Origin of the sequence: Rhizobium sp. S96 (assembly GCF_030382195.1) — a bacterium.
Taxonomy (GTDB): domain Bacteria; phylum Pseudomonadota; class Alphaproteobacteria; order Rhizobiales; family Rhizobiaceae; genus Rhizobium.
The window spans coordinates 56,234-170,657 of the sequence record NZ_JAUDRY010000012.1 but is presented as its reverse complement, the minus strand read 5'-3'; the positions used below and the strand labels follow the sequence as shown (position 1 = coordinate 170,657).

General features: G+C 61.1%; 106 protein-coding genes and 2 pseudogenes (2 of these 108 cut by a window edge). 64 read left to right on the top strand and 44 right to left on the bottom strand.

The genetic code is table 11. The features are described 5' to 3' along the window. Nucleotides 1-927, top strand: partial view of an aldo/keto reductase gene (locus tag QTL94_RS15615; protein WP_289802492.1) — the 3' portion only. The gene continues 69 nt to the left of window position 1, outside the view; only the last 927 of its 996 coding nucleotides appear in the window; the start codon falls outside the window, past its left edge; the stop codon is at nt 925-927. A 48-nt stretch (nt 928-975) separates the two neighbouring features. Here the strand turns inward: QTL94_RS15615 and ypfJ are convergent, their stop codons facing one another. Then, complete coding sequence (gene ypfJ / locus QTL94_RS15610) at nt 976-1,896, bottom strand: KPN_02809 family neutral zinc metallopeptidase (RefSeq protein ID WP_289802491.1); 921 nt, start codon at nt 1,894-1,896, stop codon at nt 976-978. Between the two features lie 232 nt (nt 1,897-2,128). Between ypfJ and QTL94_RS15605 the strand changes: the two genes are divergently transcribed. The 3 genes and pseudogenes from QTL94_RS15605 (at nt 2,129) to QTL94_RS15595 (ending at nt 8,266) form a co-directional block, all read left to right on the top strand. Beyond that, nucleotides 2,129-3,157 (top strand): zinc-dependent alcohol dehydrogenase family protein, encoded by a 1,029-nt coding sequence (locus tag QTL94_RS15605; RefSeq protein WP_289802490.1) that lies wholly within the window; start codon nt 2,129-2,131, stop codon nt 3,155-3,157. Between the two features lie 171 nt (nt 3,158-3,328). Beyond that, the gene (carB, locus tag QTL94_RS15600) at nt 3,329-6,817 is read left to right on the top strand and encodes a carbamoyl-phosphate synthase large subunit (RefSeq protein WP_289802489.1); all 3,489 of its coding nucleotides are present in this window, start codon (nt 3,329-3,331) and stop codon (nt 6,815-6,817) included. 156 nt (nt 6,818-6,973) lie between these two features. Further along, nucleotides 6,974-8,266 (top strand): annotated as a pseudogene (locus tag QTL94_RS15595) (T6SS phospholipase effector Tle1-like catalytic domain-containing protein). Here QTL94_RS15595 and QTL94_RS15590 read toward each other — a convergent pair. From QTL94_RS15590 to QTL94_RS15580, 3 genes are all read right to left on the bottom strand, one after another. Beyond that, nucleotides 8,250-8,627, bottom strand: coding sequence for a VOC family protein (locus QTL94_RS15590; RefSeq protein ID WP_289802488.1), 378 nt, complete (start codon nt 8,625-8,627; stop codon nt 8,250-8,252). The pseudogene QTL94_RS15595 and the gene QTL94_RS15590 sit on opposite strands and share 17 nt — an antisense overlap. Nucleotides 8,628-8,708: 81 nt before the next feature. Beyond that, nucleotides 8,709-10,175, bottom strand: coding sequence for a UdgX family uracil-DNA binding protein (locus QTL94_RS15585; RefSeq protein ID WP_289802487.1), 1,467 nt, complete (start codon nt 10,173-10,175; stop codon nt 8,709-8,711). Beyond that, nucleotides 10,175-11,407: a putative DNA modification/repair radical SAM protein gene (locus QTL94_RS15580; protein WP_289802486.1), complete on the bottom strand. Its 1,233-nt coding sequence runs from the start codon at nt 11,405-11,407 to the stop codon at nt 10,175-10,177. The genes QTL94_RS15585 and QTL94_RS15580 overlap by 1 nt, the downstream gene beginning before the upstream one ends. Nucleotides 11,408-11,656: 249 nt before the next feature. Here QTL94_RS15580 and greA point away from each other — a divergent pair, with 249 nt between their 5' ends. The 3 genes from greA to QTL94_RS15565 all read left to right on the top strand — a co-directional run bounded on the left by greA (nt 11,657) and on the right by QTL94_RS15565 (nt 14,284). Continuing rightward, nucleotides 11,657-12,133, top strand: a complete 477-nt coding sequence (gene greA / locus QTL94_RS15575; protein ID WP_065693453.1) for a transcription elongation factor GreA — start codon at nt 11,657-11,659, stop codon at nt 12,131-12,133. A 6-nt stretch (nt 12,134-12,139) separates the two neighbouring features. Beyond that, complete coding sequence (locus QTL94_RS15570) at nt 12,140-13,213, top strand: glycosyltransferase family 4 protein (protein WP_289802485.1); 1,074 nt, start codon at nt 12,140-12,142, stop codon at nt 13,211-13,213. 111 nt (nt 13,214-13,324) lie between these two features. Then, nucleotides 13,325-14,284, top strand: coding sequence for a glycosyltransferase family 2 protein (locus tag QTL94_RS15565; RefSeq protein WP_289802484.1), 960 nt, complete (start codon nt 13,325-13,327; stop codon nt 14,282-14,284). A gap of 97 nt (nt 14,285-14,381) precedes the next feature. Here the strand turns inward: QTL94_RS15565 and QTL94_RS15560 are convergent, their stop codons facing one another. Beyond that, entirely contained in the window at nt 14,382-14,849 is a 468-nt protein-coding gene (locus tag QTL94_RS15560; RefSeq protein ID WP_065693450.1) for an Lrp/AsnC family transcriptional regulator, read from the bottom strand. 231 nt (nt 14,850-15,080) lie between these two features. On the opposite strand from QTL94_RS15560, the gene trxB reads away from it, so the two are divergent. The 6 genes from trxB (at nt 15,081) to QTL94_RS15530 (ending at nt 21,006) form a co-directional block, all read left to right on the top strand. Beyond that, entirely contained in the window at nt 15,081-16,055 is a 975-nt protein-coding gene (gene trxB, locus QTL94_RS15555; RefSeq protein WP_065693449.1) for a thioredoxin-disulfide reductase, read from the top strand. A gap of 22 nt (nt 16,056-16,077) precedes the next feature. Then, on the top strand, nt 16,078-16,974 hold the full coding sequence (locus tag QTL94_RS15550; RefSeq protein ID WP_065693448.1) for a LysR family transcriptional regulator VtlR: 897 nt from the start codon (nt 16,078-16,080) through the stop codon (nt 16,972-16,974). Nucleotides 16,975-17,515: 541 nt separating this feature from the next. Beyond that, nucleotides 17,516-17,809 carry an ArsR/SmtB family transcription factor gene (locus QTL94_RS15545; protein WP_065693447.1) on the top strand — a complete coding sequence of 98 codons (294 nt, stop codon included), beginning with the start codon at nt 17,516-17,518 and terminating at the stop codon, nt 17,807-17,809. Between the two features lie 2 nt (nt 17,810-17,811). Continuing rightward, nucleotides 17,812-18,978 carry an MFS transporter gene (locus tag QTL94_RS15540; RefSeq protein WP_289802483.1) on the top strand — a complete coding sequence of 389 codons (1,167 nt, stop codon included), beginning with the start codon at nt 17,812-17,814 and terminating at the stop codon, nt 18,976-18,978. Between the two features lie 28 nt (nt 18,979-19,006). Next, nucleotides 19,007-20,128: an alkene reductase gene (locus QTL94_RS15535; RefSeq protein WP_289802482.1), complete on the top strand. Its 1,122-nt coding sequence runs from the start codon at nt 19,007-19,009 to the stop codon at nt 20,126-20,128. Nucleotides 20,129-20,202: 74 nt separating this feature from the next. Further along, nucleotides 20,203-21,006 carry an aminoglycoside phosphotransferase family protein gene (locus tag QTL94_RS15530; protein WP_289802481.1) on the top strand — a complete coding sequence of 268 codons (804 nt, stop codon included), beginning with the start codon at nt 20,203-20,205 and terminating at the stop codon, nt 21,004-21,006. On the opposite strand, the gene QTL94_RS15525 is transcribed toward QTL94_RS15530, so the two are convergent. Further along, on the bottom strand, nt 21,003-22,013 hold the full coding sequence (locus tag QTL94_RS15525) for an NAD(P)H-binding protein (protein WP_289802480.1): 1,011 nt from the start codon (nt 22,011-22,013) through the stop codon (nt 21,003-21,005). The genes QTL94_RS15530 and QTL94_RS15525 overlap by 4 nt on opposite strands. A 92-nt stretch (nt 22,014-22,105) precedes the next feature. Between QTL94_RS15525 and QTL94_RS15520 the strand changes: the two genes are divergently transcribed. Then, nucleotides 22,106-23,017 carry a LysR family transcriptional regulator gene (locus QTL94_RS15520; RefSeq protein WP_289802479.1) on the top strand — a complete coding sequence of 304 codons (912 nt, stop codon included), beginning with the start codon at nt 22,106-22,108 and terminating at the stop codon, nt 23,015-23,017. A gap of 30 nt (nt 23,018-23,047) precedes the next feature. On the opposite strand, the gene QTL94_RS15515 is transcribed toward QTL94_RS15520, so the two are convergent. After that, entirely contained in the window at nt 23,048-23,329 is a 282-nt protein-coding gene (locus QTL94_RS15515; protein WP_065693441.1) for a DUF2188 domain-containing protein, read from the bottom strand. 233 nt (nt 23,330-23,562) lie between these two features. On the opposite strand from QTL94_RS15515, the gene QTL94_RS15510 reads away from it, so the two are divergent. Next, nucleotides 23,563-24,660, top strand: a complete 1,098-nt coding sequence (locus QTL94_RS15510) for a calcium:cation antiporter (protein WP_289802478.1) — start codon at nt 23,563-23,565, stop codon at nt 24,658-24,660. Between the two features lie 159 nt (nt 24,661-24,819). Continuing rightward, complete coding sequence (locus QTL94_RS15505; protein ID WP_065693439.1) at nt 24,820-25,458, top strand: methyltransferase family protein; 639 nt, start codon at nt 24,820-24,822, stop codon at nt 25,456-25,458. Nucleotides 25,459-25,538: 80 nt separating this feature from the next. On the opposite strand, the gene QTL94_RS15500 is transcribed toward QTL94_RS15505, so the two are convergent. Next, on the bottom strand, nt 25,539-26,741 hold the full coding sequence (locus tag QTL94_RS15500; protein ID WP_065693438.1) for a pyridoxal phosphate-dependent aminotransferase: 1,203 nt from the start codon (nt 26,739-26,741) through the stop codon (nt 25,539-25,541). 374 nt (nt 26,742-27,115) lie between these two features. On the opposite strand from QTL94_RS15500, the gene QTL94_RS15495 reads away from it, so the two are divergent. The 6 genes from QTL94_RS15495 to QTL94_RS15470 all read left to right on the top strand — a co-directional run bounded on the left by QTL94_RS15495 (nt 27,116) and on the right by QTL94_RS15470 (nt 33,699). Beyond that, nucleotides 27,116-29,467, top strand: a complete 2,352-nt coding sequence (locus QTL94_RS15495) for a marine proteobacterial sortase target protein (RefSeq protein ID WP_289802477.1) — start codon at nt 27,116-27,118, stop codon at nt 29,465-29,467. Continuing rightward, nucleotides 29,457-30,233, top strand: coding sequence for a class GN sortase (locus QTL94_RS15490; RefSeq protein ID WP_289802476.1), 777 nt, complete (start codon nt 29,457-29,459; stop codon nt 30,231-30,233). Before QTL94_RS15495 ends, QTL94_RS15490 begins: the two co-directional genes overlap by 11 nt. A gap of 58 nt (nt 30,234-30,291) precedes the next feature. After that, nucleotides 30,292-31,440, top strand: a complete 1,149-nt coding sequence (locus tag QTL94_RS15485) for a PQQ-dependent sugar dehydrogenase (RefSeq protein ID WP_289802475.1) — start codon at nt 30,292-30,294, stop codon at nt 31,438-31,440. 108 nt (nt 31,441-31,548) lie between these two features. Continuing rightward, a complete protein-coding gene (locus QTL94_RS15480) occupies nt 31,549-32,463 on the top strand; it encodes a DMT family transporter (RefSeq protein WP_289802474.1) in 915 nt (304 codons plus the stop codon). Between the two features lie 465 nt (nt 32,464-32,928). After that, a complete protein-coding gene (locus QTL94_RS15475; RefSeq protein WP_007824341.1) occupies nt 32,929-33,144 on the top strand; it encodes a cold-shock protein in 216 nt (71 codons plus the stop codon). A 141-nt stretch (nt 33,145-33,285) separates the two neighbouring features. Then, nucleotides 33,286-33,699, top strand: a complete 414-nt coding sequence (locus QTL94_RS15470; RefSeq protein WP_065693434.1) for a BA14K family protein — start codon at nt 33,286-33,288, stop codon at nt 33,697-33,699. 61 nt (nt 33,700-33,760) lie between these two features. Here the strand turns inward: QTL94_RS15470 and QTL94_RS15465 are convergent, their stop codons facing one another. After that, the gene (locus QTL94_RS15465; RefSeq protein WP_289802473.1) at nt 33,761-34,405 is read right to left on the bottom strand and encodes an MBL fold metallo-hydrolase; all 645 of its coding nucleotides are present in this window, start codon (nt 34,403-34,405) and stop codon (nt 33,761-33,763) included. 181 nt (nt 34,406-34,586) lie between these two features. Here QTL94_RS15465 and QTL94_RS15460 point away from each other — a divergent pair, with 181 nt between their 5' ends. The 6 genes and pseudogenes from QTL94_RS15460 to QTL94_RS15435 all read left to right on the top strand — a co-directional run. Further along, nucleotides 34,587-35,216, top strand: a complete 630-nt coding sequence (locus QTL94_RS15460) for a DUF1236 domain-containing protein (RefSeq protein ID WP_289802472.1) — start codon at nt 34,587-34,589, stop codon at nt 35,214-35,216. 234 nt (nt 35,217-35,450) lie between these two features. Next, nucleotides 35,451-35,717, top strand: coding sequence for a hypothetical protein (locus QTL94_RS15455; RefSeq protein ID WP_065693431.1), 267 nt, complete (start codon nt 35,451-35,453; stop codon nt 35,715-35,717). 511 nt (nt 35,718-36,228) lie between these two features. After that, nucleotides 36,229-36,726: a MarR family winged helix-turn-helix transcriptional regulator gene (locus tag QTL94_RS15450; RefSeq protein WP_289802471.1), complete on the top strand. Its 498-nt coding sequence runs from the start codon at nt 36,229-36,231 to the stop codon at nt 36,724-36,726. Beyond that, nucleotides 36,727-37,428: a response regulator gene (locus QTL94_RS15445; RefSeq protein WP_113520787.1), complete on the top strand. Its 702-nt coding sequence runs from the start codon at nt 36,727-36,729 to the stop codon at nt 37,426-37,428. A 29-nt stretch (nt 37,429-37,457) separates the two neighbouring features. Further along, nucleotides 37,458-38,834: an ATP-binding protein gene (locus tag QTL94_RS15440; RefSeq protein WP_065693427.1), complete on the top strand. Its 1,377-nt coding sequence runs from the start codon at nt 37,458-37,460 to the stop codon at nt 38,832-38,834. Nucleotides 38,835-38,842: 8 nt separating this feature from the next. Further along, nucleotides 38,843-39,376, top strand: a pseudogene (locus QTL94_RS15435) (DUF1349 domain-containing protein); the annotation flags it as partial. Here the strand turns inward: QTL94_RS15435 and QTL94_RS15430 are convergent. The 4 genes from QTL94_RS15430 to QTL94_RS15415 all read right to left on the bottom strand — a co-directional run bounded on the left by QTL94_RS15430 (nt 39,370) and on the right by QTL94_RS15415 (nt 41,701). Then, nucleotides 39,370-39,711 (bottom strand): tRNA-binding protein, encoded by a 342-nt coding sequence (locus QTL94_RS15430; protein WP_289802470.1) that lies wholly within the window; start codon nt 39,709-39,711, stop codon nt 39,370-39,372. The pseudogene QTL94_RS15435 and the gene QTL94_RS15430 sit on opposite strands and share 7 nt — an antisense overlap. Nucleotides 39,712-39,720: 9 nt before the next feature. Next, a complete protein-coding gene (proC, locus tag QTL94_RS15425) occupies nt 39,721-40,545 on the bottom strand; it encodes a pyrroline-5-carboxylate reductase (RefSeq protein ID WP_065693424.1) in 825 nt (274 codons plus the stop codon). A 1-nt stretch (nt 40,546) separates the two neighbouring features. After that, nucleotides 40,547-41,047: a type III secretion system chaperone family protein gene (locus QTL94_RS15420; protein ID WP_065693423.1), complete on the bottom strand. Its 501-nt coding sequence runs from the start codon at nt 41,045-41,047 to the stop codon at nt 40,547-40,549. A gap of 393 nt (nt 41,048-41,440) precedes the next feature. Next, nucleotides 41,441-41,701 (bottom strand): accessory factor UbiK family protein, encoded by a 261-nt coding sequence (locus QTL94_RS15415; protein WP_065693422.1) that lies wholly within the window; start codon nt 41,699-41,701, stop codon nt 41,441-41,443. Nucleotides 41,702-41,893: 192 nt separating this feature from the next. Between QTL94_RS15415 and lgt the strand changes: the two genes are divergently transcribed. The 7 genes from lgt (at nt 41,894) to QTL94_RS15380 (ending at nt 48,434) form a co-directional block, all read left to right on the top strand. Continuing rightward, nucleotides 41,894-42,742 carry a prolipoprotein diacylglyceryl transferase gene (lgt, locus tag QTL94_RS15410; RefSeq protein WP_289802469.1) on the top strand — a complete coding sequence of 283 codons (849 nt, stop codon included), beginning with the start codon at nt 41,894-41,896 and terminating at the stop codon, nt 42,740-42,742. Between the two features lie 25 nt (nt 42,743-42,767). After that, on the top strand, nt 42,768-43,868 hold the full coding sequence (locus QTL94_RS15405) for a class I SAM-dependent methyltransferase (RefSeq protein ID WP_289802468.1): 1,101 nt from the start codon (nt 42,768-42,770) through the stop codon (nt 43,866-43,868). 94 nt (nt 43,869-43,962) lie between these two features. Further along, nucleotides 43,963-44,757: a peptidoglycan editing factor PgeF gene (gene pgeF, locus QTL94_RS15400; protein ID WP_289802467.1), complete on the top strand. Its 795-nt coding sequence runs from the start codon at nt 43,963-43,965 to the stop codon at nt 44,755-44,757. Between the two features lie 4 nt (nt 44,758-44,761). After that, nucleotides 44,762-45,913, top strand: coding sequence for a M24 family metallopeptidase (locus QTL94_RS15395; RefSeq protein WP_289802466.1), 1,152 nt, complete (start codon nt 44,762-44,764; stop codon nt 45,911-45,913). A 97-nt stretch (nt 45,914-46,010) separates the two neighbouring features. Then, nucleotides 46,011-46,826, top strand: a complete 816-nt coding sequence (locus tag QTL94_RS15390) for a hypothetical protein (protein ID WP_289802465.1) — start codon at nt 46,011-46,013, stop codon at nt 46,824-46,826. A 106-nt stretch (nt 46,827-46,932) separates the two neighbouring features. Beyond that, nucleotides 46,933-47,865, top strand: coding sequence for a ribose-phosphate pyrophosphokinase (locus tag QTL94_RS15385; RefSeq protein WP_065693416.1), 933 nt, complete (start codon nt 46,933-46,935; stop codon nt 47,863-47,865). A 95-nt stretch (nt 47,866-47,960) separates the two neighbouring features. Beyond that, nucleotides 47,961-48,434, top strand: coding sequence for a Kazal-type serine protease inhibitor domain-containing protein (locus QTL94_RS15380; RefSeq protein ID WP_289802464.1), 474 nt, complete (start codon nt 47,961-47,963; stop codon nt 48,432-48,434). Between the two features lie 7 nt (nt 48,435-48,441). Here QTL94_RS15380 and QTL94_RS15375 read toward each other — a convergent pair whose 3' ends face one another. The 4 genes from QTL94_RS15375 to QTL94_RS15360 form a co-directional block, all read right to left on the bottom strand. Beyond that, nucleotides 48,442-49,119: a peroxiredoxin-like family protein gene (locus tag QTL94_RS15375; protein WP_113520796.1), complete on the bottom strand. Its 678-nt coding sequence runs from the start codon at nt 49,117-49,119 to the stop codon at nt 48,442-48,444. A gap of 94 nt (nt 49,120-49,213) precedes the next feature. Next, nucleotides 49,214-52,453, bottom strand: a complete 3,240-nt coding sequence (locus QTL94_RS15370; protein WP_289802463.1) for an adenylate/guanylate cyclase domain-containing protein — start codon at nt 52,451-52,453, stop codon at nt 49,214-49,216. A 122-nt stretch (nt 52,454-52,575) separates the two neighbouring features. After that, nucleotides 52,576-54,030: a hypothetical protein gene (locus QTL94_RS15365; RefSeq protein ID WP_289802462.1), complete on the bottom strand. Its 1,455-nt coding sequence runs from the start codon at nt 54,028-54,030 to the stop codon at nt 52,576-52,578. 64 nt (nt 54,031-54,094) lie between these two features. Further along, nucleotides 54,095-56,191, bottom strand: a complete 2,097-nt coding sequence (locus QTL94_RS15360) for a putative bifunctional diguanylate cyclase/phosphodiesterase (protein WP_289802461.1) — start codon at nt 56,189-56,191, stop codon at nt 54,095-54,097. A gap of 345 nt (nt 56,192-56,536) precedes the next feature. Here QTL94_RS15360 and QTL94_RS15355 point away from each other — a divergent pair, with 345 nt between their 5' ends. The 5 genes from QTL94_RS15355 to QTL94_RS15335 all read left to right on the top strand — a co-directional run bounded on the left by QTL94_RS15355 (nt 56,537) and on the right by QTL94_RS15335 (nt 61,685). After that, nucleotides 56,537-57,139 carry a 50S ribosomal protein L25/general stress protein Ctc gene (locus tag QTL94_RS15355; protein ID WP_065693410.1) on the top strand — a complete coding sequence of 201 codons (603 nt, stop codon included), beginning with the start codon at nt 56,537-56,539 and terminating at the stop codon, nt 57,137-57,139. Between the two features lie 184 nt (nt 57,140-57,323). Beyond that, the gene (locus QTL94_RS15350; protein WP_289802460.1) at nt 57,324-59,678 is read left to right on the top strand and encodes an EAL domain-containing protein; all 2,355 of its coding nucleotides are present in this window, start codon (nt 57,324-57,326) and stop codon (nt 59,676-59,678) included. A gap of 22 nt (nt 59,679-59,700) precedes the next feature. After that, a complete protein-coding gene (locus QTL94_RS15345) occupies nt 59,701-60,420 on the top strand; it encodes a substrate-binding periplasmic protein (RefSeq protein WP_289802459.1) in 720 nt (239 codons plus the stop codon). Nucleotides 60,421-60,510: 90 nt separating this feature from the next. Then, complete coding sequence (gene pth, locus QTL94_RS15340) at nt 60,511-61,230, top strand: aminoacyl-tRNA hydrolase (RefSeq protein ID WP_289802458.1); 720 nt, start codon at nt 60,511-60,513, stop codon at nt 61,228-61,230. Between the two features lie 2 nt (nt 61,231-61,232). Beyond that, nucleotides 61,233-61,685 carry a GNAT family N-acetyltransferase gene (locus QTL94_RS15335; RefSeq protein WP_289802457.1) on the top strand — a complete coding sequence of 151 codons (453 nt, stop codon included), beginning with the start codon at nt 61,233-61,235 and terminating at the stop codon, nt 61,683-61,685. 3 nt (nt 61,686-61,688) lie between these two features. On the opposite strand, the gene clpS is transcribed toward QTL94_RS15335, so the two are convergent. Next, the gene (gene clpS, locus QTL94_RS15330) at nt 61,689-62,000 is read right to left on the bottom strand and encodes an ATP-dependent Clp protease adapter ClpS (RefSeq protein ID WP_065693405.1); all 312 of its coding nucleotides are present in this window, start codon (nt 61,998-62,000) and stop codon (nt 61,689-61,691) included. Between the two features lie 191 nt (nt 62,001-62,191). On the opposite strand from clpS, the gene ychF reads away from it, so the two are divergent. Continuing rightward, nucleotides 62,192-63,295, top strand: a complete 1,104-nt coding sequence (gene ychF / locus QTL94_RS15325; RefSeq protein WP_289802456.1) for a redox-regulated ATPase YchF — start codon at nt 62,192-62,194, stop codon at nt 63,293-63,295. A gap of 24 nt (nt 63,296-63,319) precedes the next feature. Here the strand turns inward: ychF and QTL94_RS15320 are convergent, their stop codons facing one another. Continuing rightward, nucleotides 63,320-64,399, bottom strand: coding sequence for a hypothetical protein (locus tag QTL94_RS15320; protein ID WP_289802455.1), 1,080 nt, complete (start codon nt 64,397-64,399; stop codon nt 63,320-63,322). A gap of 64 nt (nt 64,400-64,463) precedes the next feature. On the opposite strand from QTL94_RS15320, the gene QTL94_RS15315 reads away from it, so the two are divergent. Continuing rightward, nucleotides 64,464-64,952, top strand: a complete 489-nt coding sequence (locus tag QTL94_RS15315) for a MaoC family dehydratase (protein WP_502944140.1) — start codon at nt 64,464-64,466, stop codon at nt 64,950-64,952. Beyond that, nucleotides 64,949-65,416, top strand: a complete 468-nt coding sequence (locus tag QTL94_RS15310) for a MaoC/PaaZ C-terminal domain-containing protein (protein ID WP_289802453.1) — start codon at nt 64,949-64,951, stop codon at nt 65,414-65,416. Before QTL94_RS15315 ends, QTL94_RS15310 begins: the two co-directional genes overlap by 4 nt. 7 nt (nt 65,417-65,423) lie before the next feature. Here the strand turns inward: QTL94_RS15310 and QTL94_RS15305 are convergent, their stop codons facing one another. The 4 genes from QTL94_RS15305 to petA form a co-directional block, all read right to left on the bottom strand. Beyond that, complete coding sequence (locus QTL94_RS15305; protein WP_065693400.1) at nt 65,424-65,966, bottom strand: adenine phosphoribosyltransferase; 543 nt, start codon at nt 65,964-65,966, stop codon at nt 65,424-65,426. 116 nt (nt 65,967-66,082) lie between these two features. Beyond that, entirely contained in the window at nt 66,083-66,952 is an 870-nt protein-coding gene (locus tag QTL94_RS15300) for a cytochrome c1 (protein ID WP_289802452.1), read from the bottom strand. A gap of 25 nt (nt 66,953-66,977) precedes the next feature. After that, entirely contained in the window at nt 66,978-68,255 is a 1,278-nt protein-coding gene (locus QTL94_RS15295) for a cytochrome b (RefSeq protein WP_113520807.1), read from the bottom strand. Between the two features lie 13 nt (nt 68,256-68,268). Further along, nucleotides 68,269-68,847, bottom strand: a complete 579-nt coding sequence (gene petA / locus QTL94_RS15290; protein ID WP_065690948.1) for a ubiquinol-cytochrome c reductase iron-sulfur subunit — start codon at nt 68,845-68,847, stop codon at nt 68,269-68,271. A 285-nt stretch (nt 68,848-69,132) separates the two neighbouring features. Here petA and QTL94_RS15285 point away from each other — a divergent pair, with 285 nt between their 5' ends. After that, the gene (locus QTL94_RS15285; RefSeq protein WP_289802451.1) at nt 69,133-70,065 is read left to right on the top strand and encodes an endonuclease/exonuclease/phosphatase family protein; all 933 of its coding nucleotides are present in this window, start codon (nt 69,133-69,135) and stop codon (nt 70,063-70,065) included. Here QTL94_RS15285 and QTL94_RS15280 read toward each other — a convergent pair. Then, nucleotides 70,021-71,940 (bottom strand): ABC transporter ATP-binding protein, encoded by a 1,920-nt coding sequence (locus QTL94_RS15280; RefSeq protein ID WP_065690946.1) that lies wholly within the window; start codon nt 71,938-71,940, stop codon nt 70,021-70,023. The genes QTL94_RS15285 and QTL94_RS15280 overlap by 45 nt on opposite strands. A 161-nt stretch (nt 71,941-72,101) precedes the next feature. Between QTL94_RS15280 and QTL94_RS15275 the strand changes: the two genes are divergently transcribed. Continuing rightward, nucleotides 72,102-72,344, top strand: a complete 243-nt coding sequence (locus tag QTL94_RS15275) for a hypothetical protein (protein ID WP_113520810.1) — start codon at nt 72,102-72,104, stop codon at nt 72,342-72,344. 56 nt (nt 72,345-72,400) lie between these two features. Here QTL94_RS15275 and QTL94_RS15270 read toward each other — a convergent pair whose 3' ends face one another. Beyond that, the gene (locus QTL94_RS15270; RefSeq protein WP_065690944.1) at nt 72,401-74,254 is read right to left on the bottom strand and encodes an ABC transporter ATP-binding protein; all 1,854 of its coding nucleotides are present in this window, start codon (nt 74,252-74,254) and stop codon (nt 72,401-72,403) included. A gap of 385 nt (nt 74,255-74,639) precedes the next feature. On the opposite strand from QTL94_RS15270, the gene QTL94_RS15265 reads away from it, so the two are divergent. Both QTL94_RS15265 and QTL94_RS15260 read left to right on the top strand, forming a co-directional pair. Next, the gene (locus QTL94_RS15265) at nt 74,640-75,101 is read left to right on the top strand and encodes a tRNA (cytidine(34)-2'-O)-methyltransferase (protein ID WP_289802450.1); all 462 of its coding nucleotides are present in this window, start codon (nt 74,640-74,642) and stop codon (nt 75,099-75,101) included. A gap of 207 nt (nt 75,102-75,308) precedes the next feature. Beyond that, complete coding sequence (locus tag QTL94_RS15260) at nt 75,309-76,955, top strand: Na/Pi cotransporter family protein (protein WP_289802449.1); 1,647 nt, start codon at nt 75,309-75,311, stop codon at nt 76,953-76,955. 6 nt (nt 76,956-76,961) lie between these two features. Here the strand turns inward: QTL94_RS15260 and QTL94_RS15255 are convergent, their stop codons facing one another. Continuing rightward, the gene (locus QTL94_RS15255) at nt 76,962-77,222 is read right to left on the bottom strand and encodes a hypothetical protein (RefSeq protein ID WP_037058665.1); all 261 of its coding nucleotides are present in this window, start codon (nt 77,220-77,222) and stop codon (nt 76,962-76,964) included. A gap of 177 nt (nt 77,223-77,399) precedes the next feature. Here QTL94_RS15255 and hemF point away from each other — a divergent pair, with 177 nt between their 5' ends. The 3 genes from hemF to QTL94_RS15240 all read left to right on the top strand — a co-directional run bounded on the left by hemF (nt 77,400) and on the right by QTL94_RS15240 (nt 78,976). Continuing rightward, nucleotides 77,400-78,314 carry an oxygen-dependent coproporphyrinogen oxidase gene (gene hemF, locus QTL94_RS15250; protein WP_065690941.1) on the top strand — a complete coding sequence of 305 codons (915 nt, stop codon included), beginning with the start codon at nt 77,400-77,402 and terminating at the stop codon, nt 78,312-78,314. Nucleotides 78,315-78,416: 102 nt separating this feature from the next. Next, nucleotides 78,417-78,677 (top strand): hypothetical protein, encoded by a 261-nt coding sequence (locus QTL94_RS15245; protein WP_065690940.1) that lies wholly within the window; start codon nt 78,417-78,419, stop codon nt 78,675-78,677. Between the two features lie 113 nt (nt 78,678-78,790). Then, complete coding sequence (locus QTL94_RS15240) at nt 78,791-78,976, top strand: DUF1059 domain-containing protein (RefSeq protein WP_289802448.1); 186 nt, start codon at nt 78,791-78,793, stop codon at nt 78,974-78,976. 1 nt (nt 78,977) lies between these two features. Here QTL94_RS15240 and QTL94_RS15235 read toward each other — a convergent pair whose 3' ends face one another. From QTL94_RS15235 to QTL94_RS15225, 3 genes are read right to left on the bottom strand one after another with little or no spacing between them, the layout of a single operon-like run. Next, nucleotides 78,978-80,231 carry a CCA tRNA nucleotidyltransferase gene (locus QTL94_RS15235; protein WP_065690938.1) on the bottom strand — a complete coding sequence of 418 codons (1,254 nt, stop codon included), beginning with the start codon at nt 80,229-80,231 and terminating at the stop codon, nt 78,978-78,980. Beyond that, complete coding sequence (locus QTL94_RS15230) at nt 80,228-80,878, bottom strand: CoA pyrophosphatase (protein WP_065690937.1); 651 nt, start codon at nt 80,876-80,878, stop codon at nt 80,228-80,230. The genes QTL94_RS15235 and QTL94_RS15230 overlap by 4 nt, the downstream gene beginning before the upstream one ends. Then, nucleotides 80,875-81,498 carry a DUF1285 domain-containing protein gene (locus QTL94_RS15225; RefSeq protein ID WP_289802447.1) on the bottom strand — a complete coding sequence of 208 codons (624 nt, stop codon included), beginning with the start codon at nt 81,496-81,498 and terminating at the stop codon, nt 80,875-80,877. The genes QTL94_RS15230 and QTL94_RS15225 overlap by 4 nt, the downstream gene beginning before the upstream one ends. A gap of 158 nt (nt 81,499-81,656) precedes the next feature. Between QTL94_RS15225 and QTL94_RS15220 the strand changes: the two genes are divergently transcribed. Genes QTL94_RS15220 through QTL94_RS15200 form a run of 5 tightly spaced genes read left to right on the top strand, consistent with a single transcriptional unit; the run spans nt 81,657 to nt 88,915 of the window. After that, nucleotides 81,657-82,667, top strand: a complete 1,011-nt coding sequence (locus QTL94_RS15220; RefSeq protein ID WP_065690935.1) for an AAA family ATPase — start codon at nt 81,657-81,659, stop codon at nt 82,665-82,667. 13 nt (nt 82,668-82,680) lie between these two features. Continuing rightward, a complete protein-coding gene (locus QTL94_RS15215; RefSeq protein ID WP_289802446.1) occupies nt 82,681-83,601 on the top strand; it encodes a DUF58 domain-containing protein in 921 nt (306 codons plus the stop codon). Continuing rightward, nucleotides 83,598-86,414 carry a DUF4159 domain-containing protein gene (locus tag QTL94_RS15210; protein ID WP_065690933.1) on the top strand — a complete coding sequence of 939 codons (2,817 nt, stop codon included), beginning with the start codon at nt 83,598-83,600 and terminating at the stop codon, nt 86,412-86,414. Before QTL94_RS15215 ends, QTL94_RS15210 begins: the two co-directional genes overlap by 4 nt. A 1-nt stretch (nt 86,415) precedes the next feature. Beyond that, nucleotides 86,416-88,485 (top strand): hypothetical protein, encoded by a 2,070-nt coding sequence (locus QTL94_RS15205; RefSeq protein WP_065690932.1) that lies wholly within the window; start codon nt 86,416-86,418, stop codon nt 88,483-88,485. Nucleotides 88,486-88,489: 4 nt separating this feature from the next. Continuing rightward, on the top strand, nt 88,490-88,915 hold the full coding sequence (locus QTL94_RS15200; RefSeq protein ID WP_065690931.1) for a GNAT family N-acetyltransferase: 426 nt from the start codon (nt 88,490-88,492) through the stop codon (nt 88,913-88,915). Nucleotides 88,916-88,947: 32 nt separating this feature from the next. Here the strand turns inward: QTL94_RS15200 and QTL94_RS15195 are convergent, their stop codons facing one another. Further along, nucleotides 88,948-89,568 carry a TetR/AcrR family transcriptional regulator gene (locus QTL94_RS15195; protein WP_289802445.1) on the bottom strand — a complete coding sequence of 207 codons (621 nt, stop codon included), beginning with the start codon at nt 89,566-89,568 and terminating at the stop codon, nt 88,948-88,950. Nucleotides 89,569-89,697: 129 nt separating this feature from the next. Between QTL94_RS15195 and QTL94_RS15190 the strand changes: the two genes are divergently transcribed. Then, nucleotides 89,698-90,825: an FAD-dependent oxidoreductase gene (locus QTL94_RS15190; protein WP_289802444.1), complete on the top strand. Its 1,128-nt coding sequence runs from the start codon at nt 89,698-89,700 to the stop codon at nt 90,823-90,825. 15 nt (nt 90,826-90,840) lie between these two features. Here QTL94_RS15190 and QTL94_RS15185 read toward each other — a convergent pair whose 3' ends face one another. Then, nucleotides 90,841-92,154 carry an MFS transporter gene (locus tag QTL94_RS15185; protein WP_289802443.1) on the bottom strand — a complete coding sequence of 438 codons (1,314 nt, stop codon included), beginning with the start codon at nt 92,152-92,154 and terminating at the stop codon, nt 90,841-90,843. 73 nt (nt 92,155-92,227) lie between these two features. Continuing rightward, nucleotides 92,228-92,728, bottom strand: a complete 501-nt coding sequence (locus QTL94_RS15180) for a GNAT family N-acetyltransferase (protein WP_354666063.1) — start codon at nt 92,726-92,728, stop codon at nt 92,228-92,230. 271 nt (nt 92,729-92,999) lie between these two features. Between QTL94_RS15180 and QTL94_RS15175 the strand changes: the two genes are divergently transcribed. Continuing rightward, nucleotides 93,000-93,986 (top strand): glutathione S-transferase family protein, encoded by a 987-nt coding sequence (locus QTL94_RS15175; protein WP_289802441.1) that lies wholly within the window; start codon nt 93,000-93,002, stop codon nt 93,984-93,986. Nucleotides 93,987-94,005: 19 nt separating this feature from the next. Here QTL94_RS15175 and QTL94_RS15170 read toward each other — a convergent pair whose 3' ends face one another. Next, the gene (locus QTL94_RS15170) at nt 94,006-94,443 is read right to left on the bottom strand and encodes an NUDIX domain-containing protein (RefSeq protein ID WP_289802545.1); all 438 of its coding nucleotides are present in this window, start codon (nt 94,441-94,443) and stop codon (nt 94,006-94,008) included. A 110-nt stretch (nt 94,444-94,553) separates the two neighbouring features. On the opposite strand from QTL94_RS15170, the gene QTL94_RS15165 reads away from it, so the two are divergent. From QTL94_RS15165 to QTL94_RS15150, 4 genes are all read left to right on the top strand, one after another. Further along, nucleotides 94,554-95,462, top strand: coding sequence for a metallophosphoesterase family protein (locus QTL94_RS15165; RefSeq protein ID WP_289802440.1), 909 nt, complete (start codon nt 94,554-94,556; stop codon nt 95,460-95,462). 131 nt (nt 95,463-95,593) lie between these two features. Beyond that, complete coding sequence (locus QTL94_RS15160; protein ID WP_065690925.1) at nt 95,594-96,151, top strand: tetratricopeptide repeat protein; 558 nt, start codon at nt 95,594-95,596, stop codon at nt 96,149-96,151. A 166-nt stretch (nt 96,152-96,317) separates the two neighbouring features. Continuing rightward, nucleotides 96,318-96,824 carry an RNA polymerase sigma factor gene (locus QTL94_RS15155; RefSeq protein WP_289802439.1) on the top strand — a complete coding sequence of 169 codons (507 nt, stop codon included), beginning with the start codon at nt 96,318-96,320 and terminating at the stop codon, nt 96,822-96,824. Nucleotide 96,825: 1 nt separating this feature from the next. Then, the gene (locus QTL94_RS15150) at nt 96,826-97,662 is read left to right on the top strand and encodes an anti-sigma factor family protein (protein ID WP_289802438.1); all 837 of its coding nucleotides are present in this window, start codon (nt 96,826-96,828) and stop codon (nt 97,660-97,662) included. A gap of 60 nt (nt 97,663-97,722) precedes the next feature. On the opposite strand, the gene leuA is transcribed toward QTL94_RS15150, so the two are convergent. From leuA to QTL94_RS15130, 4 genes are all read right to left on the bottom strand, one after another. Further along, nucleotides 97,723-99,438, bottom strand: coding sequence for a 2-isopropylmalate synthase (gene leuA, locus QTL94_RS15145; RefSeq protein WP_065690922.1), 1,716 nt, complete (start codon nt 99,436-99,438; stop codon nt 97,723-97,725). Nucleotides 99,439-99,767: 329 nt separating this feature from the next. Then, on the bottom strand, nt 99,768-100,952 hold the full coding sequence (locus tag QTL94_RS15140) for a benzoate/H(+) symporter BenE family transporter (protein ID WP_113522550.1): 1,185 nt from the start codon (nt 100,950-100,952) through the stop codon (nt 99,768-99,770). Between the two features lie 102 nt (nt 100,953-101,054). Next, nucleotides 101,055-101,783 carry a class I SAM-dependent methyltransferase gene (locus tag QTL94_RS15135; RefSeq protein ID WP_289802437.1) on the bottom strand — a complete coding sequence of 243 codons (729 nt, stop codon included), beginning with the start codon at nt 101,781-101,783 and terminating at the stop codon, nt 101,055-101,057. Between the two features lie 86 nt (nt 101,784-101,869). Beyond that, nucleotides 101,870-102,454 carry an ATP-dependent Clp protease proteolytic subunit gene (locus tag QTL94_RS15130; protein WP_065690919.1) on the bottom strand — a complete coding sequence of 195 codons (585 nt, stop codon included), beginning with the start codon at nt 102,452-102,454 and terminating at the stop codon, nt 101,870-101,872. A gap of 213 nt (nt 102,455-102,667) precedes the next feature. Between QTL94_RS15130 and QTL94_RS15125 the strand changes: the two genes are divergently transcribed. After that, nucleotides 102,668-103,450 carry a DUF2076 domain-containing protein gene (locus tag QTL94_RS15125; RefSeq protein ID WP_289802436.1) on the top strand — a complete coding sequence of 261 codons (783 nt, stop codon included), beginning with the start codon at nt 102,668-102,670 and terminating at the stop codon, nt 103,448-103,450. A gap of 68 nt (nt 103,451-103,518) precedes the next feature. On the opposite strand, the gene queF is transcribed toward QTL94_RS15125, so the two are convergent. The 6 genes from queF to QTL94_RS15095 all read right to left on the bottom strand — a co-directional run bounded on the left by queF (nt 103,519) and on the right by QTL94_RS15095 (nt 109,148). Further along, entirely contained in the window at nt 103,519-103,983 is a 465-nt protein-coding gene (gene queF / locus QTL94_RS15120) for a preQ(1) synthase (RefSeq protein ID WP_289802435.1), read from the bottom strand. Next, entirely contained in the window at nt 103,984-104,898 is a 915-nt protein-coding gene (gene emfA / locus QTL94_RS15115) for a CDF family cation efflux transporter EmfA (RefSeq protein WP_113522553.1), read from the bottom strand. It lies immediately after the preceding gene. 169 nt (nt 104,899-105,067) lie between these two features. Then, nucleotides 105,068-105,793 (bottom strand): DUF2161 domain-containing phosphodiesterase, encoded by a 726-nt coding sequence (locus QTL94_RS15110; protein WP_289802434.1) that lies wholly within the window; start codon nt 105,791-105,793, stop codon nt 105,068-105,070. Between the two features lie 9 nt (nt 105,794-105,802). Further along, nucleotides 105,803-106,042 (bottom strand): hypothetical protein, encoded by a 240-nt coding sequence (locus QTL94_RS15105; RefSeq protein WP_113522555.1) that lies wholly within the window; start codon nt 106,040-106,042, stop codon nt 105,803-105,805. Nucleotides 106,043-106,142: 100 nt separating this feature from the next. Further along, nucleotides 106,143-106,853: a TIGR02117 family protein gene (locus tag QTL94_RS15100; protein ID WP_289802433.1), complete on the bottom strand. Its 711-nt coding sequence runs from the start codon at nt 106,851-106,853 to the stop codon at nt 106,143-106,145. Nucleotides 106,854-106,958: 105 nt separating this feature from the next. Continuing rightward, entirely contained in the window at nt 106,959-109,148 is a 2,190-nt protein-coding gene (locus QTL94_RS15095) for an anthranilate synthase (protein ID WP_289802432.1), read from the bottom strand. 290 nt (nt 109,149-109,438) lie between these two features. Here QTL94_RS15095 and QTL94_RS15090 point away from each other — a divergent pair, with 290 nt between their 5' ends. Both QTL94_RS15090 and QTL94_RS15085 read left to right on the top strand, forming a co-directional pair. Further along, a complete protein-coding gene (locus QTL94_RS15090; protein WP_289802431.1) occupies nt 109,439-110,266 on the top strand; it encodes an extensin-like domain-containing protein in 828 nt (275 codons plus the stop codon). A gap of 239 nt (nt 110,267-110,505) precedes the next feature. Further along, a complete protein-coding gene (locus QTL94_RS15085; RefSeq protein WP_289802430.1) occupies nt 110,506-112,863 on the top strand; it encodes a TonB-dependent hemoglobin/transferrin/lactoferrin family receptor in 2,358 nt (785 codons plus the stop codon). A gap of 78 nt (nt 112,864-112,941) precedes the next feature. Here the strand turns inward: QTL94_RS15085 and QTL94_RS15080 are convergent, their stop codons facing one another. After that, nucleotides 112,942-114,424 carry the 3' portion of a formate--tetrahydrofolate ligase gene (locus QTL94_RS15080; RefSeq protein ID WP_289802429.1) on the bottom strand. 197 nt of this gene lie beyond the right edge of the window, so the window shows 1,483 of its 1,680 coding nt (coding positions 198-1,680); the start codon falls outside the window, past its right edge; it ends in the stop codon at nt 112,942-112,944.

The following is a 114,424-nucleotide window of genomic DNA, read 5'->3' as shown; positions in this document are numbered from 1 at the left end:
TCGGGGATGTACGGCCCGGCCGACCGCGCCGAGAGCATCGCCACGATCCACGCCGCTCTTGACGCCGGCATCAACCTCCTCGACACCGGCGACTTCTATGGGATGGGCCACAATGAAATGCTGATCGGCGAAGCGCTGAAGGGGCGCAGCCGTGACAAAGTCGTGCTCAGCGTCAAGTTCGGGGCGCTGCGTGACCCCGCGGGCGGCTGGAACGGCTACGATTCCCGCCCTGCCGCAATCAAGAACTTCCTAGCCTATACGTTGAAGCGCCTCGACGTCGATTATATCGACATCTACCGCCCTGCCCGCCTCGATCCCGCCGTGCCGATCGAAGAAACGGTCGGCACGATCGGCGACCTGATCAAGGCGGGATACATCCGCCACATCGGGCTTTCCGAAGTCGGCGCGGAAACGATCAGACGCGCCGCAGCCGTTCACCCCATCTGCGACCTGCAGATCGAATACTCCCTGATCTCCCGTGGCATCGAAGGGAACATTCTCCCAGCCTGCCGCGCGCTCGGCATCGCCGTCACCGCCTACGGCGTCCTGTCTCGCGGCCTGATCAGTGGCCATTGGCAGAAAGGCCAGGGCTCCAGCGCCGGCGACTTCCGCGGCATGAGCCCGCGCTTTCTGGATGGCAATATCGATCAGAACCTCGCGCTGGTGGAGGAGCTTCGCAAGATCGCCGAGGCAAAGCGCGTTTCCGTCGCGCAGATCGCGATTGCCTGGGTGGCCGCGCAAGGACACGACATTGTGCCGCTCATCGGCGCCCGCCGTCGCGATCGGTTGACGGAAGCGCTTGGTTCCCGCGCTGTCACACTGACCGCAAGCGACATGGCAGCAATCGAAAATGCCGTCCCGAAGGACGCGGCGGCCGGCTCGCGTTACCCGACGGCAATGCTCAAGCACATGGACAGCGAAAGGTGAGTGGCAACTAACAAGTGATCGGCTTCCTCCCTAGGAAGCCGACGTCGATCAAACCGGCCCGGAAAACGTATCGCAATCCGACAACTTGCCGCTGTCGAAGCCACGCTTGAACCACTTGACGCGCTGCGCCGAGGTGCCGTGGTTGAAGCTTTCCGGAACGACATAGCCCTGGCTCCGCTTCTGCAGTGTATCGTCACCGATCTGCTGGGCTGCATTCAGCGCCTCCTCAAGGTCTCCCGCGTCGAGAATGCCCTTCTGGTCGGTGAACTTTCCCCAGATGCCGGCGAAACAATCAGCCTGCAACTCGACGCGAACCGACATCTTGTTGGCATCGGCCTCGCTCATGCGCTGCCGCGCTTCGTTGAATTTCGGCAGGATGCCAAGCTGGTTCTGCACGTGGTGCCCGACCTCATGGGCAACGACATAAGCCTCGGCGAAATCACCCGACGCGCCGAACTGACGGCTAAGCTGCTGGAAGAAGGCGGTATCAAGATAGACCTTATGGTCGCTGGGGCAATAGAACGGCCCGGTCGCAGCCGAGGCAAAACCGCAAGCGGACTGCGTCTGTCCCGAGAAAAGAACCAGCCGCGGCTCTTCATAGTCGCGCCCCATGGATTTGAAGATGCCGGTCCACGTATCCTCGGTCTCCGCAAGCACGGTGCGCACGAAGGCCGTCATCTCGTCGTTCGCAGGCGCCTGGCTGCTGCCGCCAGATTGGCTTTGCTCGTAGCCTCCGCCGCCCGTCGAGCCGCCATCCATGATCTGTAGCAGATCGATGCCCATCGCCTTGAATATAAGGTAGAGCACGACGAGAAAGATGATCGTGCCGATGCTGAGGCCACCGCCGCGGCGCCCCATTCCGCCACCGGATGGAAAGCTGAAGCCGCCACCCTGACCCAACCCGCCCATGGAAGGATCGCCACGCCGATCCTCGATATTGTCGGACTGACGCCGGCCCTTCCACTCCATGACGATCTCCCCGACCAAGCCTTAGGACGTTGTTTGACCAACTATATATCCCGGCCTCCGGGAAATTCCAGACGATTCGAGCGTAACGATCGCCACGGCGGTCGCCAAAAAGGACCTGCCGGCAACAGCGCCAACCATTCGGCAACGCATGAGCGTGTGGCCGCAAACACTTGACCCGACTCTGTCTTTTACCTTCTTCTTCGGCGGAGGAGACTGCGGGAGGAAAGACAACATGAAAGCCGTGCGCCTGGAATCAACAGGACAACTACGCCTGCGCGATATCGAAAAGCCGTCTCCCGGAGCGAGCGACCTGCTGGTCAAGGTAGAGGCTTGCGGCATCTGCGGCACGGATCGCCACCTTTTCCTCGGCGAGTTTCCGTCCCATCCGCCGGTGACGCTCGGCCATGAATTCGTTGGCGTCGTCGAGGAAGTCGGCGCCGACGTCAGCGGCTTCCGAAAAGGCATGCGCATCACCGGCGATCCGAACATTGCTTGCGGCCGCTGCGCCGAGTGCCAGCGCGGCCGCATCAATCTTTGCACGAATCTGCAGGCCATCGGCATCCACCGCGACGGCGGCTTCGCCGAATATGTGATCGTGCCGGTGAAGCAGGCCTTCGAACTCCCCGCGGATCTGCCGCCCTTGCATGGCGCCTTCTGCGAACCGCTTGCCTGCTGCCTGCACGGCGTGGACCTCGCCGAGATCAAGACAGGATCTTCCGTCATTGTCCTTGGCGGCGGCGTAATCGGTCTGCTGGTGGTTCAGCTCGCAAGGCTTGCCGGTGCAACGAGCGTTGTTCTCGTGACGCGCAGCGCAGAAAAACGCCAGCTAGCGGAGGAACTGGGCGCAACGGCAACGGCGGATCCATCGTCCGGCGATATCATCGAACAGCTGATTGCCCGCAACGGTATTCTGCCCGGCGGCGCCGATATCGTCATCGAGTGCGCCGGCATCAGCGAAACCATCGAGCAGGCCCCGGCCCTTGCCCGCCGCGGCGGCACTGTCGTGATTCTCGGTGTCATGCCGCAGGGAACAAAGGTTGCGATCGAACCATTCGACCTGCTCTTTCGCGAGATCAAGCTGGTCAACTCCTTCCTCAATCCCTTCACGCACCGGCGCGCGGCCGAATTGATCGCCACGCAGACCATCAAGGTCGAGCCCCTGATCTCGCGTCGCATCGGCTTCGACGAAGCGGTGGAAGCGATCAGCAATCCGGCAACGCGTGGCGAGATCCGCGCCCTTGTCGTACCGGCCTTGAAATAGCGACAGGCAAAGCCTTCGATTCCTGTCGATTCCGCAATTTATGGGGTTCCGTTCACGAATACATTTGCCTATAAGCCGCTTCTAGCCTGAAAAGACCATCATATGCGCGACCCGGCCGGTGCCTCCCACCCTGGCCGGCTTTCTGCGCAGCTAGGAAACGGAAAAAAGCCCATGCCGAAGCGCCAAGACATCAAATCGATCCTCATCATCGGCGCAGGACCGATCGTCATTGGCCAGGCTTGCGAATTCGACTACTCCGGCACCCAGGCCTGCAAGGCGCTGAAGGAGGAAGGCTACCGCGTCATCCTCGTCAACTCCAACCCGGCAACGATCATGACCGATCCGGGTCTCGCCGACGCCACTTACGTCGAGCCGATCACCCCCGAAGTCGTCGCCAAGATCATCGCCAAGGAGCGCCCCGACGCGCTGCTGCCGACCATGGGCGGCCAGACGGCGCTCAACACCGCGCTCTCCCTGAAGCGCATGGGCGTGCTCGATCGCTACAATGTCGAGATGATCGGCGCCAAGCCGGCCGCCATCGACATGGCCGAAGACCGCGCGCTGTTCCGCGAAGCCATGGAGCGCATCGGCCTTGAGACCCCGCGCTCGATGCTCGCCAACGCCACCGACATCAAGGACGCCGACCGCAAGACGCATGAGGCCGAGCGCAACAAGCTCAAGGAAAGCCTTTCCGGCGCCGAACTCGACAAGGCGCTCGACGCGCTGGAAAACCAGTGGAACCTCGGCGAGACCGACCGCAAGCAGCGCTACATAAGCCACGCTATGGCGATTGCCGCCCAGGCAATCGACGTCGTCGGCCTGCCCGCCATCATCCGCCCCTCCTTCACCATGGGCGGCACCGGCGGCGGCATTGCCTATAACCGCTCGGAGTTCTTCGAGATCATCGGCGGCGGCCTCGATGCCTCGCCGACGACGGAAGTCCTGATCGAAGAATCGGTTCTCGGCTGGAAGGAATATGAAATGGAAGTCGTCCGCGACAAGGCGGACAACTGCATCATCATCTGCTCGATCGAAAACATCGACCCGATGGGCGTCCACACGGGCGACTCGATCACTGTCGCGCCGGCTCTGACGCTGACCGACAAGGAATACCAGATGATGCGCAACGCCTCGATCGCGGTTCTGCGCGAGATCGGCGTCGAGACCGGCGGCTCGAACGTTCAGTTCGCCGTCAACCCGAAGGACGGCCGCCTCGTCGTCATCGAGATGAACCCGCGCGTCTCGCGCTCGTCGGCGCTGGCATCGAAGGCCACCGGCTTCCCGATCGCCAAGGTCGCAGCCAAGCTCGCCATCGGCTACACGCTCGACGAACTCGACAACGACATCACCGGCGGCGCGACGCCGGCCTCGTTCGAACCGTCGATCGACTACGTCGTCACCAAGATCCCGCGCTTTGCCTTCGAGAAGTTCCCGGGCGCCTCGCCGGTTCTGACCACGGCCATGAAGTCGGTCGGTGAAGTCATGGCGATCGGCCGCACCTTCGCCGAATCGCTGCAGAAGGCGCTGCGTGGTCTCGAAACCGGCCTCACCGGCCTCGACGAAATCGAAATCCCCGGCGTGGAGGAAGGCGAAGGCAGCCAGAACGCCATCCGCGCCGCCATCGGCACGCCGACGCCTGATCGCCTGCGCATGGTCGCACAGGCACTGCGCATGGGCATGAGCCCAGAAGAAGTGCACGAAGGCTGCAAGATCGACCCGTGGTTCATCGCCCAGTTCAAGGCGATCATCGACATGGAAGCCCGTGTTCGCGAGCACGGCCTGCCCACCGATGCCGCCAACCTGCGCACGCTGAAGGCCATGGGCTTCTCCGACGCGCGCCTCGCGACCCTGTCGGGCAAGCGCCCGAAGGAAGTGGCGGAACTGCGCAATTCGCTGAACGTCCGCCCGGTCTTCAAGCGCATCGACACCTGCGCCGCCGAATTCGCCTCGCCGACCGCCTACATGTATTCGAGCTACGAGACGCCCTTCGTCGGCGCCGCCCGCTCGGAAGCCGAAATCTCCGACCGCAAGAAGGTCGTCATCCTCGGCGGCGGTCCGAACCGTATCGGCCAGGGCATCGAGTTCGATTATTGCTGCTGCCATGCCGCGTTCGCTCTGCGCGACGCCGGCTATGAAGCCATCATGATCAACTGCAACCCGGAAACCGTCTCGACCGACTACGACACCTCCGATCGCCTCTACTTCGAGCCGCTGACAGCCGAAGACGTGATCGAAATCCTGCGCGCTGAGCAGGAAAAGGGCGAAGTCGTCGGCGTCATCGTGCAGTTCGGCGGCCAGACCCCGCTGAAGCTCGCCGAAGCGCTGGAAAAGAACGGCATCCCGATCCTCGGCACCGCGCCTGACATGATCGACCTTGCCGAAGACCGCGACCGCTTCCAGAAGCTCCTGATCAAGCTCGACCTGACACAGCCGAACAATGGCATCGCCTACTCGGTCGAGCAGGCCCGCCTCGTCGCCACCGAGATCGGCTTCCCGCTGGTCGTTCGCCCGTCCTACGTTCTGGGTGGCCGCGCCATGCAGATCATCCACAACGAGAGCATGCTGCAGACCTATCTGCTCGACACCGTTCCGGAGCTGGTGCCTGAAGACATCAAGCAGCGCTACCCGAACGACAAGACCGGCCAGATCAACACGCTGCTCGGCAAGAACCCGCTGCTCTTCGACAGCTACCTGTCGAACGCCATCGAAGTCGACGTCGACTGCCTCTCGGACGGCAAGGACGCTTTCATCGCCGGCATCATGGAGCATATCGAGGAAGCCGGCATTCACTCCGGCGACTCGGCTTGCTCGCTGCCTCCGCGCACGCTCTCGCCCGAGATGATCGACGAGCTCGAGCGCCAGGCGAAGTCGATGGCCAAGGCACTCAACGTCGTCGGCCTGATGAACGTGCAGTTCGCCATCAAGGACGGCACCGTCTACGTGCTCGAAGTCAATCCGCGCGCCTCGCGTACCGTTCCCTTCGTCGCCAAGGCCATCGGCGCCCCGATCGCAAAGATCGCCGCCCGCGCCATGGCCGGCGAAAAGCTCGATCCGCTGTTTGCCGCCTATGGCGAGAAGCCGGATCCGCGCAACCTGAAGCACATCGCCGTCAAGGAAGCCGTCTTCCCGTTCGCCCGCTTCCCCGGCGTCGACACGCTGCTCGGCCCGGAAATGCGCTCGACCGGCGAAGTCATCGGCCTCGACACCGATTTCGCGCTGGCCTTCGCCAAGTCGCAGCTCGGCGCCAGCGTCGAACTGCCGCGTGACGGAACGGTCTTCGTATCGGTACGCGACGACGACAAGCCGCGCGTCCTTCCCGCGATCCGCATGCTGGTCGAACAGGGCTTCAAGGTTCTGGCCACCGGCGGCACCGCCCGCTTCCTCGCCGAAAACGGCATCGAGGCCGTGAAGATCAACAAGGTGCTCGAGGGCCGTCCGCACATCGAGGACGCGATCCGCAACCGTCAGGTCCAGCTGGTCATCAACACGACCGATAGCAACAAGGCGATCTCCGACTCCAAGTCGCTGCGCCGCGCGACGCTGATGCAGAAGGTGCCTTATTACACCACCATGGCCGGCGCCGAGGCAGCCGCCCAGGCGATCAAGGCGCTCAAGGCCGGCAACCTCGAAGTTCGCCCGCTGCAGAGCTACTTCGCCTAAGATATCAAGGCCGGCCGTGACCCTTCACGGCCGGCTTTTCCGCCGCACGACGGCCAACGCGGCGACACGCCGAAGTGTCGCAAAACGCGACAATCCACCTGAGATTTCAAACCCTTCGCGATCATGTTACGATATCCCCACACGTGAGGGGCATCGATGGGCAAGAATATCGTCATTCTGTTCGATGGCACGTCGAACGAAATCTCCGCTGACCGCACCAATGTTCTGAGGCTGTTCGGCGTTCTCGACCGCAGCGACAAGCAGATCGTCTATTACGATCCCGGCGTCGGCACTTTCGGGGCCGCCAATGCCTGGTCCAACGCCTACCGCAAGACGGTCGAGCTCTGGGGCCTGGCGACAGGATGAGGCCTCGATCAGAACGTCAAGGAAGCCTACCGCTTCCTCGTCGACAACTACGAGCCCGGCGAACCGGGGGACGATCAGGAATACCGGGATCGCGACAACATCTACATCTTCGGTTTCAGCCGCGGCGCCTATACGGCACGGGTGCTGGCAGGTTTCGTCCATTCGCTCGGGCTGATGAGCAAGTACCACGTCAATCTGATCGACTAGGCCTACAACACCTACAAGGGCATCTCCGAAAGCGAGCAGCAACAGGGCGGAGCGGATGCCGCCGATGTCGATTGGGACGCACCCTCGGCCTTCAAGACCATGCGCCTTTACGAGCGCACGCTGAAGACCGACCGCCCGCCGATCAAGCTGCTCGGCCTCTTCGACACCGTGTCCTCGGTCATCGTCTGGGGCAAATGGCGCCCGCAACTCCTGACGCTTCCCTTCACCGATCGCAATCCGAGCGTCGAAGTGGTCCGCCACGCGCTCGCCATCGATGAGCGGCGAACCATGTTCAATCCGCTTCCCTGGCGGCCGGGACAGGACTACTGGGGCGGCCCCTTCAAGCCACCGACACCGCCCCCGCAGAACGTGAAGGAAGTCTGGTTCTCAGGCGTCCACGGCGATATCGGCGGCGGCTATCCGGAAGCGGAGAGTGCGACAATCAAGATACCACTCGCCTGGATGATCGCCGAGACCCGAAGCACCGGCCTCACCTATAACGACGACGCGGTCAACGAACTCGTCCATGGCGACAACCCGACGAAGAGCTATGTCCGGCCGGCCCCAACGGCACCGCTGCACGACTCCATGAACTGGGCATGGAGGCTGCTCGAATATGTGCCGAGGCGTGTGCCGATCACCTCCTGGCGCAAGCGCGGCGACACGACGCGCATCTACCTGCCGCTGGCCGACCGCCGCTTCATACCCGACGGCGCCTCACTGCACCAATCGGTGATCGACCGATTGTCGTCGACGACAGCACCGCCCTACGCGCCGCCGAACCTGCCGCTACGCTTCGAGACGGAGCCCTGGAGCAACGACGGCCCGCCACCATCAGAAGATTCTAAGGTCGTTCCGATCACTCCGGCCGCTTGAAATAGGCCTCAAGCCGGTAGCCATCAGGATCGATGACGAAGGCGGCATAATAGAACTGGCTGTAATCCGGCCGCACGCCCGGCGCACCATTGTCGGTTCCGCCATTGGCAAGGCCTGCCGCGTAAAATGCATCGACGGACTCCTCGCTCGGCGCGACGAAGCAAAAATGCAGCCCCGACTCCATGTCAGGCACCACAGGCCGCGCCACCTCGCCGACCCATAGCCCCACCCGATCGGCGCCATAGCCGCTGACATTGCCGAAATTCGTCAGCCGCTCATAGCCGAGCGGGGCCAGCGCGGCATCGTAGAACGCCTGCGACTTCTCAAGGCTCTTCACACCAATCGACACATGATCGAACATAAACGGTCTCCAGATTGTTTTGCCGGCAACGCTACAACATTCGCGCCGAAGCGCCATGGCAATTCGCAAGGCGAGCGATCGTCAGGCCGCCATGCCCGCCATCAGCTCCCGCACCCGCACCATATCCGCCCGAAACAGCGCCATCTCCTCCGCCTTCAGCCGCTCGTCGGGAATGCGCAGCAGATAGGACGGGTGGACGGTGACGAACAGTGTTCGTTCCTTCCCCATCCTGATCGGCTGCCCCCTGATATCCGACAGCTTGTGCTTCGTATCCGTCAGCGCCGTCAGCGCGGTGGCGCCCATGGCGACGATCAGCTTCGGCTTGACGAGTTCGATCTCCAGATTGAGCCACCAGCGGCAATGCGTGACCTCGCCCATATTCGGCCTCTGATGGATGCGGCGCTTGCCGCGCGGCTCGTATTTGAAGTGCTTCACCGCATTGGTCACATAGACCGACCGCCGGTCGATTCCCGCCTCGCCCGCCACCTGATCGAACACCTTGCCCGCGGGCCCGACAAACGGCCGCCCGGCGAGATCCTCCTGATCTCCAGGCTGCTCACCGACGAACATCACGTTTGCATTCTCGGGTCCCTCGCCGAACACCGTCTGCGTCGCCTTCTCGTGCAGCGGGCAGCGGGTGCAGACGGCCGCCTCCTCACGAAGCGCCGCCAGCGTGCCCACCGGCGCCCTAGGTGCTGCGGGCACCCGGCGCGCGGCTTCCTGCAGCCGGTCGTGAAACGGCAGCGGCTCGCTCGCCTGGCGTTTCGCCATCGCCAGAACCTTGCTTTCCGCGTCGGCTATCATGCCCGGAATGAGATCGGCCTCGGGCAGGTTCTTCCAGTATTTCTTCGGCATCTCCGCTTGCATCGCCTTCACCTTCAGGCGCGCCGGATTGAAAATGTTGGCGTAATAGGTCCGCCACAGCTGGTCGGCCGGATCGGTGAGATCGGGCTTCTCGCACGGATCATGGCTGACAGTCAGCTTCTCGCCATCCCAGGCAGCCGAGCCCCTGGGCGTCGCAATCACCCAGTCCATGTCGTTGAACCGCTTGTGGAAGAACGGCGCCTTGCGGGCGACGATGTGATGATCAGGCTCGAACCAGGCGAGAAACTTCCGCCGCCCGTTGAGCGAGATCCCCGACCCCACCTCCTTGAACCGAACGAAGGCCGTCATCTTGTGAGCGTCACGCCGCACGCTCTTGTCCATCGCGCGTGCCCTCGCCACGTCCTCGTCCGAGGCGACGTCGAGCAAAGAGCGATCACTTTGCAGCCGCCAAAGCAGCCGGTAGAGCAGATAAAACCGCATCGGATCGCTATGGCAGATCACCGCCTCCGCAAGCCCGATGAAGGCGGGCGGCACCGTCAGTGGCTTGGAAGCTTCGAGCGCCGGCAGCTTCGGTACGGTATCAGGCGCCGCAAACAGATCCGTCTCGCGATACCGCTCCCGCCATTCGATCTCCTCGGGCGCGACACCCGAGGCAGCCAGCCGCCGCGCCGCGTCGCGCCACTCGGCCAATTCTCCCCGGCCCTCCAGCAACACGGTAATCATCACAGCAACGACAATTGTTCCGGCTTCGGGTCGAACATCGCCCTCAGATCCGGCCGGTCGATCAGCCGGCGCGGCGACCAGCCCTCGGCTGAAATGAACGCCTGCACCTTCTTGATCGACACACCGAGCCGCGTCAGGTCCTCTATCCGCAGCTTTCGGAAGCGTCGCGCCGAGAGGATCGATTTCACCGTCCTCGTCCCCAGCCCCGGCACCCGAAGCAGGGTCTCGCGCGGCGCCTTGTTGATATCGACCGGAAAATCGCTGCGGTTGCCGAGCGCCCAGGCAAGCTTCGGGTCCAGATTGAGGTCGAGCATCCCGCCGTCCTGCGAGGACGTGATCTCGTCGATCCCGAAACCATAGAAGCGATAGAGCCAGTCCGCCTGATAAAGCCGGTGCTCGCGCATTAAGGGCGGCTTGATCAACGGCAGGTTCTTCGAAGAGTCGGGAATGGGGCTGAAAGCCGAGTAGTAAACGCGCCTCAGCCCATAGCTTCCATAAAGCTGCGCGCTGGTCCCGAGAATCGTCGCGTCATTGGCCCCGTCGGCCCCAACGATCATCTGCGTGCTCTGCCCGCCCGGCACGAAACGCTTGCGCCGCTTGGTCTGCAATGTCGGCTCGGACGCCGCCTCGATCTTCAATCGGAGATCGCCCATCGAGCGACGAATGCTGGCCGGCTTCTTTTCCGGCGCCAGTTGGGCGATGCCGCGATCGGTCGGGAGCTCGATGTTGAGCGACAGACGGTCGGCATAAAGCCCGGCCTCCTCGATTAGATGCGGCGAGGCCTCGGGAATGGATTTCAGATGGATGTAACCGCGGAAATTATGCGTGGTGCGCAGCTCGCGCACGATCCGTACCATCTCCTCCATCGTGTGGTCGGAGGAACGGATGATCCCCGAGGACAGGAACAGCCCCTCGATATAGTTGCGCCGATAGAACTCCAGCGTCAGCCAGATAACCTCTTCCGGCGTGAACCGCGCCCGCTCCACATTGCTGGACGAGCGGTTGATGCAGTACGCGCAGTCGTAGATGCAGAAGTTGGTCAGCAGTATCTTCAACAGCGAAATGCATCGTCCATCCGGCGCATAGGCGTGGCAGATGCCGGCACCCTCCGTCGAACCGAGCCCGCCGGTCGTTCCGGAATCGCGCTTCGTCGTGCCGCTGGAAGCGCAGGAGGCATCATACTTGGCCGCATCCGAAAGGATGGCCAAACGCTCTTCAAGGGACTTCTTCATGCCTATGTTCACTATATGTTCCGTCGCTAACAGTCAAGAAAACGCCGTTGCGATTGATGATTTTCAAGTTTTGCGCGAATAGCCGCCGAAGGTTGCAAGTCAGGTTATCGAATTTTCTGGAAATTCGCGGCGGCGATCTGCTATAACCCCAAATCAATGACGATGTAGCACGGTTCCGAAGTTCCACTTCGGGACCTGTTTTCTTTTGTGTCTGCGCCTAAGCGGATACAGGGACTGAAGGACAGGAAAATGGTTGATAAGGTACCGATGACGCAGGGTGGGTTTGTCAAGCTGCAGGAAGAACTGCGCTGGCGCCAGCAGGAAGAGCGCCCGCGTATCATCGAGGCAATCGCAGAAGCCCGTGCCCATGGCGACCTTTCGGAAAACGCCGAATATCACGCTGCCAAGGAAGCGCAGAGCCACAATGAAGGCCGCATCGGCGAGCTTGAGGATCTGACCGCACGCGCTGAAGTCATCGACCTTTCCAAGATGTCCGGCAGCACGATCAAGTTCGGCGCCAAGGTGAAGCTCGTCGACGAGGACACCGAGGAAGAAAAGACCTACCAGATCGTCGGCGACCAGGAAGCCGACGTGAAGCAGGGCCGCATCTCCATTTCCTCCCCGATCGCCCGCGCGCTGATCGGCAAGGAGGTCGGCGACTCGATCGAAGTCAACGCGCCGGGCGGCTCCAAGGCCTACGAAGTGCTCGCCATCACCTGGGGCTGATGGACATTGGCAGATCGCCGCCAAGCAGCTGTTGTCGATATTGCTGACGTCGAGATCATAGCGCCGAACTTCAAGAAGCGGCTCTCCGGCGTCACGTCGACCATCATCCAGCTCATTCCAGTGCAGCGCGCCCTCGGCCAGAGGGTTGCGGCACTGGGACCCGGCTTGCCGGTCGATCTGCCCCACATCCGTTTCAGAGACCTCCTCCAACTTTGGACGGCACCTCGCGGCCGGCGCTTCCGCATCTGGCATGCGCGCCGCAATATCGAGATGCTGCCGGCGATCTTCATGCGCGATATCCTGCGCATGAAGCTGAAGATCGTATTCACGTCCGCTTCGCAGCGCCGCCACAGCGGCTGGACGAAATGGCTGGTCTCCAGGATGGATGCCGTCATCGCCACCAGCGGCCGGACCGCGGACTATCTGGAAGTGCCAAACAGCGTGGTCATGCATGGCATCGACACCGCCCGATTTTCGCCCCCGGCAGACAAGGCAGAGGCAAAGCGCGCCTGCGGGCTCGACGTCGGCAAGAATGTCATTGGTTGCTTCGGACGCGTCCGCCACCAGAAGGGAACCGACCTTTTCGTCGACAGCATGATCCGCGTGCTGCCCACCCGGCCGGACTGGATCGCCATCGTTGCCGGGCGTGCTACGCCTCAGCACATCAGCTTCGAGAACGACCTCAAGGACCGCGTCGCCGCCGCAGGATTGGCGGACCGCATGCTCTTCGTCGGCGAGCATACCAACATCAACGACTGGTACCGTACGCTCGACCTTTTCATCGCGCCTCAGCGCTGGGAAGGCTTCGGCCTGACCCCGCTCGAGGCCATGGCAACTGCCGTTCCCGTGATCGCCACGGATGTTGGCGCCTTCCCGGAACTGCTGGTCACCGGCGAAAACGAGACAGGCGTCATCATACCGCGCGACAACCTTCAAGCCATGGCCGACACCGCGGCAGGCTTCATGGACGAGGCCGACCGGCGACATGCGGCGTCGGCAAGAGCCCGCGCGCATGCGATGGAAAAATTCAGCATCGAGGGCGAAGCGCAGCGGCTGAACGCGGTCTATATGTCTGTATAGCGCCGTCGCGATGTTTACGGGTTTCCTGAGATCGCCTAAAAAACAAGGCGGCTTGAATGAACAATAGTGCAAACGGGTAACAATAGGTCCATGTCGAGAGCTGAACAGCACTTGAAGATTTTCGTATCGTCGCTGACGCGTCGTCGGCCAGAGATGCTGAATGCGCTTCTCGGCTCCTGGGCAGGAATGACTATTCCGGACAACTGCACGGTGACGTTTCTGATTGTCGAAAACGATACGGAGCAGACCGCCGCTGCCGTTATGGAAGCCAACCGTGGGAACTTCCCGAATTCTAACCTCCTTTATGTCCTGGAGACGGAACTCGGCATTCCTTTCGGCAGAAATCGCGCGGCCAAGGAAGCGATCGCCGCAGACGCCGATCTCCTGCTGTTCGTCGACGACGACGAGGAGGTTGCGGAAGACTGGCTGGTCCGCATGATCGACGGCTATCGCCGGAGCAATGCAGCCCTTCTCGGCGCACCGTTGCGTTCGCGTCCGCCCGAAGCCAAACTCTCCTATATCCAGCAACGAATGTACGAGAACGTCGAGGCCCGCTACGCCCAGAAGGAGGCGCGCGCAAAGCAGCTCGCGACCCTCAATTCGACCGATCGTGTCACGATCGTCACCAATAACTGGCTGGCGGAGCTTTCGATCTTCAAGACGCATAACATCTGGTTCGACGAAGCGATGCGCTACACGGGCGGCACGGACTCCAAGCTTTACGCCGACGTGCGCCGTGCCGGTCTTGTCACTGGCTGGGTCTCGGATGCATTTGTGTATGAAACGATCCCGCCAGAGCGCCTGAGCTTCGCCTATCAGTATCGCCGCGCACGAGATCAATCGAACACGCATATCCGGCGGAAGAGCCAGACGCTCGGCCGCCCCGCGATCGTCGGGGTTCTGCCGGTGCCGCTCAAAGCCGTGATCCTGCTCGGTCAGCTGATCGCCATCCCGTTGACCGGCGGCAAGACTATGCTTGATGCCGCGCGAACAATGGGCTGGATATCCGGACGCATCGGCTACGTCGCCGGAACGAAGTCGTCGCTCTACAGCGAAGTGACGGGCAGCTAGTACAGATCTGGTCTTGCGCGTGATGGTGGACGGATCCCGCCACCATCATCCTACACCTCAGGACCGCATTGCGCAGGCTTGCGGCCTACCAACACAATCACACCTCGACTAGCCCCAGCCGCTTCACCTGACGGATCGTCAGCATCGTGCGCACGGTGTCGACGTGCTCGTTTGCGGTCAGCACTTCGATCACGAAGTCCTGGAAGCGCGTCAGGTTTTCGGCGACGCAATGCAGCAGGAAGTCGCTATCGCCCGAGACCATCCATGCCTGACGCACCAGCGGCCATTGTGCGGTGGCAGCGGCAAACGCCTTCAGGTTGGCTTCCGACTGGTGCTTGAGGCCGACCATGCAGAAGGCGACCAGATCGAAGCCGAGCTTCGGGCTGTTCAGCATCGCGTGATAGCCTTCGATGATGCCGGATTCTTCGAGCTTGCGCACGCGTCGCAGGCACGGCGGAGCCGAGATTCCGACCCTGTCGGCGAGCTCGACGTTGGTCATCCGGCCGTCTGCCTGCAGCTCGCGCAGGATCTTTATGTCGATGGCATCGAGTTCAGCGCGAACCACGCTTGTGCCTTTCTTTAATTTCCCTGCGCCAGCTTCTATATAAAGCGACGCAATACGCAAGATTGTTTCGCGCTCGCGTCGGAATCTTGCACAGCAGCCGGGAATGCCTTGTTGGTAACGCAAGGCTGCCCTTGAATAAAAGCATTGGTCGTTCATAAATGGCGAATGGATCGCGCTACGGTCGCCTTCGCTTTTGGCCGCCGCGTCCTGCCAGTTGAAAGGAATACACACATGTCCGCCCGCCACACCAAGGTCCTCATCATCGGATCCGGCCCTGCCGGCTATACCGCTGCCGTCTATGCAGCGCGCGCCATGCTGAAGCCGGTCCTGATTGCCGGGATGGAGCAAGGTGGACAGCTGATGATCACCACGGATGTCGAGAACTATCCGGGCTTTGCCGATCCGATCCAGGGTCCGTGGCTGATGGACCAGATGCTGCAGCAGGCCAAGCACGTCGGCGCGGAGATCGTCAGCGACATCGTCACCGAGGTCGAGATGAACACGCGTCCCTTCGTGGCGCGCACCGATAGCGGCCAGGTCTGGACGGCAGATACATTGATCATCGCAACCGGCGCCAAAGCCAAGTGGCTCGGCATCGAGAGCGAACAGCATTTCCAGGGCTTCGGCGTTTCGGCCTGCGCCACTTGCGATGGCTTCTTCTATCGCAACAAGGACGTGATCGTCGTCGGCGGCGGCAACAGCGCCGTGGAGGAAGCCCTCTATCTCTCCAACATCGCGAAGTCGGTCACCGTGGTGCACCGTCGCGACAGCTTCCGCTCGGAAAAGATCCTGCAGGAGCGCCTGTTCGCCAAGGAAAACATCAAGGTGCTGTGGAACACGGAAGTCGCCGAAATCACCGGCACGCCCGCCAAGCCGCCGATGCCGCCGTCCGTCTCGGGCGCCCGCCTGCGCGATACACGCACCGGTGCGATCAGCGACGTGGCAATCGATGGTGTCTTCGTTGCCATCGGGCACGCGCCGGCAACGGAGCTCTTCAAGGACAAGCTCAAACTGAAGGACAACGGCTACATCTGGACCGCTCCTGACTCGACGGCAACCAACGTCGAAGGCGTCTATGCCGCTGGCGACGTGACGGACGACACGTTCCGCCAGGCGGTCACCGCTGCCGGCATGGGGTGCATGGCCGCTCTCGAAGCCGAACGTTATCTGACGGGCCACATGCCTGTCGCCGTGGCCGCGGAGTAAGATCGGCATGAGGGGTGGGGGAATGCCATTGGACTGGGACAAGCTGCGTATTTTTCACGCAGCTGCCGAAGCCGGATCGTTCACGCATGCGGCCGACAAGCTGCATCTGTCCCAATCCGCAATCAGCCGGCAGGTCAGCGCGCTGGAGCAGGACGTCGGGACCAAGCTCTTCCACCGCCATGCGCGCGGCCTGATTCTCACCGAACAGGGTGAACTGCTCTACCGCACTGCGCACGACGTGCTGCTGAAGCTCGAAACGGTGAAGATGCAACTCACCGAAACGACGGAAACGCCGACCGGCAAGCTGCGCGTCACGACGACTGTCGGCCTCGGCCAGGGCTGGCTGACGGACAAGATTCAGGAGTTCATGCAGCTCTATCCTGATGTCCAGATCCAGCTCATCCTCGACAACGAGGAAGTGGATGTGAACATGCGCTATGCGGATTGCGCCATCCGCCTGCGCCAGCCGGTCCAATCAGACCTGATCCAGCGCAAGCTGTTCACCGTGCACATGCACGTCTACGCGGCCCCCTCCTATATCAACAGGTATGGCGAACCGCAGACGGTCGAGGATCTCGACAATCACCGCATCATCACCTTCGGCGAACCGGCACCGAACTATCTGCTCGACGTAAACTGGCTGGAGGTCGCCGGCCGTTCCTCCGACAACAAGCGCATTCCGCATCTGCAGATCAACAGCCAGACCTCGATCAAGCGCGCCTGCCTGCTCGGCATGGGCGTCGCCTGCATGCCCGACTACATCGTCGGCCGCGATCCGGGCCTGATCCAGTTGCCGATCAACGCCGACGTGCCGTCGTTCGACACCTACTTCTGCTACCCCGATGAAATGAAGAATGCGGCGAAGCTCAAGGCCTTCCGCGACTTCATCGTCAGCAAGGCGAGAAACTGGAACTTCTAGTTGTTTCTCGCCTGAAAGTGCAAGCTGTGCAACTTACGCATGACTGGCATGCATAAACGGGGGTTGCCGTTTGCCCATTAAAGCACCATATCGCACTCAGCTGATGCACACGGTGGCTTTTCCTCCCAGTTCCACCGCATTAGCTGTTCCCCTCTGGAGGTTTTTACCTTCACACCTATAAGGGCCCCGGCTTTCCGGTGGCCCTCTTTTTTTGCCCGCTTTTTCCGCACCGCAACAACGAAATGCTGCATTGCATAGCAGGCATGCGCAAACAGGCATTGAAATATGCCTGCGAAAGCATCATATCGCACTCAGCTGATGCACTTTGGTGGTTCTCTCCCAGTGCCACCGCGTTAGCTGTTCCCCTCTGGAGGTTTATTGACCTTCATACCTTAAAGGGCCCCGACATTTCGGTGGCCCTCTTTTTTTGCTTAAAATTTAACCACGCAAAACCCAGCCATCTCACTGTGTCGTGACTTGAATATCGAAAAGCACCAATCCATATATCGACAGAAGGCGATATATGGTTCGATGAAAGACGATGGACAAAGACGAAATCCTCAAGGCCCTCTCCCACCCGACGCGGCTGGAGATCCTGAACTGGCTGAAGAACCCGCAAGATCATTTCAGCTCGCAGGAACATCCGCTCGAGATGGGCGTCTGCGCCAGCCAGTTTGAGCGCTGCGGCCTGTCGCAGTCGACCGTCTCCGCGCACCTGGGCACGCTCAGCCGCGCCGGCCTCGTTACAACGAGGCGCGTCGGCCAATGGATTTTCTACAAACGCAACGAAGAAACCATTGCTGCCTTCTTGAAGCAGCTCACTCAGGATTTGTGATAATGCCCCTCGCCCTTCTTGTGCTGGCCTTGAGCTCCTTTGCGATAGGTACGACGGAATTCGTCATCATGGGCCTCCTGCCCGAGGTCGCCGCTGATCTCTCGGTCACGATTCCCCAGGCCGGGTGGCTTGTCACCGGCTACGCGCTGGCAGTTGCCATTGGCGCCCCGATCATGGCTGTTTCGACCGCGCACCTGAAACGGCGCACCGCGCTGATTGCCTTGATGGCGTTCTTCATTGCCGGCAACCTACTCTGCGCCCTCTCCCCGAATTACTGGGTATTGATGATCGCGCGCATCGTTACGGCACTTTGCCACGGCGCATTCTTCGGGATCGGTTCGGTCGTTGCCGCCAATCTCGTCGCCCCGGACCGCAAGGCTCGTGCCGTCGCGCTGATGTTTACCGGCCTCACGCTTGCAAACGTCCTCGGTGTGCCGCTTGGCACAGCCATCGGCCAGGCATACGGCTGGCGGTCGACCTTCGCTGTTGTCACCGCGATCGGTATCGTGACCATTGCTGGTCTGATCGCCATCCTGCCGAGAGATCGCGATGAGGAACAGGGCAACATCTTCCGCGAGATCGCCGCGCTGAAGAACGGGCATCTCTGGCTGGCACTCTCGACCACGGTCTTCTTTGCCGCTTCGATGTTTGCGCTTTTCACATACATCGCTCCTTTGCTGCGCGACGTTACGGGCCTTTCGCCTGAAGGCGTTACCTGGACGCTGTTCCTGATCGGCCTCGGCCTGACCATCGGCAACCTCCTGGGCGGCAAGGCCGCGGACTGGAAGCTTGGAGCAACGCTCGCCGGCATCTTTGCCCTGATCGCCATCACCTCGGTCGCCTTCAGCTTCACCAGCCCCTTCCTTGTTCCAGCCGAGATCACCCTCTTCCTCTGGGCAATGGCAAGCTTTGCCGCGGTACCGGCGCTTCAGGTTGGCGTCGTGCGCTTCGGCAAGGACGCGCCGAACCTCGTGTCCACGATCAACATCGGCGCCTTCAACACCGGCAACGCGCTCGGCGCCTGGGCTGGCGGGCTGGTCATCGACGCAGGTTTCAACCTCACCCGTGTACCGCTTATCGCCGCGCTGCTGGCACTGATCGGACTGGTCGCCACGGCATTCACCTATCTTTCCGCCAAGGGCCGGGCAGTGCCTGCCCTTGCCGAATGATCCTCCCGTAAACGAAGAAAGGACTCCCATGAGCAAGCTTTTCGAACCAACACAGGTCGGCGACATCGCCGTCAAGAACCGCATCGTCATGGCTCCGCTGACGCGCAACCGCTCCCCGGGCGCAGTTCCGAACGACCTGAACGTCGAATACTACCGCCAGCGCGCAACCGCCGGTCTCATCGTCACGGAAGCAAGCGCCATCACGCACCAGGGCCAAGGCTACGCCGACGTCCCCGGCCTCTATACCAAGGAAGCCCTCGACGGCTGGAAGCGCGTGACGTCGGCCGTGCATGAGGAAGGCGGCAAGATCGTCGTGCAGATGTGGCATGTCGGCCGTATCTCGCACACCACGCTGCAGCCGAATGGCGGCAAGCCCGTCTCCTCGACCAACACGGTCGCGAAGTCGAAGACGTACCTCGTCAACCCGGATGGCACCGGCAGCTTTGCCCCGACCTCCGAGCCGCGTGCGCTGGAAGCCTCGGAACTCTCCGGCATCGTCGAAGATTACCGCAAGGCAGCTCGCGCAGCGATCGAGGCCGGTTTCGATGGCGTCGAGATCCACGCTGCAAACGGCTACCTTATCGACCAGTTCCTCCGCGACGGCATCAACGATCGCACCGACCAGTACGGCGGCTCGATCGAGAACCGCGCTCGCTTCCTGTTCGAGGTTGTCGATGTGATCACCAAGGAAATCGGCGCTCGCCGCACCGGCATCCGCATCTCGCCTGTAACGCCCGCCAACGACGCCGCGGACTCCAATCCGCAGCCGGTCTTCACATACGTGGTCGAGAAACTGGCCAAGTATGATCTCGCCTACGTACACGTCATCGAAGGCGCAACCGGCGGCGACCGTGCCTTCCAACAGGGCGACAAGCCCTTTGACTACCAGGCGCTGCGCGCAGCCTACGAAAAGGCCGGTGGCAAGGCGAGCTGGATGGTCAACAACGGCTACGACCGCGAACTGGCGATCGATGCGGTTGAGAGCGGACGTGCCGATCTTGTCGCCTTCGGCAAGCCGTTTATCGCCAACCCGGATCTGGTTCAGCGTCTGAAGAACAACCTTCCCCTCGCCGGCCTCGATCAGGCAACCCTCTACGGCGGCGGTTCGAAGGGCTATGTTGATTATCCCGCATTGGAAACGGCTGCCTGATAGCAGCGATCCGAACGATGAAATCCCGCCCAACGGCGGGATTTCTTTTTCAGGCGGGCCGGGTAGCATACGCCATGTTCGAATCTTCTCTCGCGCGTTGGCAGCTGATCGCGGACGGCGACCCCATCGTTACCCATTGCAGCCATTTGCTGCCCGTGCGCTGGAACGGCAAGCCGGCAATGCTGAAGATTGCCCATGACGATGCCGAGCGAGCCGGCGGGGCGCTGATGCAGTGGTGGGATGGTATAGGCGCCGCCAAGGTCTACGCCCATAGCAAGGAAGCAATATTGCTTGAGCGCGCCACGGGCAGCCGCTCCCTGCTGACGATGGCGATGAATGGCGAGGACGATCAGGCAAGCAGGCTTATCTGCCAGACGGCAGCAAAGCTGCACGCTCCCCGCGCCAAACCACACCCGGCACTCATTCCGCTGCACCATTGGTTCCGAGAGCTTGAGCCGGCCGCGCGGACACACGGCGGCGTCCTCCCGCATTCGAGCAGGATAGCAACGGCACTTCTTGCCGAGCCTCGTGATCCCGTCGCTCTCCATGGCGACATCCACCACAGCAATATTCTCGACTTCGAGGAGCATGGCTGGTTGGCGATCGACCCCAAGGGCCTGATCGGTGAGCGCGGCTTCGACTTCGCCAACATCTTTGCCAATCACGACCTGCCGAGCACCAACCAGCCCGCTCGAATGGAACGGCAACTCGCGATCGTCACCACAGAGGCCGACCTCGACCCCATGCGCACGCTGCGCTGGATCATCGCCTATGCGGGCCTATCGGCGGCCTGGTTCCTCGGCGATGGCTCCACCGAAGCGGCCGAAAGCCCGCTGACCGTCGCCCGCATTGCTATCGCCATATTGGAGCGAGGTTAGGACGGCTGTCGCGTGAGCCGGGGCTGAACGCCGGCCACCGGCATCTCCGGCAGACAGCCCAATGCCGCTAGCGACGCTCTCACCGCCTCGTCGACCGGTGTATGCGGTTCCTCGCCGAGTTCCGCCACGAGCCGGTCATTCGCCATCCGCAGCGGTTCGCGCCAGAGATAGCGCATCTCCTTCAGCTCGCGCATGAATGTCACGAAGGGTGCGGCGAGCGGCACGATCCACCAGGGAAACGCCCGGACTTTCGCCTTTCCTCCGACAGCCCGGTTGATTGCGGCGGCCATCATGCTGCCGTCCGCATCCCAGAACCCGTTCATGTGATAGACCGCAAATGCCGGCAGCGTGGCCGACCGCTCGACAAGGCGGACCATTGTTTCCGCCACATCGGGAAGATAGGCCCACTGGTGGCCGACGCCGCGCCTTGCAGGGTTCTTGATCGCGGTAACCGGTTTTGCCGGCGCGACCATGCCCTGCGAGAACCAGCTGTTTGCAGCATTGGCACCGAAAAAGTCGCCGGCACGCACGATAATCACGCCGACGCCATTCTGCGACGCCACGCGCAGGCGCCGTTCCATTTCGACGCGGATCGCACCCTTCTTCGTCACCGGATGCTGAGGACTGTCTTCGCGTAACGTCGGAAACGAGTCGGGTCCGAAATTGTAGATCGTGCCCGGCAGAAGGATGAGTGCGCCGTATTCCCGTGCAGCGGCAATCGTGTTGTCGAGCATCGGAAGCACCAGCTTTTCCCAGTCCCGATAGCCGGGAGGATTGACGGCATGCACGATCAGATCGACACCCCTCGCCGCTTCCATGACATCGCCGGACTTCATCGCATCGCCGCGAAGCCATTCGAAGCCGGTCTTGTTGGCCCCGGCCTTGGTCGGATTGCGATGCATTGCCCGGATCTGCCAACCAGCGCTCATGAGCTTGCGTGCAACCTCGCCGCCAATCCCGCCAGTCGCGCCGAGAACAAGAGCAATCTTCTGTCTTTCGTCGGTCATTCAAACCTCCATCACGTTCGATGGGCCGACTATGCGCCGACATCAACATAAACAAAATTGACGAAAATCGTGCAGCCGTTATACATATTTTTATGGACATGGAGCCGAACTGGGATTTTTACCGCACCTTGCTGGCAGTGCTCCAGCACGGTTCGCTTTCTGCCGCAGCCCGCGAACTCGGGCTGACGCAACCGACCATTGGCCGTCACATCGATGCGCTCGAAGACACCATCGGCGCCCAGCTCTTTGTCCGCTCGTCAAACGGATTGCTGCCGACCGAAGCAGCCCTGGAGCTGCGCCCTTATGCCGAGGCCCTGGCGGCAACATCAGCGGCGCTGCTGCGCACGGCATCCGGCAGTCGCGGTCGTGTTGGCGGTACGGTTCGCATCAGCGCGAGCGAAGTGATCGGCGTGGAAGTGTTGCCGCGGATCCTCGTCCCCCTCATGGACGCCTATCCGGATCTAGACATCGAACTGTCCGCGTCGGACGCCATTGAGGATCTGCTGAACCGCGAGGCTGATATTGCGATCCGTATGACCGCCCCTGCCCAGGATGCGCTCGTCGCGCAGCGCATCGGCGATATCCCGCTCGCCTTTCACGCGCACCGTCGTTACCTCGACAAATATGGAAGGCCGCAGTCTCTCGACGATCTTGCCGGCCACCGCCTCATCGGCTTCGATCGCCAGACCGCCTATATCCGCAGCCTCGTCAAGCAATTCCGGATCCCCCAAGACATCGACTTTTCCTTCAAGGCCGATAGCCCGCTCGCGCAGCTTTCGGCCATCCGTGCCGGCCTTGGGATCGGCATCTGCCAGAATGGGCTTGCGGCACAAGACCCCGACCTAGAGCACATCCTGGCTGACGTCTTCGAGATACCGCTCGGAACATGGGTGGTCATGCACGAGAGCATCAGGACGACGCCACGCTATCGCGTCACATTCGATGCGCTGGTGGAAGGCTTGACGGATTATGTAAGGAAAACAGGGCGCAGAAATCCCGCCTGACCAACTGTTCAGACAGGAATTGCCATGTGGTCAAGCACCCGGAGAAGCTTCAGCCGAACGGGTCTTCCAGTTTCCGTCGACCACTTCGGTCTCCGGTCTGTCACCGCCTTCGGCATATTCTTCATGCCATTTTCCCTTGTCGTCTTGCCAGCTGATCTCGGCGGAATCGCCGCCGACCTGCTGTTCGGCCGCTACGATGCGAGCAGCTTCAAGCGCTTCGGAATGTGTCGGGAATGCCTCGGAATACACATCTCCCAGCCGGTAGGCCCAGCCCCCGTCATGCGGGACGACTTCATAGACCACCTTGACCATGCATTTCACTCCTCTTCTTTTCTGCTCACCCGAACACCGACCGGACTGAATCCAGTTCCGCCGCGGGCCGCGTGGCAAGAAAACGAAGGGCGCCGCGATATGCTTCCGGCTGACCGATGCGTTAGTATTCCATTAAATCGCCCAGACTGCAAACCACGCGGATCAGCCCGCTCACTTGATATGTAAAATCATCGCCTTAGACTTGAGAGGTGAATCAAAATCGGAGCCGTCCATTGGCGATTGCGTCGCGCTTGAAAGACGAAAGATATCTCCTCGTGGCGCTCGTCGTCGGGGTGATCGCCTTCACCACGGAACATGCCGTCCTCGAGATGGGGCAAGGCGTGGTGCTGGGCGCGGCAGCAGCCCTCGTCGGCACGATCGTGCTGGCATCGATGCGCGTCGCCCACCATGCCGAAATCCTCGCGGTCAAGGTCGGTGATCCCTACGGCACGATGATCCTGACGCTCTCCGCCGTGGCGGTCGAGGTTATCATCCTCGCCATCATGATGAGCGGTGAAGGCTCTCCCACCCTCGTCCGCGACACGATTTATTCGGCCCTGATGCTCGACATCAACGGCATCCTGGGGCTGGCCGCCCTCCTCGGCGGCCTCAAGCACGGCGAGCAGCCCTATAATGACAACTCCGGCAAGACCTACGGCGTCATGATCCTGACGGCGATGGGCATATCGATGATCGTTCCGGAATTCGTGCCCGATGACAAATGGCACTATTATTCGGCCTTCACGATCGTCGCCATGATTGCGCTCTACGCCTTGTTTCTGCGGATGCAGGTCGGCCAGCACAGCTATTTCTTCAGCTACAGCTATCCGCGCGCCGAACGAAAGAAAGACGCCACCGATGACCATCATGAAGAGGAATCGGCAACGGCCTCCATCGTGACCATTCTCGTCGGCGTCGTCATCATCGGCGCGCTGGCGGAATTCATGTCCACCTTCATGACATCGGGCCTGAGAGGCACCGGCGCGCCGATCGCCCTCACCGCCATCGTTGTCGCCGCGATCTCGGCGGCGCCCGAAATCCTGACGGCATTGCGCGCTGCGCTACGCAACCGAATGCAGGCGACCGTCAACATAGCCATGGGCGCGTCCCTCTCGACCGTGATCCTGACGGTACCGGTCATGGAGGGCATCGCGCTTTACACCGGCCAGCCTTTCGTGATGGCCATGACCCCGGTGCAAACCGTAATGGTCGCCATCACCCTCATCGCCGCGGCCATCAACCTGAACGACGGGGAAACGAACGCGATCGAAGGGATGACCCACTTCATCCTCTTCGCAACCTTCCTCATGTTGTCGGCATTGGGGCTGTGAAGCAGCGATAGACCGAGACAAACAAGCGCGTCTCGCCTTGGCGCACATCGCTCAATCCAGCCGCCACATGGGGTGCATCAACTCGCAAGTTTCCTTGATACTTATTTAAGCTATCGCCGATAAAAGATGAAAACTTGAACCGAGGTGGAGAGCTAAACGATGCGGGTCAATTCTATTACGTCGGCCCCGTCCCTGCCACTTGTGGTCGACATCGTAGAAAAGTCCCTCCTGCTCATCGCCTGCGTGGCCGTCTGGTGGCGTGTTGTGCCGCACATGGCCGGCGCCTCGGCAATCATCGATACGCTGGTGCTGACATCGGAGGCCGTTGCGGTCCTCTTCATTCTTCTGCGGCGTCCAACCAAGACGCTTTCCCGCAATCCCCGGGACTGGGCCTTTACGGCGATCGGCACATTTTGTCCGCTTCTCGTCGCCCCGAGTGCTGCCGAACCGATTGCACCGATCGCGGTAGCGCTCTTCTTCACGATCGCCGGCTTCTTTTTGCAGATCTCGGCAAAGCTGGCGCTGCGGCGCAGCTTCGGGCTCGCCCCCGCCAATCGCGGCGTCAAGATCGGCGGACCCTACCAGTTGCTGCGTCACCCAATGTATGCAGGCTACCTGCTGACGCACATCGCCTTCCTGACGGTTCATCCAAGCATCTGGAACCTGCTCGTCTATTCTACCTGCCTTGTCGCCCAGTGCTTCCGGATCCTGGCGGAAGAACGGATTCTTGGCGAGGATGCCGCCTACCGCGACTTCGCCAAGTCGACGCGATATCGCCTGATCCCGTTCGTCTTTTAGACCCGGCAAACAATACCCAAAACAAAAAGCCCGCCTGGAGGAAACCAGGCGGGCTTTGCTATTGGATGTTCTGAAACGGCTTACTTGCAGGCGCCGCAGAAACGCTGGATGCGCTTGCAGGCTTCCTCGAGAAGTGCCTCGGAGGTCGCGTAGGAGATGCGGAAGTTCGGGCCAAGGCCGAAGGCCGAGCCATGAACGACTGCGACGCCTTCGGTCTCCAGCAGTTCCGAAACGAAGTCTTCATCGGTCTCGATGACCTTGCCCGACGGGGCCGTCTTGCCGATCAGGCCGGCGCAGGACGGATAGACGTAGAACGCACCTTCCGGCGACGGGCACGTGATGCCCTTGGCCTGGTTCAGCATCGATACGACGAGGTCGCGGCGACCTTCGAAGATCTTCTTGTTTTCAGGAATGAAGTCCTGCGTCCCGTTCAGCGCCTCGACGGCGGCCCACTGGGCAATCGAGGTCGCGCCCGAGGTCTGCTGACCCTGGATCATGTCCATCGCCTTGATGAGCTGGATCGGGCCGGCAGCGTAGCCGATACGCCATCCGGTCATCGCGTAGGCCTTGGAGACGCCGTTCATCGTCAGCGTGCGGTCGTAGAGCTTCGGCTCGACTTCGACGGGCGTGACGAACTTGAAGTCGCCGTAGGTCAGGTGCTCGTACATGTCGTCGGTCAGCACCCAGACATGCGGGTGCTTGAGCAGGACGTCGGTCAGCGCCTTCAACTCGTCATGGGTATAGGCAGCACCCGACGGGTTGGACGGCGAGTTGAAGATGAACCACTTCGTCTTCGGCGTGATTGCCTTGTCGAGATCGGCAGCCTGAAGCTTGAAATTGTTCTCCTGGGTCGCGGAGACGACAACTGGCGTGCCGCCGCACAGCGATACCATTTCCGGGTAGGAAACCCAGTACGGCGCCGGAATGACAACTTCATCGCCCGGATTCAGCGTCGCCATGAAGGCGTTGAAAAGAATCTGCTTTCCGCCGGTGCCGACAATCGTCTGCTCCCAGGAATATTCCAGACCGTTTTCGCGCTTGAACTTCGCAGCAATCGCCTTGCGCAGTTCCGGGATACCGGAGACCGGCGTGTACTTCGTCTCGCCGCGATTGATCGCGTCGATGGCAGCCTTCTTGATATTGTCAGGCGTATCGAAGTCGGGTTCACCGGCACCAAGGCCGATCACATCGCGCCCCTTGGCTTTCAGCTCGCGCGCTTTCTGGGAAACGGCGATGGTGGCTGAAGGCTTCACACGGGAAAGAGCATCGGCAAGAAAGGCCATGATATCGGTCCTATACGGTTGATTTGGGCAGAAACCCGGGACCGGAATTCTGCGCTAAGCTCTATGTCCAATGTGAGCAGGCATTTCAAGCTCAAAGGCGTGATGGGGCCAATGATTCTTCGTGATCGATCGGTCGCGGTGCGCGTTGATTCGCGGCTCGATGCCTCCGTCGGTCTGAATCATTTTGCGAAGCACTTGAATCGATATCTCAAGTGAGCCCGATTTAGGCCCTGAAATCAAAAACTTCGCCAATATCGACCTTTGCCACGAATTGGCCGCAACAAATGCCGCGGCATGCCGCAATTCGGTCGCGAGCGCGCCGAGATCCGAGAAGCATTTTGATGCATCCGCTATTGGTTCGTGAGGGACATGCCATGTTTGTGGAAGACGAAGTTGTCATAGGGCGCCTGCGCGCCCGCCGCGTTTCAATGTCATTGCTGATTGCACTCGTGGCGTTTGCCGCCTCGATCCTGATGACGTTCGGGCTGGTGACCGTCGCCTACGCCGACGACGGACAGCCAAAGAGCGGACAGCTCGCCGGCCTCGTCCGCCCGAACGACGTCAACAGCGGCTCCCTGCTCTTCCCGGCAAAAGAACCCGGCTTCTTCGTCGAGGCGCCGCGTCTAAAGACCGACGTCCAGATGGACGTGTCCGGCCCGGTCGCGCGCATCAAGGTCACGCAACGTTTCCAGAACCCCAGCAAGGGCTGGGTGGAAGGCACCTACGTCTTCCCTCTCCCCGAAAACTCAGCCGTGGACGTTCTCAAGATGCAGATCGGCGAACGGTTCATCGAGGGGCAGATCAAGCCGAGGCAGGAAGCCCGCGAAATTTACGAGCAGGCAAAGGCGGAAGGCAAGAAGGCCGCGCTTCTCGAGCAACAGCGCCCCAACATCTTCACCAATCAGGTCGCCAATATCGGCCCCGGCGAAACCATCGTCGTGCAGATCGAATACCAGCAAGCCGTCCACCAGAGCGGCGGCGAATTCTCGTTGCGCTTCCCGATGGTCGTGGCCCCTCGCTACAATCCGGCCCCGATCGTGCAGACGGTGGAGTTCAACAATGGCGCGGGCTTCGCGGTGCCGACTGATCCCGTCGAAAACCGCGAAAAGATCGAAGCACCAGTGCTCGACCCGCGCGAAAACGCCAAGATCAACCCTGTTGCTCTCACCGTGAACTTGAAAGCAGGCTTTCCGCTCGGCGACGTCAAATCCTCGTTCCATGACGTCGATATCAACCAGGACGGCGACCAAAACCGTACGATTTCGCTGAAGGGTGACAGCGTTCCAGCCGACAAGGACTTCGAACTGACCTGGAAGGCCGCGGCCGGAAAGACGCCAAGCGCCGGTCTCTTCCGCGAAGTCCTGAACGGCAAGACCTACCTGCTCGCTTTCGTCACCCCGCCCGCAACGCCGGACACCGCCGCCCCGCCCGCCAAGCGTGAAGTCGTTTTCGTCATCGACAACTCGGGCTCGATGTCCGGCCCGTCGATCGAACAGGCAAAGGCAAGCCTCGCACTCGCGATCGCCAAACTGAACCCCGACGATCGGTTCAATGTCATCCGCTTCGACGACACGATGACGGACTATTTCAACGGCCTCGTAGCAGCCTCCCCCGACAATCGCGAAAAGGCGATCGCCTTTGTCAGGGGCCTGACCGCGGACGGCGGCACCGAAATGCTTCCGGCGCTGCAGGATGCCCTGCGCAACCAGGGCCCGGTCGCGGCCGGCGCGCTTCGTCAGGTCGTATTCCTGACAGACGGCGCGATCGGCAACGAGCAGCAACTCTTCATGGAAATTGCGCAGAGCCGTGGCGATGCCCGGGTCTTCACGGTCGGCATCGGCTCGGCGCCGAACTCCTATTTCATGACGAAGGCCGCTGAGATGGGGCGCGGCACGTTTACCCAGATCGGCTCATCCGATCAGGTCGCGAGCCGGATGGGCGAGCTCTTCGCCAAGCTCCAGAACCCCGCGATGACAGACATCGCCGCGACATTCGATGGCGTGAAGGCCGAAGACATCACGCCAAACCCGATGGCTGATCTTTACGCTGGCGAACCGGTGGTGCTCACTGCCGAGCTGCCGGAGGAGAAACCTGCCGGCAAGCTCCAGATCATCGGAAAGACGGGCGCACAGCCCTGGCGTGTCGACATGGACATCGCCAATGCCGCCGACGGCCAGGGGATTTCGAAGCTCTGGGCGCGCCGCAAGATCGACGATCTCGAAGCCCGCTCCTACGAGCGGCAAGACCCCACATCGCTCGACAAGGACGTCGAAGGCGTCGCGCTTGCACACCACCTCGTTTCTCGCATGACCAGCCTCGTTGCCGTCGACGTCACGCCGTCGCGCCCAGCCGGTGAGCCCGTCAACGCGGCGAAGGTACCGCTCAACCTGCCCGAAGGCTGGGATTTCGAGAAGGTGTACGGCGAGCCGGCACCCGCGCCGATCTCGCCAAGCAGCACGCCGGATCACGCCATGGCGGCACCGCAACAGGAGTTTGCGCAACTGGCCGAGGCGCGGATGGCTGCGGCACCGACGGCGAAAGCGGCCGGGTTGATTGCCCAGCGCTCGGCGTCCGTCAAGCTGCCGCAAACGGCGACCCGCGCCGACGAGCAGATCATGCGCGGCTTGACCATGCTGCTGCTGGCCTTGACGGCGGCAAGCGGGTTGGCCGTCTGGCGGCGCAGGGTGCGCGGTATTTTCGCAGGAGCCAAGCCGCATGACCGGTAGACTGGGCAAGAGCTTGAATGAGGAAGTCAGCGAGTTCGGCGCGCTTCCGACCATCCTTGAGCTGGCAATGGCCACCGCAGCGGCGACCGCTTACGACGTAGCCGACCCCAGGGACAGGCGACTGCGCCTGCCTCGCCTCTCGGCAATCGAGAAGGCGATCGCTGCCTGCATCGCGCTCCTTGCGCTGTATGGCGCGATCCTGATCGGCGATGGCCTCTATATCAAGGCAAAGGCGGAGCTATCGCAGCTTCTCCTGAAACGCGCCTTTGCCGCCGAACTCCGCGGCGAGGATGCCAAGCCGTGGCCGTGGGCCGACTTCACCACCGAAGCCGAAGTCAGCGCGCCACGCCTTGGAAAGCATGCGATCGTGCTGTCGGGAGCATCAGGTGAAGCCCTCGCCTTTGGCCCGGCATGGCTCACCAACACGCCGCAGCCGGGCGATGAGGGAACCTCGGTGATCGCCGCGCATCGTGACACCCATTTTCGCTGGCTGAAGGATGTTCAGCCCGGCGATGAGATCGAGGTGACGCGCCGCGACGGAAAGATCCTGTCCTTCAAGGCGGGAGAAGGCCGCGTGGTGCCTTGGGACGAGAGCGGCATCGATCCATCTGCGCCGGGCCGTCGCCTTGTGCTGGCGACGTGCTGGCCGTTCGGTGCAACGGAGCGCGGGCCGCTGCGCTATATCGTCGAAGCCGAACTTGTTGACGCACAGGCGACCGGAAGCGTTTCGCCGGCCAACACAAATCCGTCATCGGGACCCCGGTGAGGGTTGAACGACCGCCCTCGCCGCTCCACGTTTCTTCAGACATGCGGCAGGGTGGATCATGAAAAGACTTCGAGACCTTGGTTTTGGAATAGCGTTGATAGTAGCAGGCAGCCTCGCCTCCCCGATCTTCGCGGCCGACATCGTCAACACGAAGAAGGTCGAGGTCCAGGTCGAGACCATAGTCGATGGGTTGGAGCACCCCTGGGCCGTTGCAGTGCTGCCCGACGGCGCATACCTCGTGACCGAACGCCCGGGCCGGATGCGCGTCATCCGCGACGGCAAGCTCTCCGCCCCGATCGCCGGCGTCCCGAAGGTCAGCGACAGAGGCCAGGGCGGCCTTTTTGACGTTGAACTTGCGCCCGACTTTGCGACAACGCGGACGATCTACTTCACGGCGGCCACGACGAATGCCGAGGGCTCCGGAACCCAGGCCTTCAGCGCGTCCCTCTCCCCGGATGAAACGACGCTTGAGAACGTCAAGGCCATCTTCACCATGAAGCGCTTCACGAGCGGCAACATCCAATACGGCTCCAGGATCGCTATCGCCAAGGACGGTTCGCTGTTCATCAGCATCGGAGATCGCGGCGACCGGGATCGGGCACAGGACTGGCACGACGACGCCGGCTCGATCGTTCACATCAATGCCGATGGCAGCATACCGAATGACAACCCGTTCAAGGACGGCGCAAAGGCGCTTCCGGAGATCTGGTCGAAAGGCCATCGCAATCCGCAAGGCATCACCTTCGATGCAGCCGATGACAAGCTCTACACGGTCGAACACGGCGCCCGTGGCGGCGACGAGATCAATGGCATAGAGCCCGGCAAAAACTACGGCTGGCCGATCATCACCTACGGCCGCGACTATTCCGGCGCAGAGATCGGCGAAGGCACCGCCAAGGAGGGGCTCGAGCAGCCCCTCTATTACTGGGATCCATCGATCGCTCCGGGCGCGCTGGCAATCTATCACGGCAAGATGTTTCCCGAATGGAACGGCGACTTCCTCGTTGCGGCGCTGAAATTCCAGCTGCTGTCGCGGATGCAGCGCGATGACACTGGAGCATTTGTCGCCGAGGAGCGGATGTTCGACGGTTCCTACGGCCGCATGCGCGATATCGTCATCGCTCCTAACGGAGCGCTGCTGATCGTGACGGACGAAGACAACGGCGCGCTGCTACGCGTGTCGCGCGGACCGGGCGGCAACGGTTGAACCGGAAAAACCTGCCGCGGCAATGCTGCAAGGCACCGACCCTTGCTCAAATCGAAGGCAACTGGTAACCGTCGCCGCATTCGGCTTCTTCCCCAAATCGAGGATGAAATGACGCGCATTCAGGCGAACCTTCTTCTATTGCTTGCAGCTGCCATCTGGGGCGGCGGTTTCGTCGCGCAGTCGACGGCCATGAAAGCAATCGGTCCGTTCTGGTTCATCGGTCTGCGCTTCCTGATCGCAGCCGTTGCGGTCCTTCCCTTCATGTTGCGGGAATCGCGAAAGGCCACGGCGAAGACGTCGCCGCGCCATCTGACGCTCTATCTGCTGACGGGTCTTGCGCTCTTTGGCGGCGCAGCCACGCAGCAGCTCGGCTTGCAGACGACGACGGTGACCAATTCGAGCTTCATTACCGGGCTCTACGTGGTCTTCGTACCTTTGATCGCCGTAGTCTTCCTGCGCCGCTCGCCGCATTGGATCATCTGGCCGGGCGCGATCATGGCCGTATCCGGTATCTACCTTCTGTCGGGTGGCCAATTGTCGGCCTTGTCGACCGGCGATCTGCTGACGGTCGTCTGCGCCGTCTTCTGGGCAGGACAGATTACGCTGGCAGGAACAACTGTCTCGGAGACCGGGCGACCGCTGACCCTCTCGACGGCGCAGTTTGCGATTACCGGTGCCTGCGCGCTGGCGGTCGCTATCGTGACCGAGCCGATCAGCTGGGAAGCCATCCGTGGCGCAGCACCCGAGATCCTCTACGTCGGTCTCTTCTCGTCTGGCGTCGCCTTCTCGCTGCAGATCATCGGGCAGCGCTACACCACGCCCTCCCAGGCTGCGATCTTCCTGTCATCCGAGGCGCTCTTCGGCGCGTCGCTCGGCGCGCTCCTCCTCAACGAGACGATGCCGGCACTTGGTTATGTCGGCTGCGCGCTGATGTTCCTGGCGATGCTTCTAGTTGAAATTGTCCCTGAGCTAGCTCGCAGAAGGGCGTTGCAGGGGCTAAAATCCAGTCCAAATCTGGGTTGATCGGCGAATTTTAGAAAAAAGTGAAGAAAAAGCGCAGTCGCCCTAGCGTTGCATTTTTGGCAAAATCTGCTCACAGATTATATTGCTGACGATATAAAACGTTAATCAACAGCTTTTGATGAGCGATTTTTTGCGTCAGAGGCGTCAAATGGCAGTTAGATTGCCTTTGCGAGCATCAAGGGGTTAAAAAACTTTTGCTTGCCAAATACCAATAATCGCAGCACTCTCACGGCGTTCGGGCATTTTGCGAGCATGGGAAGTCCTTAAGAATGTGCGCGCCGGAGACGCTAATATTCCGGTCAGTCGGTTCCGATAAAGCGGGCGACAGCCCCGCGGTGAACTCGGCTGAGTTAGAGGGGACCTTTTTCTCACAATTCAATAATTGCCTGCTAACGTCTCCGCTAGGAGGCAATATCAGTGATGCTGCCCGTGTGGATGGCGGGCAGAGATAAAAGGACCTGACGCATGGCCGAGACTGGCACTGTAAAATTCTTCAATACCGACAAGGGTTTCGGCTTCATCAAGCCGGACAAGGGCGGCGCTGACATCTTTGTTCACATTTCTGCGGTTCAGGCTTCTGGCCTGGCCGGGTTGACGGAGAATCAGAAGGTAAGCTTCGACACGGAGCCGGATCGCCGCGGCAAGGGCCCCAAGGCGGTCAACCTGCAGATCTCAGGTTGATATCCTAGCCAACGCTGTGATTTCGAGTTGAAGCCCGGCAGGAATGCCGGGTTTTATCGTTCAGCCTGTATTCACAAGCTGGCCCTTACCTTGCCATCATCAAGGTGCAAGCCGGAATCAGTTGAAACAGGACAGGACACGATGAACAGCATCGCCAAAACTCTCTTTCTGACGGCAACAGCTGCTGCCATCACATTCTCGTCGATCGCGACAGCATCGGCAGATGACTGGCATCATCGCCACTATAATCACGGCAACGATGCGCTCGTCGGCGGCGCAGTTGGCCTTGCTACGGGATTGATCGTCGGCTCGGCTATTGCTGCTCCACGTTACGACGAACCGCGCTACATCGATCCGCCATATGCATACGACGATGCGCCGGTCTACGCCGCACCTCCGCCGCGCTACTACCGTCCGGTCCCTGTCCGCGCAGAACTTGAGCCGTGGACGCCGCAGTGGGAACGCTATTGCTCTTATCGTTACCGCTCGTTCGATCCGCGTAGCGGCACCTTTATCGGCAACGACGGCATGAGCCACTTCTGCGTCGCCAGCTGATGCCATAACCCGGCAGGCAAATGACGAAGCGCCGCTTTTCAGCGGCGCTTTTGTTTTGAGGTCAGATACCGCGCAGGAACGGGTTGTTGCGCCGTTCGTCGCCAATTCGGCTGCCCGGGCCGTGCCCGCAGATGAAGCCGACTTCGTCTCCCAGCGGAAGCACCTTGTCGCGAATCGATTCCAGCAGCTGCTCGTGATTACCTCCCGGCAGATCCGTGCGGCCGATCGAGCCGTTGAACAGCACGTCGCCCAGATGCGCGAAATTCTGCGCCCGGTTGAAGTAGATCACATGGCCAGGTGCGTGACCCGGCGTGTGGTAGACCTCGAACGCATGCTCTCCGAGCGAAACGGTGTCGCCATCCTTCAGCCAGCGGTCCGGTACGACGTTCTGCATGCCCGTGAGGCCGTACTTCTGCGCCTGCGTCTCGATCCGCTGCAGCAGCGGAAGGTCATCCTCGTGCGGCCCGACGATATCGACGCTGAGCGCTTCCTTGAGCTCTTTGGCCCCGCCGGCATGATCGAGATGGCCATGGGTCAACCAGATTTCCTTGACGACGAATCCGTTCTCTTTCACCGCCTGCAGGATATTTGGCACGTCGCCGCCCGGGTCCACGACCACGGCCTCCTTGGTCTCGGGATCGAACAGGATCGTGCAGTTCTGCTGAAATGCCGTCACCGGAATAATGCCAGCCTGGAGCATGCTCATGAGTGCCTCGCTTCATATCTATGATGACGCGGTATAGTCGGAAACGCGTGCGTACGCAGCCGGCATTTTTTCGAACACAGCGTAAAGCGACACCGCCCCGCGCAGCGGCAGGCATCGTGGACGGGCGGAACCTCCCCTTCCCTTGGGCGTTACCAACCTATCGGAAACAAGGAGTACCAAGATGACCTTGAAGCGAAATCTTTTCCTGGCAGGCGTGATTCTGGCGGCAAGCGCCGGGCTTGGCCGGGCGGAAGAAATGGCGGCGACGGCCATCAATGACATGACAATCCGCTCTGGTCCCGGCACGCAATACCCGGCCGTCGGCGTTGCGACGCGCGGCTCCCAGACGATCCTTGATGGCTGCGTCGCGGGTAGCAAATGGTGTCGCGTGGACGTGAACGGCATGCGTGGTTGGGTTTACGCCCAGTATCTTGAAGTCGATCAGGGCGGCAGCCCGGTTGTGGTGGAAGAACACCAGCAGGACCTCGGCGTGCCTGTCGTGACCTATGAATCGACGGCAAGCGTCGCCCAGACCGATGTGGCGCAGGCTGAACCAGCACCCGGCGACGAGTTGCTCGGCCCGGTCGGCTCAGTTGATACGATAGAGCCGCCAGCAAACGTCACGACCTACATCGAAACCAATCCGGGTCAGACGATCGATCTTGGTGGTGACGTCGTGGTCGGAGCGCAGGTGCCGGCAAGCGTTACGTTCCAGGAAGTCCCTGACTACCAGTACCGTTATGCACGCATCAACAACAGGCCGGTCCTGGTCGATCCAGGCACACGACGGATCGTGTATGTCTACAATTAAGGTCTGAAACTCTGACCTATCAAGGCGGCCACATGGCCGCCTTTTCTGTGAGCGGCATCACACAAAATTCTCACGTATGGGTTGCCATCCATTTCACTTTGCACCCGCATATGCTAAAATACTGATATTCAGACGATATCCCTGTTCCCATCGGACGCCGGATCGCCTGTATGGCTGGCGATCATCGAGATCGCGCAGCCGGCGATGCGTTTGAGGAAACGCAAGGAGGGAATCATGGAAGCTCTGATACCACTCATTACCCAGGTGATTGCCGGCGCGGTCGGCGGCAATGTCGCAAGCGCCGCGCTGAAGCAGGTCGCGATCAACGCCGTTGCCAGAACGATCGCTGGCGCCGTCGGCGGGATCGGCGGCGGCATACTGCTCAGCATGTTCGGTGGCGAGGCCCAGATGACAGGGCTGATCGCCGACGGCATCGGTGGCTTGATCGGCGGCGGCATCCTGTCGACGATCGTCGGCGCCGTCGCCGCCAAGGCAAGATAACAGGCGCTCAGGCAAACGGCTGGCCATCCAAAGATGCACTGGCCGTAAGCTCTCTGTTCCATCACCGGCAGCAGCCGCGAAGGATCCGAACGGGATTCGGGTCGCTGAGGAAGATATTGGCCCCGCACCAGTCTGATTCGCTCGGCTGCCCCGAAACGCCCTCGCATCTCGCTAGCGGCCAGTCGCTCGATCGCCTCTTCGCCGCGGTCGGGATAGCGCTGGCCATTGCCGCCTACTGCCGCCGGCGCCAAAAGGAACTCGAAACCGCGATGCGCGCCCCGCCCCTTGCACGGGACTGTTGATTGTTATCCCGGTTCCGTCTTATCCACGGACACAGGGGAAATCGCACGTTGCGTCAGCGGCGTCGCGAATGCGGTTGAGTTTCGGTGGAAGCCCGATCTCTTTCGCTTCGCGAAGCCAGGAGGAGTGAACAATCTCGCAAATTGCGCCAATATTGCTGGCATGATTTGGATCGTTCAGGACAACGTCGAAAACGAAAGGAAATGCCAAATTGGCACGACAGAGCAGCCCGAAAGTCGCGAAGCCTGAGCCATTGAAGATGCCGATGGAAAACACCGATACCATCGATTTCGACATCATCGAGCTGCTGTTCTTCTCCTATCGCGACTTCGTTTCCGACCCGGATGCTATCCTGGCGGAAAGCGGCTTCGGGCGCGCGCATCACCGCGTTGTACATTTCGTTAACCGCAATCCCGGCATGACCGTTGCCGATCTGCTGGATACGTTGAAGATTACCAAGCAGAGTCTCGCAAGGGTACTCAAACAACTCATCGATTCGGGGTATATTCGCCAGATCGCGGGTCCAGAGGACAGGCGGCAGCGGAAGCTTTATCCGACAGAGACAGGGCGCGAGCTTGCCTTTGCACTGGCAGAGCCGCAATCGCGCCGTATTGAAAGAGCATTCGACGGAGCTTCTCCGGAGATACGGGAAGGTGTGAAGGCCTTTCTGAGTGGCATGCGGAACACAAAGAACTCGAAAGCGGACTGAATGGCGGTCAAGACAGTTATATCAGATGATGCGGCGCATTTGCTGGTTGTGGACGACGACACGCGCATTCGTGCGCTGCTCAACCGCTATCTGACCGAAAACGGCTTCAGGGTGACGGTGGCTGCGGACGGCGCCGAAGCGCGCCGCAAACTCACGGGCCTCGACTTCGATCTGATCGTCATGGACGTGATGATGCCTGGCGAGTCCGGCATAGACGTCACCAAGGGCTTACGCTCGATCAAGAACGTGCCAATCATCATGCTGACGGCGCTGGCGGAATCCGGCAACCGCATCGCCGGCCTCGAAGCCGGCGCCGACGATTACCTGTCCAAGCCCTTCGATCCGCGCGAACTCGTTCTGCGCATCAACAACATCCTGCGGCGCAACGTCTCGAACGACGCACCCAAGATCGAACAGGTGATGTTCGGGCCGTACACGTTCTCGCTAACGCGCAAGGAGCTCAAGAAGGCTTCCGAGATCGTGCGCCTGACGGATCGCGAGCAGGAAATCATGCTTCTGTTTGCCAAGCGCGCCGGCGACACCATTCCGCGCCACGAGCTCATCGGCAACGATGTCGATGTCGGTGAGCGCACGATCGACGTGCAAATCAACCGCCTCCGCCGCAAAATAGAAGACGATCCCGCAAATCCGGTCTGGCTCCAGACGGTTCGTGGTATAGGATACCGGCTGAGCATCGATTGAAGCCCCAACGTCAGGACCCTGCGACTTAGATGGTGACGTTCGACTCCCTGCGCCGCGAGGACCGCTCGCCCGCCCACGGATGGCGATGGCTAAGCCGCTGGTTCCGCCATCAGCTACCGACGGGCCTCTACGTCCGCTCGCTTCTCATCATCATCATCCCGATGGTGCTGCTGCAGTCGGTCGTCGCTGCGCTGTTCATGGAACGCCATTGGCAGATGGTCACCCAGCGCCTTTCGATGGGCGTGACCCGCGATATCGCGGCGATCATCCAGATGATCGAAACCTATCCCCAGGATAGCGACTACAGCACGGCGACCCGCATCGCCCGCGAACAGCTCGGTTTGCAGGTGTCGGTCGAACCGGATGGCGACCTGCCCCCACCGCGCGTCAAACCTTTCTTCTCGATCCTCGACGGGATCTTGAGCGACGAGATCAGCGATCAGATCAAGCGCCCGTTCTGGATCGATACCGTCGGCGATTCCAGCTTGGTTGAGATTCGCATCAAGTTGAAGGACAAGATCTTGCGCGTGCTTGCCAAGCGGAACCAGACTTACGCGTCGAACACGCATATCTTCATCGTTTGGATGGTGGCCGCGTCGCTGGTGTTGATCGGGATCTCCATCCTCTTCCTGCGCGGCCAGATCCGCCCGATCCAGGCACTGGCCGCCGCCGCCGAGAGCTTCGGCAAGGGGCAGAAGGACGAGACGTTCTATCCGCGCGGCGCCGACGAAGTGCGCCGTGCCGGTCTCGCATTCATTCTGATGCGCGAACGCATCGAGCGGCAGATCGAGCAGCGCACCGCGATGCTGACAGGCGTCAGTCACGACTTGCGAACCATTCTGACGCGTTTCAAGCTTCAGCTCGCTCTCGCCGGCGATCACGCCGACCTGCAGGGGCTGAACGACGATATCAACGATATGCAGTCGATGCTGGAAGCCTACATGGCCTTCGCCCGTAGCGAGGTCGAAGAAGATGTTGGCCAGTTGAAGCTGAGCGAGCTGTTTGAAAAGCTCGCGCCCGATTTCGCCCTGAATGGCAAGACGATGACCTATACGATCGACGGCGACGACGAGATCCTCGTCCGGCCGAATGCCTTTACGCGACTGGTGACGAACCTCGCCTCCAACGCCCGCCGCTATGCGAAGACGCTCAACATCGAAGCAAAGCACAGCGCCAAATGGCTGACCGTCATCTTCGACGATGATGGCCCCGGGATCCCGGAAGCCAACCGCGAAGACGTCTTCAAGCCATTCTTTCGCCTCGACGAGGCGCGCAATCTGGATGCCTCTGGAACAGGACTTGGCCTTGCTATCGCCCGCGATATTGCCCGCAGTCACGGCGGCAACGTGACGCTCGGCGATAGCCCGCTGGGTGGCCTGCGCGCAACCATCCGCCTGCCGGCTTGAGGTTGCGGATGGGCATCGATACCACGGCAATGACATGGTTCAATCCGCCGGCCTTCGCTGAAGAGCGGAATGGAGCCCTTCTCGTCCGATCGGGCGAAAAGACCGATTTCTGGCAAGGGACCTACTACGGCTTCCATCGGGATGACGGGCATTTCCTGCACCAGGAAAGAAGCGGTGATTTCACCGCGGAGGTCACCTTTTCCGCCAGATATGAGGCCCTGTACGACCAGGCCGGTCTCATGGTACGCGCTGACGCTACCCACTGGATGAAATGCGGTATCGAATACACCGATGGTGCAAGGCATTTCAGTGTCGTTGTCACCAACGGAAATTCGGATTGGTCAGCCTTTCGCCTCGATCATGATTTCGACAGGATAACGGTCAGAGCGACGAGAAACGGCGATGCGCTCTTCGTGCAATACCGAACCGATGGCATGAACGAATTGCGGATGGCTCGGCTTGCCTGGTTCGATCCGGCATTCAGGAACGTGTCGGTCGGGCCGGTCTTTTGTTCGCCGCAGCGCGCGGGCTTCGATCACATCAGTTTCTTGCCGTTCGGCACCGGCTTGTCTGTCGCGGCAAGCACGATCGCCCCTGCCTCGTCCTCGAAGCCAAGCGTCAGAACCTCGGAGATAAAAGGCCCGATCTGGCGTGGCGGGAAATTGACGACGCCGAGCACCTGTCTCCCGACAAGGCTTTCAATCGTGTAGTGAACCGTGATCTGGGCCGACGATTTCTTGACGCCGATCTCTGGTCCGAAATCGATCAGCAACTTGATCGCTGGCTTGCGCGCCTGCGGAAACGGGCTCGCCTCGATGATCGTGCCGACGCGAATGTCGACACGCTCGAAATCGGCATAGGTGATCTCTTCAGCCATGGTATCGCCTCAGCCAGCAAGCTCTTCAGCGCGCTTGCGTGCGGCTGCAAGCGCCTTGTCGAACAGCGGCTGCATTGCGTCGTCCGCCATCAGCACCGAAAGCGCGGCGGCAGTGGTGCCGCCCGGCGAGGTCACGTTCTGGCGCAACCGAGAAGCGTCGTCGGGGGACTGATGCAAAAGCTCACCAGCCCCCGCGACAGTTTCCCGCGCGAGACGCATGGCAAGGTCCGCCTGCAGACCAAGTTTGCGGCCTGCCTCTGCCATGCACTCCACGAGATAGAACACATAGGCCGGGCCACTGCCCGACAAAGCAGTCACAGCATCAATATCGGTTTCAGCAGGCACCCACTCGACGGGGCCCGACACGCGCAGCAACGCATGAACCTGTTCGCGCTGCGCTTCAGTCACATGCGCATTCGCAAAAGCACCGGTAACGCCGCGACCAACCATGGCCGGCGTGTTCGGCATGGCACGAACCATGGCAGCTTCGCCGAGGTGCTTTTCAAGAAAACCGAGCGTCTTGCCAGCAGCGACGGAGACAACGACCGTACCTGAAACCACGGTACTCCTCACCGAAGGCAAAACCGTGTCCATCACCTGCGGTTTGAGAGCGAGAAACAGCACATCGGCCTTGAGGTCAGCAGGAGCCGCCGTCAGATGCGTCGCACCCGCAGCGCGAATGGTCTCCATCATCGGAGCCGAAGGGCCCGGATCGATGACGACCACGGACGATCCCGGAACACCGTTCTTGAGCCAGCCGGAGAGCATCGCCCCGCCCATATTGCCGGCACCAACGAGAACAATTCGGCCGACAGAGACGACAGCAGACGACATATTACGCTTCACCCACGGTTTCGAACAAAACGACTTCCATGGCGCGGTTCGCGTCCATGCCGGACCAGATCACGAACTGGAATGCCTGGTAATAGGCCTCGCAGGTGTCCAGCGCGCTGGCGAGAAGGACCTCGACCTGGCGGTTTGTCGGCTCGGCGCCGCCGGCAAGCAGAAGCGACTGGCGGAAGATGATGACATCCTCCTGGCGCCACAGGTCGAAATGCCCCATCAGCACCTGACCGTTGATCGCGGCGAGCAGCTTCGTAACTTCGTTGACCCGCTGATCCGGCACCTTGACGTCGAATGCGCAGCCAAGATGCAGGGCTTCGAACTCTTCCATCCAGGAAAAGGAGACGTGGTAATCAGTCCACTTGCCTTCGACTGTCATCGCGATTTCATCATCGCCAGACCGTTCGAAAGCCCAGTCGTTGTTCGCGGCGACATACTCGATCATATCGACCGGGTTTGACTGACGCTCGACTTCCAATTCCATGAGGCTCATACAGCACCTTCTTGACCGGAGTGAATGCGATCCAACTTCGTCAACGGGGACACAAGAAAGAACACACGCAACTACCGGAAACCACCAACCCAGATGATCGTTGAACCAACGCCAGACTAACGCAGTCACCCTGTCCGGAGCTTACCAGGCGCTTCGAATCATCATTTAAAATCAGTGTATAACGGGCTCGACGGCACGCCAGCCCCCAGAGGGCCCTTTTCGGGAACGGCGCTGTGGAAAGGTGTTGGGAATTGGATTCAGAAGGAGGGTTTAAACGACTCTGCCCATTGGCTTTTTTGGCAGTGTCCACAGGTGGATAACGCGACCTGCATTTTCGGCTGTAGCCGCGGTGTGTCTCTTAAAGGCCACACCGCCGCCTGTCTCAGAATGGGATTACTTACCTTTGGCGGCGAGTTTTGCTTCCAGCGCGGCAATACGAGCCAGAAGAGCATCGTTTTCGTCGCGCGCCTTGATCGCCATTTCGCGAACAGCCTCGAATTCTTCGCGCTTCACGATGTCCATGCTGTTCAGCCAGCGTTCGGCCTGTGCGCTGAAGGCAGTTTCGATTTCCTTGCGGACGCCCTGGGCCGCGCCGGCGGCATCGGTCATCAGCTTGGCGAACTCGTCCATGATGCGGTTTGCTCCAGTCGTCATGGCGGCTTACTCCCTTTAATCTATAGCGTGCGGCCGCTTGCGGCTCTGTGAAATGAGGTAGGGCTTCGCCGTTAAGGATGCAAGCGCTTTGCTCTGGATAAGCGCCCCCTCTCATTATCCATCACTAACAATCGACTTGACCGCCTGTTATGGCAGCGCCATCTTCCGCCCACATCAACGGATGGGAACACCTTGCCGACAGCAGCGAATCTACTGGCGATCATGCCTTTCCCGAACATTGATCCGATCGCCTTCTCGATCGGACCTATCGCCGTTCACTGGTACGGCTTGGCCTACGTCACCGGCATCATGCTCGGCTGGTACTATGCGCGTATGCTCGCCGGCAACGATAAGCTATGGCCGGGCAACGTATCGCCGATTTCCAGGGCGCAACTCGATGATTTCATCGTCTGGGTCGCGCTCGGCATCGTCCTTGGCGGGCGTATTGGTTACATTCTGTTCTACGACATGCCTGCGGTGATCGAGAGCCCGATCCGGGCCATCCAGATCTGGAACGGCGGCATGTCCTTCCACGGCGGGCTGACCGGCACGACGATCGCGATGATCATCTTCGCGCGCCGAAACAGCATCCCGCTCTGGAGCCTTTTCGATATCGTCGCAGCCGTAGTGCCGATCGGCCTCTTCTGCGGCCGTATCGCAAACTTCATCAATGGAGAGCTCTGGGGTCGGTTGACGGATGTGCCGTGGGCCGTCGTTTTCCCGAGCGGCGGACCGTTTGCACGCCATCCCAGCCAGCTCTACGAAGCCGGCCTCGAGGGCATCACGCTCTTGATCGTCCTGACAGTGCTGATCTACGCATTCCGCGCGCTGAAGGCGCCAGGCTTCATCACCGGTGTATTCGTCTGCGGCTATGCGCTCTCGCGCATCTTCGTCGAATTCTTCCGTGAACCCGATGCTCAGCTCGGCTACCTGCTCGGCACGGACTGGCTGACGATGGGCATGGTGCTCTCGTCTCCCATGATCCTGCTGGGTGTCTGGGCGATGATCCGTGCCCGTCGTCAGGCTGCTCCGCAGCTCTGATCGCGTTTATCGGAGGAGGAGAACCATGACCACCGCACTCGGTGAGAAGATCAAGGCGATCATCCAGGCCAATGGGCCAATCAGCGTGACGGACTACTTTTCGCTCTGCCTGGCTGATCCCGACTACGGATACTACAGGACACGCGAACCCTTCGGACGGTCCGGGGATTTCGTCACGGCACCTGAAGTCAGTCAGCTCTTTGGCGAGATGATCGGCGTCTTTATCGTGCACGCATGGCAGCGTCACGGGGCGCCGACCGGCGTGAGGCTGGTGGAAATCGGCCCCGGACGCGGCACGATGATGGCCGACATGCTCCGCGTCATCGCCCGCCTCGCGCCACCGCTGTTCGAGAACATGACGATCCATCTCGTCGAAACCAGCGAGCGCCTGAGCGATGTGCAGCAGGAGACCCTGGCAGCCTACGCCGGCCATATCCAATGGCACCAAGATTTCGACGATGTGCCCCCCGGCTTCACGCTGATCGCGGCCAATGAGCTGTTCGATGCCATACCATTTCGTCAGTTCGTGAAGACGCCGACAGGCTTTCGCGAGCGCATGGTCGGTATCGATGCGGACGACGAGCTGTCCTTCGGTGCCGGCGTGGCCGGGATCGACCCTGCCCTTCTCCCCGAACAGGCATCGTCGATGCCGGTGGGAACGATGTTCGAGATCGCCCCGGCCCGCCAGTCGGTCATGCTGGCGATCAGCGAAAGGCTGAAGCGCCTCGGCGGTACCGCGCTCGCGCTCGACTACGGCCATCTCGTCACCGGCTTCGGCGACACCCTTCAGGCCGTGCGCATGCATGAGTTCGATCCGCCGCTCGCCCACCCGGGCGAAGCCGACCTGACCAGCCATGTCGATTTCCAGGCGCTTGCCGAAACGGCCGTTTCCGCCGGCTTGCATGTGAACGGAATGCTGCGCCAGGGCGATTTCCTGGTTGGCCTCGGCATTCTCGAGCGGGCGGCGGCCCTTGGCCGTGATCGCGAGCCCCGCACCCAGCAGATCATCCAGACCGCCGTTGACCGCCTTGTCGGCGAAGGCGAAGGCAAGATGGGGGAACTCTTCAAGGTGATGGCCGTTTCACATCCCGCGGTAGACCTGATGCCGTTCCGCGCTGTGGATTGACAGGGCGCGCGCCGCTGGGCCAACATCCGGCCCGACAGAAACCTGCTTCGCCGCACGGGCGCGGCAGACTTGCAGAATAATCTTGGAATGACAGATGACAGATGCGCTCTTCCCGGTACCGATCCAAAGCGCGCTGCTGAACGCCGCGACCGGTGACGCGATCCTTCATGGCTATTTTACCAGGCTCGGCGGGGTGTCCGATGGCATCTACCGCGGCCTGAATGTCGGCCTCGGCTCCAACGACGAACGCGAGAAGGTCAACGAGAACCGTCGGCGCGTCGCAAACTGGTTTGACCTTCCTGTCGAACGGCTGGCAACGGTCCACCAGGTTCATTCGCCCGATGTCGTCGTCGTCGATGATGACTATGATGGCAAACGCCCGGCCGCCGATGCTTTGGTTACGGCTACACCAGGGATAGCGCTCGGTGTGTTGGCCGCCGATTGTGGACCAATCCTGTTTGCCGATCCGGAACATCGTGTTGTCGGCGCCGCCCATGCCGGCTGGAAGGGTGCGCTTACGGGCGTGCTGGAAAACACCATCGACGCCATGGAGAAGCTGGGCGCAAACCGCGCAACCATCACGGCCTGCCTCGGCCCGTCGATCAGCCAGGCCAGCTACGAGGTCGGCCCGGAGTTTGTCGAGCGCTTCCTGAACCAAGACCCGTCATACGAACGCTATTTCGTCGCGTCGTCGAAACCGGGCCATTCGATGTTCAATCTTCCCGCCCTGACAGTCGACAGGCTGCGGGCTGCGGGTGTTCGCGCGGAAAGCCTGGGGCTCTGCACCTACCCGGACAGCGAGCGCTTCTTTTCCTACCGTCGCACGACGCACAACAATGAGCCGGACTACGGTCGACAGATATCGGCGATCGCCATCAGGGAGATTTGAACGCATGGCCCTACACTTCGAGAAGCCTGAATTTGCGGTTCGCCTCGCCCGCCTGACCGACAAGATGCGGGAAGAGAAGCTGGACGCCGTTCTGCTCTTCGCTCAGGAAAGCATGTACTGGCTGACCGGCTACGATACGTTCGGCTACTGCTTTTTCCAGACGCTCGTGGTCAAGGCCGACGGGACGATGGCCCTGATCACGCGCTCGGCCGACCTCCGGCAGGCGAAGCACACGTCTATCCTGGAGAACGTTCACGTCTGGGTCGACCGCGTGAATGCCGATCCGACGGTGGACTTGAAAAATCTGCTGGTGGAGATGGACCTGCTCGGCGCTCGCATCGGCGTCGAATATGACACGCATGGCATGACCGGGCGGATCGCCCACCTCTTGGACGCACAGCTGACGGCCTTCGGCCAGATCGTCGATGCCTCGTACCTCGTCAGCCGCCTGCGCCTGGTCAAGAGCCCCGCCGAGATTGTCTATGTCGAGCGGGCGGCGGCCCTTGCCGACGACGCGCTCGATGCTGCGATTGCATTGACCAAGCCCGGCGCCGACGAGGCAGATATCCTTGCTGCCATGCAGGGCGCCGTGTTTGCTGGCGGTGGCGACTACCCGGCCAACGAGTTTATCATCGGCTCGGCCGAAGACGCGCTTCTCTGCCGCTACAAAGCCGGTCGCAGGAAGCTTGGCGATAACGATCAGCTGACATTGGAGTGGGCGGGCGCCTATGCGCACTACCACGCCGCGATGATGCGCACGATCGTCGTCGGAGAGCCGAGCTATCGCCACCGCGAACTCTACAATGCCTGCCTCGAAACCATCCAGGCAATCGAAACCGTTTTGAAACCGGGACATGTTTTTGGCGATGTCTTCGACATGCACGCCAAGATCATGGACGAGCGCGGGCTCGCCCGTCACCGACTGAACGCCTGCGGCTATTCACTCGGCGCCCGTTTTTCACCGTCCTGGATGGAGCACCAGATGTTCCATGTCGGCAACCCGCAGCCGATCGAGCCCGGCATGTCGCTGTTCGTGCACATGATCATCATGGATTCGGATACGGGAACAGCCATGACGCTCGGCCAGACTTACCTGACGACCGAAGGCGAGCCACGCGCCCTCTCCCGCCATCCGCTGGACTTCATCGGCGTCTGACGCCACACCGGCAACAATCCGCAATTGACATAAGGCAGCCGCGACCGTCATAAAGTCAGCCGGGGCTGACACGCATGATGGAAGGACGAAACGAGGGATGACGCGACTTGCGACAGCGCCCGCGCTCTTTTCGTGTATTGCCCTGTTGTCTGCCTGCAATACCACGGATGCCCTGACGCCATTGGTCGACATCGGCGACACCTCGGGCAGCGTCCGTTCGTCTCCAGTGACCCAGAACGACGTCGAACGCATGGCGGGCACCACGCCGCGCAGGCAGGCTTTCGCCGCCGAGCCGCGACGCGGCGGTTACGCGCAGCCCGATTACCGGCCCGGCACTGGCGCACCGCAGACGACGATGGACGAACAAGCCCTCGCGCTGGAAAACCAGGCGCCCGTATCCCCTGCATCCGCGCGCATCCAGACCCAGACCCTGTCGGAACCGGTGTCCAATGCCGAAGCCGAAGAGCAGGACATGATCGAGCAGCCGGCGCGAGCAGCGCCCCCGCCGCAAACCCACACGGCGGCCGTGAACCCCGGCGCGAGCCGCGACGCGACCGTGCGCTTCCTTCCGATCATCGGCGCTCCCGTCCAGGCGGTGACGCCGCTTTCGCGGCAACTCGGCACCGAAGCCCGGTCCCATGGACTTTCGATCAAGAGTTCCAACGACAACAGCAGCTCCTACATCCTGAAGGGCTATCTCTCCGCGTTTTCCGACAGCGGCAAGGTCACGGTCGTCTATGTCTGGGATGTGCTTGATAACAGCGGCGCCCGCCTGCACCGCATCCAGGGACAGGAGAGTGTACCGTCGGCAGCGCAGGATCCCTGGGCCGCCGTCCCGGCGTCGGTCATGCAGCAAATTGCGTCGCGAACGATCAGCGAGTTTTCGTCCTGGCGCGAAACACGTGGCGGTTAAGCCACAAGCATTTTGGAAATATGGGGGCGTTCGACGCCTTTACGCTTGCATTCGGGAACAAGCTGGCTAAAAAGCGCGGCTATCAGCAGGTAACAGGCGGACCAAGATGAAGGTTTTCGCAGGCAATTCGAACCGGCATCTCGCCGAAGCGATCTGCAACTATCTCAATGTGCCTTTGGGCAGAGCAACCGTCCGGAGATTTGCCGACCAGGAAATCTTCGTGGAAATCCAGGAAAATGTCCGCGGCGAGGACGTTTTCCTAGTGCAGTCCACCTCGTTTCCGGCAAACGACCACCTGATGGAACTGCTGATCATGATCGACGCCATGCGTCGTTCGTCGGCACGCCGCATCACGGCCGTCCTGCCCTACTTCGGCTATGCTCGCCAGGACCGGAAACCCGGACCGCGCACGCCGATCTCCGCCAAGCTCGTTGCGAACCTGATTACCGAAGCCGGTGCCGATCGCGTTCTGACGCTCGACCTGCACGCCGGTCAGATCCAGGGCTTCTTCGATATTCCGACGGACAACCTCTATGCCGTGCCGATCCTGACGCGCGACATCAAGGCGAACTACGATATCAGCAACGTCATGGTCGTTTCGCCCGACGTTGGCGGGGTCGTACGCGCCCGCTCCGTCGCAAAGCGGCTCGACTGTCTGCTGGCGATCGTCGACAAGCGTCGCGACCGCCCGGGTGAATCCGAAGTCATGAACGTCATCGGCGACGTGACCGGCAAGGATTGCATTCTGGTCGACGACATCGTGGATTCCGGCGGCACGCTGGTCAACGCTGCCGAAGCCCTGCTTAAGAACGGTGCCACCAGCGTCACGGCGTACATCACGCATGGCGTCCTGTCCGGCGGAGCCGTCACTCGCGTGACGTCCTCCAAGCTTCGCGAACTCGTCATCACGGACTCGATCCAGCCGACGACCGCGGTGCAGTCCGCGCACAACATCCGTGTTGTCACGACGGCAAACCTGATCGGCGAAGCGATCAACCGTACCAGCCAGGAAGAGTCCGTCTCCAGCCTGTTCGACTGAGGCATTGCCAAAATCGCAACGATTGCAGAGCTTTGGGCTTTCCACCCAATGCGACTTCGGCTACGTTCTGCGCGAAGTTTGAAGGAGGAACGACGATGTTTGCCGGGTTGATATCGCCGAAGAAATGGTCGCTGTTCCTTCTTGCGCCGATACTGGCGGCGTGCACCGTGGATGTCGATCCCGGCTACTCGCGTCCACCACCACGCCCGCGTCCGCCGCAAACGCAGATGTGCACCATGGAATACGCACCGGTCTGCGGGCAGCGTGGCGGAAGAACACAGACATTCGCAAACAGCTGCCAGGCGCGCAGCAATGGCTTTGCCATCATCGGCCACGGAGAATGCCGCCGGCAGCCACCGGTCACGCCAATGCCGCCGCATAGGCCTCAGCCCCAGCCGCCCCGTCCGGGTAGGCCAGAACCCACGCATCCGGAGCGTCCAGCAGGGATTTGCACCCGCGAATACCGGCCTGTCTGCGCACAGCGCGGGCCCCAAACGCGGACATTCCCGAACGCTTGCGAGGCCCGCAACGGCGGCTTCAGCATCATCGGCAACGGCCAGTGCCGCTGAGGAATGGCTAGGCCGCGATATTTGAGGCCGCGGACATCACCTCCTGCGGCGCCGGTACACCGAACAGGCGGCGCCCATCATCGACAACTTCGGTGAAGCACCACCTGACAAAGCCGTCGCGATCCAGCAGGAATTCGCCGACAAGCTGTCCCTCGCCCGTCGCGATCATGCTCTTGTCCTCATCGGTGAATTCGTAGCCGTCGGCATTGTCGAGATATTCCGTGGCCGCCATGAAATTCATCGGCTCCGGCAGCTCCGGCATATCGACCTTCATTGAGGTCATCGCACTCAGGCTGACCTTGTAAGGCCACTGTGTCTCTGATTCCGTGAACTCGATATTCGGCAATCCGAATGCCCGATGCGACACGCGATCCGGATCGGACGCCGCCAACAGGTTGGGCAACGGGTGATAACGGAAATACATGCGGGCCCGCTCGATCGGCGTGTTGACAATCGTCAGGCTTTCCACCCCCTTCTCCTGCAGGTCGCCGGCAAGAGTGGCCATGGCCGCGATCTGGCGTCGGCAGAAGGGACAGTGAAGCCCGCGAAACAGCCCGACGAGAACAGGCTTCTGGCCGCGAAAATCGTCGATGGAAACCTTGCCCTGGCGCGTGATCGCATCGAGAACAACATTTGGGGCACGGTCGCCCGGTTGCAGCGGCTTGTCGCGTTGAATTTCCGGCATGACACCCTCCTTTGCCTGTACGTCAGGCATGTTCCGCGTAGAACGAGGAAAACCTGCACGCGGCGTTGCGTGTTCACCTTCAGACGGCGCTCGTTCAATCAAGAAAAGGCAAAACCACCAAGGCGTCAGGGTCCAGGCCGTGCTTCGTACAAATGTCCTGAGCCAGCGTAAAATACCGCTCAGCTTCCGCCATATCGTCCTTTTCCAAATTCAGGGTCGCCAAGCCATCATAGCACGGAAACAAGAGCTGCGGCTCGCCGATTTCGAGCGCAAGCCGCAACGCCTCTTCATAGAAGCCACGCGCAAGACCCGGTTGTCCGTGACACTGATGGATCTGCCCCAGCACGATCAAGGGCACGGCAAGGTGGTCGCGCTGATCGAGAGCACGGTCGATCTCAATCGCTTTCTCCGCAGCCGGGACCCCCTCGCTGGCGCAGTTGTCTGTGAACGTGCAGCAAGCGACGGCAAGGTTCGCGTAAAGCCGCGCCTGGAAGCCGAGATCGGACATCCGCTCGGCAACATCGAGCCCACGTCGGCAGACGTCGATGGCGCGTGCCGGGTCCACGATCGTGTAGAGGACACCCAGGTTGGCATAGGCCCGGCAGGCTGCCCCCAGCAGTTCGGCATCCTCGGCAACCTTGAGACTGTGTTCGACTGCCTGCACCGCCTCCCGGCGGCGCCCAAGCCGCGCCAGCGCGACCCCTTTCGTATTGAGGGACTCCGCACGCGCTTGGGCAGCCTCGGCCGTCGCACAGCCCGCCGCATCAAGGCAGGATAGCGCATCATCCGCCCAGCCGGCGGCCACGACATGATCGCCCATGCGAAAGGCGAGATGACCGCGCTCCTGCAGAAGATGCGAAAGCTCGATGGGCGCGTCGGCATCGCTCAGCATCGACGCTGCCTCCGCATAGGCGGCGTCCGCCAGATCCCTCTTGCCCGCATCCAGATTGAGACGCCCGAGCTTGCGGAGCACGCGGGCCGCAGCAGCCCTCTCGCCGGCTTCCCGGAAGATCGCCAGCGCCCGCCCATAATGGTCCCGCGCTGCGTCCCTCGCGCCGACAGGACCGCATAGATCCGCAACACGTTCGAGCAGCGCAAGCCGCTCCGACATCGTGCTTGCATCGCCTTCGACCGCCATGAGCGCCTCCCGATAGAGCCGCATCGCATCGTCGTTAGCGTAGGTCTTTCGCGCCAGATCGCCGGCAGCCATCAGGTAGCGGGCGCCCTTGCCGGTTTCGTCCGCCAGGCAGAAATGGCGGCCGAGTTGGGCGGTATCTTCCAGGCGGGACGGCATACCGCGGTGCATCCGCTCGAGTGCCATGCCGACACGAGCATGCAGTGCCTTGCGGCGCTGCAGCAGGAGATTGCTGTAAATGGCATCATGCAGAAGGCTTTGCTTGAAGGCATAACCCGCCACACCCTTTATTTGCCGATGCTCCGTTTCCTCCAGAATTTCAGCCTGGCAAAGGCCGTCCAGCCCGGCGTCAAGACGCACCGGATCAGAGGCAATGTCCCTGAGAAGGGCCACGTCGAAGCGTGGGCCGATAACCGCCGCCTCCTGTGCCAGCCGCTTCATCTCGGGCGAGAGTCGGTCGACGCGGGCGAGCAGCATTGCCTGCAAGCTCACGGGTATCTCCGAGCCGACCTCGCTGCCCACCACAGACCAGGTGCCATCGCTGAAGCTCAGCGTGCCGGTCTCGATCAATGCGCGTACAATTTCCTCGATGAACAGCGGATTGCCTCCCGCCCTCGTCAGGATCCCTGACCGCACATCCGCCGGTATGGCATCCCTGCCCCCGAAGTATTGGGCTAGAAGCGTTTCGCCGTCAGTCTCCGAAAGCGGCAGCAGGCGGAGCACGGTTCCGCTCGTTCGGCTGGATGCCAATCCTTCGCTTTCCGTCGATGACCGGCCGGTGGTCAGCATCATAAGGCGCGTGCATTCAAGCCGGTCCATCACGAAGCGCAACGCCTCCACCGAGGCGGAATCGGCCCAATGAAGATCCTCGATCACAAGCAGCAGCGGGCTCAGCGACAGCCGCCGCTCGATGATGGTGCGGGTGGCATAGAGGATCTGCCGCCGCAGCTGTTCTGGTTCCAGATGACGAAGGGCATCGCCCGGATCGCCAAAACCGAAAACCGAAAAGAGAAGCGGTGCCAGCTCCCCGATGTCTTCCTCGGAAAAGCCGAGATCGCGCAAGCCCGCCGTCAGCAACTCGGCGGTGCGCGTTGGGCTTTCCCGCTCCGCGATCCCGTATGCGCTGCGCAACACGGATGCCAATGTGCCATATGACTGATCGCCAAGCGGCGAGCAGACCGCACGTCGCACCACGACATCGCGAAACCGCTCGTCCCTGGACATCGATCCCAGGAAATCCTTCACCAAACGCGATTTGCCGATCCCGGCATCGCCGACAAGCTGGACGAGTTGCGCTCTGCCGGCGCAGGCAAGGCCCAGGCATGAGCCCATGCGCGCCAGTTCCGCGTCGCGTCCCACGATCTCGGCATGCAAACCGAGACTCTCCAGGCCACGCGCGGCGTTGGGCGTATCCAGCGGCGCGATCAGGCGATGAACGTGAATGTTGCCGGTCTTGCCGCGCAGCACCTGCGAACCGAGGCTTTCGAACGAGAAGGCATGGCGCGTGAAGCGGTGTGTCAACGCACCGACCAGGATCTCGCCCGCGCCCGCCATGGATTGCAGGCGCTGCGCCGTGTTGACCGTATCGCCCGTTACCGAATAGGAACGCGACGCCGACGCTCCGAAGCCACCGGTGACAACGGGCCCGGTGTTGATACCGATATGCAGCTGCAGGGGCATGTTCGCAAGGGCCGGCCATCTGGCGCCCACGCGAGCGGCTCCAGCCGTCATTTCCAGCGCCGCACCAAGCGCCCTGGCCGGATCGTCCTCATGTGCCGTGGGAGCGCCGAAAAGCGCAAGAAGCGCATCGCCGACGAACTTGTCGACAAATCCGCCGTAATCCTCCACCGCCCGCGTCAACTCTTCGAAAAGCTCGTTCTGCAGCGCACGCATCACCTCAGGGTCGGTTTTCTCGCTCAGCGTCGTGAACCCACAGAGATCGGCGAAGAGGACCGTCAGCATCCGGCGGTCAGCACCGTCTTCCACGGATGCCGTGGCCACGGCTTTTGGTACAACGGCGTCCCGTGCCACGACGCGGGTGGCTGAACCGCCGATCGGCGTGCCACATTTCGGGCAGAATGCGAAATCCGGCTGGCAAGCCTCGCCGCAGGCAGCGCAGGAGATCGGTTGCTTTGCGCCGCATTTCGGGCAGAACGCAAAGCCGCTCTCGATGGCAAAACCACAAGCGGCACAATCCATTGGAATGGCCCCGACCGCGCGGGTTCACGGCCCGCACTTCTGCCTCACAATGAACCCGCAGCACCGCTCCTGCAAGGACTATCGCGGAACGTTGTGCCCACCGGCATCGTCAGTCAGCAGGCTTATTCAGCACCCTTGATCACCTGCCCGTTCACCGACACCGCGCCATCAGGGGCAACGTTGATCTCCCACCGCTGGCGGCCATCCGGGTCAGTCTTGGCAAAACCCTTCGCCATCATCAGACCGAACGACAGCTGATTGAGATCGGGATTGCTCTTGGCAAGGTCCTGCACGGCGGCAATCGTCTTGTCGAGGTCGCGCGCGAGGATCGTCGCGTCCATCGAGTATTCCTTCTCATTATCAAGCCGCCCGCGCACCGTCCCGGAGATCTCTGCGTCATAAACGCTGGAGGAAGCGGCAATCTTCGGGAACTCCATCACGAGGTTCCCGTCCTTGAACAGCTTCTGGGCAGCCTCCTTGCCGCTGTCGTCAGACATTTTGTCCTGATTGAAATCGGCCTTCAACAACTCCTCGCTGAATGCCGTAAAATCCATATCCGAAAGGGCGAACTGCATCTGCAGCGCATCCGGCAGGAAGGCCGAATAGGCTGCCGGAACAAGGGGACTGTCGAAGCTGATCTGCCGAGCAGACATGCCGAAACCGAACCGCATCGCGTTGGTCGGGCCATCGAGCGCGACGTTGTAGTCCAGGCTCTTTGCGCCACCGTTGCCACCGGTGCTTGATATGGTGAGATTGTTGACGCCGATGGTCTCGTTCAGGCTCGTTACCAGCGGGAACGCGTTGCGAAGCATCGTCTTCAGAGTATCACTATCGGCTGGTTTGAGCTTCTCGGTCTCGGCATGATCAAGGATGAACACGACGATATCGCGGATTTCCTTTGCCTTGATGCCGTTGACCGCAGCCGCGAGGTCAAGCGAGTCCGCCCGAATTTCGACCGGTGGAATCTCGTGACCTCCGATGGTCTCGACAAACCCCAGTGCTGTTCCGCTGACCGCGAAATTCGTCCGCTCAGGGGCAGAACTCGGCGACGATGTCAGCTTGTAGGTCGAGCTGTCCAGAGCAACGGCAACGTTCTCGGCAGCTGTTTTCGAGGTGAAGCGAAGCGCCTTGGTCGAGAAGTCGCCGGAACGAAGGTAGCTGATGGCAGGATCGAAAATACCGCTGAAGATCGCGGAGCCGATCACGTAGGTGAAGTCGGTCCTCGGCTGTCCGGCCACCGAAAAATGTCCTGTCACATCGAGGGCATTATTGCCCTCGAGCTTCCAGAGGCCATCGTCCTGAGGTGTCGCGGAAATGGACCATGGCACGAGACCGCTGATGGCGAAATTCGCCGGTCGCGCCGCCTTCAGCATCTTTTCGAAATCGGAAATGATCTCGTAGCGGGTACCGGCCGGCTTGACCGTGATGGCGCGGTTCGGCGCAACCTCCTTGGGCAGAAGCCTGGTGAGATTGCCCTTGAGCGCATCGGCACCGCTCTGATTGATTTCAACGGCAGACGCCGCCGAAGCGAAACCGAGCATGATGGCGCCAGCGGCGGTTACGACATTGAGCTGCATACCAATTTCCCTTCCCCAACCAGCGCGTATGTGAGGTCGGTAGTGGCACGATGTCAACCCAGGGTCAGGCGGCAGCCTCCTGTGGAGGCTCGCGCATAACGACTTGATTTTCCGTAGCGATCGCATCGGTGCGAGCGGGCTGGGCATTGACCAGCGCCTCGATCTCCTCGCGTGGCATCGGCTTTCCGAACAGGAACCCCTGCACCTGCAAGCACCCCTCGCGGCGCAGGAAATCGATGTGCTCCTCGCGCTCGACGCCCTCGGCAAGAACAGGAATATCCAGGCTCTGGGCCAGAATAAGCGTCGAACGGACGATAGCCGCCGATTGTTTGTTGCTGACCACGCCGTCGATGAAGGCCCGGTCGATCTTGATCTTGTCGAAGGGGAAGCTTTGCAGCGTCGACAGCGACGAGTAGCCTGTCCCGTAATCGTCCATCGCCACCTTGACGCCAAGCGCCTTCAGGCGCCGGATCACGTTCAGGGCATGCGCATGGTCGGCAACAATGCCGGATTCCGTAATCTCGAGCTCGAGGCGTGAAGGCGCCAGGCCGCTGTCCGCCAGGATCTGCTGCACGATCAACGGCAGTCGGCTGTCGGCAAGCTGTTGCGCCGCGACGTTGACGGCAATTCCAAGTGGGTTCTGCCATTTCGCCGCTTCGCTGCAAGCCGTCCTCAAGACCCACTCGCCAAGCTCCATGATGAAACCCGTCTTTTCCGCGATCGGGATAAACTCGCCGGGCGAAACGAAACCGCGCGTCGAGTGCTTCCACCGCAACAGGACTTCGAGACCGACCACCTCCCGGCTCACGGTATCGTTCTGCTGCTGGTAGAACAGTGTGAACTCGCCGCGCTTGAGGCCTTCGCGCATCTCCATCGCCAAGGCATTGCGCGCACGCGCGGCTTCGTCCATCGAAGGATCGTAGAAGCAGATGCTGCTGCCGGCCGTCGCCTTCGCGCGGTACATGGCGACATCCGCCTGCGACAGCAGATCGTCGATCGTCCGGGCCTGGTGGGGGAAGCTTGAAATACCGATGCTCGACCCGACGGAAAGCAGCTGGCCGTTCCATTCGACAGGCCGCTCAACCTCATCGAGAATGCGCTGGGCGAGCGCCGTGGCCTCCGAGCGGACGACATGATCACGCATGACGACGACAAATTCGTCACCGCCTGCTCTCGCGGCGAACTGTCCCTTGTCGGTTATCTTCGCCAGCCGTTCGCCGATCGCCCGCAGCACGGCATCGCCTGCAGCGTGCCCGTGAACGTCATTGATCTCCTTGAAGCGATCGAGGTCGAAGCTCAGCACCGTGATGTTGCTCGACATGTCGTTCAGGCTCTTGATCATCAGCGGCAGGTGCTCGTTCAGCCCTGCCCGGTTGGCAAGATGCGTGAGCGGATCATGAAGCGACAGATGCCGATACCGCGCAACGGCGGCGACCGTGGACTGCATGTCGATGATATAGGTCGATGCGCCAAGCAGGAGGATGATGACCATCACGGCTCCGACAAGGCTGGTCATGACCCCAACCGAGAGGATCTCGCGCGAAACGGTTACCGTCGCATCAGGCACGATCGTCATACCGGCCATGCCGATGAAATGCGTGGATACGATCGCCAGGATCAATGGCAAGGCGGAGCCGCACTTGCTGAAACGCGATGTGGGTCTGGCGACGCGATTGGTCACCAGCGCTCCAAACCCGGCCGCGGCAACGAGGGAGGCGACGACGTAAGGCCGGCTCCACTCGATATCCCCGGCAACCTCAAAGCCGGCAATACCAACATAATGCATCGCCGCAACGCCGAGACCAACGATGGCGCCGCCGGCTTCAATCAGCGCACCCTTGCGAGAAAGGGAAGCAATGGAAAAGCCCGTCATCGCCGACGCTATGCCGATGAACAGCGACAGAAGCGTCAGCGTAGGGTCGTAGCCGGTCAGCACCGGCGTCTGATAGCCGAGCATGGCAATGAAGTGGGTGGTCCAGATCGTCGCCCCACCGACAAATCCCGAAAGAAAGAGCCAGTTAAGCTTCTGAAGTCCCTGGGTTCTTCTCACCTTGGCGAAAAGCCTCACCGTCAACAGCGACCCAAGCACGCAGATGATGGTTGCAAAAAGCAGATGGGAGGGGCTGTGTTCAACAGCGATGCAGGAAAAGAGACGGAGCATCAAAAGGGACCAGATTGAGACATCCCCTCATAGCCACTCCGACATTAGTATTCCTTAATGATCCAGGAAATCCCGACCTATGGTTAAATCTTGACGACCGGCTGCAACTTCTGAATTCGCGAGTGGTCGAAAAGCTCGCCGCTCGCTCGTCCGGTACGGCGAAACCACGTAAAAATGTTCGCAATTCCCAGCAAGCTTGCCTTTGCGGCACAACTATACTATAGCGCACGCGTCCGCGCAGACACCCTTGGAGGCAACGCGGATGAGGATGGGTACCCCCCGCCTCCAGTTCCGTACAGGCACACGCCATGCGGAGCTCTCCAAATAACCTCGGAAGGAAAAGTCATGAGCCACGCAAGCTACGAGCTCAAGGCCGAGGCGCGCGAACGGGTTGGTAAGGGGTCCGCCCGTGAACTTCGCCGCAACGGTTTGATTCCCGCTGTCATCTATGGTGACAAGCAGGCCCCAATTTCTATCGCTCTCAGCACCAATGAGGTGACGAAGCGCATCCACGCCGGCGGTTTCATGACCACCGTTGCAACGATCGAAGTCGACGGCAAGAAGTACAAGGTTCTGCCGAAGGACTACCAGCTCGATCCGGTTCGCGACTTCACGATGCACGTAGACTTCCTGCGCGTTTCGGGCAACACCCAGGTCACCGTTGAAATCCCGGTTCACTTCATCAACGAAGAGAAGTCCCAGGGCCTCAAGGTTGGCGGCGTTCTGAACATCGTTCGTCACGAAATCGAAGTTCATTGCCCGGCAGACGCTATCCCGGAATTCTTCAACATTGACCTCAGCGGCAAGAAGATCGGCGACAGCATCCATATCTCGGAAGTCACCCTGCCCAAGGGCGTGACGACGGTTATCGACCGCGACTTCACGATCGCAACGATCGTTGCTCCGGCAGGCGGCGTTGCCGAAGAAGCTGGCGAAGCAGAAGCTTAATAGCTTCCATAATTTGTAAAGCATAAGGCCCGCTTTCTCCGGAAGGCGGGCCTTTTCATTTGGGCGAAGGAGGTCGTTTCAGCAACATTTAATACATTTCATGGAAGCATCCGGTACCGCTTATGAAAGTCCTGCGATGGCAGGAAGCGATAAAAAAGGTACGGCAGGGAGCCGACAGGAAAATATGAACAATTCCGTTCAGAACAGATTTCTGGCGATCGTTTGCGGAGCCCTGCTCCTCTTCGTCGCCCCTCTGTTTGTTCTCTTCCTGTTTCTTTCCTCGGAGCGAGCGGATAAGGAAATCCGCGACCACATCTCCGTTCTTCTTGTTGCAAACGCCCAGGCACTGGCGAAACCTCTATGGGATCTCGACGAAGACAGCGTCGCGCAGATCAGCGCAACCGTCGTTTCACAAGGGGCGATCGTCAAGGTTCAGGTCCGCGACCAGTCCGGGCAGCTGGATGTCACCCAGTCGACCATTCCGAAGTCTTTCGGCGGCGAACTCGTCCAGGTATCGCGCGCCATCATCTACAACACGGTCGATGGCCCGAAGAACCTCGGCACCATCTCCGTCTTCTATCCTGCGCTTGGCCTGTTCTCGGGCCTGAAGCATGAAGAGATCGTCTTCATGTCGATCTTCATCTTCGCGGTCCTCACGGTCTTCAGCTCCGCATTGATCGGTAACCGCATCTTCATCATCCGTCCGCTGATGCGCCTGATTGCCGCCACCGAGGCGACGCGCCAGCTGGGTTCGCGCCACCACGTCGACTGGCACTCGAACGACGAAATGGGCCGCCTTGCCCGCGGCTTTAACGAGATGCAATCCAAGCTCGAACGCGAGGAGCAGGAGCTGAAGCTCGCCCATCGCCGCGCGATCGACATCTACGACCTCACGCCCGCCATGCTGTTCTCGCTCGACGAGGACGATCGGATCACCGCCGTCAGCGACTACTGGCTGGTCGCCACCGGCTACGAGCGTCCGCGCGTTATCGGCAGCAGGTTCACTGATCTGGTAACATCGGATACCAGGGAGGCCTTCCTCAATCGCAAGAAGGACGGCGGCACCGCTGTCGATGTGACCGTGAAGTTCCTTTGCGCAGACGGTCGCTTGATGGATGTCCTGATTCTGGAATCGAAAGCCGCCACAGGCGGCCACGACATGCTTTCACTGTCCGTCATGACCGATGTGACGGAACTCAAGGCATCCGAAGCGCGGAACCACCGCCAGGCGATCAGCGACCATCTGACCGGGCTTCTCAACCGCCAGGGTTTCGAGACTGTCCTCGACGGGAAGATCGGCGAAGCCGACGCTGCCGGCCAGGAGCTTGCCTGCCTGTTCGTCGACCTCGATCGCTTCAAGTGGATCAACGACAATCTCGGCCACGCCGAAGGCGACCGGGCTCTGCGCGAGTTCGTCGACCGCTTGAAGGCACATCTCGCGCCATCCGACGTGGCCGCCCGCCTCGGCGGTGACGAATTCGCGATCCTGCTGCCGGCAAAGGACGCCGCCCGCCGCGCGGCTGTTATGGCCGAGCAGATCGCTTCGATATTCCACGAGCCCTTTGGCGCCGATCTGCATCTCAGCGCCAGCGTCGGCATCGCGATCTATCCGCGGCATGCCACGACCGCCGCAGAGCTCCTGCAAAAATCCGACATGGCCATGTACGCCAAGAAGCGTGACGGCAAGAACGGCGCGCAGCTCTTCGACAATGGCATGCTGGACCACGCACGCGCCCGCGCCGAGATCGAAACATGCATTGAGACAGGCTTGGCCGAGGGCTGGTTCGACGCCTATCTGCAGCCGATCGTCCATCTGAACGGTCGCGGCATTGCCGGCTTCGAGGCCCTGATGCGCCTCAACCATCCGCAAAAGGGGTTGATGCCTCCAGCCGAGATCATCAACGTTGCGGAAGAGACGGCGAAGATCGTGCGCGTCGGCAATGTCATCATGGAGAAGGCGATCGCGCATCTGGCCCGGATCTCGAAGCTCGCGGGCATGCAGGACAGCTATCTCGCCATCAACTTCTCGCCGCTGCAATTCGAAGCCGCCCTCCCCGCGCGACTGGCCGCCTTGCTCGGCCGCCACGGCATCCGCCCGGAACGGATCGTCGTCGAGATCACCGAAGCAGTGCTGATGCACAATAATCCGGAAATCCGCATGATCGTCAGCGAATTGCGCCGTTTCGGCTGCCGCATTGCCCTGGACGACTTCGGCACGGGATACTCATCGCTGAGCTATCTCAACCGCTTCCCGGTCGATATCATCAAGATCGACCAGTCCTTCACCCGCTCGATCAATGACGTCAACGAAGACGTGCGCCACAAGAGCCGCATGCTGGTTGAAAGCATCACCACCCTGTCTCACAAGATGGATTGCACGGTCATCGCCGAAGGCATCGAGACGGAAGAGGAATGCAGGACGCTTTGCGAGATGGGCCTCGACTATGGTCAGGGATACCTCTTCCACCGTCCTCAGAATGCGGCACAGCTCATCGAGCAGCTGACAGTCGTCAAACTAGAAGTCGCGCGAGCATCCTAAGCGCCGAAAGGAAGGCATAACGATGAAACGCCTGTTGATCCTTGCTCTTCTCGGTCTTTCTTCGTTTGCGCCCGCCAAGGCGGAAACCGTCACCCTGTTCACCGAGGACTATCCGCCGTTCAGCTATCGCGAAGGCAAGGAACTCAAGGGCGCTTCCGTCGACCAGGTAGAAACCGTCATGACGGCGGTAGGCGTCGACCACAAGATCGAGATGATGCCATGGACACGCGCCTACGCTCTCGCCCAAACCACCCCAATGACCTGCGTGTTCACCACCGCGCACAGCCAACAACGCGACGCGCTGTTCAAATGGGTGGAACCGCTGCTCCTTGATCAGAATATTCTGATCACCAAGTCAGGATCGGGTGTATCCGCGAACAATATTGAGGACGCCAGACGATACACAGTCGGCACGCATCGTGGTGACTATACCGAGACGCTTCTCAAGGAAAAAGGCTTCACCAGGATCGACGTCGCGTCCGACTTTAATGCGTCGCTTCGCAAGTTGCTGAACGGCCGCATCGACATGATGCCAATCTCGGAATCCTTCTTTGAGAAATTGAAGAAGGATCAGCCGCTGGAGAAGGTCGCTCTTCTCTCCTCTCAGCCTTTGGGCATTGCGTGCGAAAAGAATTTCCCTCCGGATCTTCTGGCAAAGATGCAGGATACCTTGAGCAAAATGATTGCCGATGGCACGCAAAAGGCAATCTTCGAAAAGTACGGCCTGCATCCTACGTATTGATTTTCCGCCAGGACCACTCGCTTGCGCTTGACTTTGTCACCGTTTCGCGGTGGTGAACGGCAAAGCGACCTTGCGAGGAATGAACGCGCCATGCTGATCATCGCCGGCCTCGGCAATCCAGGCAAACAATACGCCGGAAACCGCCATAACATTGGCTTCATGGCAGTCGACGCCATCCACCGACGCCACAGCTTTTCGCCGTGGTCGAAAAAATTCAAAGCCGAGATCGCCGAGGGCGAGATTGGCGGAGAGAAGGTGCTGCTGATCAAGCCGCAGACCTACATGAATCTGTCCGGCGAATCTGTCGGCGAGGCGATACGCTTCTACAAGCTGCAGCCCGCCGATCTCGTCGCCATCTACGACGAGCTGGACTTGCCCCCCGCCAAGGCCCGTATCAAGACCGGTGGCGGGCACGGCGGCCACAACGGCATCAAGTCTCTGGACGCCCACTGCGGCAAGGACTACCGCCGCCTGCGGCTCGGTATCGGCCATCCCGGCAACAAGGATCTGGTGCATCATTATGTGCTCGGCGATTTCGCCAAGGTCGACCAGACCTGGCTGGAGCCGATGCTGGAGGCCCTCGCCGACAACGCCGAGATGCTGGTGCGGAAGGAAGATTCGCAGCTCATGAACAAGCTCGCCCTGGCGGTCGGCGGCAAGGCCGACGAGGACAAGCCGAAGGCCGAGAAGAAGCCGGTCGCAAAGTCGCACATTCATCAGGCGCGCAACCACGCGCAGCCAAAAGCGCTACCGACAACAGGACCGATGGCCGAGATGCTGAAGAAGATGTTCGGCAACAAGGGAGAGTGACGGTGAGCGACGCGGCTTTTTCGATCCGCCGGGCTGCGGCGGATGACCTGGAAAGTCTGATCGAGCTCTATCGTCACTTCAACTCCGGGGATCCCGTACTCGCTCCCGCCAGGGCCGAGGAACGTTTCACGGCCATGCTGGCCCAGCCCGGAATGTCCGTTTTCATCGGCTTTCTCGGCGCTGCACCGACCAGCACGGTAACGTTGATCGTCATTCCGAACCTGACGCGAAATGGCGCCTCCTACGCATTGATCGAGAATGTCGTCACCCATGGTGACTACAGGAAACGAGGTCATGCGGGCGCGCTCATACGCCACGCCGTAGATGCGGCATGGGATGCAGACTGCTACAAGGTCATGCTGCTGATCGGATCAAAGGATCCTTCGACGCTGCGCTTCTACGAGAACTGCGGTTTCGTCCAGGACAAGACGGGTTACCAGATCCGTCGCCAATAGGGACTATTCCTCGGGTTCGGTGACGAACATCAGCGGAAAGCCGGCCTCCTTGCCGAAATCCACCGCCTCTTTCGCCTTGGTCTCGGCGATGTCCTTGGCGCAGACGACCACCACGGATGTACCCAGCTTGTGCGCAGTCAGCATCACCCGGTAGCCGGTTTCCTCGCTCATCCGGAAAACGGCCTTGAGAACGGCGATGACGAATTCGCGCGGCGTATAGTCGTCATTGACGAGAATGACCTTGTACAGCTTCGGTCGATCCAGCTTCGGCTTCGACGCGACTTTCGGTTTCTGGGCAATGTCGTTGTCACTCATCGGAGGTCCACCCGTTGATGACATGGGAACGGCGAGGTTAAGGCTCGCTAAGGTCTATATTGCGCCGCAAAGGTCGCGGATCAAGACAAAGGCACCTACGGATGGCGTGCAGATGCGCGAAAAGCTTGACCGCGCACCGCCTTTTATCCCATACGCACCCCCAAGAACTTCAAGAACAGCAGGTTTCAGCCATGGGCTTCAAATGCGGTATCGTCGGTCTGCCGAATGTCGGCAAGTCGACCCTCTTCAACGCGCTTACCAAGACGGCGGCAGCGCAGGCGGCAAACTATCCCTTCTGCACGATCGAGCCGAACACCGGCGAAGTCGCCGTTCCGGATCCGCGCATGCAGAAGCTGGCGTCCATCGCCGGCTCCAAGGAAATCATTCCGACCCGCATCTCCTTCGTCGACATCGCCGGCCTCGTGCGCGGCGCGTCCAAGGGTGAAGGCCTCGGCAACAAGTTCCTCGCCAACATCCGCGAAGTCGATGCCGTCGTGCACGTGCTACGCTGCTTCGAGGACGACGACATCACCCACGTCGAGGGCCGTATCAACCCGGTCGGCGATGCCGATACGATCGAGACCGAGCTGATGCTCGCCGACCTCGAAAGCCTGGAGCGCCGCGTCGAGCAGACCCGCAAGCGCGCCACCGGCAAGGACAAGGAATCGATGGCGCAGCTTCCTGTTATGGAAGCGGTGATCAAGCTCCTCAACGAAGGCAAGCCCGCCCGTCTTCTGCTGAAGACGCTGGCGCCTGAAGAGATCGAGATCCTCAAGGGTCTCAACCTCCTGACCTCGCATCCGGTCCTCTACGTCTGCAACGTCGCTGAAGGCGACGCTTCCACCGGCAACGAGCACACCAAGGCCGTCGCCGTTATGGCGGAGAAGCAGGGTGCGGAATGCGTCATCATCTCGGCCGCCATCGAAGCCGAAGTCGCGCAACTGCCGGAAGAAGAAGCGACGGAGTTCCTCTCCGCCCTCGGTCTGGAAGAAGCCGGTCTCGACCGCCTGATCCGTGCGGGCTATCACCTGCTCGACCTGATCACCTATTTCACCGTCGGCCCCAAGGAAACCCGCGCCTGGACCATCGTGCGCGGCACCAAGGCCCCGCAGGCGGCAGGCGTCATCCACACCGATTTCGAACGCGGCTTCATCCGCGCCTTCACAATCGGTTACGACGACTACATCAACTTCAAGGGTGAAGTCGGTGCCAAGGAAGCCGGCAAGGGCCGCGACGAAGGCAAGGAATACGTCGTCCAGGACGGCGACGTCATCCACTTCCGCTTCAACACCTGATACCCCACTGACACAAACTGCCGCCTATGCGGGCGGCAGTTTTTCGCGGATGGCGGCCGGCAGCGCCCCCATGACGACCCGCCGCAGCGGCATCCATCCGGTGCCGATGACCAGAACGATCACGCCGACCGTCAGCAACGTCGTGAAGACGTAGGTATCGACCCGGGCCTCGCCCTGGCGAAAGATGCCGTAAAGCGCGAAGCCGAGCGACAGCAGTCCTGAGGTCACGAAAGCGCGGCGATCGATCACCAGCCCGACCAGCATCAGCGCAGCTACCGTCGCCACCACCAGCGGTGTGCGGAAAGACACGGTCTGCAGCGTCGCAAACAGGCTGCCATCCGCACCGGCCAGCGAGAGAACGCTGTAAAGCAGCGCCGGAGCCGCGCCAAGATGCAGCCAGAAGGCAACGTCGGCAGTGATGGTGCGACGAAGCGGATCCCTGAGGTCGAAGCGCATGGCAAGGGCAAAGAGGCCGACAGCGCAGGCAACGGCGACAAACGACAGCACGCCCGTGTGATTGAGCACGAAGAAGGGATCGCCACTCATCCAGCTGAGAGCCTGCAGGACAAGCAGCAGAATAACCGCTATCGCGCCCATGATGGTGAGCGCGAGCGCCAGTGGTATCCGGTAACGCAGGTAGAAGGCGCCCAGCACGACCGGAAAGCAAAGCGCGAACTGCAGCGCCTTGTTGTCGCCGAGTGCCGCCGCGTTGGGCCAGCCGTCCAGCAAGGCCGCAGCAACAACACCAGTCCAGACCGTCAGCGCAATGGTCAGGGCGACGGCCGGCAAGGCCAGCCTCTGCCGCCGCACGAGGATTTCAGCCAGCACGATAACGGCCGGCAGGACGGCATAGACCGAAGCAATCCCCCAGAGCCCCGCAAGCGCCACGACGATGCCGATGGTGATCAGGACGTCATGGAAGCCACGCACAAAGCTTGGCGTCTCCGTATCCGAGAACGCCACTGCAGCCCTCCGCCTGGTCGCCCGGTCAGCGTCAACCGTCACCCCGCGCTCGAGCAGAAACGCCGTCAGTGGCGCTGAGCCTTGCGTCGGAATGAGCCCTTCTCTTTCGGCGGCGTCGATGATCGACTTTAGGTCTGACATACAGGAAATCTCGCAGCAATCGTTGAGTCGTGCCGGATGCTATTGTAGTCCTTGTGAAACTCCTATGAAGCGGAGGGCAAATTTGTCCGATCAGACACTGGCTTTCGAGGATTTCCATCCGGATCAAGTCTTCATCCTCGGCCCGAAGACGGTCACGGCCGAAGAGATCATCGAGTTCGCGCGGGAATTCGATCCGCAGCCCATGCATCTCGACGAGACGGCCGGCCGCGACAGCATCCTCGGTGGACTGGCCGCCTCCGGCTGGCACACATCGGCAATGCTCATGCGGATGATGACCGACAGCTTCCTCATCAATTCTCTGTCGCAGGGGGCCCCCGGCGTCGATGTCATGGAATGGCGCAAGCCCGTGCTTGCGGGAGACACGCTTGCCGGCCGCTCGACGGTAGTGGACGCGCGGCCACTGCGCTCGAGGCCAGGGATCGGCATCGTGAAGTTTCGCCACGAAATCGAGAACCAGAAGGGTCAGATCGTCTGCTTCTCTGAGAACTCGATCATGTTCTCCACGCGCCAAACGTTGGATAAAGCTCCATGATCATGGTCGAGCGCTACCCGATCGGCGAGAAGACCGACATCGGCCACTATGCCTTTACGGAAGAAAGGATCCTGTCGTTTGCGCGACGCTTTGATCCGCAGCGCTTCCATGTCGAAACGGCAGCGGCCAAGGAGAGCCTGTTCGGAGGTCTATGCGCATCCGGCTGGCACACAAGCGCGGCCTGGATGCAGGTATTCCTGGCCTATTGGAAGGTAGAGGCCGAGCGGCTGATACGTGAAGGATCGGTGCCGCCCAATCTTGGCCCCTCACCCGGCTTCAGGAACATGCAGTGGATTCGTCCCGTCTTCGCAGGCGAAGTCGTGCACTATTCGAACACCTTGCTGGCGAGCCGCGCGCTGGCCTCGCGCCCTGGCATGCGGCTGAACACCATTCTTTCCGAGGGCGCCATCACCGATGGCACCCCTGTCATTCGCTTCGAAGGCAGCGTTCTGGAATTCGAATGATCGGAGCTTAGTGCCCCGAAAATTCGACAAGCGTCCGGACGTCAACGCCCAGCGCCTCGAGCTTGGCGCGACCGCCGAGATCTGGCAGGTCGATCACGAAGCAGGCAGAGACGACCTCCGCCCCGATCTGGCGCAGCAGCTGCGTGGCGCCGACAGCCGTTCCGCCGGTGGCGATCAGGTCATCCACCAGGATCACTTTTTCGCCCGGCTGCACCGCATCGCGATGCATCTCCATCTCGTCCACGCCGTATTCCAGGCTATAGGCAATCCGCACGGTATCGTGCGGCAGCTTGCCCTTCTTGCGGATCGGCACGAAGCCGGCCGAAAGCTGGTGGGCGACAGCACCGCCCAGAATGAAGCCTCGGGCTTCCATGCCCGCGATCTTGTCGATCTTCATGCCGGCATAGGGCTGGACAAGCTCATCGACGGCGCGTCGGAACGCACGCGCATTGCCAAGAAGCGTCGTGATGTCACGGAAGATGATGCCGGGCTTGGGATAATCCGGGATGGAGCGAATGCTGGCAGCGAGCTCCGAGGTCTTGTCGTTCATGGAAAATCCATATCTGCAGGGGTCGAAAGTTGGCGCACCCTATCAATTGCGACAGATGGAACCAACAAAAAAGGCGGCCACTAGGCCGCCTTTTCCGCAACATGAGAGCAAAACCCTCAGTGTTCCTTGTTCGCGTAAACCGAGCGCTTCGTCAGGTAGATCAGTACCGAGAAGATCAGCAGGAACACCATGACCATGAAGCCGGTATGCTTGCGCTCCACCAGATGTGGCTCTGCGGCCCACATCAGGAAGGACGAGACGTCCTTGGCATACTGGTCGACGGTTGCCGGCGAGCCGTCGTCATAGGTCACCTGACCGTCAGACAGCGGCTTCGGCATGGCCAGAACGGCGGCAGCATGGAAGTACGGGTTGTAGTGCTGTCCCTGCGAAACCTGGAAGCCAGCCGGAGGCTCTTCGTAGCCGGTCAGCAGCGAATAGATATAATCCGGTCCGCCTTCCTGGTACTGCGTGAAGATATCGAAGATGAAGCGCGGGAAACCGCGTTCGACTTCGCGCGCCTTGGCGAGCAGCGACATGTCAGGCGGTGCGGCACCGTTGTTGGACGCAGCAGCCGCTTCGGCGTTCGGGAACGGCGACGGGAAGTAGTCGGAAGGCACGGCCTTGCGGGTGTACATGTCACCGCTGGCGTTCGGGCCATCCTGTACTTCGTAGTTCGCCGCGAAGGCCTTGACCTGCGCATCCGAGTAGCCGAGCTCGCCGAGCATGCGGAACGGCACCAGCTTCATGGAGTGACAGGCAGCACAGACTTCCGTGTAAACCTTCAGGCCGCGCTGCAGCTGGCCCTTGTCGTAGGTGCCGAAAGGACCTGCGAAGGACCAATCGACTTCCTTGGGCTCCTTCAGCGGATAGTGCGGGGTCGCGGCTTCGTGGTGCTCAGCAGACTTTGCAGCCTCCTCAGCGAAAACCGCGGTTCCGAGACCGGCGACGACTGCGAGCGACAGAATGCTTGCAAGAAGCTTTTTCATGGTTTGTTTCCCTCTCGTCGCCCGCTTATGCCTTGGCCGCTACAGCCGAGGCAGTCTTGTTGCGCTTTTCAAGCACGGCTTCCGTGATCGAGTTCGGCACACGGCGCGGCGTCTCGACGAGACCAAGCACCGGCATGACGACCAGGAAGAAGGCGAAGTAAAGCAGCGTACAGATCTGCGAGATCGTGGTGTAGAGGCCTTCCGCCGGCTGCGAACCGAGCCAGCCGAGGATGATCGCGTTGATCACGAACAGCCAGTAAGCCATCTTGTACCACGGACGATAGACCGCCGAACGAACCTTCGAGGTGTCGAGCCACGGCAGGAAGAACAGTACGATGATCGCGCCGAACATCACAAGAACGCCTGCAAGCTTCGAGTCGATCGGGCCGACGTTGAAGGTGATCGAGCGCAGCATCGCGTAGAACGGCAGGAAGTACCATTCCGGAACGATGTGAGCCGGCGTCTTCAACGGGTCAGCCGGGATGTAGTTGTCGGCGTGACCGAGGAAGTTCGGCAGGTAGAAGACGAAGTAGGCGTAGACGAGCAGGAAGATCGAAACGCCGAGCGCATCCTTGAGCGTTGCGTAAGGCGTGAAACGAACCGTGTCCGTCTTCGTCTTGACTTCGACGCCCGTCGGGTTCGTCTGGCCGGTAACGTGCAGCGCCCAGATGTGCAGGACCACGACGCCGGCAATAACGAATGGCAGCAGGTAGTGCAGCGAGAAGAAGCGGTTCAGCGTCGGATTGTCGACAGCAAAGCCGCCGAGCAGGAACTGCTGCACCCATTCGCCGACCAGCGGGAATGCCGAGAAGAAGCCGGTGATGACGGTCGCACCCCAGAAGGACATCTGACCCCAGGGCAGAACATAGCCCATGAAGCCGGTCGCCATCATCAGCAGATAGATGAGAACGCCGAGGATCCAGAGGATTTCGCGCGGCGCCTTGTACGAGCCGTAGTAGAGGCCGCGGGCAATGTGCAGATAGACGGCAACGAAGAAGAACGACGCGCCGTTGGCATGCATGTAGCGCAGCAGCCAACCGTGGTTGACGTCGCGCATGATCTTTTCGACCGAGTTGAACGCAACCGTCGTTTCGGCTGCATAGTGCATCGCGAGCACGACGCCGGTCAGGATCTGAACGATCAGCATGACCGACAGCATGGCGCCGAAGGTATAGGCATAGTTCAGGTTACGCGGAACCGGATAGGCGACGAAGCTGTCATAGACGAGACGAGGCAGCGGCAGGCGTGCATCGATCCACTTCTCAAGGCCGGTTGATGGCTCGTAGCTGGAATGGCCACTCATAAATCAGTCCCCCTCAACCGATCTTGATTACTTTATCGGAAACGAACGAATAGGTCGGAATCGCAAGGTTCTGCGGTGCCGGACCTTTGCGAATGCGGCCGGCCGTGTCGTAGACCGAGCCATGGCAGGGACAGAACCAACCGTTGTATTCGCCGGCCTGGCCGAGCGGGACACAGCCGAGATGGGTGCAGGACCCGATCATGACGATCCAGTTTTCCTTGTCCTTGCCGGCCGAACGATCGACGCCGGTTGCCTGCGCGTCTGCCGGCAGGTTCGCGTTGCGTGCGATCGGATCCTTGAGATCTGCCAGCGCAACGTCGTCGGCGGCCTTCACTTCTTCAGGCGTACGATTGCGAATGAAGATCGGCTTGCCACGCCACTTGGCGGTCAGCGACATGCCGGGCTCGAGGCTCGACACATCGACTTCGATCGAAGCCAGAGCCAATGTCGAAGCATCGGGGCGCATCTGATCGATAAACGGCCAGGCAACCGAAACGGCGCCCACCGCGCCTGCCATACCAGTGGTGAGATAAAGGAAATCACGACGAGTGGGCTCGCCCGTGACCTCGCCTGTCGTTTCGTGTTCGCTCACGGCTTACCATCCTCTGCGCAAATTTTGCGGAACTCCGCCCCATCCCCTCAAGGCGGCGAATCTGTCGCGACACAATTCGAACATAGATTCCCCACCAATCCGGCGCGTTCTAAGCTTGATCGCAAATTATGTCCAGCCTTGGCAAGGGCATGTGGGCACAATGTCGCGGGAATTTTGGGTTGATTTTCGAAGACAATCACATGCTTGCAACATTGCTGCGTTGCACCAAAATCAAGCCTATGCTACGCCCCGGACATATTGTTGTTCCACTCTCGGCGCGCGGCGATGAAAGACACTTTATTCTGTGTGGGAAGTGTCCTCGTATCGCTGCTGCTTGCAACGATATCTCTGCGATACGTCACGCATACATGGCTGCTCGCCTTCGTATACAGTTTCCAGGCTCATTTTGCGCTCGCCGCAGTGCTGGCAACACTTGTGCTGCTGGCGATCAAGCGCCACTGGTTTGCCTATCTCCTGCTCGCCGTCGGCGTCTTCCTGCTCGGCCATGGACTGTTCATGCTGAAGGCCTTCGAAGCCGCACCGGCATCGGCCGCAACGCAGCCCATCCTGCGCCTCATGTCCTTCAACATCATGAACGACAATCTCGGGAACGGGGCTCGGATCGCCGATGCGGTGATCGCCTCGGATGCCGACATCGTCAACATTCTCGAAGCAGAACCGCTGCGCCCTGAAATCCCGCGCCTTTCACAGGCGTATCCCTATCGCATAGGGTGCGGCACCGACACGGATGGCTGCGACACGCTGATCCTTTCCAAGCGACCGTTCCTCACGCAATCCGTCAGCAGCATCGGCGATCTCTGGCCAAATCGGCTAATCCAGACGGCGATCGACGTCGACGGCACAAAGATCAATTTCGCCTCGGTTCACCTGGCAAAACCCTATTTCGATGATTTTCAGCTCGATGAACTCACCGATCTGCGCAAGATCGTCGCCGAGACCGACGGGCCGCTTCTGCTGGCGGGCGACTTCAACTCGGCGATAATCGATCCGCATATCCAGAGGTTCATGCGTGCGACAGGCTTCAACACGGTCTTTCCGGAGCCCGCCACTTGGCCTATCCGGGCAGGCGCCGTCGGCATCGCCATCGATCACGTCCTTGCCCGTCCACCGCTGCGGCTGACATCGGTCACGCGGATGGATGACAGCATCGGCTCAAATCACTTTGGCCTCATGGCCGAGATTGCCATCGAGCGCTGACGGACTTTTTGCGTCCTCGTAATCGGCGGCCAGGAAGCCTCCCGACTGGCGCGCCCAGAGTTCCGCATAAAGACCGCCCTGCTGAAGCAGCGCCTCGTGAGTTCCTTCCTCGATGATCCTGCCCTTGTCGACGACGATCAGGCGGTCCAGGGCGGCAATCGTCGAAAGCCGATGCGCGATCGCAAGCACGGTCTTGCCCTCCATGATCCCATGGAGATTGGACTGGATCGCTTCTTCCACTTCGGAGTCCAGCGCCGAAGTCGCCTCGTCGAGAACGAGGATCGGCGCATCCTTGAGCATGACGCGGGCAATTGCGATCCGCTGGCGCTGCCCACCGGAGAGCTTGACACCGCGCTCGCCGACATGAGCGTCGAAGCCCTTGCGTCCCTGCTGGTCCTGAAGGTTTTCGATGAAACCGAGCGCTTCCGCCCGGCGCGCTGCGTCGATGAGACGAGCCTCGCCGGCATCGGGCCGTCCAAACAGGATGTTGTCCCGAACCGACCGGTGCAGCAGCGAGGTATCCTGGCTGACAACGCCGATCTGCATGCGCAGTGACTCCTGCTTGACGTCGGCAATGTCCTGGCCGTCGATCAGGATGCGCCCACCCTCGAGATCGTAGAGGCGCAGCATCAGGTTCACGAGCGTCGACTTGCCGGCGCCGGATCGTCCCACGATGCCGACCTTTTCGCCCGGCCGGATGGTCAGCGAAAAATCGTCGATCACACCGCTGGTCCTGCCATAATGGAAGGTAACATTCTCGAAGCGGATGCCCGGATGCGCGATGACGAGATCGGGGGCATCCGGCTTGTCGACCAGCCCGAGAGGCTTGGAGATGAGCTCAGCCGAGTTCTGGATGGTTCCGAGATTGCGCATGATGCCGTTGAACTGCGTCATCAGTCGCCCCAGAAGGAAATTCAACCGCAGCACCAGCGCCAGCGAGAAGGCCACGGCACCGGAGCTGATGAGCCCTTGCAGCCACAGATGGACGCTGAGCCCGGCCATCATAACGATCATCAGGCCGGAGAGCAGCGCCATGGAGGCACGCACGCCGGTGATGAAGCGTGTGAAGCGCAGCACGGTTTCCTGGTAGAAATCGAAGCCCTGCCGCATGTAGCGGTCGGTCTCTTCGTCCCTTGCAAACAGCTTCAGCGTCTGGATGTTGCTGTAGGCATCGACCATCCGGCCGTTGAGCATCGATGCGGCCTCCGCGGTTTCACGCGAGTGATAGCGGATGCGGGGAACGAAATAGCGCGCCAGCAGCCCAAAGGCGAAAAGCCACCCCAACACCACGACGGCAAGCGAGAGATCGAGCCGGGCAACGAGCACCAGCGTGGTCGCCGCATAGATGCCGACGAACCAAACGCTCTCCATCAATGACGTCACGAGGTCGCCCGTCGCCTGCCCTGCTGACCAGACCTTGGTGACGATCCGCCCGGAAAAGTCGCTTTGAAAGAAGGAGAGCGACTGGCGCGAGACGTGCAGATAGGATTGCCAACGCGCGAGATTGTAGAAGCCCGGAGTAATCACCTGTTGATCGACAAGCGCAATCAGCAGCGCCACCACGAAGCGCACGATGCCGATGAGGATCAGCATGCCGAACAGTTCCGCGCCATGCGCCTGGAGAAGTCCGCTCCAGCCGGCGGCGGGCGTGATGCTCGCCAGAATGTCGACCACCCGCCCTACGAACCAGAAAAGCGCCGCCTCGATCGCGGCCGACATGCCGCCGAGAACCAGCATGGCGATGAACGGTGCCTTCGCCTGGCCGATATAGAAAGAGATGAATCCGAGAGTCGAGCGCGGCGGCTGTATATTGTCGCGCGGCCGGAACGGATCAATCCAATTTTCGAAAGTACTAAAGATTCGATTTAACAGCATAATTGCGATATAGGCATATATGCCGGAACGGGAAAGGAATGCTCCCGCCGGACAACCTTATATTTTGGTAATGATCGGTAACATCAACGGCATCGCCGTTGAATGAAGTATAACTCGCCACAATCTCGGCATACTGTAGAGTTTCACGGGAGACTGCCGCGATGCAAACGAAGACGCTTACGTCGAGTATTCCGTTACCTCTGGCGGAAAAACTGGACGCCATGATTGGACAGCTTCACCTGCCGTACGATCAGATCGTTACGGAGGCAATTACCGCTTGGATTGACCGCGAGGAAGAACGACGCCTCGCCGCACTACGTGCACTCGCCTCGACCAACAGCATGGCGGTTGAGGGACACCGCGTCATCGACTGGGCTGACAGCCTTTCAGCTGACGGGCACTGAACGCACCACACTATAAAAAGGCGCCCTCCCGATATCCCAGGGAGGGCGCCTTGTTTTTATTCCGCCGCTTCTTCGGCGTCTTCGTGATCGGCAAGAAAGCCGCCGGACTGCCGGTTCCAGAGATCGGCATAAATGCCCCCCTGGTGAACAAGCTCGACGTGCGAGCCCGCCTCGACGATCCGACCCTTGTCGAGCACGATCAGGCGGTCCATTTCCGTCAGCGTCGACAGCCGGTGGGCGATCGCGATCACCGTCTTGCCCTGCATCAGCGCGAACAGGTTTTCCTGGATCGCGGCTTCGACTTCGGAATCGAGCGCCGAGGTCGCCTCGTCCAGCACCAGGATCGGCGCGTCCTTCAGGAAAACGCGGGCGATGGCGATACGCTGGCGCTGACCGCCCGAAAGCTTGACGCCGCGCTCGCCGACCTGCGCATCCAGCGCCTTGCGCCCCTGCATGTCCACCAGGGTCTCGATGAAATCCCAGGCATTGGCACGCTTGGCAGCCTCGATGACCTCGGCATCCGTGGCATCCGGACGACCGTAGGCGATGTTGTCGCGGATGGAACGATGCAGCAGCGAGGTATCCTGCGTCACCACGCCGATCAGTTCGCGCAGGCTCTCCTGCGAGACATGCGCGATATCCTGCCCGTCGATGGTGATGCGCCCGGCTTCCAGATCATAGAAGCGCAGAAGCAGGTTCATCAGCGTGGTCTTGCCGGCGCCGGAGCGACCGACGAGACCCACCTTCTCGCCCGCCTTGATGTCGAGCGACAGGTTTTCGATGATGCCCTTGCCCTTGCCATAGTGGAAACCGATCCGATCGTAATGGATCGCTCCCCGCTTGGCACTCAGCTGCGGCGCACCGGGCTTGTCGACGATGTCGTGGCTCTTCGTCATCATCTCCATGCCGTCATAGACGGTACCGATGTTTTCGAAGAGCGCCGAGACTTCCCACATGATCCACTGCGACATGCCGTTGACGCGCATCGCAAGACCGATCGCAATGGCGATCGCCCCGACCGAAATCCCGCCGTTCAGCCAGAACCAGATCGACAGCCCGGAGATGACGAAGAGCGCCACGCAGTTGTTAATATAGACCGCCGCGTGGAACATCGTGACCTTGCGCATCTGCTGATACACGGTCTGCAGGAATTCGTTCATGCCCTCCTTGGCATAGGTCTCTTCCCTGCCCGCATGCGAGAACAACTTCACCGTCGCGATGTTGGTGTAGCTGTCGACGACGCGGCCGGTCATCATCGAACGCGCATCGGCCTGCGTGGCGGCGATCTTGCGAAGCCGCGGCACGAAGTAGGATACGATACCGATGTAGATGCCGAGCCACGCCAGGATCGGGATCATCAATCGCCAGTCGGCCGCCGCGATCACCACGATCATGGAGATGAAGTAGGTGACGACGTAAACGAAAACGTCGAGGATCTTCATCACCGTCTCGCGAACGGCAAGCGACGTCTGCATCACCTTCGTTGCAACGCGTCCCGCGAACTCGTTGGCAAAGAAGGTCATGCTGTGGCGCATCAGGAAGCGGTGCATCTGCCAGCGCGCGATCATCGGGTAGTTGCCGAGCAGGACCTGATGCATGATCAAGGAGTCCAGCACAGCCGCCACCGGCAAACCGATGAGGATCAGCGCGCCCATCCAGACGAGCCGGTGTCCCTCGCTCTGGAGGAACGTCGCGGGGTCGGCATGCGTCAGCCAGTCGACGATGTTGCCGAGGAACTGGAAGAGCGCCACTTCGCCGATGGCAATCAGCATCGTCAGCACGGCCATCATGCCGAGCCATGGGGCCGCCGGCTTGGTATAGTGCCAGCAGAAGGCGTAGAGCCCCTTCGGAGGAACCTTGGGATCCTCGCTCGGAAAGGGATTGAGTCTCTGTTCGAACCAGCCAAACATAAAAAATGCTCCGAAACTTCAGCGTCCCGGCCCAGAGCCCGCGCAAGGACGCGCTGAAGGCTCATATGGGAACCGGACGTTCAAGGGGCGAGGCCACAACAGCCGCGCAATGGATCAGAAAAGGAAAATCAGGAAAGAAAGGGCACTTAGGAGTGCCGGATCGTCAGTCGCGGGGTCACGGGCGAGAGGCGCGTGCATCGCATTGTAATCATCATAGCCTCCCTGCTGACGATTGAAGATATGCACCGATAGCGCGAAATCACCGAGAATTCCAGCCCTTTACGACGCCAAAATTGAAGGTTTCGGGGTTAAAGACAGGCTGTTGCACGAAAATCGCAGTTGAAATACCAGTTTCGCAACAAAATCGAACAAGACGGCATACACGATGACAGACCTCAGACTTGCGCTCTACCAGCCCGATATTCCAGGAAATACCGGCACGATCCTGCGTCTTGCCGCATGCCTCGGTTTTGCCGTCGACATCATCGAGCCGGCCGGCTTCGACATTTCGGACCGCAACCTCAAACGCGCCGGCATGGACTACATCGCAACCGCCGCCCTCACACGCCACGTCTCCTGGAACCATTTCGAAACCTGGCTGCAATCCAGCGGGCGCCGGCTCGTGCTGGCCTCAACGAAGGCTTCCGGGCGCTACACCGATTTCGCCTTCCGTCCTGATGATGTTCTTCTCTTCGGCCGAGAAAGCGCCGGCGTCCCCGATCAGGTGCACGGCAGGGCGGATGCCCGGATATTGGTGCCGATGGTCGAGGGCCAGCGCTCGATCAACGTCGCCGTTTCGGCCGCGATGATCGTCGGAGAGGCAATGCGGCAAACCGTCTGGGGTTGACCTTCCGCCGCATCTCCACAAATGCCGGTCAGGCTCCACAATATGTCGCGCATGGCGTTGTGAATTCGCCAGACGGGCGTATAGTTTTTAGCCGAGCAATCAAATCAAACGGCGCAACAACGCAATTTCAATAACTTGGCTATGCCATAGATTCGAAGATTTGCTTCAGCGCAGGAAAGCCGGCAGGCAGGAAAAAGAAAAGACGGCATGGAATCGACAATCGTCATGATCAATCTGTTCGGCGCCGTGGCATTGCTGCTGTTCGGCCTCGCGCAGGTGAAGGATGGCGTTTCCCGGGCCTTTGGTGCGCGGCTGAGGACCGGGCTTGCCTCCGGCACGCGCAGCGGATTTCGCTCGTTCCTGTCCGGCTTTGTCGCAACCGTGGCCCTGCAGAGCTCCACCGCAACCGCGCTGATGGTCGCCTCCTTCGTCGAGCGTGAACTGGTCAAGCCGCGCATGGCCCAGATCGTGCTGCTCGGCGCCAATGTCGGGACGGCCGTGACGGCCTGGATCGTGGCAACAGGCATCGAGTGGCTGTCGCCGCTCGTCATCCTCGCCGGCATCGTACTCTACCGCAGCGGCTCGACGGCCCGCCAGGGCGGCGGCACGGCGCTGATCGGGATCGGGCTGATGCTGCTGTCCTTGCACCTGCTCAGCAGCGCAACCGAGCCGATGCGCCAGTCGCCGGCGCTGGCGGCCTTCATCGGGCTGCTCGACAATGCCTGGCCGGTGGCCCTGGCGTTTGCCGCCGGCATTGCCTTCGTGTCGTCCTCCAGCCTGGCGGCGGTCGTGCTTATCCTGTCGCTGGCCTCGACCGGCATCCTGTCGGCCGGGCTGATCATCGTGCTGGTGCTCGGCGCCAATCTCGGCGGCGCCATCCCGCCGGTCATCGCGTCGCTCTCAGGCCCGGCGTCCGCCAAGCGGGTGACGCTCGGCAACCTGATCGTTCGGGCAATCGGCTGCCTGATCGCCCTGCCGTTGGCTGGCTATGGCGCCGATCTGTTGGGCATGCTGCCGCTGAACCCCGCGAAGCTGCCGGTCGATGTTCACCTTGCCTTCAATTTGCTCCTGGCAGCACTTGCCTGGCCGTTCTCCCGCATCCTGTCTCGGCTGATGCTGCGGCTCGTTCCCGAGGACGCGGCACCGGACACCGGCCCGAAATATCTCGACCTCCACGAACTTTCGACGCCAGTCGTTGCCCTTGCCAGCGCCACCCGCGAAGTGCTCGGCGTCGGCGACCTGATCGAGCGGATGCTGCTGCGTGCCGCCACCGCCTTCGAGAAGAACGATCTGTCCAAGCTCGCCGAAATCCCGGCGCTGGAAAAACGCGTCGACAGCCTGCAGCAGGAGGTGAAGATCTACCTGTCCAAGCTCGGCCGCGGCGGCTTGAGCGAGGAAGACGGCAGGCGCTCGATCGTGATCATCGACTATGCGATCAACCTCGAGCATATCGGCGACATCATCGAAAAGGGCCTGCTGCCGCAGGTCGGCAAGAAGGTCTCGCTCGGCCTCAAGTTCTCAGACGACGGCTATGCCGAGCTGACCAAGCTCTTCCACCTGACGATCGACAACCTGCGCATCGCCCAGACGATCTTCGTCACCCGCGACTTCAATCTCGCAAAGCAGATCATGGAGGTGAAGGTCGAGGTTCGCCGCATGGAGAAGCAATCGTCCGAGCGCCACCTCGAGCGCCTGCGCGACGGTCGCGCCGACAGCCTGCAGACCAGCTCCCTGCATCTGGACATGCTGCGCGACCTCAAGCGCATCAACGCCCACATCGTCTCCGTCGCACACCCCATCCTCGACGAAAGCGGCCTGCTTATCGAAAGCCGCGTCCGCAAGGCGGCGGAATAGCTCTGATTAATCGGCGGATGGCAGGCGGCGCATTGTAAACTCGATCTGATCGCCGTCGAGCTGGCGCCAGCTCTCCACTTCGGTCCAGTAGGCGGCTTTCGGATATTCGTCGAACCATTCGCGCGCCTTGGCCCGGGCGTCGAGCAGAGCGAGACAATAGGTCTGCCGCACGAAGCGGTCGTTTTTCCGGGGCGTACCCTCGGCCCGATGAGTTGCAATCCTGCGCTTCAAGCCGTCAAAGGACGGAGGTCCTGGGATCTTCGTCATAAACCTTACCTCTACAGGAAAAGGTAATATCGAAAGTCGCTTTTTGCGAGTCGAATCTGAAGCAGGCTCAGACCGCGGCCGCTGTTGGCGATAACCCTGCGCAACTGCTATCAGGGGCGATAATGACGAAAGTACGAGTCGCGTCGGATGACGCACGCTCACCGGAGACGAGACGACATGGAAAGACCGGAACTGCCGATCGGGCTGCCCGAAGACATAGAAGACAAGAAGACCGCGGCCCGGACATGGTTCGAAGGTCTCCGGGATGCGATCTGCGCCTCTTTCGAAACGCTGGAAGATGAACTGGAAGGCCCGCTGTCGGACCGCCAGCCGGGACGTTTCGTCGCCAAGGACTGGCAGCGCGAAAACGGCGCCGGCGGTGGCGGCCGGATGTCGATGATGGAAGGCCGCGTCTTCGAAAAGGTCGGCGTGCATACGTCTACCGTCTTCGGCGAGTTCGCACCCGACCTTCGCGCCCAGATGCCTGGCGCCAAGGACGACCCGCGCTTTTGGGCATCCGGCATTTCGCTGATCGCCCATCCGGTCAACCCGAATGTTCCGGCCGTCCATATGAATACGCGCATGGTGGTCACTTCAAGTCGCTGGTTCGGTGGCGGCGCGGACCTCACCCCTGTTCTCGACCGGCGCCGAACGCAGGATGATGAGGATAGCAGGCTCTTCCACAAGGCGATGGAAATCGCCTGTCGCAGCCACTCCACTGTCGCCGACTATGCTGCCTACAAGACATGGTGCGACGAGTATTTCTTCCTGAAGCATCGCAACGAGCCCCGCGGCATCGGCGGCATCTTCTACGACTGGCTCCATTCGAGCGACGAAGCCGGCGGATGGGATGCCGATTTCGCCTTCACCCGCGACGTCGGTCGCGCCTTCTCCATGGTTTATCCACGGATTGTTCGCTCGAACTTCAATAAACAGTGGACAGACCAGGATCGTGAAGAACAATTGATTCGCCGTGGGCGCTATGTTGAGTTCAATCTCCTCTACGATCGTGGGACGATCTTCGGCCTGAAAACGGGCGGGAACGTGGAGTCCATCCTCTCATCCCTGCCCCCGACGGTTCGCTGGCCGTGATAGCGGAGGAGTGATCGAAAAAAGCGTTGAGAGGCTTTCAATTCTGCACATGGAATACTAATTTCAGAGGTGTTCGTACGTAACAATCGGAGGAGGATTGTCATGACGATACAGAGTGGATCGCCGGCATCGGCGGATGTCCAGGAGACATCCCGTCCAATCGGTGCACCGGAGTTCCTGCAGAGGCTTGCCGAAGAGCTGAGAGCAAAAAGCGGCTCCGACCTGCCCCTTTCCTGCTATATCGAACAGGTAAAGCTTCAACTGGCCGGAGGCAGGTCTCCGGAGGAGCTGGCGGGCTTGGTACGAGGACAGAATAACACCGCCAACAACGCCTGCTATCGCGCCTGGGCAATGCCCGAATAGCGCCGTCATCAAACCGGCCGGTGCGGCACCGGCCGGAACCTTCTCACCACTTCGAACATTCACCCATGGCGCGACAGCGTCATGAACTCGTTGAATTCAGGCAGGAGGAAGGAATGAGAGTTTTCGAATGTGGAACGCTCGTACCGGGTTGCAACTGGCATACCCGGGCCAATGATGATGCGGAAGTTGTCCGCCGCGCGGTCGAACACATGAAATCGGCACACGGCGAAACCATCATCCGCGAAAACATGGTCGACAACATCAAGGCGCGCATCCGCAACGAAGCGACGGCCGCCTGATTTACTTTACCAGTTGAGAAAGCCGGGCGAGCAGCGCCGCCCGGTCAGGAGCAAAATTCTCCTCGATCCACTGGTTTTCAAGGAGAGATAGGGTCTCGCCGACCCGCTTGCCTGCGGGAATTCCGGCGCCAAGCATGTCGCTTCCGCTCAGCGGAAAGGCTGGCTTCTCCCACCGCATGGCATGTTCCAGCAGCTTCCCGAGCCGCGCCGACCGTGCCATCTCGTTCATATCGCCTTCGACCTTGCCCCGGGCAACCGCCAGAGCCAGCTTCAGCCGGGTCGTTATCCCCTCGGCACCGTTGCGATAAAGCAGCCGGTCGAATGCCGCGGATGATATGTCGTCGCTGGGAGGCGTGACGCTCGACCAACGCTTGAAAAACTCCGCTTCGGCCCGCGAAAACTTCAGCCGGACAGCCATCTTCTCCAGCCGCTCGCCATCCGGCGGAACGATCGCCGCGAGCCGCAGCAGCGGATCAGGCTTCCATCCAAGTGCCTTTTCCGTCGTAATCAGCGATGGGATCGCATCGATGCCCCACTTTTCCGTCTCCGGCAGGATTTCCGTGAGCACCGCCACTTGGCGCATCCACAACAGCGCCCGTCCCGGATCCTCCGCGGCCAGAAGCTTCCGCATCTCCGACCAGATCCGTTCGGCGGAGAGCGTCTTGAGCTTCGAACGCGCGGCCGCGCAAGCGCGCAACCCGTCGGCATCAGGCCTCCCCGAGCCGTAATAGGCAAAGAAGCGGAAGAAGCGCAGGATCCTGAGATAATCCTCGGCAATCCGCGTCGCCGCATCGCCGATGAAGCGGATGTTGCGACGCTCGATGTCGGCAAGCCCGCCGACGAGATCGATCACGTCTCCCTTTTCATCGACGTAAAGGGCATTGATCGTCAGATCCCGCCTGTCGGCGTCCGTCTGCCAATCCGTGCTGAACGCAACCTTCGCCCGACGACCGTCCGTCTCCATGTCGGCCCTGAGCGTCGTCACCTCGAACGGCTTGCCGCCGATCACCAGCGTCACAGTTCCATGGTCGACACCCGTCGGAACAGCCTTGATTCCGGCCGCCTGCGCACGCTGGATGACCGTGTCCGGCGTCAACGTCGTTGCAACGTCGATATCGCTGACGGGCATCCCCATCAGGCTGTTGCGAACCGCCCCGCCGACAACCCGGCCCTCGCCACTATCCGCGTTCAGGAGTGCAAGAACGCGCCCGAGCGCCGGGTCCTTGAACCATGCCTCGTGAGCAAGGTTGGTCATGCATAAAGCCTTTCATAGAGCGTGCGAACAATGCCCGCGGTGATGCCCCAAATCGTGCGCGTTTCATAGGGCATGCTGTAGAAATGCCGATCGAGACCATCGACCGCCCGTCTGTTGCGGTTGTGGTTGGAAGGGTTCATCAGGAAGGACAGCGGCACCTCGAAGACATCAGCGACCTCATCGGGATTGAGCTTGAGCTCGAAGCCGCGATTGACGACGGCGAGGATCGGGGTGATCCGGAATCCTGTCGATGCCAGATAGTTGGGCAGCCGCCCCACCGTTTCGATGAAGGAACTCGCAAGCCCGATTTCCTCCTCGGCTTCCCTGATAGCAGCGTCCTCCGGCGTCTCCTCGGCGCCATCGATCTTGCCGCCCGGAAAGGCGATCTGCCCAGAGTGTTCGCGCAACGTCGAGGTGCGCTGCGTGAAGATCACGCGGGCATCGTCACCGTAGTCGACTACTGGCACCAGAACGGCGGCATCCCGCAGCTTGAACGTCTCGACCTTCGCAACGATATCGGGATTGAGAATATGGTCGCCGTGGTCACGCCAGGAGAGCTCGACCGGCCCGCCGCTTTGATGAAGCGCGCGACGGCGAAATTCTGAAGCGGAATAGAGAGCGCTGCGATTGCTCAACAGATCGGTCATCGGGATAGCAGGTCCAGTTCGTCGGCAGGCATGACGGTGAAGATCTCTCCGCCGGAGCGCACGCTAAACATCGCTACACCATCGACATCGCAAATTTCGCCAAGTTCGATGAGTTCGTACATGACGGCGCGAGAAACCAGAGCCTCGAGCCGGCCGCGCACATGCAGATAAGGTTTCAGCTCCTTGTTGTCGCCCTGGATCACGAAGCGGAGCGGATGCTCCGTTCCCGCCTCGACGACGTCGCCGACATTGGTGCGAAAGGTCAGCTGCCGTTCGCCGTCCTCGCCCGAGGCATTCATCTCCACCGCGACGAAGGGCGCATCGGCGATCCTGATGCCGACTTTTTCCACAGGAGTTACGAGGTAAGTCCTTCCATCGTCATCTTTTCTCAGCACCGTCGAAAACAGTCGCACCAGCGGTGCCCGACCGATCGGGGTACCCATGTAGAACCACGTACCGTCCGCGCGGATTTCCATATCGATATCGCCGCAGAAGGGCGGATTCCAACGGTCAACGGGGGGAAGACCGCGCTTCCCGCTGCCGGTATCGCCCGCGGCGCGCGCGATCAACGCGGCCAAATCCGCTGCATCCGTCGTCGCCTTGATATCCTCGGCTGCCATTCTTCCGTCCCGGTTTACGCTTAACCCAGTATCGTCACGAGATAGTCATTCGAAACGAACTTGTCAGCCCGCAACATCTTCATAACTCTATCGGGTATGAGGCACACGTGTAAGTCCGCCGATTCGCGACGAATGATGTCAGCCGCTGGAGATGCCTGATGGGTATGATGAAGACTGAAGCCCCCCTCGATGAAAAGGCGATCGTCGCCGCAGCAGAGAAAGCGCTTGCCGATATCGCCGCCGTCCGGGCAGAGGTCTCCAAGGTGATCTTCGGCCAGGAGAGCGTTGTCGAGAATACGCTCCTCGCCGTCCTTTCCGGCGGCCATGCACTTCTGGTCGGCGTGCCGGGCCTGGCAAAGACCAAGCTCGTCACGACGCTTGGCGAGGTGCTCGGCCTCGGCGCAAACCGCATCCAGTTCACCCCCGACCTGATGCCCTCGGATATTCTCGGTTCCGAGGTGATGGACCAGGATGACAGCGGCCGCCGCTCCTTCCGCTTCGTCAAGGGACCGGTCTTCGCCCAGTTGCTGATGGCAGACGAAATCAACCGTGCCTCGCCGCGCACGCAGTCGGCCCTGCTGCAGTCGATGCAGGAGTACCACATCACGGTTGCCGGCCAGCGCTACGACCTGCCGACGCCGTTCCATGTGCTGGCGACGCAGAACCCGCTGGAGCAGGAAGGCACCTACCCGCTGCCCGAAGCCCAGCTCGACCGCTTCCTGCTGCAGGTCGACGTTCACTATCCCGAGCTTGCCGCCGAGCGACAGATCCTGCTCGAGACGACCGGTCTCAGCGAGACGAAGCCGGAAACCGTGCTGAGCGCCGAGCGTTTGATCGAGATCCAGACCCTGATCCGCCAGATGCCGGTGAGCGACAAGGTGGTCGATGCCATCCTGGCGCTCGTTCGCTCGGCACGTCCCGGCCAGGGCAACGCCTCGACCGACAAGAATGTCGCCTGGGGCCCCGGCCCGCGTGCCGGCCAGGCGATGATGCTGTGCGCCCGCGCCCGCGCGCTCTACGAGGGCCGCCTCGCGCCGTCGCTCGACGATGTCCACGCGCTCGCCGAGCCGATCTTGCAGCACCGCATGGCGCTGACCTTCGCGGCTCGCGCGGAGGGCATGTCCGTTCGCGATGTCATCGGTGGATTGGTCAAGCAGGCCAAGGGATAAGGAAGCCTCACGCGTGGCATCTATCGGACAGATCGTCAATCCGACCTCAGGCAGCGATGCGCTTGCGCGTGCAAGGCAGCGCGCCAGTTTGGTGCCGGATTGTCTGGTGGAGGCCAAGCGTATCGCCAACACGGTGATCGCCGGCTGGCACGGCCGCCGCAAGCGCGGCATCGGCGAGAATTTCTGGCAGTTTCGCCCCTATACCGAGGGTGAAAGCCTGGCGCGCATCGACTGGCGCAGATCCGCTCGCGACGACCATACCTACATTCGCGATCGCGAATGGGAAGCGGCCCACACGATATGGCTGTGGGCCGACATGTCGCCGTCGATGATGTACAAATCCACGTTCGGCACCGTCTCGAAGGAAAGCCGCGCACTGGTCATCATGCTGGCGCTTGCCGAGATCCTGTCCCGCTCCGGCGAACGCGTCGGCTGCCCAGGCGTGATGGAGCCGATTTCGGCGCGCAATGCCGCCGAGCGACTCGCCGCGGCATTGATGCATGCGCCCTTCACCGGCGGACTGCCGGAAACCTCGATGATCCGCGGCTGGAGCGATCTCGTGCTGATCGGTGACTTTTTCGATGACGCGCAGGCTGTCATGGCGCGCCTCAGCCCGCTGGCGCGGCGCGGTCTGCGCGGTCACGTCATCGAAGTCGCGGACCCGGCCGAAGAACTGTTTCCCTATAGCGGACGAACCGAATTCAGCGACCCGGAGACCGGCCTCAAGCTCACCTCCGGCCGTGCCGAAAATGTTCGCGATGCCTACACCCGCGCCTATCTCGCCCGACGCGACGATCTCGGCCAGGCGCTGCGCCATCTCGGCTGGACATTCATAAGCCATCGCACGGATCATCTTGCGTCGGAGGCGCTGGTGGCTGTCCACATGTACCTCTCCGGCATGCCGGCTAAGGCCACGCACGGAGGGCAGCTATGAACGCCCTTCCCTTCGCATTCGCCTATCCCGCCATCCTGGGTGCTCTTGTAGCACTTCCCGTCATCTGGTGGCTGCTGCGGCTGACGCCACCACGTCCGAAGGCGGAGGTTTTTCCACCGCTGAAGATCCTCGCAACCGTGCTGAAGCGCGAGGAAACGCCAGCCCAAAGCCCGTGGTGGCTGACGCTGCTTCGCATGCTGATCGCAACCGCGGTGATCCTCGCCATCGCCGATCCCGTGTTCAATCCGCGCACCGGCACGCTCGCCTCTGGCGGTCCGCTGGTGCTCTTCGTCGACAACGGCTGGGCGACCTCCCCCGACTGGGAGCGTCGCGTCAAGACCGCCGATGCGCTGATTGATGACGCCGAGGCGGCGGGCACGCCCGTCGCGATCGCGTTTACCGCGGACCAGACCAACGACGCCGTGCCGGGCACTGCCCAGGCCGCCCGAGACAAGCTGCGCGCTGCCGAACCGGCACCACTCGTGCCCGATCGCCAGCGCGCCTTCGACGCGCTGCGTGCTGCCCTGAACGGTGTCCATCCCGGTACGCTCGCCTTCCTGTCGGACGGTGCAGCCTCAAAGGACAACGACACGATCGTTCGCCAGCTCTCGGATCTGCAACCGGCGCAATTGCGGCTGATCACCGGCGACACCTCGGGCATCGTGGCCATCACATCGGCGGCCAACGCAGCGGACTCGATGAATGTGAAACTGACCAGGCTCGATGGTTCAAAGCCGGCCTCGTTCGCTCTTAGCGCATTGGATACGCAAGGCCGCGCCATTGCCAATGGCAGCGCAGATTTCGGATCCGGCCAGACCGTCGCCACGAGCTCGGTCTCGGCGCCGTTCGAAATGCGCAATGACTTTGCCCGCATTTCGGTGACCAACGCCGGAACGGCCGCATCCGTTCATCTGCTTGACGATGCGTTCAAGCGGCGTCGTGTCGTGTTACTGTCCGGTGAGAGCGCCGATAACTTCCAGCCGCTTCTGTCGCCGCTGTACTATATCCAGCGCGCGCTTCAGCCATATGCGGATCTCATCCAGCCGACGGATTCCGACCTCGCGGTCGCCATTCCGAAGCTCCTCGCAAATAATCCCTCCGTCATCGTCATGGCCGACATCGGGCGGTTGCCGGAGGAGACCTATGAACCGCTGAAGCGCTGGATATCGAACGGCGGTATGCTATTGCGCTTCGCCGGTTCGCGCATGGCGGCAGCCCCGGCGGACGATCCGCTGATACCGGTCATTCTGCGACAGGGCGAACGCGCGTTGGGCGGCACGCTCTCCTGGAGCGAACCGCAATCGCTCGCCGAATTTCCGGCCTTCGGTCCCTTTGCCGGCATCCCGCGCCCGACCGATGTGACCGTCAAGCGCCAAGTCCTCGCGGAACCGACGCCCGACCTGGCTGAACGGACATGGGCGAGCCTTTCGGACGGGACACCGCTGGTCACCGTCAAGCCGATTGATGCCGGACAGATCGTCCTGTTCCATGTCACGGCCGAAGCCACATGGTCTGATCTCCCGATTTCCGGTACCTTCGTCGATATGCTGCGCAGGCTCGTACAGATGTCCCGCTCCGGCGGCGTAACGTCGGAAGCCGCGAAGGGTCTTCGCGTGTCGGAAGCATTGCCACCGTTCCGGATGCTCACCGCAAACGGTGCGTTGTCGACCGAAACCGGCTCAGCGCGCCCATTGTTGCCGAACGCGAAAACCGAACCTGTTGCCGGTTTCGACAACCCGCCCGGGCTGTACGGCTCCGAAGACGGCTTCGTATCGCTGAACGTGCTCCCGACGGGCGCGGAGCTCAAGCCACTGGATACACAGGGAGCCAACGTCATTCGCGAGGGCTTGATCGGCGGCGAGAGCTGGTCCGCCAAACCCTCGCTCTTCCTGGCGGCTTTCCTGCTCTTGCTTCTGGATGGTTTCATCATGCTGGTCATGAACAATGGATTGCCGCGCATGCGCCGGACCGCCGGAGCGGCAGCCATCCTGCTTGCCGTCATGGCAGCATTCTTCGTGCAGCCAGGCGAACTGCGCGCCAACGACTCGCAACCTGGCGACGACGTCATCCTGCAGCGACTAGACAACACCCACCTGGCCTATGTCGTGACCGGCGAACCCGATGTCGACAAGATGTCCGAACGCGGACTTGAAGGGCTGACCGAGTTCTTGACCTACCGCACCACGCTCGAGCCGGGGGCACCCGTCGGCCTCGACCCCGCCAAGGATGAGCTGGCCTTCTATCCGATCATCTACTGGCCGGTTTCCGCCACGGCGCCGATGCCATCGGCAGCCGCAATCAACCGGATCGACGCCTATATGCGCGACGGCGGTACGGTGCTCTTCGACACCCGCGATCAGTTCGACGGCGTCGGAACCAACGACAATGGCGGCACCAGTGCGAATAGTGCGCGCCTGCGCGAGATTCTCGCCAATCTCGATATTCCGCCACTGGAGCCGGTACCGTCGGACCACGTTCTGACGAAGTCGTTCTATCTCCTTTCCAGCTTTCCAGGCCGGTACGCCGGCGGCCCTCTCTGGATCGAAGCACGACAGGACAATCGCAGTGCGAACGCGAAATCCGCGGGCGCCGCCGATGGTGTCTCCCCGATCCTCATTACCAGCAACGACTTCGCAGGGGCCTGGGCCGTCGATGAAAGCGGACAGCCGCTGCTTCCGACCATCCCGCCGGATGAAACCCAGCGCGAATACGCCTACCGCAGTGGCGTCAACATCATGATGTATATGCTCACCGGCAACTACAAGACGGATCAGGTCCACGTCCCGGCCCTGCTGGAACGGCTGGGGCAATGATATGACGCTTGATTTTCATCCTTTCCTGCCCTGGCCGCTATTGGCCGCACTTGCGCTCGTAGCCGCGCTGATCGGCGCCTTTGCCGTCTGGCGCCGCATGCGCGGAGCCTGGGTCCGCCTCGCCGCGGCCTGTGCCCTGCTTGCCGCGCTCGCCAATCCTGTCCTGCTGCAGGAGGACCGCGAACAATTGTCGACGGTCGTGCCCGTCATCGTCGACCGCAGTCAGAGCCAGCAAACACCCGAGCGCATCAAGATGACCGACGAGGCGCTGGCGCAACTGAAGGAGCAGGTCGCCCGCTTTCCGCAGATCGAGCCGCGTTTCGTCGATGTGAACGAAGAACGGAATTCTGACGCTCCCGCCACCCGCCTGTTCAACGCGCTCTCGGCCGCCATCGCAGACGTTCCGCCCGCCCGCATCGGCGGCGCGATCATGCTGACCGACGGCGAGGTTCATGACGTCCCCGGCGTCAACCAGGCGCTTGCCTTCGACGCTCCCATACACGGTCTGATCACCGGCAAGGCAAATGAGTTCGACCGCCGCATCGAAGTCGTCAAGGCGCCGCGCTTCGGCATCGTCAACGAGGAACAGCAACTGGTGCTGCGCGTCTTCGACGATGGCCCAGGCCCCGGAGGCACCGCCGACGTCACGGTCAAGCTCAACGGAAACGAGATTGCCACCCTGCAGGCGACGCCCGGGCAGGACACGCCCTTCTCCTTCAAGGTCGAGCGTGGCGGCAGCAATGTTTTAGAGTTTTCGGTCGCAGCCGTTCCCGGCGAGGTCACGGACGCGAACAACCGCGCCGTTCACGTCATCGACGGCATTCGCGAGAACCTGCGCGTTCTTCTGGTGTCCGGGGAGCCGCATGCCGGCGAGCGCGCCTGGCGCAACCTGTTGAAGTCAGATGCCGCCGTCGACCTCGTCCACTTCACCATCCTGCGCCCACCGGAAAAGCAGGACGGAACGCCGATCAACGAACTCTCGCTGATCGCCTTCCCGACGCGCGAGCTGTTTGTCGACAAGATCAAGGACTTCGACCTGATCATCTTCGACCGCTACCAGCATCGCGGCGTCCTGCCGATCCTCTATTACGACTACATCGCGCAGTATGTTGAAAACGGCGGTGCGCTGCTGATCGCAGCCGGCCCCGAACATGCCGGGCAGGATTCGATTGCGTTGACACCGCTCTCCTCCGTCTTGCCTGCCGCGCCGACCGGCCAGATGATCGAGAAGGCCTTTTATCCCCGCCTTTCCGAGGAAGGCCGCAAGCACCCGGTCACACGAGGCCTCGACGGCTCGGCCGACGAGCCGCCGCATTGGGGCCGCTGGTTCCGCAGCGTCGATGTCGAGCCGCCGCAAGGCCAGACCGTGATGGTGGGCGCCGACAATCATCCGCTGCTGGTGCTCAACCGAGCCGGACAGGGCCGTGTCGCAATGCTGCTTTCCGACCAGGGTTGGCTCTGGGCGCGCGGCTTTGAGGGCGGCGGCCCCCACGTCTCCCTCTACCGTCGCATAGCGCACTGGCTGATGAAGGAGCCGGCGCTGGAAGAAGAGGCGCTGACGGCGCGCGCTTCAGGCCGCACGCTTGAGATCACTCGCCAGACCATCGGCGACAATCCCGGCAACGCGACCGTACGCTATCCGTCCGGCCGGATGGAGACCCTCCCGCTCACGCAAGCCGAGCCTGGCCTCTACAAGGCCGAGAAGAGGATGGACGAAATCGGGCTGTTCGAGATCCACAATGGCGACCTGACGACACTGGTCCATATCGGTGCTGTGGATGCGCCTGAATTCAAGGCGATGATCTCGACCACAAACAATCTGAAGCCGATCACTGACAAGACCAAGGGCCTGATCGCCCGCGTCTCCACCACCAGCGGTGCGATCGAAGTCCCGCCGATTCTGCCGGTCCGCGGCCAGATCCGCGCCGCGGACGACCAGCGTATGCAGATCCGCCTGACCAACGAGACAGTGCTGAAGGGCATCAACACCCTGCCGCTCTTCGCGGGCTTTGCGGGCGTCGGCGTCCTGCTGCTGGCCTTTGGTGCGATGTGGTGGCGCGAAGGTCGATGACGCCATGACGATGATCGAAGTCACCAGTTCGCCCCTGCCCGACGATCTGGCGGTGATCGGAGACGGCTTGTCAGCCTTCAATACTGCCGACGTAGGACCGGCTGGGCGCCAAGTGCTGACCGTGCTTATCCGCGATACCGACGGAAACGTGACAGGCGGGCTCTCAGGCTACACGGCCTGGGGCTGGCTGTTCACGCAGTGGCTCTACATTCCCGATCAGCAGCGCGGCAAGGGAATGGCCGGCCTGATCCTCGCCAGCGCCGAGGACGAGGCGACGGCCCGCGGTTGCCATGGCGCATGGATCGACACGTTCAATCCCCAGGCGCTCCGCGCTTACCTCAAGCAGGGATACGAGATCTTTGGCGAACTTCCCGACTTTCCCGCCGGTCGCACCCGCACGTTCCTGCGCAAGAAACTCGGCCAGTCCTGAGTCTCAGCGCCGCCATGCGAACTCCGCCGGCATCAGCAAGATCGTGACGCGATAATGCCGCTGAGGATGAAATCAATGCCGGCGAGAAAATCCGCCCGATCATCATGATCAGGCAATTGCGCCGCCACACTCTGCGTGAACGGATACTCGACCGGATCCAGTCTGGACCAGGCGGATGACATTTCGCCAAGGAAATCGGACCGATCGAGGTTGCGGACCCGAGCCAACTGCGCGTTGGCCGCGTTTTGCCCACTGACACCGAGAATGTAGCTCAACAGCGCTGATACAGCGGCCCACTGCGCGTGATCAGGCACGCCGAGCGCGCGAATCTGCTGACCGATACGCTCAAGAATCCGCACCGTTGGCAATTGCCCTGCAGCGCGCGCAAGCGTCGCACCGACCCACGGATGAGCGTCGATCGCATCGAACATATCCAGCGCGAGTGCCCGGATCGCCGCCTCCGGGACGGCCTTCTCCGGCAGGGCGCCCAGCGGCCGGGCAACCACCGCGTCGCATGCGGCAATCAGCAAATCATTCTTGTTGTCGATATGCCAGTAGATTGCCCCCGCCCCGGTTTCGAGCCGTTCGGACAGCGCTTTGAACGTGAGGGCGCCCTCACCGCTGCTGTCCAGAAGTGCGATCGCCGTTTCCACGATGCGGTCCCGGGAAAGCGAGTCTTCCCGCCGTTGCTTGCCATGAGCCGTTTTGATCATGCCTGATCTTGACATGAATGGAACGACATTCCAACTATGGAATGACATTCCATTCATGAAGGAAGTAGAATGAGGACGCCAATCTCGATTATCGGAGCCGGTCTCGGCGGTTTGATGCTTGCCCGCATTCTCCACGTTCACGGCATCGCTGCGACCGTCTACGAGGCGGAAGTATCCGCAGACGCGCGTACGCAGGGCGGGATGCTCGATATACACGAGTACAACGGCCAAGCCGCGCTGAAGGAAGCCGGTCTGTTCGAGCACTTCCTAGGGATCATACATCCTGGCGGGCAAGCGTCGCGCGTACTCGACAAGAACGGCATCGTCCTGCTGGACGACCACGACGACGGCACGGGCGGTCGCCCCGAGGTACACCGGGGAGACCTACGCCGCATCCTCCTGAAGGCTCTTCCAGCCGACACCGTCCGCTGGGGAAGCAAGCTCATCGAGGCGTCGCCTCTCGGCGGTGGGCAGCACGCTCTGAGCTTTGCCGACGGCTCGACGGTCATGACGGATCTCCTCGTGGGTGCCGACGGCGCCTGGTCGAAGGTTCGTCCGCTTCTCTCCGAGGCAAGACCTGCCTATACCGGCACCTCGTTCATAGAAACATACCTGTTCGACAGCGACACGAGGCACAAGGCGAGTGCGAAGGCAGTCGGTGGCGGCGCGATGTATGCCCTGGCACCGGGAAAAGGCATCACGGCCCACCGCGAGCATGACGGTGTGCTGCACACCTACGTGCAATTGAACAGGCCGCAGGAGTGGTTCACCCAGATCGACTTTTCCAACCGGCTGACGGCCCTGGCGCGGATCGCGGAGGAGTTCCCCGGCTGGGCGCGCGAACTGACCGCCCTCATTACCGATGGGGAGACCGACCCGGCGCTTCGCCCGATCCATGCACTACCGAGCGACCACAAATGGGACCGGGTACCGGGAGTAACCCTGCTCGGTGACGCCGCGCATCTGATGTCGCCCTCTGGCGAAGGCGCGAATCTCGCCATGTTCGACGCCGCCGAACTCGGCAAGGCGATCGCCGCCCATCCGGGCGATGTTGAAGCAGCGCTGACGGCGTATGAGGCAAACCTCTTTGTTCGCAGCGCGGCTGAAGCCGCGGAGTCGGCGGAGATCCTCAAGATGTGCCTCGGACCCCAAGCGCCACACAGTCTGGTCGCCTTCTTCAGTGCCAAGAAAGCCTGATCGACAGCTCCGCTACTAGGCCAGAGCTGTCCGGCGTGTCTCCGCATCGATCGCCGTGGCGGCAATAGCCGCAATGACCAGCAGGCCGGCAAAAAGCCCGATGGCAACGCCAAGGCCCTCGGCAACGACGAAGGCCATCAGCGACGGTGCGAGCAGCCCGCCGAGACGCGCCATGGCGCCCGCCGCTCCCATGCCCGTCGCCCGCGAGGCTGTCGGATAGAGCTCTGGTGTATAGGCATAAAGCGCGCCCCACGTTCCGAGCAGTGCAAAGCTCATGATCAGAAGAGACGCACCAATCAGGACATCGCTGCCCGACAGGACGAACAGGAGGCATCCCAGTGCCGATAACAGGCAAAAGCCGATCAAGGTGGGCTTCCGGCCCCAGGCTTCGACACCATAGGCTGCAAGAATGTAGCCCGGCACCTGCGCCAGAGCCACGAAGACAAGGAAGCCATAGCCGCGGACGAAACCGAATCCATCACCGGCAAGCTTGGCCGGCATCCAGGTGAAGACGCCATAATAGGAAATGGAAACGAGGAACCAGATCGCCAGGATCAGCAGGCTGCGACGCCGCAGCGGACCAGAAAATATTCCTTCGCCGGCGGCATGCGGCGCGGCAACGATCTCGTCGCGTGCCGCAAGCGGCGCCTTTCCGTGCAAGGTCAGCACCCGGTTGACGATTGCCTTAGCATCCTCCGCCCGGCCGGTCCGCAGCAGATAGAGAGGCGATTCCGGAACAAAAAAGCGCAAGGTCAGGCCGAGCAGCGCCGGCACCGCGGTGACGCCGAAGATGTAGCGCCAGGCATCCTGAACGCCGGCAACGCTGAAACCCCAGGCCGCAAGTGCAACGATCAGCGTTCCGATCGCCCAGAACCCCTCGAGGGCGACCAGCCAGCGGCCGCGGCTTTTCGCAGGCAGAAACTCCGCCATCATCGCATAATCAACCGGCAGCGTGCCGCCGACGGCAAGACCGGTCAGGAAGCGAAGGACGAGCAGGCTGGTAAAATCAGGAGCGAAGATCGACAGCGTACCAAAAAGCGCATCGCAGGCGACGGTCAGGATCAGCACGTAGCGCCGGCCGACCTTGTCGGCCAAACGTCCAAAGACGACGGCGCCGATCAACATGCCGAGAAAGAAGAGCGTTCCTGTCTGCAGTGCCTGCGGCACGGTCAGTCCGAAAGTCGCCGCGATCGGTGCGGCAGTGAACCCCACTGCCAGAACCTGCATCGCGTCTGCCGTCCAGACGAGGCCGAAGATACCCATCAATCGCCGCTGAAACGCGCCCGTGCCGGCACGATCCAGTGCCTCGTCCATGGATATGCCCGCCATGCACCCTCCCCCAAGCCTCTGAAAGATCACGCGAAGCGCGCTTCAGATGATAAGGCTCATTACCGCATGCGCGCTATTTGCGCCAGCCGATAGTTCCCTTCAGCCGCGCATGCGTATCGTCGGCAAGCGGCACGACGAGGACGCGGCCCGGATCGACCGGGCCCGGGAAGGTCAGCGCATTATAAGCGACCTTCTCGAAGCCGAGCGGGCAGTAGTAGGGCGGATCGCCGATGAGGATGACGGCCTCTGAGCCTTTCCGTCTCGCGGCCTCGACAGCGATTCTCACGAGCTCGCGGCCGATGCCTCGGCTCTTGTGCGACGGCCGCACGGCGAGCGGGCCCAGCAGGTGCCCCTTGACGCCGCCTGCAACGACAGGCGTCATCCGCACCGAGGCGATCGTCTCGCCATCGTCGGCACAGATGAAGGAGAGCGAAAGATCGTGAGGACCCTGCTCACGAATGCGGGCGGCCGCACGCGTATGCCGGCCGGGCCCGAACGCTTCTTCGTTGATATGTTCGATAGCAGCGTCGTGCGACGCATCCTCAGTGAGGTAGACCAGATCGTGCTTGTGCATGATGAGACAGAAACCGGATAAACGCATTGATAGGTTCTCGAACACGCCGTCAGGCGTTCGGGAGCATCAGCGTCGTCGCAGGTTTCTTGGTGCAAACATCAAATCGGGTTCCAAAATGTGAAATGGCCGATAGCAGGAAAAATTTCTGCCGTCCAATGGAAAAATCGGCCCCAGGCGGCCAACGTGACGCACTGTTCAATCTTTGCGGCCCTGTAAAGATACACGCGCTGCGATATCTTCCGCTGCAACGAACGAATTGAAGGACAGATCAATGGGCAGACTGGTAGACGGCGTTTGGCAGGACGTCTGGTACGATACGATAGAAACCAAGGGCCATTTCAAACGTGCGGCCTCGCAGTTCCGCAATTGGGTCACGGCTGACGGACAGGCAGGCACGTCCGGGATCGGCGGTTTCAAGGCGGAAGCCGGGCGGTACCATCTCTACGTCTCGCTCGCATGTCCATGGGCGCATCGCACCCTGATCTTTCGGAAACTGAAGAAGCTCGAAGACCTGATTTCGGTATCGGTCGTCGATCCGCTGATGCTGGAGAACGGGTGGGAGTTCAAGACTGGCGACGGCGCGACCGGCGACCAGCTGTTTGGCTCCAGATGGCTCTGGGAGATCTACGCCAAGGCCGATCCCAACTATTCGGGTCGCGTGACAGTCCCCGTGCTGTGGGACAAGAAAACCGGCACGATCGTCAACAACGAGTCGTCCGAAATCATCCGCATGTTCAACAGCGCCTTCGACGGCCTGACCGGCTCGACAGCCGATTTCTACCCCGGAGACCTCCAGGCTTCTATCGATGAATTGAACGCAATCGTCTATGACACGGTGAACAACGGCGTCTACAAGGCGGGCTTCGCCACGACCCAGGAGGCTTACGAGCAGAGCGTCGTCAAGCTGTTCGAGACGCTCGACATGCTGGATGAGCGGCTCGGCGAGGGACGTTACCTCTTCGGCGACCGGTTGACGGAGGCCGACTGGCGTCTGTTCACCACACTGGTGCGCTTCGATCCCGTCTATGTCGGACATTTCAAGTGCAACATTCGCCGGATCGACGACTATGCGAACCTTTCCGGCTATCTGCGCGATCTCTACCAGACATCAGGCATCCGCGAGACGGTCGATTTCCGCCACATCAAACACCACTACTACCGCAGTCACCGCACGATCAATCCGACCGGGATCGTACCGGTCGGGCCAGTGCTCGAACTCGATCGACCGCACAATCGCGGGACCTTGGCTGCCGCCTGACGGCAGCCAGGTCAGGCAGTTACCAGATATGGGCGGGCTCCTGTTCGCCCGCCAATTCGGCGAGGCGGCGATACGTCGCCTCGGTCGTACCCTGAGGTAGGTTGTCGAGGGCAAAGAAGCCGCATTCGACGATCTCCCGATCCGGCCCTCGCGGAGCGGTCTGCACCACGTCGACACGATAGAACAATACGTGGTCGCGTCGGCTGGCTCCGGTGTTGAAATACACATGGATCAATTTCGGGCGGCCGATGATCTTCAGATTGCCCTCTTCCCGCAATTCCTTGACCAACGCCTCCTCCGCCACTTCGTTGCGCTCCAGCCCGCCGCCGGGCATATGCCAGCCCGGCACATAGCTGTGGCGAACGAGGAAGATGCGGCCCGCGTCATCGAAGCATGCGGCCCTCACGCCCATCGTCATCCCGCGCGCCACGGCAAAATAGGTATGGACAATGCGCATCAGCAGGCGCGACTGCCAGGGGCGTATATGTTTCAAGCGATTTCCAATTCCATCAATCCGTTCAAGCCATTGTGTTTGAATTGCTCCCGTAGTGGGCTATGTGTGCAACCATGTTCAAGCTCGCCCACATCTCCGATGCCCACCTCGGTCCGCTGCCTCGCCTTTCGGTCCGAGAACTGTTTTCCAAACGCATTACAGGCTTTGTGAACTGGCATCGCAACCGGCGCAAGCACCTTTTCGGCAGCACGCTTGATCTGTTGCTCGACGATATTCGCGACAAACAGGCCGACCACCTGGCGGTGACGGGCGACCTCGTGAACCTCGCGAGCGGCATAGAAATTCGCGCTGCGGCGGCATGGCTGAAGGAACTTGGCGAGGCTGCTGACACCTCCGTCGTGCCGGGCAACCACGACGCCTATGTGCCCGGCGCCTACGAGAAATCCATGCGCGCATGGTACGACAACGTACGCGGCGATCTTGCGCCGGAGGAATGGGAAGAAGGACGCCATATCTTTCCTTATCTGCGCGTGCGCGGCAAAGTGGCCATTGTCGGCTGTTCCACGGCGGTCGCTACACCGCCCTTTGCCGCCAGCGGCTTCTTCGGAGAAAGACAGGCCCGCGACACCGTGAACATGTTGCGTGCGGCAGGAGAAGCCGGCCTCTTCCGTGTTGTGCTGATCCACCATCCGCCGATCCGGGGCGCGACCTCCTTCCACAAGCGAATGATCGGTATTCGCCGATTCGGCGCCGTCATATCCACAGGCGGCGCCGAGCTGGTGCTTCACGGGCACACGCACCTCAACACGGTCCACTGGCTGCGTGGGCAGGTCGCACCGGTGCCGGTCGTCGGCATTGCATCCGCCTCGCAGGGGCCTGGCGGCCTGAAGCCGCCAGGCGCCTACAATCTCTTCAGCATCGACGGCTCGCCCGGCGCCTGGGAACTCAAGGGTGAGCGCTTCAGCATCAGCGAGACCGGCGATGACGTACTCCAGGAAAGCGTCGATATTTTCAGGCGTTAGCGCGCTTCGCGGAATCATATTGGCAACGACAGGATTCAACACTTTAACGTGCTGACCACGTCTGCCTCTTGGTATTTGGGAATGTGAGCGTACAATCCGGAAATCAGCGCATCCTTTGAAGGAGTTACCGCATGTATTCCGTTCATCGTTTCCGCAGTCTCGCTCTTGCCGGCTGCATGGCCCTCGCCTTTTCCGCCCCCGCCTTTGCTGCCGGAGAGGAGAGCGACGGAACCAAACCTCCGCCGAAGACGGAAACGACAACGAAATGCGCCGACGGCAAGATCTGGGACAAGAAGCGCAAGGAATGCGTTGTCCCTAAGAAGAGCAGCTTCAACGATGACGATCTCTACAAGGCCGCTCGCGAATTCGCCTATGCCGGCCAATATGACAATGCACTCACGGTTCTTCACCTCGCAAAGAACCAGGATGATCCCCGCATCCTGAACTATCTGGGCTATGCCAATCGAAAGGCCGGCCGGATGGAACTGGGCATGTCGTATTACCGCAAGGCGCTGCAGGCCGATGAGAACTATATTCTCGCACGGTCATACATGGGACAAGCTTTGATGGAACAGGGTGATGTACAGGGAGCGCGCGTGCAACTCGTCGAAATCCGCGATCGCGGTGGCGAGAACACATGGGCGTATCGCTCGCTGCTGCAGACATTGAACGGCTACCGAACCTATTGACGCCGCAGCAGTACCCAACCGAAAAAAAGCTTTGAGAACCCGGAGGATAAGCCAGCCGGCGCTTGCAGACCATCGGCGGTTTGTTTCATAAAGGACACAGAGAGATATTATTCGATTCCATGCAGGGCACTTCGCCCGACCGCGCAAGCGGCAATCTGGAAAGACCATGCGTCAACCCGTGACGACCATCGATATCAGACGCGACCTGGTAGGGCTGTTGCCCCGATTGCGTCGTTTTGCGATGACCCTCACCGGCGACGCGCCGAGCGCCGACGAACTGGTGCAGTCCGCTTGCCAACGCGCCATCGCGAAGAGCAACCAGTGGAATGGCGAAGGTCGCCTGGAAAGCTGGGTCTATATGCTGCAACGCCAGCAGTGGACCGACGACAGCCGCAGACGCAAGCCTCAGGCCGCCGCGAGATCGAATGTCACCGACATAAGGGACGCCACGCGCAACGGCGCCTCGGTCATCGATACCGACATGATCCACAGGATGATCGCCGAAATGCCGGAAGGCATATCGGCTGCATTCCTTCTCGTGGCCGTCGAAGGCCACTCCTATCAGCAGGCCGCCGATATCATGGGTGTCGGCGTCAACATCATAGTGTCGCAACTGGCATGGGCGCGACTGCATTTTGCCAGCGTCGCAGACCACTATCCTCACAGGTATTGAATTGCTCGATTTCAAGAAACTGCCGCTAGATGCTCAATTGACCGCCTTGATCGACGGCGAGGCAACGCCGGAGCAGAAGCTGGAGCTGGAGCAGCGCGTTGCAACCGACGACGGCGCGAAGCGGCTCTATGACAAGCTGCGCCACGGTGCAGACTTCGGAAAGCGCCGGATGGACGATGTTCTGAAGGAGCCCGTTCCACTCGCCCTCGTCCGCTCGATCAAGAGCGTGCAGCCGCCAAAGGCGCCGATCGCGCCGCGCCTGTCTCGCCCATCGCTGAAGCTGACACCGAGCCGCCCACAGGCGATTGCCGCGGCGCTTGTCCTCTTTGCCGCCGGCTGCGGTGTCGGCTATCTCGTCGCCGACAACAGGAGCGCTCCCGCATCATCCCAGACGGTCGAGGCAGCGCCAGAGCCCAACGAATGGCTCGACGACATCACCGCCTACCAGCGCCTGCTGGCCCGACAGCCACGACACCTGGTGGAAGTCCCGGCCTCCCAGTCCGAGGAAATCTCCAGCTGGTTGACGACCACGGTCGGCGTGGCTTTCCGCGTGCCTGACATCTCTGATGGGGGATGGACCTTCCAGGGCGCCCGCGTCGTCCTCGCCGACGGAAAACCCGCCGGTCAGCTGATCTACACCAGCGCCGACGGCGACACCGCCACGATCGCCTTCCGCAAGGACAACCAGCCGGACGATACCGAAGATTTCAAGGAAACGATCCGCGACGAAATCGGTCTGGTCACATGGCACAATGCCGGGACATCCTATGTCCTCGTCGGCCCCTCGGCCGAGGCAACGCTCATCCAGCTCGCGATGCAGATCGCAACGGAAATCTGACGCAACGGCGTCATCTCAGGCAGGCGCGCCACCTGGCGCCTGCCCTTCTTTGATGAGAGATCAGGCCTTGCCGGCCTTCAGGTCGAGCACACGGTTCGCCGCCGAGACGATCGCTTCCAGCGACGCGCCGACGATGTTCGTGCTGATGCCCGCACCGAAGAGCTTTCCGCCCGGATAGGACGTCTCGACGTAGGAGATGGCCGCGGCATTCGAGCCGTGCTGCAAGGAATGCTCCGAATAATCCTGCACCGACATCTCGACGCCGAGATAATGCGAGAGCGCATTGATGAAGCCATCAACCGGGCCGTTGCCCTTGCCCTCGATCCGCTTCGTCTCACCGTTATCGGTAATCTCGGCGGCAACGATGCGAACCCCCTTGCGGTCCGGGTCGGCATAGGTGTGATGATCGACGAACTTGATGCGGCCTTCCGGCTGCGTCACGTAACGCTCGATGAAGTGGTCGTAGATCCGCTTCGACGGCAATTCCTTGCCCTCTTCGTCGGTGATCCGCTGAATCTCCTCGCGATACTCCACCTGCAGGTTACGCGGCAGGTTCAAGCCGTAGTCCTGCTGCAGGATGTAAGCGATGCCGCCCTTGCCGGACTGTGAGTTGATGCGGATGATCGCCTCGTAGGAGCGGCCGACGTCCTGCGGGTCGATCGGCAGGTAAGGCACTTCCCAGACCGGGTGGTTGGCAACCTTGATCGCCTTCATACCCTTGTTGATCGCGTCCTGGTGCGAGCCGGAGAAGGCCGTGTAGACCAATTCGCCGACGTAAGGGTGGCGTTCGCCGATCGGCATCTGGTTCGAATATTCGAACACTTCCTTCATGCGCACGATATCGGAGCAGTCGATCTCGGGATCGACGCCCTGCGTGAACATGTTGAGCGCCATCGTCACGACGTCGACATTGCCCGTGCGCTCGCCATTGCCAAACAGCGTGCCTTCGACACGATCGGCGCCGGCCAGCAGCGCCAGTTCAGCGGCAGCGATGCCGGTGCCGCGGTCGTTGTGCGGATGCAGCGAGATGATCAGGTTCTCGCGGTTATCCAGGTTGCGGCACATCCATTCGATCTGGTCGGCATAGACGTTCGGGGTCGCCATTTCGACGGTCGACGGCAGGTTGATGATCAGCTTGTTGTCGGGGGTCGGCTTCATAACGTCGATGACTGCGTTGCAGATTTCCAGCGCCACATCGAGTTCCGTACCGGTGAAGCTCTCCGGCGAATATTCAAAGCGATAACCGCCGCCAGCCTTCGCCGCCATGTCGGAAATCATCTTCGCCGCATCGACGGCGATCTGCTTGATGCCATGGACATCCTTGGCGAACACGACACGACGCTGCAATTCGCTGGTCGAGTTGTAGAAATGCACGATCGGGCGATTTGCGCCTTCGAGTGCTTCGAACGTGCGCGTGATCAGTTCGGGGCGGCACTGTACCAGCACCTGCAGCGATACGTCGTCGGGCACATTGCCCTGTTCGACGCACCAGCGCGCGAAGTCGAAATCGGTCTGGGATGCAGACGGGAAGCCGATCTCGATTTCCTTGAAGCCCATGTCCAGCAACAACTGAAACATCCGCGCCTTGCGGTCGTGGCCCATGGGATCGACCAGAGCCTGATTACCATCGCGCAAGTCGACGGAGCACCAGATCGGCGCCTTGGTCAGCGTCTTCGACGGCCATGTGCGGTCGGGAATGTTCACCTGCGGGTAAGGGCGGTACTTCACCGCCGCGTCAGGCATGCCTTTGGTTTGGGAGCGGGTCTTCGTGTCCATGTCTTCTCTTCCTCTTCCCGTCATACGGCCAGCCGCGTAATAGCTCATGGAGCGCCGCTTGGCGATGACGAATCCGGAGCAAAAGCATCCGGTTGATCAATTTTGGGGATTGGCACGAGGAGCGATGGCCTGGCGGGCTTTCGGCCGCCGGGCGCTCCTCAACGGACCCGGCAACCGCGCGTAAGGCCGAGGAGAAGAAGCGATGTCAGGGCGCGCGTATTGTCGCGCAGGGCGATGCGCCCGCGTGCAATCTGCTCAGAAATCATGATGCCCGTGTTCTTCATGGCTGCGTGTATAGCCGTGGGACCAAAAACTGGCAATCCCCTCGCCTATTTTTTTGCCAACTGCACAAATTGCGATAGCGCCATCATCAAACCGCCCGCCAGCAGCCCCCAGAAAGCGCCGGAGATTCCGCCAAAGGAAACGCCCGACGCCGTGACCAGGAAGGTCACCGCGGCCGCCTCGCGCGTTGCAGGCGCTTGAAACGCCGCCGTAGCGGAGCCCGAAAACGCCCCGATCAGCGCCAGGCCGGCCACGGCCTGGATGAGGATCGGCGGCGCCAGCGCGACAGAAGCCGTCACCGCACCGGCGAGCGGGCCAAGGATGAGGTAGCAGATGCCGCAGACGATAACCGCCCAGTAGCGCCTGCGGGGATCGGGGTGCGCGTCGGGGCCGGCGCACATCGCCGCCGTGATCGCCGCCAGATTGACGGCATGGCCGCCGAACGGCGCAGAGAAAAGCGAGAATATGCCGCTCACGGCAAACAGTGGGCCAGGCTTCGTCTCGTAGCCATTCACCTTCATCACCGCGATCCCGGGAATATTCTGCGACGCCATGGTGACGATGAACAGCGGCAGCGCGATCGAGATGAAGGCGGGGACATTGAAGACAGGCGTGACCAGCTCGATCGTCGGCAGCAGCGACCGCTGGACCGACGCAAGCGCCCCATCCGGCACGTCGACGCCGAAGACCACCACCAGCACGAAGGCCGCCAGCGCAGCCGGCACCGCCCAAAGCCGCTTGAAGGCGCCGACGACGATCCAGGCGAGCGCGATCGGCAGCCCGAGCAAGGGATTGAACCCGATCGCCTTGACCGGCGCGAAGCAGAGCCCGATCAACACACCCGCCAGCATCGCATTGGCGAGCGGCGCCGGAATCGCGGCAACGGCCCGGCCAAGCGGCTTGAACAGTCCGGCAACGACGATCAGAAGCGCGCAGACAATGAAGGCGCCGACGGCGGCATTGAAGCCACCCTCGACAACACCGGTGCTGGCAAGAAGCGCCCCCCCAGGCGTCGACCATGCCATACTGACCGGCAGCCGCGTACTGACACTGAGGACGATGGCGCAAAGCCCGAGCGAGATCGACAGCGCCATCAAGCCGGACGCGGCCTGTGCTTCCGTCGCGCCCACCGCCTGCAAACCATGGAGCACGACGGCAAACGAACTGGCGAACCCGACGAACGCAGTCAGGACGCCCATGAACAGGGCCTGGACGGAAAAGTCTTTGAGCATGGCAGCACTCTTGCAAAAGAAATGCTGCATGGAGCCGTATCGGGCAGAGTCGCGCAAGTGCAGATCGGCACCATTCGGTACCTACCAGCCGGCCCCGTTCACCTAGGCGTGCCTTACGACGAAAATCATTTCATCCGACGTCAGCTCGTCGAACGGTTTGCGGTCCCAATCGCCATAGACAGCCTCGGTTCGCAACCCTGAAACTTGGATATACCGTTCGATCTCCCCGCGAGACAGGAACAGAAGCTTGCTCGTCGAAACCAAAGTCTCGCTAGGGAAATGATAGCTGGTTTCGAAATGAACCCGGCCTTCACCGTACGAGACTACGTGCCGCGTCTCACGGACGACAAGCTCATCTTGAACGACCTCGGACACACCTCCGTCCCAGCGTGTCTTCCAGTCGATTTCAGGATTGCGGGATTCAAAGACGATGCGACCTCCATCCGTCAGATGCTCGCGCATAGCGGCTAAAGCGGCGAGGACGGCGGTCTCGTCAAGCAACACCTGAAAGGCATGACCTGTCATGATGATCAAATCGAAGCGTTTATCAGATCGGAAATCCTGAGAGTAACACTCGACCCATTCAATCCTGCCGCCATGTGGCTTTTGCCTGGCGATATCGAGCATCGATGACGACGGATCGACGCCCGTGACATCGTGCCCGCGTGCTGCATAGGCATCGCAGATCAGTCCGGTTCCGCAGCCAAGATCGAGGATCGACTTCGGCTCGCCGTCTGCCAGCGAAAGATAGAAGTCGCCGTCTGCAGACCAACCGCAGAGGAGATCATACAGAATTGCCAGACGCGGATGGTCGTAGTGCAAATCGGGCACGATGAAACTCCGCAGTCAGGTTGCCGAAAATGAAAAAGCGCCCTCGCCCGCCTTCTGGCAAGCAAGGGCGCTTCTCGTAGCACAAATCAGATGTCGCTCTGCGACGTGACGATCCGCGAAACGAGACCATAGGCCTTCGCTTCTTCAGCAGACAGCCAGTAGTCGCGATCGGTATCGGCAGCGATCTTCTCGTAGGACTGACCGGTGGCCGCAGCCATGATCTTGTTCAGGCGCTCGTTCATCTTGATGATCTCGCGAGCCTGGATCTCGATGTCGGACGCCATGCCGCGCGTGCCGCCGGACGGTTGGTGCAGCAGGAAGCGCGTGTTCGGCAGGCAAAGACGCTGCTCCTTCGGAGCCGCGACATAGATCAGCGCGCCGGCCGATGCGACCCAGCCCGTTCCGATCATCCAGACCTTCGGCTTGATGAACTTGATCATGTCATGGATCGAATCGCCGGACTCGACATGGCCGCCGGGCGAATTGACGTAGATGCGAATGTCGTCGTCGCTGGCTGCGGCAAGTGCCACGAGCTGCGAGCAGACCTTCTGCGCCAGTTCCTGATTGATCGGTCCATAGATGAAGATGGAACGCGACTTGAAAAGGTTCGCCTCCGTTTCCTTGCCGAGCGGCAGTTCCTTCGTCTTGTCGTCCTGGTCTTCGTCGTTCATTCGAACCTCTCTCACGTGAATTCGGGTTCCCCGCACATAGTGCGACTCAATGCGTAAAACAATGCGAGAAAAAGACAAGCCACGGAACGGGTGAACATATGGTTAGGGTGCCGGGACTTACCGAAATGTAACGCGGCACGGCTTTGAAATGCCCAAATCGCTACCTACCTCACTTCAGTACGGACCCACCTGTGCCCATCAAGGAGACGCGCCATGTCACCCGAAGAACGCCAACTGCTGACCTCCCTCTTCGACCGCGTCCGCACCGCCTCAGCCACCACGCGTGACCCGGACGCTGAAAGCCTGATTGCACAGGCCTCACGCGAACAGCCCTACGCGCCCTACTATCTGGCGCAGGCCGTCATCATCCAGGAAAAGGGGCTGGAGGCCGCCGCCAATCGCATCAAGGAGCTGGAAAGCCGTGTCCACCAGCTCGAAGCCGCCGAAAGCGAGCACCATCAGGCCGAACAGGGCGGCGGCTTCCTGAGTTCGATCTTCGGCAGCGCGTCCGCCCCGCCACCGGCCCAATCTTCCGGCCCGTGGGGCAACGCGCCGCGCCAGGCCATCCAGCAGGAGCGTGGCTTCGACGGAAACCCTCGCGCCATGCCGCAGCAGCAGGCAGGTCCGTGGAACCCGCAGCCATCCGCACCGTCCGCCGGCGGCAGCTTTCTGCAGGGTGCCCTGGGAACGGCCGCAGGTGTTGCGGGCGGCATGTTGCTTGCCAATTCGCTGAGCGGCATCTTCGGCAGCCACATGTCGTCTCTCGGATTGGGTTCGCCCTTGGCAGGCTCCACCCCCCTCGGCAGCGGCCCGGTCGAGGAGACCGTCATCAACAACTATTTTGGTGACGACAAGGACAAGACGCAGACCGTGGCCGACGACAAAGACGTCAACGCCGACAATGATGACGACAACGCCGGCATCCAACAGGCCGACTATCAGGACGATGATGACGACCAGTCGGATTTCGGCAACGACGACACCTTCGACGTCTGACGCCCTCAGCCGACGGCAATGAACGGAAAAAGATACGGCGGCCGAATGGCCGCCGTTTCTTTTCATCCTCAGCCGCGACCGCGATAGGTCGCAACGCCCTGATCCGGCAGCCAGACGCCTTCCGGCGGCTTGCCCGTCTGCCAGAACACGTCGATCGGAATGCCACCGCGCGGATACCAGTAGGCGCCGATGCGCAGCCACTTCGGATCGAGCAGCTCGACGAGGCGCTTGGCGATGTAGATCGAGCAATCCTCGTGGAAAGCACCGTGATTGCGGAAGGAATGCAGGAAGAGCTTCAGCGCCTTCGATTCCACCAGCCACTCGTTCGGAATGTAGTCGATGACGATATGCGCGAAATCCGGCTGGCCCGTCATCGGGCAGAGCGATGTGAACTCCGGCGCGGTAAAACGCACGACATAGTCGGTGCCCGCATGATTCGACGGCACTTTCTCCAGCACCGCCTCCTCGGGCGATTTCGGAGCCTCCGTCTGGCTGCCCAGCATGGAGAGGTTGGAAACGTCTGTGTTGGGCATTCAAGCCTCCTTGATGACTTTGACGCGGATGCCATGGGCTTTTTCGCCCTCCGGCTCCACGTGAATGGCGATGCTGGAGCCCGGATGCACGGCGCGGATGGCATCTTCAAGGCGGTCGCAGATATCGTGCGCCTGCCTTACAGACATGGCCGCCGGCACCACAAGGTGGAAATCGACGAAAGTAACGGCACCGGCCGTGCGTGTCTTGAGGTCATGAACCCCAAGCGAGCCCGTCGCATGCGTCGCGATTGCCTGTTTGATCGCTTCCTCTTCTTCAGGCTCGACGGCACGATCCATCAGACCGCCGATGGAATGGCTGATCACCTTCCAACCCTGGTAGAGAATGTTGATGGCAACGAGGATAGCCAGGATCGGATCGAAGATGGCGTAGCCGGTCGCAAGTGCCAGCAGCAAGCCGATGAGAACGCCGACCGATGTCACGACATCCGACATGATATGCTGGCCATCGGCCGTCAGCGCCGCCGAGCGGTACTTGCGCCCTGTCTTGATCAGCAGGCGTGCCCATATCGCGTTGAGAACACCAGCTCCGAAGTTGATTGCAAGGCCGAGCACCGGCGCTTCGAGCATCCGCGGATCCGCAAGATGGCTGACTGCCTCGTTGACGATCAGCAGCGCCGCGACAACGATGAGCGCCCCCTCCGTCACCGCCGAAAGATACTCGGCCTTGTGATGCCCGAAAGGATGGTCGTGGTCGGCCGGCTTTTGCGCATAGCGAATGACGAAAAAGGCGATGAACGCCGCAACGACGTTGACGGTCGATTCCAGCCCGTCCGAAAGCAGCGCGACCGAACCGGTCACCCACCACGCCACCATCTTCAATCCCATGATGCCGAGCGAAACGGGAATACCCCAAAACGCCAGCCGTCGAACCGTGAGATTGCCCTGTTTGTCCATATCGATCCCTCTGCGCCAGTCTCAGTGCGGATGCGAACGAATTGCAGAAACTATGCCATTCAAACGCAAAACCGCCCGCGCGAAAATCGCGCAGGCGGTCAATGAGGGCCATATGGGCAAGAATATGCGATTTGTCAAAGGGGCGGCGCTAAAGCTGCGGCTTGTCGCGTCACTTATCCCCCGCAGCCGAGTGCGTGTCGATTTCATCCGCTTGAACGACGTCCTCGACAACGGATCGATCGGCCGTCGATTGCGGCCAGCGCAACAACGCGTCCTCTCCCACCGGTGTCAGAGCATAGATCCCCTTGTCCTTCCGCTCGAACCATCCATAGACGTTGTCGAGCAGAATCCTCCCGGCATTGGGCACAAGTGATTTCATGTCACGCGGACGCATCAACCCGTCCTGAAGCGCTGATGCGCAAAGCAATGCCTGCTGCCGATATGCCGTCATAATCGGGGCCCGCGAACCGCCGCCGACCACGGGATCGCCGCGCCGCCGCTGGTGCTCCTTCACCAGACGCGACCGGCGCTTCGGATTGGTCCGTGGCATCGGCGAAACCGAACTGACGATCACGCTGACCTCACCGGCATCGGAGACACCTAGCATGCCGACGCCAAGCCGGCGGCAGAGGTCGCGATAACGCTTGTCGGCCTCGCGCCCCCGCCCCTTGGCCGAAACGCGCGCTGCGATCCAGACTTCGTCGCTCATCGCCGCGCGGTCAACCGCTTGCAGAATGAGCTCGAGGTTGAACGAAAGCTTGAGTTCGCAGACGACCACGACGGGCGGCTCCGCATCGCTGAGCCCCACGATATCGCATCCGCTCACCTCTCCCTTGACGACGTAACCCGCCGCCTCCAGGAACGCCTTGACCGGCAGATAAAGCGTTGTCTCCATGAGAGCGGACTACGCGGCGTTCAGATCGGCAATCTCGCCGTGTCGTGCCAGAAGCCGTGGAGAGGACATGTCGCCGGTCTCCTCGTCGACGATCACAGCATAGGCAGCGACGCCCACAAATCGTTCCGACATCGACAATGCGATCTTCTCCGCACTGATCGGGTTCGACGCCTGGCGCATCTCGCCCGGCACGAGATTGCCGCGGCTCTTGCGGTAAGGAAGAACGATGAACTTTTCGGTATTTGCCACGACGATATTTCCCGGTTGATCGTTCCTGAAATGTTCTGATTTGTGCCGGGAAGTCAATGGAAGTCGGTCCACTCTTCGATGAAAAGCCGCCCACGGTTCCCTACAGCGCAGACCCGGCGGGTTCGGCGCCAAACCGGTCTGAGCCATTGTGAAGGCGCAGGGAGACGCGAAGCAGCCATGGCAACGGCGTCCACCAGCCGGAAGCAAGACCGGCATCGCGCAGCCCCGCGGCTGTCCAGCTGTTGCAGCCAAGCAACGCGTTGAAATAGCCCTCGGCCTCGAAGAATGCGTCCCCCGCCCCGTACGCTGCCCCGTCCAACGACGTCGGCTTGCCTGCCCGCTCTGCAAAACTGGCACGGATGAAGTCAAGCAGCCGCCGATATCCTGCCTCATCGAGGCCGATTGCAGTGACATCAGGATGGTCGAGTGGAATGTCGCCAGCCAGCGAAACATGCATGACCGAACGGTCGAGGCCGAAGCTTCTCAATACCGGCATCGCCTTCAACTCGGCCCATGTCGGCGTTTCCGTGTAGAAAGAACGGCCGCCCCACCCGAAGATGATGTAGCGCAGGTTGGTATCGTCCAGAGCAAGCCCGCCATCGCGCAGAAAGTCAAAGCGGTCACGCACATCGGCATCGACCGCGATGGCAATGTCGGTATGGATGGGATTGCTGAGAACAACAATCCGGCGATCGACAGTGCCCGAACTCGCCTCGCGCCAGAACGGTCGCGGGAGCGTGGCCCCAATAGCCGCCGCGACAAGGATCGCGACAACGACGGTCAGCAGCAATTTGAAAAGCTTCCGAAGCACGCTGCCATCCGCCACTGAGGAGCCGGTTGTTTGGTGTGGGCGCGGCCGGGTTGGCAACGCCCACAATCCTTCAACAGAGACCGAACCGGCCACCAACGCAGCCCCTTAGGCGGCCTTGGTCTTCGCCTTGCGGGCAAGATGCGCAACCACATTCTCGATCATCCGCATGCCGGCATCGCCGCCGAGCGTCATGATCGATTCCGGATGGAACTGCACGGCTGCGATCGGCTCCTTGACATGCTCGATCCCCATGATGGTGCCGTCTTCGCTTTCCGCGGTGATGATGAACTCACGCGGCAGCGTTGCCGGATCGGCAAAGATCGAGTGGTAGCGGCCGACAGTGACCTCCTTGCCGAGACCCGAGAAGACCAGGCCGGGCTCAAGAACACGGATGCGCGACGGCTTGCCGTGCATTGGCAAAGCCAGATGGCGAAGCTCGCCGCCATACGCTTCAGCGATCGCCTGCAGGCCGAGGCAGACGCCGAAGATCGGCAGGTTGCGTGCCCGCGCCTTCTTGATCGTCGCCTTGCAGTCGAAATCCTTGGGATTGCCCGGCCCCGGCGACAGCACGACGAGATCGGGGTTCAGCCGATCGAAGATCTCTTCGGCAACAGGAGAACGCACGGTCGAGACCGTTGCCCCTGTCTGGCGGAAGTAGTTGGCGAGCGTATGCACGAAGCTGTCTTCGTGATCGACCAGCAGGATGTTGACGCCCTTGCCGACGGCAGCGACGTCGCGGCTGACCTTGCCGGAGTTTCCGGCCTTGGCGTCGCGGATAGCGGAAAGCATGGCGGAGGCCTTCAGTTCGGTTTCGGCTTCTTCTTCATCGGGAATGGAATCGTTGAGCAAGGTCGCCCCTGCCCTGACCTCGGCGATGCCGTCTTTGATGCGAACGGTGCGCAGCGTCAGCCCCGTGTTCATGTCGCCATTGAAACCGACCATGCCGATCGCGCCGCCATACCATGCGCGCGGGCTCTTTTCATGGCTTTCGATGAAACGCATCGCCCAGAGCTTTGGCGCACCGGTGACGGTGACCGCCCAAGCATGGCTGAGGAAACCGTCAAAGGCGTCCATGTCGTCGCGCAGGCGGCCTTCAATATGATCGACCGTGTGGATGAGGCGTGAATACATCTCGATCTGCCGGCGACCGATGACCTTCACCGAACCCGGCTCGCAGACGCGCGACTTGTCATTGCGGTCGACGTCCGAGCACATGGTGAGCTCGGATTCGTCCTTCTTGGAGTTCAACAGCTTCAGGATCTGCTCGCTGTCTGCAATCGGATCGTCGCCGCGCTTGATCGTGCCGGAGATCGGGCAGGTCTCGATGCGACGGCCGGACACACGCACGAACATCTCAGGCGATGCGCCGACCAGATATTCCTGGTTTCCAAGATTGATGAAAAAGGAATAGGGCGACGGATTGATCGCCTTCAGCCGTTTTGAAATGTCGGACGGCTTGCTGTCGCAGCGCTCCATGAACTTCTGGCCGGGAACGACCTCGAAGAGATCGCCCTTGCGGAAGCTCTCCTTGGCCTTCACCACCAGCTCGGCATACTCGCCCGGGCGATGATCGCTCTTCGGCGGAATGGCATCGGTGCGCTGGAACGGTTCGGCCGGAATATCGCCCGCCTTGCCTTCGGTGGTCTCACCGCCCTTGGCAAAGTCGTAGCGGTCGATCCAGGCCTTGGCCGAATAGTTGTCGACGACCAGGATCTCATCCGGCAGGTAGAGCACCATGTCGCGCTGATCGGTTGGGCGCGTGAGCTTCAGGTTGATGGCATCGAACTGGAAGGCAAGGTCATAGCCGAAGGCACCGTAAAGTCCGAGGCTCGCATCCGCCTGCGAATAGAAGAGATCGGTGACGGCGCGCAGCACGGTGAACACCGTCGGGATCTTCGAGCGCTCCTCTTCGGTGAAGGCGCGATCCGGTGTCTTCACCGTCAGATCCAGCCGCCGTGCCGTCGAGGCGCCAAGTTCGAGATCGGAGATCGTCTTCAGCCGTTCGGTAACGAAGTCGAGGATGACCTCGCCGCGCTCGTTATAGGCGTCGATCCAGACCTTGCGGCCGTTGCAGGAAATGCCGAGCGGCGGATCAACGACGGCGGTATCCCAGCGCGTGTAACGGCCCGGATATTCGTAGTTCGACGAAAACACCGCTCCGCGGCGCTCATCGAGCTTGTCGATATAGGAGGAGACCGCGTCGGCATAGGGGATCGCCCGGCGCTGCCGCGTGACCGTGATGCCACCCTTGGTCTCGTAGATTTCCGCTCCGTCATCCCGAAGGATCGTTACCATTGTTCCACTCCGTTATCGGGCCCGGATGACAGGCAGCCTTAAAACAAAAAAAGCCGCCTGGGTTTTTCCGGGCGGCTCATCGTCGTCTTTGGACACGATTGGTCGAGGCCGCCTTAGCGAGCCCACCACCAAATTGCGATGTTCAAGGACATGTTCATGGCCGGAATTGTTAGCGTGAAGCGTTTGGGCGCGCAAGCGAATTTCTTCGCAGCGATGCGACCGAACCGGGGGCAAATGCGTTCCGTCTTTGCGAACATCTCATGGAGCAGTGGAAAATGCGGCGATATTGCATGGCATCTCTGATCAGCGCGGCTCTTCTCATGAGCCCAACCCTGCCCCCCACGGGCCCTCTTCCAGCCATGAAACCCTCCGCCGAAGCCGCCCACGTCGCTCCCTTTCAAGGTCCTCCGCGCCCTGAAACGGCAGAGGTTCCCAAGCCCGAACCGAAGCCGGCGTTGAAGGAGGGCGCACCCGAGACCACACCGGATGACGCAAACACCCCGGCAGAAACACAAAAGGAAAGCGTTGCTTCCCCACCACCGCCGCCGATCGAGAAGGAGGATCCGGAAAAGCTGAAGGCCTGCCTCGCCGACCTGCGCACGCTGGGTGTTCAGTTTGAGGAAAAACCCGCGGTCACCGAGGGCGAAGGTTGCGGCATCGAACACCCCGTCGAAGTGAAGGCGATCGCGGACGGCGTGACGGTCTCAGCAGGCGCTGACATGCGCTGCGACACGGCACGAGCCCTGGCGACATGGATGAAGAATATGGTGCAGCCCGCTCTGAACGTCGCTATGCCCGGCCGAAAGATCGTCGGGATCACCCACGCTTCGACCTATGTCTGCCGCCTGCGCAACGGTGCCTCCACTGGCAAGATCTCGGAACACGCTCGCGGCAATGCCATCGACATCGCTGACTTCAAGCTGGACAACGGCCAAAGCCTGACGATGAAGCCTCGCGATGAGGACTCGACGCTGGAGGGTGCCTTTCAGCGCGCGGCAACGGCCGCAGCATGTCTCTATTTCACCACCGTCCTCTCCCCCGGCAGCGACGCCGCGCACGAAACCCATCTTCATCTCGACGTGCTGCAACGGACAAACGGCTACAGATACTGCCGTTGACCGCACCGATAGATGCCTTGGCACACCAGCCATCGCCGCCCAAAAACGGCAGTTTTGTCACACTTTTAAAAACTTGACTAAATCACTCATTTTCAAACTTGACTCCTTTTGTCTATATTTTTAACAGTCGCCAACGGGGCTTCTGCCAAAGCGGAATCTACAAATTTGAAGGTCGATCGCGTGTGCACCAATGCCACGCGTGCTGATTTTCTGCGTGCATTTTTTAGAGGGGTTTTTAGATGACTTCGAATTCACCACTGACCAGGCATTTGCTGGCCGGTACCGCCGTCGTGATCGCCATGAGCGTCGCCCTGCCTGCCTTTGCACAAGAGGCAGAAACGACGGAACAGACGAAAACAGAACAATCAGCCGACCAGGCCACGCCACTGAAGCCGATTACGGTGACTGGCAAGGATGCGCGGACCGCAACGTCGCCTCTCACGGAGACGGTGGAGCGCACTGAAATCCAGCAGCGCATGGTCACCGATTTCCAGGATCTTGGGCGCCGCATCGATGCAGGTGTCAATTTCAACACACAGAACAACAGCATCAACATCCGCGGCCTCCAGGATGACCGTGTTCTGACAACGCTGGACGGCATCCGCGTGCCGTGGCTGGTAGACCCGCGCGGCTCGGCGCAGGGCGGCCTGAACGCGTTCGACTTCGATGGCCTGTCGTCGATCGACATCACAAAGGGCGCTGACTCAAGCCGCTATGGATCGGGCGCATTGGGCGGCGTTGTTCAGTTGCGAACGCTCGACCCCCAGGACCTGATTGACGAGGGTAAACAATTCGGTGCACTTGTGAAGACCGGCTATGACAGCGCCGACAAGAGCATCAACGGAAACGCCGCAGTTGCTGGCCACATCGAAGACACCTGGCTGCTCTTCCAGGGCGGCTACAAGCAAGGCCATGAAACTGGAAACCAAGGCGACATCGGCGGCTACACAACGACACGAACAGAAGCCAATCCGGCCGACTTCGATCAGAAGAATGCCCTCGTAAAGCTTTATCAGGACATCGACGGCGGCCACCGCTTCGGGCTAACCGGGGAATTGTTCAACCGCGACGAAGACATCGACAACATGCGCGGCACGACGTCCAGTTACGAGCCCGGCTCGTTGCAGTCAGGCGAAGAAGTCGACCGCAAGCGTATTTCCGCCTCCTACGACTATATCTCGCCCGACAATACGGACTGGGTCGATCAGGCAAACATCGTAACCTACTGGCAGAAGCAGCGCCTGAACAACACGACCAATGCCATCCGCTTGCGCGACGGTCGAGCCGATCTTCCGGCCATCCCGGCAATTCCGTTTATCGGCTACCCTGGCACTGCCAGCGGTGAGGACTTGTTCTATGGTCTGCCGACGGGCGTGTACAAGCGCGACAACATGCTGGAGCAGACCTCCTATGGCGTCAGCGGAAATGCCTCCAAGGACGTGGAACTCGGCGGCGTCGAGCATGGGTTGAGGTTCGGCGGCGAGCTCTACGGGCAGAAGACCCATCAATACTCCTGGGGCAAGGACAATTGCCCGGACGTCGACTGGTCGACGGTCCCGATCTACACCTTTCCTGGCGGCGTAAGTGTCGGTCCGCAAGCATGCCGCATGCTCCACAGCAATGCTTCCGACATGCCCGACGTCAACAGCGTGGTGTTCGGTATGTATCTCGAAGACGACATCAAGTTGATGGACGAGAGGCTCACCATTACGCCCGGCCTGCGCTTCGACTACTACAAGCATTCGCCGAAATCGACGGCAGCTTACGAAGACAGCCCGCTCTACGACACGGCGTATCTCCAGGGCACCAGCGATTCACGCTTCTCGCCAAAGCTGCGCGCTGCGTGGAAGGCAACCCCGGAGCTTGAACTTTTCGCACAATGGTCGCAAGGCTTCCGCGCACCTAGCGCGACCGAGCTCTACCAGACTTATGGCTCGCCGGGCTCCTACGCGGTCATCGGCAACCCTGACCTGAAGACGGAAACAAGCAACGGCTTCGAAATCGGCGCCAAATACGATGCCCCGGACTACACAATGTCCGGCACGGTGTTTAACAACTACTATCGCAACTTCATCGAAGCCGTCACGCTGGTCGACGCCAGCGCCAGCACGGAGTTCCCGATTGGTGGCGTCACGGGCTACGAAAACCTTGACCACGTCCGCATTTACGGCGTCGAACTCTCTGGCGAATGGCGCTTTGCCGACAAGTGGCGCACGTGGGGTTCGTTCGCCTGGGCGCACGGCGAAAATACCGACACCGGTGATTACCTCAACTCCGTTGCACCTCTGCGCGCGATCGCCGGCCTCGGATATGCTGCGGAAACCTGGGGCTCGGATGTTTCGGTGACCATGGCTGCGGCACGTAACAAAGTCAGCGACGGCGGCTTCAAGGCTCCGGGCTATGGCCTTGTCGACGCAACTGTCTGGTGGGAACCGGAACAGATCGAAGGCCTGAAGGTCCAGGCTGGCGTCTTCAACATCTTCGACAAGAAGTACTGGAACGCAATCGACGTGCCGGACGGCGTCACGGTCGCCGATGCCGATTACTACACCGAAACCGGTCGCTCGTTCCGTATTTCGCTCACCAAGAAGTTCTAACACCAGCCGACCTGGCTCAAGAGCTTGAAACACCAGACGCCGCGTTCGCCAGAGCGCGGCGTTTTTGCTTTGAGCCGCCTAGAACAGCCCCTCAATATATCCCTGCTCGTTCAGATAAATCCGCTCCGCCGCGGGCGAGCTCGGGAGACCCGGCATTGTCATGATCTCCCCTGTTATGGCCACAATGAACCCGGCGCCGGCAGAGAGGCGAACCTCACGCACCGGCACGATGTGCCCTTCCGGCGCGCCACGCAGGTTCGGATCGGTGGAGAAGGAATATTGCGTCTTGGCCACGCAAACAGGGAGGTTGCCGTAGCCCTGCTCTTCCCAGACGTGCAGCTGGTCGCGAACAGCCTTGTCAGCGGTTACCTCGCCAGCATGATAGATCTTCGAAGCGATCACTTCGATCTTCTCGAACAACGGCACGTCGTCGGGATAAAGCGGCGCAAATTTCGCCTGCCCGGACTCGGCCATCTCGACGACCTTGTAGGCAAGTTCCTCGATGCCGACCGAGCCTTCCGCCCAGTGGCGGCAAAGGATGGCTTCCGCTCCGAGCCGCGACACATACTCCTTCACCGCGGCGATCTCCGCCTCCGTATCCGACACGAAATGATTGATCGCAACCACGACCGGTACGCCGAACTTGCGCACATTGGCGACGTGGCGACCGAGATTGGAGCAGCCTTTCTTCAGCGCACTGACATTCTCTGTACCCAACTCGTCCTTTTTCACGCCACCGTTCATCTTCAGCGCCCGCACCGTTGCGACGATGACGGCCGCATCTGGCTTCAGACCGGCCTTGCGGCATTTGATGTCGAAGAACTTCTCGGCGCCGAGGTCCGCACCGAAACCCGCCTCCGTCACCACGTAGTCGCCGAGCTTCAGTGCCGTCTTGGTAGCGACCACGGAATTGCAGCCGTGGGCGATGTTGGCGAAGGGACCGCCATGCACGAAAGCCGGATTGTTTTCCAGCGTCTGCACGAGGTTGGGCTGCATCGCGTCCTTCAGCAGCACCGCCATCGCCCCATCCGCCTTCAGGTCGCGGGCATAGACCGGCGTCTTGTCGCGCCGATAGCCGATGATGATATTGCCCAACCGCCGCTCGAGATCCTCAAGATCGTTTGCGAGGCAGAGAATAGCCATCACTTCGGATGCAACTGTGATGTCGAAGCCATTCTGGCGCGGAAAGCCGTTCGAAACGCCGCCGAGCGAGGAGACGATCTCGCGCAGCGCCCGGTCGTTCATGTCCATCACCCGCCGCCAGGTCACGCGGCGCAGGTCGATATCGAGCTGGTTCCCCCAATAGATGTGATTGTCAATCATCGCCGCCAGAAGATTGTGCGCCGATGTGATGGCATGAAAATCGCCGGTAAAGTGCAGGTTGATGTCTTCCATCGGAATGACCTGCGCATAGCCGCCACCCGCCGCGCCGCCCTTGACGCCGAAGCACGGCCCAAGCGAGGCCTCGCGAATGCAGACGATCGCCTTCTTGCCGATACGGTTCAGCCCGTCACCCAGACCCACGGTCGTCGTCGTTTTTCCTTCGCCGGCAGGTGTGGGA

Bases quoted from the DNA above. Each gene is read 5' to 3' on its own strand.
- ypfJ (WP_289802491.1), bottom strand. From the start codon at position 1,896: ATGGAGTGGAAGGGCCGGCGTCAGTCCGACAATATCGAGGATCGGCGT.
- QTL94_RS15605 (WP_289802490.1), top strand. From the start codon at position 2,129: ATGAAAGCCGTGCGCCTGGAATCAACAGGACAACTACGCCTGCGCGAT.
- carB (WP_289802489.1), top strand. From the start codon at position 3,329: ATGCCGAAGCGCCAAGACATCAAATCGATCCTCATCATCGGCGCAGGA.
- QTL94_RS15590 (WP_289802488.1), bottom strand. From the start codon at position 8,627: ATGTTCGATCATGTGTCGATTGGTGTGAAGAGCCTTGAGAAGTCGCAG.
- QTL94_RS15585 (WP_289802487.1), bottom strand. From the start codon at position 10,175: ATGATTACCGTGTTGCTGGAGGGCCGGGGAGAATTGGCCGAGTGGCGC.
- QTL94_RS15580 (WP_289802486.1), bottom strand. From the start codon at position 11,407: ATGAAGAAGTCCCTTGAAGAGCGTTTGGCCATCCTTTCGGATGCGGCC.
- greA (WP_065693453.1), top strand. From the start codon at position 11,657: ATGGTTGATAAGGTACCGATGACGCAGGGTGGGTTTGTCAAGCTGCAG.
- trxB (WP_065693449.1), top strand. From the start codon at position 15,081: ATGTCCGCCCGCCACACCAAGGTCCTCATCATCGGATCCGGCCCTGCC.
- QTL94_RS15550 (WP_065693448.1), top strand. From the start codon at position 16,078: ATGCCATTGGACTGGGACAAGCTGCGTATTTTTCACGCAGCTGCCGAA.
- QTL94_RS15545 (WP_065693447.1), top strand. From the start codon at position 17,516: ATGGACAAAGACGAAATCCTCAAGGCCCTCTCCCACCCGACGCGGCTG.
- QTL94_RS15540 (WP_289802483.1), top strand. From the start codon at position 17,812: ATGCCCCTCGCCCTTCTTGTGCTGGCCTTGAGCTCCTTTGCGATAGGT.
- QTL94_RS15535 (WP_289802482.1), top strand. From the start codon at position 19,007: ATGAGCAAGCTTTTCGAACCAACACAGGTCGGCGACATCGCCGTCAAG.
- QTL94_RS15530 (WP_289802481.1), top strand. From the start codon at position 20,203: ATGTTCGAATCTTCTCTCGCGCGTTGGCAGCTGATCGCGGACGGCGAC.
- QTL94_RS15525 (WP_289802480.1), bottom strand. From the start codon at position 22,013: ATGACCGACGAAAGACAGAAGATTGCTCTTGTTCTCGGCGCGACTGGC.
- QTL94_RS15520 (WP_289802479.1), top strand. From the start codon at position 22,106: ATGGACATGGAGCCGAACTGGGATTTTTACCGCACCTTGCTGGCAGTG.
- QTL94_RS15515 (WP_065693441.1), bottom strand. From the start codon at position 23,329: ATGGTCAAGGTGGTCTATGAAGTCGTCCCGCATGACGGGGGCTGGGCC.
- QTL94_RS15505 (WP_065693439.1), top strand. From the start codon at position 24,820: ATGCGGGTCAATTCTATTACGTCGGCCCCGTCCCTGCCACTTGTGGTC.
- QTL94_RS15500 (WP_065693438.1), bottom strand. From the start codon at position 26,741: ATGGCCTTTCTTGCCGATGCTCTTTCCCGTGTGAAGCCTTCAGCCACC.
- QTL94_RS15495 (WP_289802477.1), top strand. From the start codon at position 27,116: ATGTTTGTGGAAGACGAAGTTGTCATAGGGCGCCTGCGCGCCCGCCGC.
- QTL94_RS15490 (WP_289802476.1), top strand. From the start codon at position 29,457: ATGACCGGTAGACTGGGCAAGAGCTTGAATGAGGAAGTCAGCGAGTTC.
- QTL94_RS15485 (WP_289802475.1), top strand. From the start codon at position 30,292: ATGAAAAGACTTCGAGACCTTGGTTTTGGAATAGCGTTGATAGTAGCA.
- QTL94_RS15480 (WP_289802474.1), top strand. From the start codon at position 31,549: ATGACGCGCATTCAGGCGAACCTTCTTCTATTGCTTGCAGCTGCCATC.
- QTL94_RS15475 (WP_007824341.1), top strand. From the start codon at position 32,929: ATGGCCGAGACTGGCACTGTAAAATTCTTCAATACCGACAAGGGTTTC.
- QTL94_RS15470 (WP_065693434.1), top strand. From the start codon at position 33,286: ATGAACAGCATCGCCAAAACTCTCTTTCTGACGGCAACAGCTGCTGCC.
- QTL94_RS15465 (WP_289802473.1), bottom strand. From the start codon at position 34,405: ATGAGCATGCTCCAGGCTGGCATTATTCCGGTGACGGCATTTCAGCAG.
- QTL94_RS15460 (WP_289802472.1), top strand. From the start codon at position 34,587: ATGACCTTGAAGCGAAATCTTTTCCTGGCAGGCGTGATTCTGGCGGCA.
- QTL94_RS15455 (WP_065693431.1), top strand. From the start codon at position 35,451: ATGGAAGCTCTGATACCACTCATTACCCAGGTGATTGCCGGCGCGGTC.
- QTL94_RS15445 (WP_113520787.1), top strand. From the start codon at position 36,727: ATGGCGGTCAAGACAGTTATATCAGATGATGCGGCGCATTTGCTGGTT.
- QTL94_RS15440 (WP_065693427.1), top strand. From the start codon at position 37,458: ATGGTGACGTTCGACTCCCTGCGCCGCGAGGACCGCTCGCCCGCCCAC.
- QTL94_RS15430 (WP_289802470.1), bottom strand. From the start codon at position 39,711: ATGGCTGAAGAGATCACCTATGCCGATTTCGAGCGTGTCGACATTCGC.
- proC (WP_065693424.1), bottom strand. From the start codon at position 40,545: ATGTCGTCTGCTGTCGTCTCTGTCGGCCGAATTGTTCTCGTTGGTGCC.
- QTL94_RS15420 (WP_065693423.1), bottom strand. From the start codon at position 41,047: ATGAGCCTCATGGAATTGGAAGTCGAGCGTCAGTCAAACCCGGTCGAT.
- QTL94_RS15415 (WP_065693422.1), bottom strand. From the start codon at position 41,701: ATGACGACTGGAGCAAACCGCATCATGGACGAGTTCGCCAAGCTGATG.
- QTL94_RS15405 (WP_289802468.1), top strand. From the start codon at position 42,768: ATGACCACCGCACTCGGTGAGAAGATCAAGGCGATCATCCAGGCCAAT.
- pgeF (WP_289802467.1), top strand. From the start codon at position 43,963: ATGACAGATGCGCTCTTCCCGGTACCGATCCAAAGCGCGCTGCTGAAC.
- QTL94_RS15395 (WP_289802466.1), top strand. From the start codon at position 44,762: ATGGCCCTACACTTCGAGAAGCCTGAATTTGCGGTTCGCCTCGCCCGC.
- QTL94_RS15390 (WP_289802465.1), top strand. From the start codon at position 46,011: ATGACGCGACTTGCGACAGCGCCCGCGCTCTTTTCGTGTATTGCCCTG.
- QTL94_RS15385 (WP_065693416.1), top strand. From the start codon at position 46,933: ATGAAGGTTTTCGCAGGCAATTCGAACCGGCATCTCGCCGAAGCGATC.
- QTL94_RS15380 (WP_289802464.1), top strand. From the start codon at position 47,961: ATGTTTGCCGGGTTGATATCGCCGAAGAAATGGTCGCTGTTCCTTCTT.
- QTL94_RS15375 (WP_113520796.1), bottom strand. From the start codon at position 49,119: ATGCCGGAAATTCAACGCGACAAGCCGCTGCAACCGGGCGACCGTGCC.
- QTL94_RS15370 (WP_289802463.1), bottom strand. From the start codon at position 52,453: ATGGATTGTGCCGCTTGTGGTTTTGCCATCGAGAGCGGCTTTGCGTTC.
- QTL94_RS15365 (WP_289802462.1), bottom strand. From the start codon at position 54,030: ATGCAGCTCAATGTCGTAACCGCCGCTGGCGCCATCATGCTCGGTTTC.
- QTL94_RS15360 (WP_289802461.1), bottom strand. From the start codon at position 56,191: ATGCTCCGTCTCTTTTCCTGCATCGCTGTTGAACACAGCCCCTCCCAT.
- QTL94_RS15355 (WP_065693410.1), top strand. From the start codon at position 56,537: ATGAGCCACGCAAGCTACGAGCTCAAGGCCGAGGCGCGCGAACGGGTT.
- QTL94_RS15350 (WP_289802460.1), top strand. From the start codon at position 57,324: ATGAACAATTCCGTTCAGAACAGATTTCTGGCGATCGTTTGCGGAGCC.
- QTL94_RS15345 (WP_289802459.1), top strand. From the start codon at position 59,701: ATGAAACGCCTGTTGATCCTTGCTCTTCTCGGTCTTTCTTCGTTTGCG.
- pth (WP_289802458.1), top strand. From the start codon at position 60,511: ATGCTGATCATCGCCGGCCTCGGCAATCCAGGCAAACAATACGCCGGA.
- clpS (WP_065693405.1), bottom strand. From the start codon at position 62,000: ATGAGTGACAACGACATTGCCCAGAAACCGAAAGTCGCGTCGAAGCCG.
- ychF (WP_289802456.1), top strand. From the start codon at position 62,192: ATGGGCTTCAAATGCGGTATCGTCGGTCTGCCGAATGTCGGCAAGTCG.
- QTL94_RS15320 (WP_289802455.1), bottom strand. From the start codon at position 64,399: ATGTCAGACCTAAAGTCGATCATCGACGCCGCCGAAAGAGAAGGGCTC.
- QTL94_RS15315 (WP_502944140.1), top strand. From the start codon at position 64,464: ATGAAGCGGAGGGCAAATTTGTCCGATCAGACACTGGCTTTCGAGGAT.
- QTL94_RS15310 (WP_289802453.1), top strand. From the start codon at position 64,949: ATGATCATGGTCGAGCGCTACCCGATCGGCGAGAAGACCGACATCGGC.
- QTL94_RS15305 (WP_065693400.1), bottom strand. From the start codon at position 65,966: ATGAACGACAAGACCTCGGAGCTCGCTGCCAGCATTCGCTCCATCCCG.
- QTL94_RS15300 (WP_289802452.1), bottom strand. From the start codon at position 66,952: ATGAAAAAGCTTCTTGCAAGCATTCTGTCGCTCGCAGTCGTCGCCGGT.
- QTL94_RS15295 (WP_113520807.1), bottom strand. From the start codon at position 68,255: ATGAGTGGCCATTCCAGCTACGAGCCATCAACCGGCCTTGAGAAGTGG.
- QTL94_RS15285 (WP_289802451.1), top strand. From the start codon at position 69,133: ATGAAAGACACTTTATTCTGTGTGGGAAGTGTCCTCGTATCGCTGCTG.
- QTL94_RS15280 (WP_065690946.1), bottom strand. From the start codon at position 71,940: ATGCTGTTAAATCGAATCTTTAGTACTTTCGAAAATTGGATTGATCCG.
- QTL94_RS15275 (WP_113520810.1), top strand. From the start codon at position 72,102: ATGCAAACGAAGACGCTTACGTCGAGTATTCCGTTACCTCTGGCGGAA.
- QTL94_RS15270 (WP_065690944.1), bottom strand. From the start codon at position 74,254: ATGTTTGGCTGGTTCGAACAGAGACTCAATCCCTTTCCGAGCGAGGAT.
- QTL94_RS15265 (WP_289802450.1), top strand. From the start codon at position 74,640: ATGACAGACCTCAGACTTGCGCTCTACCAGCCCGATATTCCAGGAAAT.
- QTL94_RS15260 (WP_289802449.1), top strand. From the start codon at position 75,309: ATGGAATCGACAATCGTCATGATCAATCTGTTCGGCGCCGTGGCATTG.
- QTL94_RS15255 (WP_037058665.1), bottom strand. From the start codon at position 77,222: ATGACGAAGATCCCAGGACCTCCGTCCTTTGACGGCTTGAAGCGCAGG.
- hemF (WP_065690941.1), top strand. From the start codon at position 77,400: ATGGAAAGACCGGAACTGCCGATCGGGCTGCCCGAAGACATAGAAGAC.
- QTL94_RS15245 (WP_065690940.1), top strand. From the start codon at position 78,417: ATGACGATACAGAGTGGATCGCCGGCATCGGCGGATGTCCAGGAGACA.
- QTL94_RS15240 (WP_289802448.1), top strand. From the start codon at position 78,791: ATGAGAGTTTTCGAATGTGGAACGCTCGTACCGGGTTGCAACTGGCAT.
- QTL94_RS15235 (WP_065690938.1), bottom strand. From the start codon at position 80,231: ATGACCAACCTTGCTCACGAGGCATGGTTCAAGGACCCGGCGCTCGGG.
- QTL94_RS15230 (WP_065690937.1), bottom strand. From the start codon at position 80,878: ATGACCGATCTGTTGAGCAATCGCAGCGCTCTCTATTCCGCTTCAGAA.
- QTL94_RS15225 (WP_289802447.1), bottom strand. From the start codon at position 81,498: ATGGCAGCCGAGGATATCAAGGCGACGACGGATGCAGCGGATTTGGCC.
- QTL94_RS15220 (WP_065690935.1), top strand. From the start codon at position 81,657: ATGGGTATGATGAAGACTGAAGCCCCCCTCGATGAAAAGGCGATCGTC.
- QTL94_RS15210 (WP_065690933.1), top strand. From the start codon at position 83,598: ATGAACGCCCTTCCCTTCGCATTCGCCTATCCCGCCATCCTGGGTGCT.
- QTL94_RS15205 (WP_065690932.1), top strand. From the start codon at position 86,416: ATGACGCTTGATTTTCATCCTTTCCTGCCCTGGCCGCTATTGGCCGCA.
- QTL94_RS15200 (WP_065690931.1), top strand. From the start codon at position 88,490: ATGACGATGATCGAAGTCACCAGTTCGCCCCTGCCCGACGATCTGGCG.
- QTL94_RS15190 (WP_289802444.1), top strand. From the start codon at position 89,698: ATGAGGACGCCAATCTCGATTATCGGAGCCGGTCTCGGCGGTTTGATG.
- QTL94_RS15185 (WP_289802443.1), bottom strand. From the start codon at position 92,154: ATGGCGGGCATATCCATGGACGAGGCACTGGATCGTGCCGGCACGGGC.
- QTL94_RS15180 (WP_354666063.1), bottom strand. From the start codon at position 92,728: ATGCACAAGCACGATCTGGTCTACCTCACTGAGGATGCGTCGCACGAC.
- QTL94_RS15175 (WP_289802441.1), top strand. From the start codon at position 93,000: ATGGGCAGACTGGTAGACGGCGTTTGGCAGGACGTCTGGTACGATACG.
- QTL94_RS15170 (WP_289802545.1), bottom strand. From the start codon at position 94,443: ATGCGCATTGTCCATACCTATTTTGCCGTGGCGCGCGGGATGACGATG.
- QTL94_RS15165 (WP_289802440.1), top strand. From the start codon at position 94,554: ATGTTCAAGCTCGCCCACATCTCCGATGCCCACCTCGGTCCGCTGCCT.
- QTL94_RS15160 (WP_065690925.1), top strand. From the start codon at position 95,594: ATGTATTCCGTTCATCGTTTCCGCAGTCTCGCTCTTGCCGGCTGCATG.
- QTL94_RS15155 (WP_289802439.1), top strand. From the start codon at position 96,318: ATGCGTCAACCCGTGACGACCATCGATATCAGACGCGACCTGGTAGGG.
- leuA (WP_065690922.1), bottom strand. From the start codon at position 99,438: ATGGACACGAAGACCCGCTCCCAAACCAAAGGCATGCCTGACGCGGCG.
- QTL94_RS15140 (WP_113522550.1), bottom strand. From the start codon at position 100,952: ATGCTCAAAGACTTTTCCGTCCAGGCCCTGTTCATGGGCGTCCTGACT.
- QTL94_RS15130 (WP_065690919.1), bottom strand. From the start codon at position 102,454: ATGAACGACGAAGACCAGGACGACAAGACGAAGGAACTGCCGCTCGGC.
- QTL94_RS15125 (WP_289802436.1), top strand. From the start codon at position 102,668: ATGTCACCCGAAGAACGCCAACTGCTGACCTCCCTCTTCGACCGCGTC.
- queF (WP_289802435.1), bottom strand. From the start codon at position 103,983: ATGCCCAACACAGACGTTTCCAACCTCTCCATGCTGGGCAGCCAGACG.
- emfA (WP_113522553.1), bottom strand. From the start codon at position 104,898: ATGGACAAACAGGGCAATCTCACGGTTCGACGGCTGGCGTTTTGGGGT.
- QTL94_RS15110 (WP_289802434.1), bottom strand. From the start codon at position 105,793: ATGGAGACAACGCTTTATCTGCCGGTCAAGGCGTTCCTGGAGGCGGCG.
- QTL94_RS15095 (WP_289802432.1), bottom strand. From the start codon at position 109,148: ATGGTAACGATCCTTCGGGATGACGGAGCGGAAATCTACGAGACCAAG.
- QTL94_RS15090 (WP_289802431.1), top strand. From the start codon at position 109,439: ATGGCATCTCTGATCAGCGCGGCTCTTCTCATGAGCCCAACCCTGCCC.
- QTL94_RS15085 (WP_289802430.1), top strand. From the start codon at position 110,506: ATGACTTCGAATTCACCACTGACCAGGCATTTGCTGGCCGGTACCGCC.